At 65.9% G+C, this 107,855-nt stretch carries 125 protein-coding genes (1 of these 125 running past the window's edge); 48 read left to right on the top strand and 77 right to left on the bottom strand.

Going from position 1 to position 107,855, the window contains the following annotated elements:
* The first annotated feature begins 31 nt into the window (after window positions 1-31).
* The gene (locus AC3A6I_RS13015; RefSeq protein WP_487544142.1) at window positions 32-391 is read left to right on the top strand and encodes a hypothetical protein; all 360 of its coding nucleotides are present in this window, start codon (window positions 32-34) and stop codon (window positions 389-391) included.
* A 39-nt stretch (window positions 392-430) separates the two neighbouring features.
* On the opposite strand, the gene AC3A6I_RS13010 is transcribed toward AC3A6I_RS13015, so the two are convergent.
* Both AC3A6I_RS13010 and ade read right to left on the bottom strand, forming a co-directional pair.
* Window positions 431-2,074 carry a CocE/NonD family hydrolase gene (locus tag AC3A6I_RS13010; RefSeq protein ID WP_487544141.1) on the bottom strand — a complete coding sequence of 548 codons (1,644 nt, stop codon included), beginning with the start codon at window positions 2,072-2,074 and terminating at the stop codon, window positions 431-433.
* On the bottom strand, window positions 2,071-3,783 hold the full coding sequence (ade, locus tag AC3A6I_RS13005; RefSeq protein ID WP_487544140.1) for an adenine deaminase: 1,713 nt from the start codon (window positions 3,781-3,783) through the stop codon (window positions 2,071-2,073). Before ade ends, AC3A6I_RS13010 begins: the two co-directional genes overlap by 4 nt.
* Window positions 3,784-3,903: 120 nt before the next feature.
* Between ade and AC3A6I_RS13000 the strand changes: the two genes are divergently transcribed.
* Window positions 3,904-4,080, top strand: coding sequence for a hypothetical protein (locus AC3A6I_RS13000; protein WP_487544139.1), 177 nt, complete (start codon window positions 3,904-3,906; stop codon window positions 4,078-4,080).
* A gap of 3 nt (window positions 4,081-4,083) precedes the next feature.
* Window positions 4,084-5,082 (top strand): DNA topoisomerase IB, encoded by a 999-nt coding sequence (locus AC3A6I_RS12995; protein ID WP_487544138.1) that lies wholly within the window; start codon window positions 4,084-4,086, stop codon window positions 5,080-5,082.
* Here AC3A6I_RS12995 and AC3A6I_RS12990 read toward each other — a convergent pair.
* A complete protein-coding gene (locus AC3A6I_RS12990) occupies window positions 5,079-7,265 on the bottom strand; it encodes a putative bifunctional diguanylate cyclase/phosphodiesterase (protein ID WP_487544137.1) in 2,187 nt (728 codons plus the stop codon). The genes AC3A6I_RS12995 and AC3A6I_RS12990 overlap by 4 nt on opposite strands.
* 93 nt (window positions 7,266-7,358) lie before the next feature.
* Window positions 7,359-8,591, bottom strand: a complete 1,233-nt coding sequence (locus tag AC3A6I_RS12985; protein WP_487544136.1) for an ROK family protein — start codon at window positions 8,589-8,591, stop codon at window positions 7,359-7,361.
* Window positions 8,592-8,903: 312 nt separating this feature from the next.
* Here AC3A6I_RS12985 and AC3A6I_RS12980 point away from each other — a divergent pair, with 312 nt between their 5' ends.
* The 5 genes from AC3A6I_RS12980 to AC3A6I_RS12960 all read left to right on the top strand — a co-directional run bounded on the left by AC3A6I_RS12980 (window position 8,904) and on the right by AC3A6I_RS12960 (window position 14,154).
* A complete protein-coding gene (locus AC3A6I_RS12980) occupies window positions 8,904-9,929 on the top strand; it encodes a substrate-binding domain-containing protein (RefSeq protein ID WP_487544135.1) in 1,026 nt (341 codons plus the stop codon).
* Between the two features lie 231 nt (window positions 9,930-10,160).
* On the top strand, window positions 10,161-11,261 hold the full coding sequence (locus AC3A6I_RS12975; protein ID WP_487544134.1) for an ABC transporter permease: 1,101 nt from the start codon (window positions 10,161-10,163) through the stop codon (window positions 11,259-11,261).
* On the top strand, window positions 11,258-12,034 hold the full coding sequence (locus tag AC3A6I_RS12970; RefSeq protein ID WP_487544133.1) for an ATP-binding cassette domain-containing protein: 777 nt from the start codon (window positions 11,258-11,260) through the stop codon (window positions 12,032-12,034). Before AC3A6I_RS12975 ends, AC3A6I_RS12970 begins: the two co-directional genes overlap by 4 nt.
* A 163-nt stretch (window positions 12,035-12,197) precedes the next feature.
* A complete protein-coding gene (locus tag AC3A6I_RS12965) occupies window positions 12,198-13,247 on the top strand; it encodes an NAD(P)-dependent alcohol dehydrogenase (protein WP_487544132.1) in 1,050 nt (349 codons plus the stop codon).
* Window positions 13,248-13,371: 124 nt separating this feature from the next.
* Window positions 13,372-14,154, top strand: coding sequence for an SDR family NAD(P)-dependent oxidoreductase (locus AC3A6I_RS12960; protein ID WP_487544131.1), 783 nt, complete (start codon window positions 13,372-13,374; stop codon window positions 14,152-14,154).
* 54 nt (window positions 14,155-14,208) lie between these two features.
* Here the strand turns inward: AC3A6I_RS12960 and AC3A6I_RS12955 are convergent, their stop codons facing one another.
* Together AC3A6I_RS12955 and AC3A6I_RS12950 are read right to left on the bottom strand one after the other, a co-directional pair.
* On the bottom strand, window positions 14,209-14,469 hold the full coding sequence (locus AC3A6I_RS12955; RefSeq protein ID WP_487544130.1) for a GlsB/YeaQ/YmgE family stress response membrane protein: 261 nt from the start codon (window positions 14,467-14,469) through the stop codon (window positions 14,209-14,211).
* Between the two features lie 100 nt (window positions 14,470-14,569).
* Entirely contained in the window at window positions 14,570-16,009 is a 1,440-nt protein-coding gene (locus tag AC3A6I_RS12950; RefSeq protein ID WP_487544129.1) for an MFS transporter, read from the bottom strand.
* Window positions 16,010-16,115: 106 nt separating this feature from the next.
* Between AC3A6I_RS12950 and soxR the strand changes: the two genes are divergently transcribed.
* The 3 genes from soxR to AC3A6I_RS12935 are packed head-to-tail and all read left to right on the top strand — an operon-like array spanning window position 16,116 to window position 17,374.
* A complete protein-coding gene (soxR, locus tag AC3A6I_RS12945; RefSeq protein ID WP_487544128.1) occupies window positions 16,116-16,574 on the top strand; it encodes a redox-sensitive transcriptional activator SoxR in 459 nt (152 codons plus the stop codon).
* 55 nt (window positions 16,575-16,629) lie between these two features.
* A complete protein-coding gene (locus tag AC3A6I_RS12940; protein ID WP_487544127.1) occupies window positions 16,630-17,148 on the top strand; it encodes an MgtC/SapB family protein in 519 nt (172 codons plus the stop codon).
* A 25-nt stretch (window positions 17,149-17,173) separates the two neighbouring features.
* Entirely contained in the window at window positions 17,174-17,374 is a 201-nt protein-coding gene (locus AC3A6I_RS12935) for a DUF3008 family protein (RefSeq protein ID WP_487544126.1), read from the top strand.
* Window positions 17,375-17,530: 156 nt separating this feature from the next.
* Here the strand turns inward: AC3A6I_RS12935 and AC3A6I_RS12930 are convergent, their stop codons facing one another.
* Complete coding sequence (locus AC3A6I_RS12930; protein WP_487544125.1) at window positions 17,531-18,043, bottom strand: hypothetical protein; 513 nt, start codon at window positions 18,041-18,043, stop codon at window positions 17,531-17,533.
* 444 nt (window positions 18,044-18,487) lie between these two features.
* A complete protein-coding gene (locus tag AC3A6I_RS12925) occupies window positions 18,488-18,934 on the bottom strand; it encodes a hypothetical protein (protein WP_487544124.1) in 447 nt (148 codons plus the stop codon).
* Between the two features lie 370 nt (window positions 18,935-19,304).
* Here AC3A6I_RS12925 and AC3A6I_RS12920 point away from each other — a divergent pair, with 370 nt between their 5' ends.
* Window positions 19,305-20,945 carry a hypothetical protein gene (locus AC3A6I_RS12920; protein WP_487544123.1) on the top strand — a complete coding sequence of 547 codons (1,641 nt, stop codon included), beginning with the start codon at window positions 19,305-19,307 and terminating at the stop codon, window positions 20,943-20,945.
* A gap of 3 nt (window positions 20,946-20,948) precedes the next feature.
* On the opposite strand, the gene AC3A6I_RS12915 is transcribed toward AC3A6I_RS12920, so the two are convergent.
* Genes AC3A6I_RS12915 through AC3A6I_RS12900 form a run of 4 tightly spaced genes read right to left on the bottom strand, consistent with a single transcriptional unit; the run spans window position 20,949 to window position 24,799 of the window.
* Window positions 20,949-21,281: an SMR family transporter gene (locus tag AC3A6I_RS12915; protein ID WP_487545023.1), complete on the bottom strand. Its 333-nt coding sequence runs from the start codon at window positions 21,279-21,281 to the stop codon at window positions 20,949-20,951.
* Window positions 21,281-22,603 carry a UDP-N-acetylmuramoyl-L-alanine--D-glutamate ligase gene (gene murD, locus AC3A6I_RS12910; RefSeq protein ID WP_487544122.1) on the bottom strand — a complete coding sequence of 441 codons (1,323 nt, stop codon included), beginning with the start codon at window positions 22,601-22,603 and terminating at the stop codon, window positions 21,281-21,283. Before murD ends, AC3A6I_RS12915 begins: the two co-directional genes overlap by 1 nt.
* Window positions 22,593-23,921 carry a MurL-like N-terminal domain-containing gene (locus AC3A6I_RS12905; protein WP_487544121.1) on the bottom strand — a complete coding sequence of 443 codons (1,329 nt, stop codon included), beginning with the start codon at window positions 23,919-23,921 and terminating at the stop codon, window positions 22,593-22,595. Before AC3A6I_RS12905 ends, murD begins: the two co-directional genes overlap by 11 nt.
* A gap of 2 nt (window positions 23,922-23,923) precedes the next feature.
* Window positions 23,924-24,799 carry a metallophosphoesterase family protein gene (locus AC3A6I_RS12900; RefSeq protein WP_487544120.1) on the bottom strand — a complete coding sequence of 292 codons (876 nt, stop codon included), beginning with the start codon at window positions 24,797-24,799 and terminating at the stop codon, window positions 23,924-23,926.
* A gap of 105 nt (window positions 24,800-24,904) precedes the next feature.
* On the opposite strand from AC3A6I_RS12900, the gene AC3A6I_RS12895 reads away from it, so the two are divergent.
* Window positions 24,905-25,378, top strand: a complete 474-nt coding sequence (locus tag AC3A6I_RS12895) for an NUDIX domain-containing protein (RefSeq protein ID WP_487544119.1) — start codon at window positions 24,905-24,907, stop codon at window positions 25,376-25,378.
* A 15-nt stretch (window positions 25,379-25,393) separates the two neighbouring features.
* Here the strand turns inward: AC3A6I_RS12895 and AC3A6I_RS12890 are convergent, their stop codons facing one another.
* Window positions 25,394-26,740: a hypothetical protein gene (locus AC3A6I_RS12890; protein WP_487544118.1), complete on the bottom strand. Its 1,347-nt coding sequence runs from the start codon at window positions 26,738-26,740 to the stop codon at window positions 25,394-25,396.
* Window positions 26,737-27,273: a hypothetical protein gene (locus AC3A6I_RS12885; protein WP_487544117.1), complete on the bottom strand. Its 537-nt coding sequence runs from the start codon at window positions 27,271-27,273 to the stop codon at window positions 26,737-26,739. The genes AC3A6I_RS12890 and AC3A6I_RS12885 overlap by 4 nt, the downstream gene beginning before the upstream one ends.
* Before the next feature lie 471 nt (window positions 27,274-27,744).
* On the opposite strand from AC3A6I_RS12885, the gene AC3A6I_RS12880 reads away from it, so the two are divergent.
* The 4 genes from AC3A6I_RS12880 to AC3A6I_RS12865 are packed head-to-tail and all read left to right on the top strand — an operon-like array spanning window position 27,745 to window position 30,663.
* Entirely contained in the window at window positions 27,745-28,305 is a 561-nt protein-coding gene (locus AC3A6I_RS12880; RefSeq protein WP_487544116.1) for a GNAT family N-acetyltransferase, read from the top strand.
* Between the two features lie 53 nt (window positions 28,306-28,358).
* Window positions 28,359-28,982, top strand: a complete 624-nt coding sequence (locus AC3A6I_RS12875; RefSeq protein ID WP_487544115.1) for a CoA pyrophosphatase — start codon at window positions 28,359-28,361, stop codon at window positions 28,980-28,982.
* Window positions 28,979-30,178 (top strand): CCA tRNA nucleotidyltransferase, encoded by a 1,200-nt coding sequence (locus tag AC3A6I_RS12870; RefSeq protein WP_487544114.1) that lies wholly within the window; start codon window positions 28,979-28,981, stop codon window positions 30,176-30,178. The genes AC3A6I_RS12875 and AC3A6I_RS12870 overlap by 4 nt, the downstream gene beginning before the upstream one ends.
* On the top strand, window positions 30,178-30,663 hold the full coding sequence (locus AC3A6I_RS12865; RefSeq protein WP_487544113.1) for a GNAT family N-acetyltransferase: 486 nt from the start codon (window positions 30,178-30,180) through the stop codon (window positions 30,661-30,663). Before AC3A6I_RS12870 ends, AC3A6I_RS12865 begins: the two co-directional genes overlap by 1 nt.
* A 71-nt stretch (window positions 30,664-30,734) precedes the next feature.
* Here AC3A6I_RS12865 and AC3A6I_RS12860 read toward each other — a convergent pair whose 3' ends face one another.
* From AC3A6I_RS12860 to AC3A6I_RS12845, 4 genes are all read right to left on the bottom strand, one after another.
* On the bottom strand, window positions 30,735-30,917 hold the full coding sequence (locus tag AC3A6I_RS12860; protein WP_487544112.1) for a DUF1059 domain-containing protein: 183 nt from the start codon (window positions 30,915-30,917) through the stop codon (window positions 30,735-30,737).
* A gap of 71 nt (window positions 30,918-30,988) precedes the next feature.
* Window positions 30,989-32,158, bottom strand: coding sequence for an AAA family ATPase (locus tag AC3A6I_RS12855; protein ID WP_487544111.1), 1,170 nt, complete (start codon window positions 32,156-32,158; stop codon window positions 30,989-30,991).
* Window positions 32,159-32,167: 9 nt separating this feature from the next.
* Window positions 32,168-33,037: an oxygen-dependent coproporphyrinogen oxidase gene (gene hemF, locus AC3A6I_RS12850; RefSeq protein ID WP_487544110.1), complete on the bottom strand. Its 870-nt coding sequence runs from the start codon at window positions 33,035-33,037 to the stop codon at window positions 32,168-32,170.
* Window positions 33,034-33,498, bottom strand: coding sequence for a tRNA (cytidine(34)-2'-O)-methyltransferase (locus AC3A6I_RS12845; protein WP_487545022.1), 465 nt, complete (start codon window positions 33,496-33,498; stop codon window positions 33,034-33,036). The genes hemF and AC3A6I_RS12845 overlap by 4 nt, the downstream gene beginning before the upstream one ends.
* Window positions 33,499-33,735: 237 nt before the next feature.
* Between AC3A6I_RS12845 and petA the strand changes: the two genes are divergently transcribed.
* The 5 genes from petA to AC3A6I_RS12820 all read left to right on the top strand — a co-directional run bounded on the left by petA (window position 33,736) and on the right by AC3A6I_RS12820 (window position 37,525).
* The gene (gene petA, locus AC3A6I_RS12840; RefSeq protein ID WP_487545021.1) at window positions 33,736-34,260 is read left to right on the top strand and encodes a ubiquinol-cytochrome c reductase iron-sulfur subunit; all 525 of its coding nucleotides are present in this window, start codon (window positions 33,736-33,738) and stop codon (window positions 34,258-34,260) included.
* A 15-nt stretch (window positions 34,261-34,275) separates the two neighbouring features.
* Complete coding sequence (locus AC3A6I_RS12835; protein WP_487544109.1) at window positions 34,276-35,568, top strand: cytochrome b; 1,293 nt, start codon at window positions 34,276-34,278, stop codon at window positions 35,566-35,568.
* A gap of 20 nt (window positions 35,569-35,588) precedes the next feature.
* Window positions 35,589-36,434 carry a cytochrome c1 gene (locus AC3A6I_RS12830; protein WP_487544108.1) on the top strand — a complete coding sequence of 282 codons (846 nt, stop codon included), beginning with the start codon at window positions 35,589-35,591 and terminating at the stop codon, window positions 36,432-36,434.
* 276 nt (window positions 36,435-36,710) lie between these two features.
* The gene (locus tag AC3A6I_RS12825; RefSeq protein ID WP_487544107.1) at window positions 36,711-36,914 is read left to right on the top strand and encodes a hypothetical protein; all 204 of its coding nucleotides are present in this window, start codon (window positions 36,711-36,713) and stop codon (window positions 36,912-36,914) included.
* Between the two features lie 80 nt (window positions 36,915-36,994).
* A complete protein-coding gene (locus tag AC3A6I_RS12820; RefSeq protein WP_487544106.1) occupies window positions 36,995-37,525 on the top strand; it encodes an adenine phosphoribosyltransferase in 531 nt (176 codons plus the stop codon).
* A gap of 232 nt (window positions 37,526-37,757) precedes the next feature.
* On the opposite strand, the gene AC3A6I_RS12815 is transcribed toward AC3A6I_RS12820, so the two are convergent.
* The 10 genes from AC3A6I_RS12815 to AC3A6I_RS12770 form a co-directional block, all read right to left on the bottom strand.
* Window positions 37,758-37,934 (bottom strand): hypothetical protein, encoded by a 177-nt coding sequence (locus AC3A6I_RS12815; RefSeq protein WP_487544105.1) that lies wholly within the window; start codon window positions 37,932-37,934, stop codon window positions 37,758-37,760.
* 353 nt (window positions 37,935-38,287) lie between these two features.
* Window positions 38,288-38,653, bottom strand: a complete 366-nt coding sequence (locus tag AC3A6I_RS12810; RefSeq protein ID WP_487544104.1) for a hypothetical protein — start codon at window positions 38,651-38,653, stop codon at window positions 38,288-38,290.
* Between the two features lie 71 nt (window positions 38,654-38,724).
* Window positions 38,725-39,279, bottom strand: a complete 555-nt coding sequence (locus AC3A6I_RS12805) for a MaoC/PaaZ C-terminal domain-containing protein (protein WP_487544103.1) — start codon at window positions 39,277-39,279, stop codon at window positions 38,725-38,727.
* Entirely contained in the window at window positions 39,276-39,797 is a 522-nt protein-coding gene (locus AC3A6I_RS12800) for a MaoC family dehydratase (RefSeq protein ID WP_487544102.1), read from the bottom strand. Before AC3A6I_RS12800 ends, AC3A6I_RS12805 begins: the two co-directional genes overlap by 4 nt.
* A 38-nt stretch (window positions 39,798-39,835) precedes the next feature.
* Window positions 39,836-40,453, bottom strand: a complete 618-nt coding sequence (locus tag AC3A6I_RS12795) for a class I SAM-dependent methyltransferase (protein ID WP_487544101.1) — start codon at window positions 40,451-40,453, stop codon at window positions 39,836-39,838.
* Window positions 40,454-40,456: 3 nt separating this feature from the next.
* On the bottom strand, window positions 40,457-41,113 hold the full coding sequence (locus tag AC3A6I_RS12790; protein WP_487544100.1) for a poly-gamma-glutamate hydrolase family protein: 657 nt from the start codon (window positions 41,111-41,113) through the stop codon (window positions 40,457-40,459).
* Window positions 41,071-41,493, bottom strand: a complete 423-nt coding sequence (locus AC3A6I_RS12785) for a hypothetical protein (RefSeq protein WP_487544099.1) — start codon at window positions 41,491-41,493, stop codon at window positions 41,071-41,073. The genes AC3A6I_RS12790 and AC3A6I_RS12785 overlap by 43 nt, the downstream gene beginning before the upstream one ends.
* Before the next feature lie 181 nt (window positions 41,494-41,674).
* Complete coding sequence (gene ychF / locus AC3A6I_RS12780; RefSeq protein WP_487544098.1) at window positions 41,675-42,772, bottom strand: redox-regulated ATPase YchF; 1,098 nt, start codon at window positions 42,770-42,772, stop codon at window positions 41,675-41,677.
* Window positions 42,773-43,024: 252 nt separating this feature from the next.
* Window positions 43,025-43,741, bottom strand: coding sequence for an aminoacyl-tRNA hydrolase (gene pth / locus AC3A6I_RS12775; RefSeq protein ID WP_487544097.1), 717 nt, complete (start codon window positions 43,739-43,741; stop codon window positions 43,025-43,027).
* 89 nt (window positions 43,742-43,830) lie between these two features.
* A complete protein-coding gene (locus AC3A6I_RS12770) occupies window positions 43,831-44,463 on the bottom strand; it encodes a 50S ribosomal protein L25/general stress protein Ctc (RefSeq protein WP_487544096.1) in 633 nt (210 codons plus the stop codon).
* A 323-nt stretch (window positions 44,464-44,786) separates the two neighbouring features.
* Here AC3A6I_RS12770 and AC3A6I_RS12765 point away from each other — a divergent pair, with 323 nt between their 5' ends.
* Together AC3A6I_RS12765 and AC3A6I_RS12760 are read left to right on the top strand one after the other, a co-directional pair.
* Window positions 44,787-45,887: an aminotransferase class V-fold PLP-dependent enzyme gene (locus tag AC3A6I_RS12765; RefSeq protein WP_487544095.1), complete on the top strand. Its 1,101-nt coding sequence runs from the start codon at window positions 44,787-44,789 to the stop codon at window positions 45,885-45,887.
* Window positions 45,888-45,902: 15 nt separating this feature from the next.
* Entirely contained in the window at window positions 45,903-46,427 is a 525-nt protein-coding gene (locus AC3A6I_RS12760) for a hypothetical protein (protein ID WP_487544094.1), read from the top strand.
* A gap of 73 nt (window positions 46,428-46,500) precedes the next feature.
* On the opposite strand, the gene AC3A6I_RS12755 is transcribed toward AC3A6I_RS12760, so the two are convergent.
* From AC3A6I_RS12755 to lgt, 8 genes are all read right to left on the bottom strand, one after another.
* The gene (locus AC3A6I_RS12755) at window positions 46,501-47,751 is read right to left on the bottom strand and encodes an RNA polymerase sigma factor (RefSeq protein ID WP_487544093.1); all 1,251 of its coding nucleotides are present in this window, start codon (window positions 47,749-47,751) and stop codon (window positions 46,501-46,503) included.
* A complete protein-coding gene (locus AC3A6I_RS12750; RefSeq protein WP_487544092.1) occupies window positions 47,748-48,089 on the bottom strand; it encodes a YciI family protein in 342 nt (113 codons plus the stop codon). Before AC3A6I_RS12750 ends, AC3A6I_RS12755 begins: the two co-directional genes overlap by 4 nt.
* 100 nt (window positions 48,090-48,189) lie before the next feature.
* Entirely contained in the window at window positions 48,190-48,552 is a 363-nt protein-coding gene (locus AC3A6I_RS12745) for a YciI family protein (RefSeq protein WP_487544091.1), read from the bottom strand.
* 110 nt (window positions 48,553-48,662) lie between these two features.
* Complete coding sequence (locus AC3A6I_RS12740) at window positions 48,663-49,070, bottom strand: YciI family protein (protein WP_487544090.1); 408 nt, start codon at window positions 49,068-49,070, stop codon at window positions 48,663-48,665.
* 351 nt (window positions 49,071-49,421) lie between these two features.
* The gene (locus AC3A6I_RS12735; protein ID WP_487544089.1) at window positions 49,422-50,354 is read right to left on the bottom strand and encodes a ribose-phosphate pyrophosphokinase; all 933 of its coding nucleotides are present in this window, start codon (window positions 50,352-50,354) and stop codon (window positions 49,422-49,424) included.
* A 275-nt stretch (window positions 50,355-50,629) separates the two neighbouring features.
* On the bottom strand, window positions 50,630-51,409 hold the full coding sequence (pgeF, locus tag AC3A6I_RS12730; protein ID WP_487544088.1) for a peptidoglycan editing factor PgeF: 780 nt from the start codon (window positions 51,407-51,409) through the stop codon (window positions 50,630-50,632).
* Window positions 51,406-52,497, bottom strand: coding sequence for a class I SAM-dependent methyltransferase (locus AC3A6I_RS12725; RefSeq protein ID WP_487544087.1), 1,092 nt, complete (start codon window positions 52,495-52,497; stop codon window positions 51,406-51,408). The genes pgeF and AC3A6I_RS12725 overlap by 4 nt, the downstream gene beginning before the upstream one ends.
* The gene (lgt, locus tag AC3A6I_RS12720; protein ID WP_487544086.1) at window positions 52,490-53,305 is read right to left on the bottom strand and encodes a prolipoprotein diacylglyceryl transferase; all 816 of its coding nucleotides are present in this window, start codon (window positions 53,303-53,305) and stop codon (window positions 52,490-52,492) included. The genes AC3A6I_RS12725 and lgt overlap by 8 nt, the downstream gene beginning before the upstream one ends.
* A 180-nt stretch (window positions 53,306-53,485) precedes the next feature.
* Between lgt and AC3A6I_RS12715 the strand changes: the two genes are divergently transcribed.
* The 6 genes from AC3A6I_RS12715 to AC3A6I_RS12690 all read left to right on the top strand — a co-directional run bounded on the left by AC3A6I_RS12715 (window position 53,486) and on the right by AC3A6I_RS12690 (window position 57,338).
* Complete coding sequence (locus AC3A6I_RS12715) at window positions 53,486-53,728, top strand: accessory factor UbiK family protein (RefSeq protein ID WP_487544085.1); 243 nt, start codon at window positions 53,486-53,488, stop codon at window positions 53,726-53,728.
* A 6-nt stretch (window positions 53,729-53,734) separates the two neighbouring features.
* Window positions 53,735-54,460: a metallophosphoesterase family protein gene (locus tag AC3A6I_RS12710; protein WP_487544084.1), complete on the top strand. Its 726-nt coding sequence runs from the start codon at window positions 53,735-53,737 to the stop codon at window positions 54,458-54,460.
* Window positions 54,461-54,491: 31 nt separating this feature from the next.
* Complete coding sequence (locus tag AC3A6I_RS12705) at window positions 54,492-55,214, top strand: metallophosphoesterase family protein (protein WP_487544083.1); 723 nt, start codon at window positions 54,492-54,494, stop codon at window positions 55,212-55,214.
* A gap of 467 nt (window positions 55,215-55,681) precedes the next feature.
* Window positions 55,682-56,185 carry a type III secretion system chaperone family protein gene (locus AC3A6I_RS12700; protein ID WP_487544082.1) on the top strand — a complete coding sequence of 168 codons (504 nt, stop codon included), beginning with the start codon at window positions 55,682-55,684 and terminating at the stop codon, window positions 56,183-56,185.
* Window positions 56,182-57,000, top strand: a complete 819-nt coding sequence (gene proC / locus AC3A6I_RS12695; protein ID WP_487544081.1) for a pyrroline-5-carboxylate reductase — start codon at window positions 56,182-56,184, stop codon at window positions 56,998-57,000. Before AC3A6I_RS12700 ends, proC begins: the two co-directional genes overlap by 4 nt.
* Window positions 56,997-57,338: a tRNA-binding protein gene (locus AC3A6I_RS12690; RefSeq protein ID WP_487545020.1), complete on the top strand. Its 342-nt coding sequence runs from the start codon at window positions 56,997-56,999 to the stop codon at window positions 57,336-57,338. Before proC ends, AC3A6I_RS12690 begins: the two co-directional genes overlap by 4 nt.
* Window positions 57,339-57,506: 168 nt before the next feature.
* Here the strand turns inward: AC3A6I_RS12690 and AC3A6I_RS12685 are convergent, their stop codons facing one another.
* Window positions 57,507-57,959: a MarR family winged helix-turn-helix transcriptional regulator gene (locus AC3A6I_RS12685; RefSeq protein WP_487544080.1), complete on the bottom strand. Its 453-nt coding sequence runs from the start codon at window positions 57,957-57,959 to the stop codon at window positions 57,507-57,509.
* 197 nt (window positions 57,960-58,156) lie between these two features.
* On the opposite strand from AC3A6I_RS12685, the gene AC3A6I_RS12680 reads away from it, so the two are divergent.
* Both AC3A6I_RS12680 and AC3A6I_RS12675 read left to right on the top strand, forming a co-directional pair.
* Window positions 58,157-59,044: a branched-chain amino acid aminotransferase gene (locus AC3A6I_RS12680; protein ID WP_487544079.1), complete on the top strand. Its 888-nt coding sequence runs from the start codon at window positions 58,157-58,159 to the stop codon at window positions 59,042-59,044.
* 69 nt (window positions 59,045-59,113) lie between these two features.
* On the top strand, window positions 59,114-59,872 hold the full coding sequence (locus AC3A6I_RS12675; RefSeq protein ID WP_487544078.1) for an HpcH/HpaI aldolase family protein: 759 nt from the start codon (window positions 59,114-59,116) through the stop codon (window positions 59,870-59,872).
* Here AC3A6I_RS12675 and AC3A6I_RS12670 read toward each other — a convergent pair.
* The 5 genes from AC3A6I_RS12670 to pgsA are packed head-to-tail and all read right to left on the bottom strand — an operon-like array spanning window position 59,869 to window position 62,039.
* A complete protein-coding gene (locus tag AC3A6I_RS12670) occupies window positions 59,869-60,345 on the bottom strand; it encodes a nucleoside deaminase (RefSeq protein WP_487544077.1) in 477 nt (158 codons plus the stop codon). The two genes, AC3A6I_RS12675 and AC3A6I_RS12670, sit on opposite strands and share 4 nt — an antisense overlap.
* Window positions 60,342-60,776: a VOC family protein gene (locus tag AC3A6I_RS12665; protein WP_487544076.1), complete on the bottom strand. Its 435-nt coding sequence runs from the start codon at window positions 60,774-60,776 to the stop codon at window positions 60,342-60,344. The genes AC3A6I_RS12670 and AC3A6I_RS12665 overlap by 4 nt, the downstream gene beginning before the upstream one ends.
* Window positions 60,773-61,225 (bottom strand): molybdenum cofactor biosynthesis protein MoaE, encoded by a 453-nt coding sequence (locus tag AC3A6I_RS12660; protein WP_487544075.1) that lies wholly within the window; start codon window positions 61,223-61,225, stop codon window positions 60,773-60,775. Before AC3A6I_RS12660 ends, AC3A6I_RS12665 begins: the two co-directional genes overlap by 4 nt.
* A 5-nt stretch (window positions 61,226-61,230) precedes the next feature.
* On the bottom strand, window positions 61,231-61,482 hold the full coding sequence (gene moaD / locus AC3A6I_RS12655) for a molybdopterin converting factor subunit 1 (RefSeq protein ID WP_487544074.1): 252 nt from the start codon (window positions 61,480-61,482) through the stop codon (window positions 61,231-61,233).
* Window positions 61,479-62,039, bottom strand: coding sequence for a CDP-diacylglycerol--glycerol-3-phosphate 3-phosphatidyltransferase (pgsA, locus tag AC3A6I_RS12650; protein WP_487544073.1), 561 nt, complete (start codon window positions 62,037-62,039; stop codon window positions 61,479-61,481). Before pgsA ends, moaD begins: the two co-directional genes overlap by 4 nt.
* Before the next feature lie 121 nt (window positions 62,040-62,160).
* Between pgsA and AC3A6I_RS12645 the strand changes: the two genes are divergently transcribed.
* The gene (locus AC3A6I_RS12645) at window positions 62,161-62,373 is read left to right on the top strand and encodes a hypothetical protein (protein WP_487544072.1); all 213 of its coding nucleotides are present in this window, start codon (window positions 62,161-62,163) and stop codon (window positions 62,371-62,373) included.
* 99 nt (window positions 62,374-62,472) lie between these two features.
* Here the strand turns inward: AC3A6I_RS12645 and AC3A6I_RS12640 are convergent, their stop codons facing one another.
* Window positions 62,473-63,546, bottom strand: coding sequence for a 3-deoxy-7-phosphoheptulonate synthase (locus tag AC3A6I_RS12640; protein WP_487544071.1), 1,074 nt, complete (start codon window positions 63,544-63,546; stop codon window positions 62,473-62,475).
* Between the two features lie 217 nt (window positions 63,547-63,763).
* The gene (locus tag AC3A6I_RS12635) at window positions 63,764-64,222 is read right to left on the bottom strand and encodes a MarR family winged helix-turn-helix transcriptional regulator (RefSeq protein ID WP_487544070.1); all 459 of its coding nucleotides are present in this window, start codon (window positions 64,220-64,222) and stop codon (window positions 63,764-63,766) included.
* 241 nt (window positions 64,223-64,463) lie between these two features.
* Between AC3A6I_RS12635 and AC3A6I_RS12630 the strand changes: the two genes are divergently transcribed.
* A complete protein-coding gene (locus AC3A6I_RS12630; RefSeq protein ID WP_487544069.1) occupies window positions 64,464-64,607 on the top strand; it encodes a DUF1127 domain-containing protein in 144 nt (47 codons plus the stop codon).
* Window positions 64,608-65,646: 1,039 nt separating this feature from the next.
* Here the strand turns inward: AC3A6I_RS12630 and uvrC are convergent.
* Window positions 65,647-67,560 (bottom strand): excinuclease ABC subunit UvrC, encoded by a 1,914-nt coding sequence (gene uvrC, locus AC3A6I_RS12625; RefSeq protein ID WP_487544068.1) that lies wholly within the window; start codon window positions 67,558-67,560, stop codon window positions 65,647-65,649.
* Entirely contained in the window at window positions 67,521-68,312 is a 792-nt protein-coding gene (locus AC3A6I_RS12620; RefSeq protein WP_487544067.1) for an SDR family oxidoreductase, read from the bottom strand. Before AC3A6I_RS12620 ends, uvrC begins: the two co-directional genes overlap by 40 nt.
* 170 nt (window positions 68,313-68,482) lie before the next feature.
* On the opposite strand from AC3A6I_RS12620, the gene AC3A6I_RS12615 reads away from it, so the two are divergent.
* The 3 genes from AC3A6I_RS12615 (at window position 68,483) to AC3A6I_RS12605 (ending at window position 70,308) form a co-directional block, all read left to right on the top strand.
* Window positions 68,483-68,797, top strand: a complete 315-nt coding sequence (locus AC3A6I_RS12615; protein WP_487544066.1) for a hypothetical protein — start codon at window positions 68,483-68,485, stop codon at window positions 68,795-68,797.
* Between the two features lie 54 nt (window positions 68,798-68,851).
* Complete coding sequence (locus AC3A6I_RS12610; RefSeq protein ID WP_487544065.1) at window positions 68,852-69,817, top strand: DMT family transporter; 966 nt, start codon at window positions 68,852-68,854, stop codon at window positions 69,815-69,817.
* Window positions 69,818-69,903: 86 nt separating this feature from the next.
* Entirely contained in the window at window positions 69,904-70,308 is a 405-nt protein-coding gene (locus AC3A6I_RS12605; protein ID WP_487544064.1) for a hypothetical protein, read from the top strand.
* Window positions 70,309-70,375: 67 nt separating this feature from the next.
* Here the strand turns inward: AC3A6I_RS12605 and AC3A6I_RS12600 are convergent, their stop codons facing one another.
* The 4 genes from AC3A6I_RS12600 to AC3A6I_RS12585 form a co-directional block, all read right to left on the bottom strand.
* Complete coding sequence (locus AC3A6I_RS12600) at window positions 70,376-70,597, bottom strand: hypothetical protein (RefSeq protein WP_487544063.1); 222 nt, start codon at window positions 70,595-70,597, stop codon at window positions 70,376-70,378.
* Window positions 70,598-70,679: 82 nt separating this feature from the next.
* Window positions 70,680-71,108, bottom strand: coding sequence for an SH3 domain-containing protein (locus AC3A6I_RS12595; protein ID WP_487544062.1), 429 nt, complete (start codon window positions 71,106-71,108; stop codon window positions 70,680-70,682).
* Between the two features lie 135 nt (window positions 71,109-71,243).
* Complete coding sequence (locus tag AC3A6I_RS12590) at window positions 71,244-71,603, bottom strand: SH3 domain-containing protein (protein ID WP_487544061.1); 360 nt, start codon at window positions 71,601-71,603, stop codon at window positions 71,244-71,246.
* Window positions 71,604-71,847: 244 nt separating this feature from the next.
* Window positions 71,848-72,159: a hypothetical protein gene (locus tag AC3A6I_RS12585; RefSeq protein ID WP_487544060.1), complete on the bottom strand. Its 312-nt coding sequence runs from the start codon at window positions 72,157-72,159 to the stop codon at window positions 71,848-71,850.
* A 196-nt stretch (window positions 72,160-72,355) separates the two neighbouring features.
* Between AC3A6I_RS12585 and AC3A6I_RS12580 the strand changes: the two genes are divergently transcribed.
* Complete coding sequence (locus AC3A6I_RS12580) at window positions 72,356-73,399, top strand: hypothetical protein (RefSeq protein ID WP_487544059.1); 1,044 nt, start codon at window positions 72,356-72,358, stop codon at window positions 73,397-73,399.
* Complete coding sequence (locus AC3A6I_RS12575; protein WP_487544058.1) at window positions 73,389-73,775, top strand: nuclear transport factor 2 family protein; 387 nt, start codon at window positions 73,389-73,391, stop codon at window positions 73,773-73,775. Before AC3A6I_RS12580 ends, AC3A6I_RS12575 begins: the two co-directional genes overlap by 11 nt.
* A 3-nt stretch (window positions 73,776-73,778) precedes the next feature.
* On the opposite strand, the gene AC3A6I_RS12570 is transcribed toward AC3A6I_RS12575, so the two are convergent.
* The 3 genes from AC3A6I_RS12570 to AC3A6I_RS12560 form a co-directional block, all read right to left on the bottom strand.
* Window positions 73,779-74,213, bottom strand: a complete 435-nt coding sequence (locus tag AC3A6I_RS12570; protein ID WP_487544057.1) for a Crp/Fnr family transcriptional regulator — start codon at window positions 74,211-74,213, stop codon at window positions 73,779-73,781.
* A 229-nt stretch (window positions 74,214-74,442) separates the two neighbouring features.
* Window positions 74,443-74,604, bottom strand: coding sequence for a Thivi_2564 family membrane protein (locus tag AC3A6I_RS12565; RefSeq protein WP_487544056.1), 162 nt, complete (start codon window positions 74,602-74,604; stop codon window positions 74,443-74,445).
* A gap of 906 nt (window positions 74,605-75,510) precedes the next feature.
* Window positions 75,511-75,840 carry a hypothetical protein gene (locus AC3A6I_RS12560; RefSeq protein ID WP_487544055.1) on the bottom strand — a complete coding sequence of 110 codons (330 nt, stop codon included), beginning with the start codon at window positions 75,838-75,840 and terminating at the stop codon, window positions 75,511-75,513.
* A 72-nt stretch (window positions 75,841-75,912) separates the two neighbouring features.
* On the opposite strand from AC3A6I_RS12560, the gene AC3A6I_RS12555 reads away from it, so the two are divergent.
* Window positions 75,913-76,110, top strand: coding sequence for a hypothetical protein (locus AC3A6I_RS12555; protein ID WP_487544054.1), 198 nt, complete (start codon window positions 75,913-75,915; stop codon window positions 76,108-76,110).
* A gap of 6 nt (window positions 76,111-76,116) precedes the next feature.
* Here AC3A6I_RS12555 and AC3A6I_RS12550 read toward each other — a convergent pair whose 3' ends face one another.
* The 3 genes from AC3A6I_RS12550 to uvrB form a co-directional block, all read right to left on the bottom strand.
* On the bottom strand, window positions 76,117-76,872 hold the full coding sequence (locus tag AC3A6I_RS12550) for a hypothetical protein (RefSeq protein ID WP_487544053.1): 756 nt from the start codon (window positions 76,870-76,872) through the stop codon (window positions 76,117-76,119).
* A 171-nt stretch (window positions 76,873-77,043) separates the two neighbouring features.
* A complete protein-coding gene (locus tag AC3A6I_RS12545; RefSeq protein ID WP_487544052.1) occupies window positions 77,044-78,807 on the bottom strand; it encodes a GmrSD restriction endonuclease domain-containing protein in 1,764 nt (587 codons plus the stop codon).
* A 130-nt stretch (window positions 78,808-78,937) separates the two neighbouring features.
* Window positions 78,938-81,427: an excinuclease ABC subunit UvrB gene (gene uvrB, locus AC3A6I_RS12540; RefSeq protein WP_487545019.1), complete on the bottom strand. Its 2,490-nt coding sequence runs from the start codon at window positions 81,425-81,427 to the stop codon at window positions 78,938-78,940.
* A gap of 376 nt (window positions 81,428-81,803) precedes the next feature.
* Between uvrB and AC3A6I_RS12535 the strand changes: the two genes are divergently transcribed.
* From AC3A6I_RS12535 to AC3A6I_RS12525, 3 genes are all read left to right on the top strand, one after another.
* The gene (locus AC3A6I_RS12535) at window positions 81,804-82,742 is read left to right on the top strand and encodes a Kelch repeat-containing protein (protein ID WP_487544051.1); all 939 of its coding nucleotides are present in this window, start codon (window positions 81,804-81,806) and stop codon (window positions 82,740-82,742) included.
* 99 nt (window positions 82,743-82,841) lie between these two features.
* Window positions 82,842-83,993 (top strand): MFS transporter, encoded by a 1,152-nt coding sequence (locus AC3A6I_RS12530; protein WP_487544050.1) that lies wholly within the window; start codon window positions 82,842-82,844, stop codon window positions 83,991-83,993.
* Between the two features lie 134 nt (window positions 83,994-84,127).
* Complete coding sequence (locus AC3A6I_RS12525; RefSeq protein WP_487544049.1) at window positions 84,128-84,463, top strand: YnfA family protein; 336 nt, start codon at window positions 84,128-84,130, stop codon at window positions 84,461-84,463.
* A gap of 16 nt (window positions 84,464-84,479) precedes the next feature.
* Here AC3A6I_RS12525 and AC3A6I_RS12520 read toward each other — a convergent pair whose 3' ends face one another.
* Window positions 84,480-85,472 (bottom strand): bestrophin family protein, encoded by a 993-nt coding sequence (locus AC3A6I_RS12520; RefSeq protein ID WP_487544048.1) that lies wholly within the window; start codon window positions 85,470-85,472, stop codon window positions 84,480-84,482.
* 511 nt (window positions 85,473-85,983) lie between these two features.
* Between AC3A6I_RS12520 and AC3A6I_RS12515 the strand changes: the two genes are divergently transcribed.
* Window positions 85,984-86,898, top strand: a complete 915-nt coding sequence (locus AC3A6I_RS12515; RefSeq protein WP_487544047.1) for a dihydrodipicolinate synthase family protein — start codon at window positions 85,984-85,986, stop codon at window positions 86,896-86,898.
* On the opposite strand, the gene uppS is transcribed toward AC3A6I_RS12515, so the two are convergent.
* The 8 genes from uppS to AC3A6I_RS12475 all read right to left on the bottom strand — a co-directional run bounded on the left by uppS (window position 86,852) and on the right by AC3A6I_RS12475 (window position 92,025).
* A complete protein-coding gene (uppS, locus tag AC3A6I_RS12510) occupies window positions 86,852-87,556 on the bottom strand; it encodes a polyprenyl diphosphate synthase (protein ID WP_487544046.1) in 705 nt (234 codons plus the stop codon). The genes AC3A6I_RS12515 and uppS overlap by 47 nt on opposite strands.
* A gap of 51 nt (window positions 87,557-87,607) precedes the next feature.
* On the bottom strand, window positions 87,608-87,961 hold the full coding sequence (locus AC3A6I_RS12505; RefSeq protein ID WP_487544045.1) for a transcriptional regulator: 354 nt from the start codon (window positions 87,959-87,961) through the stop codon (window positions 87,608-87,610).
* Window positions 87,954-88,562 carry a hypothetical protein gene (locus AC3A6I_RS12500; RefSeq protein ID WP_487544044.1) on the bottom strand — a complete coding sequence of 203 codons (609 nt, stop codon included), beginning with the start codon at window positions 88,560-88,562 and terminating at the stop codon, window positions 87,954-87,956. Before AC3A6I_RS12500 ends, AC3A6I_RS12505 begins: the two co-directional genes overlap by 8 nt.
* A gap of 375 nt (window positions 88,563-88,937) precedes the next feature.
* A complete protein-coding gene (gene arfB / locus AC3A6I_RS12495) occupies window positions 88,938-89,363 on the bottom strand; it encodes an alternative ribosome rescue aminoacyl-tRNA hydrolase ArfB (protein WP_487544043.1) in 426 nt (141 codons plus the stop codon).
* A 107-nt stretch (window positions 89,364-89,470) separates the two neighbouring features.
* A complete protein-coding gene (locus tag AC3A6I_RS12490; protein WP_487544042.1) occupies window positions 89,471-90,112 on the bottom strand; it encodes an SH3 domain-containing protein in 642 nt (213 codons plus the stop codon).
* A 160-nt stretch (window positions 90,113-90,272) separates the two neighbouring features.
* Window positions 90,273-90,818, bottom strand: coding sequence for an SH3 domain-containing protein (locus AC3A6I_RS12485; RefSeq protein WP_487544041.1), 546 nt, complete (start codon window positions 90,816-90,818; stop codon window positions 90,273-90,275).
* A 180-nt stretch (window positions 90,819-90,998) separates the two neighbouring features.
* Window positions 90,999-91,430 (bottom strand): acyl-CoA thioesterase, encoded by a 432-nt coding sequence (locus AC3A6I_RS12480; protein WP_487544040.1) that lies wholly within the window; start codon window positions 91,428-91,430, stop codon window positions 90,999-91,001.
* On the bottom strand, window positions 91,420-92,025 hold the full coding sequence (locus AC3A6I_RS12475) for a thymidine kinase (RefSeq protein ID WP_487544039.1): 606 nt from the start codon (window positions 92,023-92,025) through the stop codon (window positions 91,420-91,422). The genes AC3A6I_RS12480 and AC3A6I_RS12475 overlap by 11 nt, the downstream gene beginning before the upstream one ends.
* A gap of 331 nt (window positions 92,026-92,356) precedes the next feature.
* Here AC3A6I_RS12475 and AC3A6I_RS12470 point away from each other — a divergent pair, with 331 nt between their 5' ends.
* Window positions 92,357-92,749 (top strand): DUF2147 domain-containing protein, encoded by a 393-nt coding sequence (locus AC3A6I_RS12470; RefSeq protein WP_487544038.1) that lies wholly within the window; start codon window positions 92,357-92,359, stop codon window positions 92,747-92,749.
* Between the two features lie 134 nt (window positions 92,750-92,883).
* Here the strand turns inward: AC3A6I_RS12470 and AC3A6I_RS12465 are convergent, their stop codons facing one another.
* From AC3A6I_RS12465 to AC3A6I_RS12440, 6 genes are all read right to left on the bottom strand, one after another.
* Entirely contained in the window at window positions 92,884-93,783 is a 900-nt protein-coding gene (locus AC3A6I_RS12465; protein WP_487544037.1) for a DMT family transporter, read from the bottom strand.
* A 146-nt stretch (window positions 93,784-93,929) separates the two neighbouring features.
* Window positions 93,930-95,162: an aminotransferase class V-fold PLP-dependent enzyme gene (locus AC3A6I_RS12460; RefSeq protein WP_487544036.1), complete on the bottom strand. Its 1,233-nt coding sequence runs from the start codon at window positions 95,160-95,162 to the stop codon at window positions 93,930-93,932.
* A gap of 169 nt (window positions 95,163-95,331) precedes the next feature.
* Window positions 95,332-95,883 (bottom strand): Spy/CpxP family protein refolding chaperone, encoded by a 552-nt coding sequence (locus AC3A6I_RS12455; protein WP_487544035.1) that lies wholly within the window; start codon window positions 95,881-95,883, stop codon window positions 95,332-95,334.
* Between the two features lie 297 nt (window positions 95,884-96,180).
* Complete coding sequence (locus AC3A6I_RS12450; RefSeq protein ID WP_487544034.1) at window positions 96,181-96,609, bottom strand: CBS domain-containing protein; 429 nt, start codon at window positions 96,607-96,609, stop codon at window positions 96,181-96,183.
* A gap of 223 nt (window positions 96,610-96,832) precedes the next feature.
* Window positions 96,833-98,722, bottom strand: a complete 1,890-nt coding sequence (locus tag AC3A6I_RS12445) for a hypothetical protein (RefSeq protein WP_487544033.1) — start codon at window positions 98,720-98,722, stop codon at window positions 96,833-96,835.
* Window positions 98,723-98,879: 157 nt separating this feature from the next.
* Entirely contained in the window at window positions 98,880-99,212 is a 333-nt protein-coding gene (locus AC3A6I_RS12440; RefSeq protein WP_487544032.1) for a hypothetical protein, read from the bottom strand.
* Window positions 99,213-99,341: 129 nt separating this feature from the next.
* On the opposite strand from AC3A6I_RS12440, the gene AC3A6I_RS12435 reads away from it, so the two are divergent.
* From AC3A6I_RS12435 to pip, 3 genes are all read left to right on the top strand, one after another.
* Complete coding sequence (locus AC3A6I_RS12435) at window positions 99,342-99,767, top strand: DUF4864 domain-containing protein (RefSeq protein ID WP_487544031.1); 426 nt, start codon at window positions 99,342-99,344, stop codon at window positions 99,765-99,767.
* A 78-nt stretch (window positions 99,768-99,845) separates the two neighbouring features.
* Window positions 99,846-101,048 carry a pyridoxal phosphate-dependent aminotransferase gene (locus AC3A6I_RS12430; protein ID WP_487544030.1) on the top strand — a complete coding sequence of 401 codons (1,203 nt, stop codon included), beginning with the start codon at window positions 99,846-99,848 and terminating at the stop codon, window positions 101,046-101,048.
* A complete protein-coding gene (pip, locus tag AC3A6I_RS12425; protein ID WP_487544029.1) occupies window positions 101,048-102,004 on the top strand; it encodes a prolyl aminopeptidase in 957 nt (318 codons plus the stop codon). Before AC3A6I_RS12430 ends, pip begins: the two co-directional genes overlap by 1 nt.
* A gap of 60 nt (window positions 102,005-102,064) precedes the next feature.
* On the opposite strand, the gene AC3A6I_RS12420 is transcribed toward pip, so the two are convergent.
* From AC3A6I_RS12420 to trxB, 6 genes are all read right to left on the bottom strand, one after another.
* The gene (locus tag AC3A6I_RS12420) at window positions 102,065-103,159 is read right to left on the bottom strand and encodes a hypothetical protein (protein ID WP_487544028.1); all 1,095 of its coding nucleotides are present in this window, start codon (window positions 103,157-103,159) and stop codon (window positions 102,065-102,067) included.
* A gap of 1,045 nt (window positions 103,160-104,204) precedes the next feature.
* Window positions 104,205-105,188, bottom strand: coding sequence for a magnesium transporter CorA family protein (locus AC3A6I_RS12415; protein WP_487544027.1), 984 nt, complete (start codon window positions 105,186-105,188; stop codon window positions 104,205-104,207).
* 177 nt (window positions 105,189-105,365) lie between these two features.
* Window positions 105,366-105,860, bottom strand: coding sequence for a hypothetical protein (locus AC3A6I_RS12410; protein ID WP_487544026.1), 495 nt, complete (start codon window positions 105,858-105,860; stop codon window positions 105,366-105,368).
* Between the two features lie 158 nt (window positions 105,861-106,018).
* Window positions 106,019-106,510, bottom strand: coding sequence for a YciE/YciF ferroxidase family protein (locus AC3A6I_RS12405; RefSeq protein ID WP_487544025.1), 492 nt, complete (start codon window positions 106,508-106,510; stop codon window positions 106,019-106,021).
* Window positions 106,511-106,614: 104 nt separating this feature from the next.
* On the bottom strand, window positions 106,615-107,508 hold the full coding sequence (locus tag AC3A6I_RS12400) for a LysR family transcriptional regulator (protein ID WP_487544024.1): 894 nt from the start codon (window positions 107,506-107,508) through the stop codon (window positions 106,615-106,617).
* Between the two features lie 3 nt (window positions 107,509-107,511).
* A protein-coding gene (gene trxB / locus AC3A6I_RS12395) for a thioredoxin-disulfide reductase (protein ID WP_487544023.1) crosses the window boundary here: on the bottom strand, window positions 107,512-107,855 show its final stretch. Its footprint extends 607 nt past the window's final position; 344 of the gene's 951 nt are visible here — the last part of the coding sequence; its start codon lies off the right edge, out of view; its stop codon occupies window positions 107,512-107,514.

Genomic DNA, 107,855 nt, shown 5'->3' with positions numbered 1-107,855 from the left:
GATGAGACCCAAGAACAATGGAGAGAAAAAAATGAAGCTCCCCCTTATCTCGTCTATTGCCCTCGCCGCAGCCATGCTGGTGTCCGGCCCGGCCATGGCCCAGACCGTGATTGCCGGCGCAACCATTACGGCCGAGGAACTGCCCTACGTGCAGGCTCAGTGCGATACGCTGGCCCGCGTGGACAATACCGCGGCTGATCCAAGTGCCGCCGCCGGCACGAAGGACGATGACGATCAGGCGAATGGCGACGCCGACGAGCCGAACGACGACAGCGCTGATACGGCTCCTGACGCCGGCGATCCGGCCCAGGCTGCCAAGCAGCTCGTGACCAGCATCGATCTCGACGTGCTGACGCTCGAGGACTGCAAGACCGCTGGCCTCGTCCAGTAACCCCGACTACCCGACCCGGGCTCGCGCCCGGGTCTCTTTCTATCGGTCGGGCAACTCCACCACCGGCAGATGCACGGCGCTCGGGTGCCGCGGGTCGTGGAAGATTTCGATATCGGCGGTGAGCAGCGTCGTTGCCTCACCCAGCGGCTCATCAGTACCGGTGTTCCGCGCGTAACGCGGGTGGGCGCCGCTGGCGATCACCACCCGCAGCCGATGGCCCCGCTTGAACGTATGCGCGGCCGCATGCATGCGAAAGCTCAGCTTCCATATGTCATCGGGCACGGCGGGGTCGGCCGAGGTCTTGCGCACGATCCCGTCGCAGACATTGGTCGATTTTCCCGCCTCGTCCACATCCGATAGACGCACGAAGAAATCGGCGTTGGGCAGGCTCGCCCGGGCATAGAGCGCGACACGCACCTGCCCGAGGATGGTCGTGTCGCTGAACAGCGGCTCAGAGGTGTAAAGCAACACATCCTTGCGCTGCTCAAGCGGGGCCTGGTCCACCGGGCCGGCGCCTTTGAAGGCGAACATCGCCCCGCCGACAGCCGGCGTCGGGTCCACGGGATCGTAGGTGTAAGTGTCGGGATCCGAAGCCCGCACCGGGCGCTGCGACAGTACCCCTTCGGGGTGGAGCTGCCAGATCTGCGGCTCCGGTTCGACCGGCGGATAGACATCGAAATCGCGCCAGCGGTTCTCGCCGGAAATCCATAACCGCACCGGCTTGTCGCGCAGGCTGGCGGCGTCGCCGAGCAGCTTTGCGTCCATCCAGTCGAGGGTCTGGCGCACGCTTTCCATCTGGAGCTCGGGGCTGACATGCGTCCACGGACCGATAGTCAGCGGCGGGCTCTGGCCGGCTTCGACCAGCGTGGCGTAGTCGCGGAGCAACTGGTCGAGCATGAAATCCGACCATCCCGACACGAAGCTCACCGGCGGCGTGCGCTTGCCGAGGCGGTGGGTGTGGTCGAGCGGCTGCCAGAAGCCGTCATTGCCGATGGCCTCGTCCATCCAGCGCTTCCAGAACGGTACGACGTGCCCGGTGACGCGCCTGTCGGCATCCTTGAGCGGCAGCTTCATGGTGGCGCGCAGGGTTGCCCGCTCGATGCCGCCGGTGAACATGCGCCGGGCCGTGCGCATCGGGTTGCCGCGGATGCCCTCGACGGTCTGGATCCAGCTCAGCCATAATCCGACGGCGAGGCCTCCGCTCGGGAAGACGATCGAGCGGAACTCCGAGCTGGTCACCTTGACAGCCATGGCCGATTGCTTCGGTAGCGCATCGCAGATGGCCCATTGTGCGTAGCCGAGATAGCTCGGGCCGGACGTGCCCAGCCGGCCATCATACCAGGGCTGGTCCTTGATCCAGTCGAGCGTGGCGAGCCCGTCGTCGCGCTCGTGCCCGAACGGGTCGAACTCGCCCTCAGACCTGTCGGTGCCGCGGCAGGCCTGCAGCACGACATTGTAGCCGCGCTCGGCATAGATCTCGCCGACGGTGGAAAAGCCCGACAGTCCATAGGGCTCGCGCATCAGGATGGTCGGGTGCGGGCCGGGCAGTTTCGGCTCGAACAGCATGGTGGCGAGGCGAACGCCGTCGGCCATCGTCACCATGATGCCCCTGGTGACGCGGATCCGGTTCTTGCGCCGGGGCAGGCCGAAGCGATCGGCGAGGAAGCGGCTAGCGAGGCTCATCTGACGAAATCGAACACGTCGACGTCGAACAGTCCGCGGTCGGTCATCTTCAAGTGCGGGATCACCGGCAGGGCGAGGAACGCCACCTGGAGGAACGGTTCGGGCAGCGTGCAGCCGAGTTCGAAGGCGGCCTCGCGCAGGTGATGCAACTTGTCGGCGACGCCCTCGAAACTGAGCAAGCTCATCAATCCTGCGATCGGCAGGGCCAACTCGGCTGTCACCCGGCCGGCATCGGCTACCGCGAAGCCGCCGCCGAGCTCGATCAGCCGGTTCACCGCCACGGCCATATCCTCATCGGTTGCACCCACCACGGTGATGTTGTGGCTGTCATGGCCGACCGACGAGGCAATGGCGCCGCGCTTCAACCCGAACCCCTTGGTGAAGCTCAGCGCCACGTTGCCGTTGACGCCGTGCCGCTCGATCACGCCGATCTTGATCACATCGTTTGCTGTGTCGGGCAGCACGCCGCGCTCGGAGACCTCGAGCACGGCGCTTTCGCGATAGGTGAGGATCAGCCCCGGACGCACGCCGATCACCGGCGTTTCGTTGTGTCCCGGATTGGGAGCGACGATGAAGGTCGAGGGCTCCACCGGCTTCGCCTTCATCGAGGCCAGCCCCACTGGCGACACGGATTGGCGCGCCTCGAACAGCTCCGGTACCACCAACCTGCCGGCTGCCACGACATCGCTGACCCGGCAATCCTCGAGGCTGTCGAGCAGCGCGATATCGGCGCGATAGCCCGGCGCAACGAGGCCGCGATCCTTGAGCCCGAAGATGCGCGCTGCGGAGTGCGAGGCGGCGCGATAGACGTGGTGCAGCGGTCGCCCGCGCCCGATCAGGCGGCGGATGGAGCTGTCGAGATGGCCTTCCTCGAGGATGTCGAGGGGGTTGCGGTCGTCAGTGCACAGCGCGACATAGGACGAAGTATCGGCGTCCAGGATCTCGGCCAGCGCCTCGAGATCCTTGCTTACCGAGCCCTCGCGGATCAGGATCGCCATGCCCTTGCGGAGCTTCTCGCGCGCCTCGACCGCGGTTGTCGCCTCATGGTCGGTGCGGATGCCGGCGGCGAGATAGCCGTTGAGCCGCAGGTCGCTGAGCAGCGGGGCGTGGCCGTCGATATGGCCGCCCTGGAAGGCCACGAGCTTGGCAATGATGCCCGGGTCAGTTGCCAGCACGCCGGGGAAGTTCATCATCTCCGCGAGGCCGATTACCTGCGGATGGTCCCGGAACGGCTCGAGGTCGGCGATTTCCAGCCGCGCGCCCGAGGTTTCGTGCGGCGTTGCCGGCACGCACGAGCTGAGGTTGATGCGGATATCCATCACCGCCCGCTCGGCGCATTGCAGGAAATAGCGGATGCCCTCGGCGCCGAGCACATTGGCGATCTCGTGCGGGTCGCAGATCACCGTGGTCACGCCATGCGGCAGCACGCAGCGCTCGAACTCGAATGGGGTCACCAGCGAGGATTCGATGTGCAGGTGCGTGTCGATGAAGCCCGGCACGGCGAAGCGCCCGCCGCCGTCGATCACCCTGGTGCCCTCATACTCGCCATAGGTGCCGACGATGCGGTCGCCGACGATGGCGATGTCGCTCTGGGTCACCGTGCCCGAAATCACGTCGAGCAGCCGCACATTCTTGATCACCACGTCGGCAGGGACTTGTCCCGCGCCGGCCTTGATCATCCGGGTCAGCTGTTCGGCAGAGATGGACATGACGCAACCGTGAACGGACTGCCCCACCGTCCGTGTTCAGCCTGCCGCGGTCAAGTGGGCAAGGAACCGCATCGCACGGGCCGGCGTTGGTTTTCACAGGTGAACATCAAGGCAGGTTCGATGACCAAGACCTATGACTCCGGCAAGTCCACGACCGAGGTTCGGCAGGGGAGCCGCCGGCTGATGAATTTCCGGGTGCTGATCTGGTCGGTGCTCGGCATCGTGCTGGCTTTCGGACTGATCTACCTGATCTTCTTCGTGCTCGCACCGGGACCGGGAACCAGCACGGGCGTCTAGTGGATGGTTCGTCTCAAGCGGGTCGGCCGCGAGGAGCTGACCCTCCGGCGGGTGAAGCGCGGCCGAGGCTTCGGCCTCGTGGATGCTGACGGCGAGAAGGTGACCGACGCAGCGGTCTACGACCGGGTTCGCGGGCTGGGCTTGCCGCCCGCCTGGACCGACGTTCGTATTGCGACGGCTGCGAACGCGCATCTGCAGGCCTGCGGCACGGACGCTGCCGGGCGGCTGCAGTATGTCTATCACCCCGATTGGGAACTTCGCCGCACGCGACGCAAGCAGCGGCAGCTGGGGCTGCTCACCGACGCCCTGCCGCGCATCCGCCGCCGAGTGCGCGAGGACCTTGCGGCCGAGGCTGGCAGCAAGCAGCTGGCGCTCGCCATTGGCGTGGCGCTGATCGACCGTACCGCCATGCGAGTCGGACGCGAACGCTACCTCGATGCACATGGCACGCGCGGCGCCGGAACGCTCTACGCACGCGACATCCTTGTCGATGGCGACCTCATCGCCACGAGCTTTCCGGCCAAGAGCGGCAAACGCGCGGAGTATGGCTTTCGCGATGCCCGGCTGGCCGATGCCATTGCGCGGATCAAGACCATCCGAGGCAGGCGGCTGCTGATGTATCGCAATGGCGACGACAAGCCGCGTGCCCTGCGCACCGACGATATCAACCGCTACCTGCGCGAGATCGCCGGCGTTCCGGTCGCTGCCAAGGATTTCCGCACCCTGCATGGCAGCGCGCTCGCGGCCGAAGCGCTGGCCAAGGTTGACCGTGCGGACAGCGTGCCGGCGCGCAAGCGCCAGATGACGGCGGTGACCCGGCAGGTCGCGGCGTTCTTGCAGAATACTCCGGCGATCTCGCGCTCGAGCTATATCGCGCCGTGCCTGTTCGCCCTGTTCGAGCGTGGCCGGCTGGCCGAGCTGTGGAACGGCGTCGAGGAGGCGCCGGGCGGGCTGCGCAAGCGCGAGGCGCGTCTTGCTGCCGTCCTGGACGCTGCAGCCTAGGCGAGCTGCGCGATCCTCCTGCCGGCGGCGGCGGTGACGAGGCGGGCCTCCATGTCGCCGGTGGTCAGCGGTTGGCTCAGCAGATAGCCCTGGTAGGTGTTGCAGCCCATGGCGGCGAGCACGTCGAACTGCTCGTCGGTTTCGACGCCCTCGGCCGTCACCTCGATGTCCAGTGCATGAGCCAGCGTCACCATGGCCTGGACGATGGCGTTGGTCGCGGCTGTGGCGGAGAGCTGGCTCACGAAGGAGCGGTCGATCTTGATGCGGTCGACCGGATAGCGCTTGAGGTAGTTGAGCGAGGAATAGCCGGTACCGAAATCGTCGAGCGCGATGCGGATGCCGGCCTGGCGGAAGCGGGCAATGGCGTCCGTGGCGACGCTCTCGTCGTCGAGCAGGATGCCCTCGGTGATCTCCATCTCGAGATCGGCCGGCCGCATGCCGGTTTCGCTCAGGATGGCGAAGGCGCGGTCGGCGAAGGTCGGATTGCGCAGCTGCGCCGGCGAGATGTTGACGGCGACGGTCTTGCCCGGCCAGCGTGCTCCGAACACGGCGGCACGGCGCAGGATGAACTCGCCCAGCTGCTCGATGAGGCCAGTGCTCTCGGCCACGGCGATGAAACGGGCAGGCGGGATCGGACCCATCTTCGGGTGGGTCCAGCGCAGCAGCGCCTCGGCCCCGACGATGCCGACGCGCGACCGGTCGTAGAGCGGCTGGAACGCCACCCAGAGCTGTCCCGGTGCGCGCAGGGCCTCGCGCAGCTCGGCTTCGATGGTGTGCCGGGTCTGCACCAGCTCGTCCATCGCGCCTTCGTAGATGGCGGCGCGGTTGCGGCCGGCGGATTTCGCCTCGTAGAGCGCGATGTCGGCGCGGCGGCTCAGCTCGCGCGTGTCGTGCTGGCCGGGCTGGGTGATGACGATGCCGATCGAGACGCCCACAAAGGCCTCATTGGCGTGGATACGGAACGGCCGGGCTATGGCTTCGATGATGCGCTCGGCCAACTCCGCCGCCTCGATCGGCTCACGGCAGCTGTGCAGGATGGCGAATTCGTCGCCGCCCAACCGCGCCAGCGTATCGGTGGGCGCGATCAGGTCGCGCAGGCGCTGCGCCACCATGCGGATCAACTCGTCGCCGGCATGGTGGCCGAGCGTATCGTTGACATGCTTGAAGCGGTCGAGGTCCAGCATCAGCAGCGCCGTGCTGCTGCCGCCACCGCCGGCGAGGCGGCGGGCGAACTGGCGGTCGAAGCTCAGCCGGTTGGGCAGGCCCGTCAGGGCATCCTGAGCGGCCTGCCGCTCGGCTTCGGCGCTCTTGCTTTCGAGCGCGGCCGAGGAACGCCAGAGCACGAGGAGCAGCGTGCCCACGGCAACGACTAGAATGACGAGGGCGGCGATCAGTGCCGGCGTGGTCCGCTGCAGCAGCATTTCGCCAGGGCGGTAGGGCTGCCACTCGTAGAAGGTGACGATCCGCCCGGCCCGGTTGGCAATGGGCAGGATACTGAAGCCCTCGTGACCCGGTGTCGCCGTGAAGCGGCCGGCTTCGAGCTGGTATTTCTCGATGAGCCGCAGCTCGTAATCGATGTCGAGATGGATGATGCTCACCACCAGCGGTTCGGTGCCCGGCGGCTGGATGATGTTGCCCGTGTCGGAGACGATGGGTGACACGCTGATGATGGCGGGCACGCCATCGAGCATGATGAAGTCGCTGGCAAATGGTGGATCGACATAGCCGGCGAGCGTGCGTTCGCGCACGCTGTCGATCAGCGGCTGCACCACATCGGCGCGCCCGGCGAAGGTCGCGGGGCCCTGGCGCTTGCGGGCCACCGAGGCGTAGACGGGCGCGCCATCGACGAGGATGTAGGTCTCGTCGTGGTGGAAATAGTCGTAGAACCAGATGCCGAAGTTGACGTCGATCCAGCCCATGTCGCCGGTGCGCAGCTCGGTGATGGCATCGTCCCAGATGGTGATCGACTGCTGCTCGCGCACCGTACCGTCGAGCTGACCATTGATGAAATAAGCTGCCCGCTGGCTCTGGCGGTCGAGCGCGCTCTGGTCGACTTCGCCGGCCGTCCACAGGACGAAGCCCGTCAGCATTGCGATGGTCGCGACGAACACGACCAGCACCGAGGTCATCACGACCAGCGAAAACGACCGTCCGAACCTGGCACGTTCTGTGTTTGGCATCATTTGGCGGCTCAACAGGCGCCGACCCTGCCATTCCAGGTTTTGCCAAGTCGTTACTTTGTTCGATGCTTTCCCGGTTACCGGAGAATTACGCCGCTATGCATTGTCCTTGAACAGCACTTCGCGATCCTGCGTGAAGTTGGCGAGCAACGGCAGCGAGGCGCCGCCCATGGCGCGCGCGGCATTGCCGATGCTGCCGGGCAGCAGCCGAAACTCGCTGAGCCCCTGCCGGTTGATGCGGCCGATGGCGGCCTCGGTACCTGCGATCACCCGCTCGCGCACATGGGTGGGGAAGGCGCCGTCGATCAGCACCGTCTCAACATCGATCACCGCGATGGCGGCGATGATGGCGTAGGCCACGCTGAGCGCCACCTCGTCGATCCATTCGTCGAGCACAGGGCCGAGATCGTCGCCCCAGTCGTCCGGAGATTGCCAGAGGATCTGCGGGTTGCGCCCCTGCGCGATCAGCTTGCGCTCGAGCGTGTAGATGGAGGCAACGTGCATCAGCTGCGGTGTGCGGCCCGTCCCGCTCGCGCCGAGCACCGGCATCGACCCGAGCGCCCCGGCGTTCTGGGTGCGGCCGGGGAACAGATGCCCGTTGAGCACAAGCCCGCCGCCGATGAACGAGCCGATGAAGACGTAGAGGTAGTCGATATGCTCGCCGCCGGTGCCGAACATTAGCTCGGCAGCGCAGGCGGCGGTGATGTCGTTGGCGAAATAGACCGGCCAAGGGCAGAGTTCGGCGACCATGGCGCGTACGTCGATGGTGCGCCATGCCTCGATCTCGGCCCTGGGTGCGCCGATCTCCTCGTGCCAGGTCCACATCTCGTAGGGCGCCGCGATACCCAAGCCCGCGATGCGCGCGGCGAGGGCAGGGGAGAGGCCCTCGAGCAACTGGTCGATGCCGTCGCGCGCGAAGGTGCGGATCCCCTCCGGCGTCGGATAGGGGTAGGTCTGGTGCAGCAGCTTGAGGATCTTGCCGGTGAAGTTGATCAGGTAGAGATCGACGCTGCGCCGGCCGATCTTCAGCCCGAAGCTCAAGGCCCCCTCGGGGTTCAGCGAGTACGGCACCAGCGGCTGGCCGACCTTGCCGCGCAACGGCTTGCCGCGCAGCAGCAGGCCGTCGGCCTCGAGCGCATTGGTGATGATCGAGATGGTCTGCGGCGACAACCCCGTCATCCGCGCGATGTCGGCCTTGGGCAGGTCGCCATGGCGCCGGATCAGCGACAGCACCAGGCGCTCGTTGTAGAGGCGCACGCCGGTCTGGTTGGTGCCGCGCGCGGCAGCCGCCGGCCGCGAACCGGGCTCACGCGTTCCGCCGGTGGTCACAGTGGACGACCTCCTGACGCCTGGTTCCGTTGACAATTTCCACCCGCTCTCCGTCACGGCCCGAACAGCCACGACGCAGGTGAAAATGCAATCGATTTCAGGGGTTTCGCACCCCCTCCCGAACGAAAGAATTATCGGCGCGGCGCTCCATGTCAATTAATAAATCAACTGGACTAATTTATTGACAGCCCGCGGCGCTTGCGCTGATATCGCCCTCGGCCGGGGAGGACCGCGTGGAGGACGCGAGCCCTGCCTCTTGCCCGAATGGCGGGAAAACCGCCTCGGGCGAGCAACGCAACACGGGAGGACTTTATGGGAAAACTCGGTTTTCTGAAGATGACGCTCGCCGGCGCGGTGGCGCTCGGCGTGATGGCGGGCACCGCAGCCTTCGCCCAGGACAAGCCCATCGTCGGCCTCATCACCAAGACGGAAGGCAACCCGTTCTTCGTCAAGATGCGTGAAGGCGCGCAGCAGAAGGCGGAAGAGCTCGGGCTCGACCTTCGCACCTATGCCGGCGAGTTCGACGGCGACAATGAAGGCCAGATCGCCGCGATCGAGAGCCTGATCGCCGCCGGCGCCAAGGGCTTTGCCATCGTGCCGTCCGACTCGAGCGCCATCGTGCCGACCATCCAGTCGGCGCGCGACGCCGGGCTGATGGTCATCGTGCTCGATACGCCGCTCGATCCGATGGATGCGGCCGACGCGACCTTTGCAACCGACAACCGCAAGGCCGGCCAGCTGATCGGCGCCTGGGCCAAGGGCACGCTCGGCGATGCCGCAGCGAACGCCAAGATCGCCTTCCTCGATCTCGCCACCAACCAGCCGACCGTCGACTACCTGCGCGACCAGGGTTTCATGCAGGGGTTCGGGATCGACGTGAAGGACCCGAACAAGTACGGCGACGAGGACGACGCCCGCATCTGCGGCCATGAAATGACCGCCGGCTCGGAAGAGGGCGGCGTCACGGCCATGGAAACGCTGTTGCAGCGCTGCCCGGACATCAACGTCGTCTACACCATCAACGAGCCGGCCGCGGCCGGCGGCTACCAGGCACTCGAAGCAGCCGGCAAGGCCGACGGTTCGGTGCTGATCGTCTCGATCGACGGCGGCTGCCCGGGCGTCGAGAACGTCAAGGCCGGCGTCATCGGCGCCACCAGCCAGCAATATCCGCTGAAGATGGCCTCGATGGCGCTCGAAGCCATCGCTTCGGGCACCATTCCCGAGATCGATCCGGCCGTCGGCTTCCTCGACACCGGCGCGACGCTGATTACTGACAAGCCGGTCGATGGCGTCGAGTCGATCACCACGGAAGAGGGCCTGAAGCTCTGCTGGGGTTGATCGCGCAGGTGCAGCGCCGGGCAACCGACGCTGCATTCTCGTGGAATTGAGCTGAGTTCGCGGGCCCTGTCGCCTCCCTCCCCCTTGCGGGGAGGGATCGAGGGTGGGGGTAGTTCGGTGATCGCCGATCGACCCCCACCCCCAGCCCCTCCCCGCAAGGGGGAGGGGAGCCAGTCCCACCTCAGATTCCGTGAGAGCCAGTATGGACAGTTCCCAGGGGAGGGGGACGACATGAGTGATGACGCGAGCGGTTCGGCGACCGCGGAACGAGGCCTCACCGGCGTGGCCGACAACGTGGCCAGCTTCGAGGAGGAGCGGATGAGCCCGCTGCGGCGCATCCAGCACTTCTTCCACCAGTACCCGACGATGATCCCGGCGATCATCCTGATCATCTCGGTGGTGATCTTCGCCTTCGTCACCGGCGGCCGCTTCTTTGCTCCGCTCAACCTGTCGCTGATCCTCACCCAGGTGACGCTGATCGCGCTGCTCGGCACCGCGCAGACGCTGGTCATCATCACCGCCGGCATCGACCTGTCGGTCGGCGCCATCATGGTGCTGAGCTCGATCGTGATGGGCAAGCTCTCGATCGACTACGGCATTCCGGCGCCGCTCTCGCTCATCATCGGCATCGCCACCGGGCTCGTCTGCGGCCTGTTCAACGGCCTGATCATCACCCAGCTCAAGATGCCGCCCTTCATCGTCACCCTGGGCAGCTGGAGCATTTTCGGCGCGCTGGTGACGCTGGTTTCCAACGCGGCGACCATCCGCAAGGTCGACCTCGAAACCAATGCGGATTTCCTGCTTGAGATGGGCGGGCGCGTTTCACTCGGCAACGGACCAAGCGGCACCCCGGCGGGCGGACCGTTCCTGATGACCGGCTCGCTGCTGATGATCGTGGTCGCCGCCTTCATCTGGTACCTCTTGAGCCGCACCGCCTTCGGCCGCCATGTCTACGCCATCGGCGACGATCCGAACGCGGCGCGCCTCTCCGGCATCCAGGTCAACCGCACCCTCATCGGCGTCTATGGTCTCGCGGGCCTGCTCTGCGGCATCGCCGCGTGGATCCTGATCGGCCGCGTCGGCGCCGTCTCGCCGCTTGGCAACCAGACCGCCAATCTCGATGCCATCACCGCCGTGGTGATCGGCGGCACCTCGCTGTTCGGCGGCCGCGGCTCGATCCTCGGCACGCTGTTCGGCGCCCTGATCGTGGGCGTGTTCGATAGCGGCCTATCGCTCACCGGCGTCGATCCGCTGTGGCGCCAGCTCACCGTCGGCGCGCTGATCATCGTCGCCGTCGCCATCGACCAGTGGATCCGGAGGGTGTCGGCATGACCCAGCCTATTCTCGAGGCGCGTGGCCTGATGAAGCGCTATGGCCGCGTGGTCGCCCTCGACCATGCCGATTTCGACCTCATGCCCAACGAGATCCTGGGCGTGATCGGCGACAACGGCGCCGGAAAATCGACGCTGATCAAGGCGCTGTGCGGCGCCGTGATCCCCGATGCCGGCGAAATCCTGCTCGAGGGTAAGCCGGTGAATTTCCGCTCGCCGCTCGAAGCCCGCCTCGCCGGCATCGAGACCGTCTACCAGGACCTTGCCCTGTCGCCGGCGCTTTCCATCGCCGACAACATGTTCCTCGGCCGCGAGCTGCGGAAGCCGGGCATTACCGGCTCGCTGTTCCGCCGGCTCGATCGCAGCCGCATGCAGAAGGTGGCGCGGGAAAAGCTCAGCGAGCTCGGACTGATGACGATCCAGAACATCAACCAGCCGGTCGAAACGCTGTCAGGCGGGCAGCGCCAGGGCGTCGCCGTGGCCCGCGCCGCCGCGTTCGGCAGCCGGGTGGTGATCATGGACGAGCCGACGGCGGCGCTCGGCGTCAAGGAAAGCCGCCGGGTGCTCGAGCTGATGCTGGACGTGAAGCGCCGCGGGCTGCCGATCGTCCTCATCTCGCATAACATGCCGCACGTGTTCGAGGTCGCCGACCGCATCCACATCCACCGGCTGGGCAAGCGCATCGCGGTGATCAACCCCAAGGACTTCTCGATGAGCGACGCGGTGGCGATCATGACGGGAGCGATGAAACCTCCGGAGATGGAGGTGGCTTGACCGAAGGCCCCCTCACCCGGTCCTGCGGACCGACCTCTCCCCCAAAGGGAGAGGTGAGCCGGGGGCAAGATCGTGCCACAACTGCACCTCTCCCTTGGGGGAGAGGTCGCCGCAAAGCGGCGGGTGAGGGGGCCTTCCTCTCGCCTCAACGAAAGAAGAAGAAATGACCCTGCAGCGCGCCCTCGTCCTCGAGAAACAGCACCAGCTCACGCTTCGCGACATCGATCTCCCCGCCGATCCCGGTCCGGGTGAGGTGAAGATCAAGCTGCACACGGTCGGCGTCTGCGGCTCGGACGTGCATTATTACACCCATGGCCGGATCGGCCCGTTCGTGGTCAACGCGCCGATGGTGCTCGGCCACGAGGCCGCCGGCACCGTGGTCGCGCTCGGGGCAGGGGTGACCAGCCTCAAGGTCGGCGATCGCGTCTGCATGGAGCCGGGTGTGCCCGATCCGAATTCCAAGGCGGCGCGGCTGGGGATGTACAACATCGATCCGGCCGTCACCTTCTGGGCCACCCCGCCGATCCACGGCGTGCTGACCCCGTTCGTGGTCCACCCGGCCAACTACACCTTCAAGCTGCCCGACAATGTGAGCTTTGCCGAAGGCGCCATGGTCGAGCCTTTTGCCGTCGGCATGCAGGCGGCGACCAAGGCCAGGATCACGCCCGGCGACACCGCTATCGTGATGGGCGCCGGCCCGATCGGCACCATGGTGGCGCTGGCGGCGCTGGCCGGCGGCTGCTCGCGCGTCATCATCACCGACCTCGCCCAGCCCAAGCTCGATATCGCGGCCAAGTACCAGGGCATCATCCCGGTCAACATTCGCGACAGAAAGCTGCTCGACGAGGTCGACGCGCTCACCGACAACTGGGGTGCCGACGTCGTGTTCGAGTGCTCCGGCAGCCCACGCGCCTGGCAGGGCATCGTCGACGTGGTCCGTCCCGGCGGCACGATCGTGGTGGTCGGCCTGCCGGTCGAGCCGGTCAATTTCGACATCGCCTCGCTGTCGGTGAAGGAAGTGACGATCTCCTCGGTGTTCCGCTACGCCCACCAATACGACCGCGCCATCGCGCTGATGGCCTCGGGCCGCGTCGACCTCAAGCCGCTGATCTCGGAGACGTTCAAGTTCGAGGATTCGATCAAGGCGTTCGATCGCGCCGTGGAAGCGCGGCCGACGGACGTGAAGCTGCAGATTTTGATGGAAGACGCGTAGATAGGCCACTGCCCCTCACCCCGACCCTCTCCCCGGAGGGGAGAGGGGGCGATGTGGCACTGCCGGTGGTCTGAGCGTCCCCTCTCCCCTCTGGGGAGAGGGTCAGGGTGAGGGGAAGTATCAAATGGATCTAGGCCTCAAGGGCAAACTCGCCGTCATCACCGGCGGCAGCGTGGGCATCGGCCTCGCCGTAGCCAACGGCTTCGCCGCTGAGGGCGCCAACGTCCTCATCACCGCGCGCGGGAAGGAGCGCGTCGAGGCCGAGGCCGCCGGCATCGCCCGCGAGTTCGGCGTATCGGCCCACGGCGTGCCCGCCGATGTCGCGACCGCCGAAGGTTGCGCCGCTGTGGTTGCTGCTGCGGCCCAGCTCGGCGGCGCCCACATCCTCGTCAACAATGCTGGCACCGGCTCGAACGAGACCATCGCCGAAGCCGACGACGCCAAGTGGCAGTATTACTGGGACCTGCACGTGATGGCAGCCGTCCGGCTTGGGCGCGGGCTGGTGCCGCAGATGAAGGCGCATGGATGGGGTGCCATCGTCCACAATGCCTCGATCTGCGCCGTGCAGCCGCTGTGGTACGAGCCGATCTACAACACCACCAAGGCGGCGCTGATGATGTTCTCAAAGACCCTCGCCAACGAGGTGGTCGGCGACAATATCCGGGTCAACACGGTCAATCCCGGCCTCGTCCTGACGCCGGACTGGGTCAAGACGGCCAAGCAGCTGGCGGGTGAGGATGGCTATCAGGCGCACCTGCAGGGCGTCGCCGACGAAGCGGGCGGCATGAAGCGGTTCGCGACGCCCGAGGAGCTCGCAAACTTCTTCGTGTTCATCTGCTCGGACAAAGCCAGCTATTCCACCGGCTCGACCTATTTCGTCGATGGCGGCTGGCTGAAGACGGTCTGAAGCCCACGCGGCCGAATGTTCAAGGGGCCGCCCGGAGGGCGACCCCTTATGCAGCTACACCGCCCGGCGGCCGGTAATGGCGCGGACGATGAAGATGAGCAGGCAGGCGCCGATCACTGCTACGATCAGCTGGCCGATAATGCCGCCCATGGTGGCCCCGAAAATGAGCATCAGCAGGAAGTTGCCGACGACCGCGCCGACAATGCCCAGGATGATGTTCATCAGCAGCCCCTGATTGGACTTCATGATCTGCTCGGCGATCCAGCCGGCGAGTGCTCCGATGACGATGCTGAGAATCCAGCCAAGTCCTTCCATCGTTGCCTCCTTTGGAAGCGGTCCCACAATGGGACAGGTGCCAAAGCAACGGTTCGAGGCCCGTCCGGTTCCGAAACGGCGTTTCCTGTCAGTACGTTGACTATTCCGCCGGCTCGACCGCCGCCGCCAGAATCACCCGCTCGCCGCGCACGATGCGCCAGGCGATCGGGATAGTCAGCAGCGGCACGAGCGCGAACAGGCCGTAGAGCCAGTTCGAGGCAGAAACGGTGGCAGCGACGTCCTCGCTGCTGGCCAGTCCGGCGCCGTTGACGATCACGCCGGCCACCGCCGCGCCAAGCCCGGCGGCGAAGAGCTGCACCATCGAGATCGAGGCCGAGGTCAGATCGCCTTCGCCCTCTGGGGCCGACTGCAGCAGGCGGGCCGAGATGTGCGGCCAGGAAATGCCGATGCCGGTCCCGAGCAGCAGCAGCGACACGCCCACCGGCACGAGCGGCAGCCAGGCGCCGGCCGTGTTGTCGCGGCCGAGGAACAGGGCGAGGCCGGCGATGGCGATAGCCTGCAGCGCCGGCCCAACGATCAGCAGCGCCTGCGCCCGCGATCCGCTCCAGCTCGAGGTCACCACCGAGCCCGAGCTCCAGCCGACCGCCACGAGCGCGACCATATAGCCGGCGATCAGCGGGCTCTGGCCGTGCAGGTTCTGCACGAACAGCGGCACGAACATGTCGCAGATGATGGCGAGGTTGAGCAGCAGCATCATCGCGAACAGCCCGGCCAGCGGCGAGCGCCACGAGAATGTTCCCGTCGGGAACAGATGAGTTTCGCGGTGCCGGTCGATCACGCCCAGCGCAATGATCGCCAGCACCGCGAGTCCGACCAGGAGCGTAGGCAGCATCACGCCCTCGGTCAGGATGGACGCTACCGACACGGCGAGTACGGCGCCGGTCAGCAGCAGAATCTGGGAAACGGGAAACTTCGTCATGCCGCGCTCATCGCTGCGCTTCGGAATGACGCGGAAGGCGAGCAGCCCGAGCAGCGCGGCGAGCGGCACGATGATCCAGAACGCCTCGCGCCAGGCGCCGAACATGCCGAACACACCGCCAATCGCCGGCCCGATCAGGGTCGAGACACCCCAGACGCTCGAGATCAGTGCGAAGGCGCGGCCCCACAGCGCCTCGGGGAAGACGAGCCGGATCATGGCGTAGCTCATTGCGGTCAGGAGCCCGGCGCCAAAGCCCTGCACGGCTCGGCCAACCAGCATCACCTCCATCGAGGGAGCAAAGCCGCAGATCAGCGAACCGATGCCGAAGCCAAAGGCGGCGAGCACATAGGTGCCGCGCGGGCCGATGCCGAACGGGCGCACGGCAGCGAAGATCGCCGCGATGATGGAAGCGACGATGAACAGCGTGGTGTTCCAGGCGAACAGCTCGAGCCCGCCAATGTCGCGCACCACCGACGGCAGCAGCGTGCCGACGATGAAGGTCTCCATGGCCTGCAGGCCGACGCCGCTGGCGAAGGTAATGGCCGCCAGCGCACGCCCTTCGGCGAACACGGCGCGCCAGCCGTTCTCGGTGGTGTTCATGACGAAAGCTGCCTTCTCGATTCGTTTCGGGCTGGTGCCCCTTGCGAACGGTGCTAGTGTCTACAACCTCAACCGTGGTTGAGGTAAAGAGGGCATCGAACAGAAAATGTCGCGTGAACTCACAGTGGGGCAGGTGGCCGAGCGCAGCGGTCTGGCGGTCTCTGCGCTGCATTTCTATGAGCGCAAGGGGCTGATCCGCAGCCACCGCACCTCCGGCAACCAGCGGCGCTACGATCGCGACGTTCTGCGCCGGCTCGCCATCGTGCGCATGGGCACCGAGCTCGGCATCCCGCTGGCCGAGATCGCCGATGCGCTGTCGTATGTGCCGGTCGGGCACACACCCTCAGCGGCCGATTGGCGCAAGATGAGCGAGGTCTGGCACGACAAGCTCAATCGCCGGATCGTGCTGATGACGCGTATGCGCGACGAGCTGAACGGCTGCATCGGCTGCGGGTGCCTGTCTACCGCGAGCTGTCCGCTGATGAATCTTGGCGACCATCTCAGCGCCGAAGGCAGCGGGCCGCGCCGTCTCGTACGCGAGGGCGACGACAGCTACGTGAGCTGACGGAACCGGCCATCGGCGTCGCCGTTGAAGCGCGAAGCGTCAATGGAGCGTCACCATGGATCTCGTTACCGCCATCGGCTTCGAGCAGACCCACCAGCCCCAGTACATCATCCTCATCCGCCTGCTGATCGCGAGCCTGCTCGGCGCGATGATCGGCTTCGAGCGCGGCTCACAGGCCGGTACGGCCGGGTTGCGCACCCATATCCTCATCGCGCTCGCGGCGGCGCTGTTCACCACGCTCGCCTTCGAGATCTATGAGGAGGCGCTGGAGGGGGGCAGCCAGAACCCCGATCCGATCCGCGCCATCGAGGCCGTCACCGCCGGCATTGCGTTCCTGGGTGCGGGCGCCATCTTCCAGCAGCGGGGGAGCGTCCAGGGCCTCACCACCGGGGCGGGCATGTGGCTCGCCGGCGCGGTCGGCGTGTGCGCGGCGCTTGGCTACTACCTCATCGCGCTGGCGGTGGCGCTGTTCGCCGTGCTGGTGCTCGCCGCCATGCGGGCTTTCTCGCACAAGGTGGTGAGCGCCGAGAACGAGAAGGTCCAGGACGGAACGGAGCCGGACAAGTCTCGTTGATCCCCATCAGCAACAGGAGGACATCATGCCCGCCAAATCCCAGGCCCAGCAGAAAGCCGCCGGCGCGGCGCTCTCCGCCAAGCGCGGCGACACCAAGGTCAGCGAGCTCCAGGGCGCCTCGAAATCGATGTACAAGTCGATGAGCGAGAAGGAGCTCGAGGAGTTTGCGGGAACGGACCGCAAGGACCTGCCGCAGCACAAGTCGAAGAAAGAGACGAAGCACTAGGCCTCTCGGCGTCCGGACTCCCACCCACTGGATGTCATCCCTGCGAAAGCAGGGATCCGGCTCTCCGCTCGCGCAGGCTGATGGTTGGATCGCTGCTTTCGCAGGGATGACACTCCGTGACTGAGGTTCCCACCGAGCGCCGAAGTGCTTTGCCCTCTATTGCGGCACCGGCACCGGTGAGCTCGACTGCTCCAGTTCCTCGGCGGAGGGCAGCTGCGGGTCGGCGCCTTCGCCGAAGACCTGCTGGCCGTCATTGTCCCAGACGCGGACGATCTCGCAGCTGACCAGATACTCCTTGGCGCATTCGGCCGCCGCAATCGCCTCGAGGCTCGGCTGGTCCTGCTGGTCGCACACGAACTTGTGCCAATGCGGCCCCTCGGCGTGCTGCATGAAGATGTCGGCCACCCAGCCATGCGGGTAGCACCAGAGGTTGGGGGCGCACTCCTCTTCGCCCAACCCGCTCTGCTCCATGCATTGCGCCACCGCGCAGCTCATCGCATCCTCGGCGATCGGGCTGAAGCAGACGCCCAGCCCGGCCTCGGGGGCCTGCGATACCGCGACGCCGTTGAAGGCCGGCAGCACGAAATTGTCGACGGCTTCATCCTGCGCCAGAACGGGCATGGCGAGGAGGCCGACGGTCGCAGCGGCGAAAAGGACTAGTCTGAACATGGGTGGCCTCCCGATGGTGAGGCCGGACAGTGCGGTGATCCGGCTGCGCCGGTCAAGCCGGCCAGCGGAGCGCGGCCATGGAGGGAGAAGCCATGACCGCGCCTGCTGCTGCTTGCCCGGACCGGGAGGGACAGTCCGGGGCACACCGAAACCGGAGAGGGCGGGGCAGCGCGTCAGGAGTCTCGCGCCCCGTCTCTCCGGCAGAATGGCGGGCCGCCGCGTGAGGGGACGCGGCGGACCGCCCAGGTCGGGTCGGCGCTTGGGGTCGCCGGCCCGAGGGCCGCCCGGTTCGCTGCAGGGATGAACAGCGATCAGGCGGTAGTCGTGGGGAACCGGGGTTCCCGCATGGAAGAAACGGGGAGCGTATTTGGGAATGCGCTTCGGCGATGGTCTGCCGAGATGCAATACGCTCCCCGTCCGGCACGTAACCTGTGGACGCAGTAGTTACGTGCCAACCGCATCCAGGTGCTGATTGCGCACCCAGAAACTCACGATGGCTGCCGCCTCGCGGCGGAAAGAATCGATATTGGCCTGCCGCTCGAACACGGCGTCGGCGCCGGCCGACAGGTAGACTTCGCGGGTCTCGCGCTCGAGGTTGGGCGCTAGGGCGCCGATCAACAGCGAGCGTCCGTCGCGCATGCCACGCAACCTGGTGATGAATTCCGGCGTCGCCGTCGAGGTCGACTTGAGATCGACGATGACCAGGCCGGGCAGGGTGGCCCTGTCATTGTCGAGCAGCTTGCCGATCTCGGTCGTCGCCATGGCTTCGCCGTCAAGCCAGCTCACCGAAGGAGCGCCGTGGGCGAGAAGCATCCGGATCATCAACCGGGCCGAATGAGAGTCGTCGTCGACCAACGCCATGAAGGGCTGGCCGGCACCAAAAGCGTCCATAATGGTTCCTTCTGCGGCACGCGTCCTGTGCTGCACTGGGCCGATAGCTCAAACGATAGTCGGTAACCCGCCGCGGGCGTCGGGCGCTGCCGATGCCTCGTTGCATCGGTTTGGGTGGCTCGGCGTATCTGCTCGAGCCGGAGCGCTGTGCTTAGCGACGGGCCGCATATGATGGTTCGATGACAGTCGCGATAGGCAACCCGGTGTAACCCGGCCGTAATGCCCCTTGCGATTAACATGTAAATCAAGGACGTTACGCGACGTCGGCAAGGGGGTGAGCGGGGTGTCGGAAGGGTTGCCATCTCGAGCCGAAATCGAGGCTGCGCTGGAGCGTATCCAGGCGTGGCCAGGTCTGGCGCGTTCTCCGCAATTGGCCAAGTTCCTCAAGTACATAGTGGACGCCAAGCTCGGCGGCAACGAGGCGGGCATCAAGGCCTACGCCATCGCCGTGGACGTGTTCGGGCGGCCGCAAAGCTTTGATCCGCAGACCGATCCGATCGTGCGGGTGCAGGCCCGGCGGCTGCGTTCCGCGCTCGAGGAATACTACACGGGCGAAGGCAGCAACGAGGCCGTCCGGTTTTACCTCCCGGTCGGACGCTACGTTCCCGAGATCGGTAGCCGGGACCCGGACAAGGCGGGTGAATCAGCTGTACCGGTGGAGACGTCATCGTCGTCGCCCATGCCGCCCGAGCCGAGGAGGTCGATCCTCTCGCAGCTCGACGACATCGTGTTGCTGGTGCTGCTGGTCGGCGTGGCGCTGGGCGTGGCGCTGGTGATGACCCAGGTGCTGGCGCCGCGGCCGTTGCGGTTGACGGTGCCGCAGCCACCGACGGTCGCGGTTGCCGAGTTCAGCACCGTGGGGACCAGCGATCGGCCGGCCGGGGTGGCGGGGCTGGCGGTCGAGCTGGTCACCGATCTCAACCTGTTTCCCTTCATCGATGCCGTCTACCTCCCACGGCTCGAGGTTGGTTCGGCGGCGCAGGTCGCCGTGCCGTTCGAGTTGTCCGGCATCGCACGCAGCGAGAGCGGGGCGGTGCAGGTGACCGCGAGTCTCAAGCGCGCGACTACCGACAGCGCCGTCTGGTCGATGACCCAGTCCGTCGATGCCGCAAACCTGTCGAGCAGCCTCGACGATCTGTCGCGCGGTTTCGCCGACCAGCTCGGCTCGCTCTACGGACCACTGCACGCCGATGCCGTGCAGTGGCTGGCGGCCAATCCGGACATTGCCGGCAACGAGTCCGACTATCTGTGCGGGCTGCTATTCGCGCTGCATCGGGGCAGCGCCGACCCGGCCACCGGCGAACGGGCCCGCACATGCGTCAACGCGGTGCTTGCGCGAAATCCGCTATCTGCCTCCGGGCTGGCGATCCGCGGATCGCTGCTGTTGGAGCAGGTCCTGCGACAGTCGCCGCTCGCCTCCGATCCAGAACCCATCGCCGAGGCGCGGCGCCTGTTGCAGGAGGCGTTGCGGCTGCTGCCGACCTCCAGCGCCAACTGGCGCGAGTATGGCGTCTTCCTTGCTGCCACGGGTCGTAATGGCGAGGCCCAGGCTGCGTTCAGTTCGGCGCTGCAACTCAATCCGGCCGATCTCGACGCGCTCGCCAGCTATGGATTGCTGCTGTCGCAGCGCAGCCAGTCGGAGCGGGGAGCGGCGCTTGCTGCCAGTGCGATCGTGCGGGCCACGACGGCGCCGTACTGGTATCACGAGGCTCCTGCGATCAATGCGCTGCGTGACGGCGAAAACGAGGCGGCTTTGCGTGAGGCGGCCCTGTTGGCTGCCGGCGATGCCGAGCTCGGCTCGGTGATCGCGGCCGTTGCGGCCCGCCGGCTCGGGGCGCAGGACGAGCTCAACCGCTCGATCGCGCAATTGCTCGAAGTCAGCCGGTTCCGGCGCTACGGAATCCTGGCGGTGCTGCGCCAGCGCCTGCCCGATGCCGAGCTCCGCGACGGGATCGTTGCCACGTTGATCGAGGCCGGCATCGATCAGGCGGCGCTCAACGGGCCGTACTGATGGTCAGTGGACGGCGGTCCTGGAGAATAGGTTGATGACGATCACGCCGGCCATGATGAGGCCCATGCCGATGATGGCGGGCAGGTCGAGCAGCTGCTTGTAGATCAGCCAGCCGGCCAGGGAGATCAAAACGATGCCGACTCCCGACCAAATGGCATAGGCGACGCCGACCGGCATGGTCCTGAGCGTCAGCGACAGGAAGTAGAAGGCGACGACATAGCCGGCGATCGAGATCGTCGAGGGCCAAAGCTGGGTGAAGCCTTCGGACGCGCGCAACGCGGTGGTCGCGATCACCTCGGCGATGATCGCGATGCCGAGATAGAGATAGGCGAGCATCACGGCTTGGCCGCTCCAAAGTACTGGTTGGCCAGCCGCACGAAGGCGGCGCCGCGCTCCTCGAAGTTCTTGAACACCTTGCCGGGCGTTTCGAGCTGTCCGTAGCTCGGCGCGCCGGGGGAGAGGATCACGGTGTCGAACTTGGCCCTGCGGCTCGCCAGGACCTTGAACGCGTCCTCGAGTGTGCCGGCCTCGACCACTTCGATCTCGGGCGCCGCCGCATAGGTCAGCGTCGCGAGGCGATCGCCGGTCACCGGCAGGCAGACGAGCAGGTTCACACCGCGCGGCGCGAGCAGTTGCGACAGCTCGGAATAGTCCTGGTGGCGCTCGTGGCCGCCGGCGATCAGCGCGATGCGGTTGTCGCGATAGGCGGCGAGCGCGGCCTTGGTCGCCTCGGGCGTGGTCGAGATCGAGTCGTTGACGAAGGTCACGCCGCCGATCTCATGCGCCTCGAGCCGGTGCGGCAGGGGTGTGAACCTGGCGATGCCACGGATCACGCCCTCGATATCGGCCCCGGCCTTCATTGCCACCTGCGCAGCGAGCATGGCGTTGTTGAGGTTGTGCTCGCCCTTCAGCCGCGAGCGGGCCACGGCGGTGGCGATGCGGTCGTGGAGGAAGGGCGCGAGCGGTGCGATGACGCGCTTGGGGTCGCGCAGCGCTTCGAGCACGAGCGGGTGATTATCGGCGCCGACCCCCAGCGCCACCGGGAAGGGGGCGTCGCGATCGATCAGGTTCAGCTTGTCGGCATAGTAGCGCTCGACCGTGCGGTGCCAGTCGGTGTGCTCGGGCGAAAGGTTTGTGATTGCAGCGATATCGGGCGTGAACGCGATGTCGGCGGTCTGGTAGCTCGACAGCTCGAACACCACGATCTTGTGCTTGTCGGCGATCTCCAGTGGGGCAAGTCCGACATTGCCGGCAAGGCCGGCATCGAGCCCCGACTCAACCAGCATCAGATGCACTAGGGTGGCGGTCGTCGATTTCCCCTTGGTGCCGGTAATCGCAATGACCTTGCGTCCCTCGCGATAGGCTTCGCCCCACAGGTTCAGGTTCGAGGTCACGGAAATTCCGGCCTCGCGCGCCATGGCGAAGATCGGCCGGTAGCGCGACACGCCCGGGCTCTTGACGATGGTCGAGAATAGCCGCGCCTCGACGGCCTGGGTGAGGTCGGCGGGGGCGATGAAGGTGGTATCGTCGATGTCGGCCTCGCCGCTGTCGACGGTCACGAACACCTTGGTGTGCGGGGACTTCGCCGCAATGAAGGCGCGGGTGGAGCGGGCCTCGCGGCCGGCGCCATAGAGCAGGACGGGTTCGTCAAAGCGCATGGGGGGCGACTCGCTCGAAGAGGTCCCTGGGGATGAGATGTTCTGGGCTATCGCTCATCAACTCGGCAAGAGCATCTTCGAGGCGCGCCTTGCCATACTGATTCAGCAGGTCGAGCTTGAGCATTGAAACGATTGGCTCATTTGCCCATGCCGGGCGCTCGGTGAGGGCGTAGAGACAGGCGGCCGCCTCCTCGATCTCACCCACGCATTCCCATGGCTTCTGGCCGGCAAGGCCGGTGAGCTCGCGGAAGGAGTGCTCGTGCGACGGCTGGGCCAGAAGGTTCTGGCCGAAGATGCCGATCAGCCGGTCCTTGTCCATCACCGGGGCGAAGATCAGGAAGACGAAATGACATTTCGGGCACTTGCCGCACCAGAGCGGGCCGGTGTGGCCGGCCAGTTTGAAGTTCTCGTTGCAGGACGAGAACACGTGGTCGAAGCGCTGGACCCGGGCGAATAGTCTGGCGATCTTCGCCTCGGAATACGGCCGTAGCAGCGAGAAGTAGCCCAGGCTACCGCCGGTCGCCCGGCTCAGGACATCGGCGATCAGCTTTTCGAAGTCGATCGACTTGGAATGCTGGTGGTTGGCCTCGCGGCCATCGAACTCGACATTGCCCTCGGAGGCCGAGCGCTCGTTGGAAAGCACGATCCGGTTGTAGGAGAACAGCAGGGCGGTCAGCGCCGCGATCATCGAGTTGATGGCGGTCGAGGGTACGTGGCCATTGTAATAGCCCGGCTCCTTGCCCAGCCGGATCATCTCGACGTCGAGCACGCGCCTGATGTAGAGAGGCGGCCGGCCAATCTTGTCGACCGAGCCGAGGATCGGGCCCTTGGCGTTTACCGCGAACGGGGTGAAGTCGATGCCGGCGGCTTCGAGCAGCTGCACGCTGACCAGCGAATCCTTGCCGCCGCCGATGGGCAGTAGCGCGCGGTCGCGCAGGGCGGGCGCCGTGGGGGCGGGGCCCGTGCCTTCGGCGGCCTCGATCTGGATCAGGCCGAAGCGCTTGAGATTGTTGCGGGCATAGAACTCGCCGAGCCCGTTCTCGTACACATCGAGCGCGAAGGTGTGCTCGAGCGTGGTCAGCGGGAAGGCAACCTGGATGCGGGTCGGCGCGCGCAACTTGAAGTAGCTGACGCCGAGGACGACAGCGGTCAGGCGCAGCAGCCTTGCAAAGGCGGCTGTGTCCGCCGCCGCGGCATCGCTGCCGGCGGGGAAGGTCAGCACCTCGGTGAACTGCAGCCCGTCGAGGCCATAGCCGAAGCTGGCGACCCCGGTGGCCGGGTCGAAGGCCGGTTCCTCGATGACGAAAGGTTCGGTCACGCTCAATAGATCCTGAGACTCAGGCGCAGCACTATATCGGTCGAGAGGCGCTGGAAGCCAAATTCGCGCAGCGTGCATTGCCAGGACGTACCCAGCCGCTGGATGTTGAACAGGTTGTAGCGCGCCGGATCGTGGCCGTCGCTCGCCCCCTGCGCGGCGCTTGCCGCGACGACGCCGACCACCGGCACGTCGCCGGTGGGGCCGGGGACGGCGTAGATCGAGGACTTGTGGGTGTGGCCGTGCAGGATCAGCTCCGCCCCGTGCTCGGCGATCACCTTGCGGAAGAGCTTTGCTCCGTAGAGGCCGAGGCGCGGGTGCGCCTGTTCCTGGTTGGGCGGGTGGTGGATCAGCACCACGCGGAAATAGCCGCCGTCGCCGAGCAGCTTCAGGCAGCGGGCGAGCCGTGCCGCCTGATCGGCGCCGAACTTGCCGATGGCCATCCAGGGGGGCGAGGGAACGGCACTGCTGCAGGAGATGACGGCAACCTCGCCGACGCGGCGCACGAAGGGGAAGGGGGAGGCATCGACCGTCTCGCCCTGCAGGTAGCCGTCCCAGCGCTCGAGCGCCCTGGCCAGCTGGCCTTTGACATAGGCATCGTGATTGCCGGGGGAGACGCAGACCCGCTCAGGCGGGCCGACCGTCTCGAGCCAGTTATGCGCGGTGTTGAGCTCGGCCTCGAGCCCGATGTTGACGAGGTCGCCGGTGATGGCGGTGATATCGGGATCCTGCTCGCGCATATGGTGCACGAGCTTGACCAGCCCGTCGCCGGCCAGCGCCCGCTCGCGCTTGATCTTCCAGTTGAGATAGCCGGTGATCCGCTTGTTCATCAGCTCCCGCGCCCGCACGGGCGGCATGGGCGCGAGGTGAATATCGGACATATGGGCGAGAGTTATCATTGGAGCGGGTAATGCCACGCGGTGCCCCGCATGGAAAAGGTCAAAATCGCGCTGTAGGTAGGTAGCGTCTTAAGTGAGTCACAGCCCATGCGCATGAGTCCCTGGCAGCGGGTCCGCACCTCGACCCACCTGTTCCTCGTCGGCGTCCGCCGCCGCATGGTGCTGGGCGCCCGGGCCATACTGGTCGATGGCGACCGCGTGCTGCTGCTGCGGCACACCTACATGCCCGGCTGGCATTTTCCCGGCGGCGGGGTCGAACCCGGCGAAACCGCGGAGGATGCGGCCCGGCGCGAGGCCGAGGAAGAAACCGGCCTGCGTATCGAGGGTCCGATGACCATGCTCGGGCTCTACCTGCAGAAGCACGAGGCCACCAACCGCGACCATGTCGCGGCCTTCGTGGGCCGGACGTTCACCGAGGTGAAGCCGTTCCGGCCTAATGGCGAGATCGCCGAAATCGGCTGGTTTCCGTTCGATGCCCTGCCGGAGAGCACCAATCCCGGCACGGCGCGCCGGGTGGCCGAAGTGGCAGCGGGCGCACAGGGCATCTCGGGGCTGTGGTGAGCGAGGGACGGACGCTCAGTTCGCCGCCCCCTCCTTCTGATGCGGTTTCTCGTCGCGCACGCCGAGCGCCACCTTGATGGCATCGAGAATGTTGAACAGCACTTCGATGGCATAGCCGACGACGAAGGCAACCGCCGCCTTGGAGAGGTTCTGCAGGACGCCGATCGCCTCCGCGGGCAGGAATGCGCCGGCCGTCGGGTTGGTGGGTGTCAGCCAGCCGATGGTGAGCCCCGCCACCAGGCCCAGCAGGATGCGCGGCCAATAGGCGTCGGCGTCCATCGGGGAGAGCGCCACGCTTTCCTGACGCACATTGGTGTCGCGGATAATGTAGACCGCCACACCCAGGAAGGCGCCGAGCATGGGAATGACGAAGTTCTCGAGGATGCGGTTGATGTTCTCCTGAATGTCCAGGAGAACCACGTTGTACACCTGGTACTGTTCGTTATCGGCCTCGAACGTGCCGAATTGGGGATCGGCGCCGAACCAGACCGGTAGAATAAGGGCGTAGCCGGTACGGATTTCCCCCTGAAGCTCCGCCAGCGCAAAGGTGACGAGGGTTCGTTGTCTGCTCAGCGCTTCGGGGGAAAGTGCGTCCGCGGTTTCCGCCGCACCGGCAGCCCCCGCTCCCTCCTGTGCCTCGCTGTTCGCCTGTCCATCCGGCGGTTGTGCCCTATCCAGTGCGGCCCGCGTGTTCTCGTATTGACCGAGAATGATGCGGTGCCGCTCCGCTATGTCGGCGCGGGTCTGGACGACGGCGGTCGATGTGAGGGACACATAGACGCCCAGCACGAAGGTGAGCACCAGGGCGGCGACGGCGGCGAAGCGTACGCGGCGCAACTTCTTGCCGGCCCTCGATTGCTGCTCGGTTTCCGTGCCGGAAATGGTGACGAAGTACCGGCTGTCGGCGATGGATTCCGCCGAGGCGGGGCGTGCGGCCTCGGACAGCTGCCCCAGTTGTCGCCACAGATCTGCTTCCAGCTGGACCGAATAGTCGCCGCTGGCGATGCGATCGGCGCCGGTCAGGTCGAGATTTGCTCCCTCCAGCTTCTTCCGGTCGCGCCGCGACAGGTATGAGACCAGGATGCGGACATCGTGCGCCGCCTTGGTCAGCAGCAGCGTTCCTGCTTCATCGGGCCCGGGCGATACCGGTGGCGACGTGCCGTTCTGGGGTGGTGGCGGGGGCGGAGGAACCGGTTCCTGCTCCTCGGCTGCGGGCGGCTCTTCTACGGCGACGAACTCTTCTGTGGGGGCAAGTTCCTCGCGATCCGGCGGTGGTGCCTCGCCGCCTGCATGGACCGGCGCGTTCGCCGCTGTCGCGCCGGCTTCCAGCGCATCGGGCTTGTCTCTGTCCTCTTGCTTCACGGATCGAGTACCTCGAACTGGATCTGACAGGCTCCATCGCTGAGACAGATCTGTTCGTTGGCCTGCCGCAACGTCAGCGTATAGGTCCCCGGCCTGACCAGCGTGTTGAAATTGACGTCGAACTGCCAGTCGAAATAGCCGCCCTTGAGAGCGGCCTCACCTGTCGCGGCGGCGATGTCGACGACCGGATTGCCGATATCGAGCAGGTACGACATCGTATGGTCGTCGCGGTCCTTGCGCAGCATGGCGGTGATCGGCTCGGCCGTTTTCCGCGACTGGAGATACTCCTCCGCCGCCTCCAGTCGCATGACGACCTGCACGCGCTGCACCGGGTAGCGGAATTTCGGACCCAGGCTTCCATCCAGTGGGGGACAATTGCTCCCCATGGGAAACAGGCCGTACTCGCCGATGACGAGGCGGTCGACGACACGCGGCTTGCTGCCGTCAGGGACATCGCACCAGTTGTCGGCCGAAGCGTTGCCTGCTGCCAGCACGCTCAGAGCAGCAAAATGAAGTGCTGCCAGACCGGCCACTACTGCCGCGCGCAAGGGCAGGACTGGCCAACTCGAAGAACCGTGCATTGTTATTGCATCTTTTCAGATGTCGACCTGATGGAACGAAACATTGGCATGTCGAGGTCGAACCTACTATTCAGATCAGATCGTACTGAATACTACTTACGGGACGACAGCCGGCGGCCAGCAGTGAGGGGTTAGCTCGACGATCCTGCCTCACAATCACCATCAGTGAACCGTAGCGAGTCCGGTGTCCAAGTCCGTGCGCGCCAAATCGGAGACACGGTCCTTGAAATGTGCGGCAGGGCCTACAATTTGCGTGGACGCGCCGCGCGGCATGATGCTAAGGCGCAATTCAGGCGTCAGGAGGCGCCCAGGCGAATGAAGGCTTTCTACGTGACCCGACGACCGTAAGCGGTTGATCCCGCCGGCACCCTGTGCTGCCCGGCACGTATGTCCTCGTCCCCTCTAGTCCTGGACTTCAGTCACATGATTGCGTCTTCGTCCTCCGTCGCTGTCGAGGCTGCGCCTGTCGCCCTCGGCCAGCCCACCGTCCGTTTCGCCACGCCTGACGACGAGCAATTCGTCGAGGACCTGCAGGCCCTGGCCTTCGGGCCGGGGCGCTTCGCCCGCACCGCCTTCCGGGTGCGCGAGCGCTTCCCGATCGATCCGACGCTGAGCCTCATCGCCGAAGTGAACGGCAAGGCCTGCGGCGCGGTGTGGATGACCCCGGTCAGCATTGGCGGCATCGATGGCTACATGCTCGGCCCGCTGGCCACGCACCCCGATTTCCGCCGCCGCGGCGCCGGCAAGCTGCTGGCGCGGGAAGTGACGCGCATTGCGCTCGAGCGCGGCGAAGGCCAGTTCGTGATGCTGGTGGGTGACCGCGACTATTACTGCCCGCTCGGCTGGGTGCCGACCGAACTGGGCGCGGTGGAATTCCCCGGCCCGGTCGATCCCACGCGCGTGCTGGTCTACTCGGCCGACCAGACCATGCCGTTCCGGCTCAAGGGGCCGATCAAGGCGTTCGGCGCCGGCAGCCAGTCCTAAGCTCAGGAAGCCGCTGGCCTTTCGAGCCGGGTCTCTGATAGCGGTTAGGCGTGGTGGACGACAACGCACTTATCGACCGTATCTCGGGCCGGCTGCTGGCAGAGCCGCAGCCGGTCGGGATGGCTTCCGGCCTCGCGCCGGACTGGGTTCCCGACATTCCGCCGGGCCGCCCTCCGGTCGAGGCAGCGGTGCTGATCGCATTGGTGCGCCGGGCCGAGGGGATGGCGGTGCTCTATACCGAACGCTCGCCCGATTTGCGCTCGCATTCGGGGCAGATCGCATTTCCGGGCGGCAAGGTGGATCCCACCGACCGCGATGCGGCCGATGCGGCGCTGCGCGAGGCATGGGAAGAGGTGAGCCTCGAGCGCGCCGATGCGCGCGTGCTGGGCTATCTGCCGCTCTACTATACCGGCACCAATTACCTGATCACGCCGGTGGTGGCGGTGGTGGAGCCTTCGGGGCCGTTCATCCCCAATCCCGGCGAAGTGCGCTCGGTGTTCGAGGTGCCGCTCGACTACCTGCTCGAGCCCGGGAGCTTCTCGACCTTCCGCATCCAGAGGAATGGCCGAGAGCACAGTACGTGGCAAATCGTGCATAGTGGGCTTGTCATCTGGGGGATTACCGCGAACCTTACACGCCAGTTCTACGAACTGGCGCTGCGCCCGGAGACTGGTTGAGTACGATCGAGGACATTGTCGGCCGGCTGAAGCGGGCCGAATGGCTGATGCGGCCCGAAACGCAGCGCATCCTGGCGCTGCTCGACGGCCCGGACGGACGGACCCGCGCCGTCGGCGGCATTGTCCGCGACACCTTGCTCGATCTGCCCCGCGACGCCTCCGATGTCGATATCGCCACCGAGCTCACGCCCGACGAGGTATCGCTGCGGGCAGGGCGGGCCGGGCTTTCGGTCTACCCCACTGGTATCGAGCATGGCACGGTGACGCTGCGGGTCGGCTCGCTGACCGCCGAGGTGACGACGCTGCGCGAGGATGTCGAAACCGACGGGCGGCATGCGGTGGTGCGGTTCGGCACCGACTGGTCGCGCGACGCGGCGCGGCGCGATTTCACCCTCAATGCGCTCTATGCCGATATGGACGGCACACTGTTCGACCCGCTGCACGGGCTCGACGACTGCCTCAACCACAAGGTGCGCTTCATTGGCGATGCCGGCCAGCGCATCGCGGAGGACCGGCTGCGGGTCTACCGCTTCTTCCGGTTCTCGGCGAGCCACGCGCAGGAGCAGTTCGACGCGGACGGGTTGGCGGCTTGCGCGGCGGCGGCGGGGACGCTCGATCGGCTCGCGGCCGAGCGGGTGGGCGCCGAGATGCGGCGCATGCTGGAACTGCCGCACATAGCGCGGACACTCCGGGCGATGAACGAGGCGAAGATTCTGGCGCTGCCCGGCGATACGATCGAACTGCTGCACAGCTACGAGCGGCGAGCGCGGCGGCCGGAACTGGCGGCGCGCCTCGCGATCCTGGTGCGGGCGCTGGGCGGCGAGGCGCTGCAGCAGATGTGGCGGCTTTCGAACGACGATATTCGCACAGCCGAGACGACGCTCGCAGCGGCGCGGCTAATCGGCGATTTCGCGTTGAATGAGGCGGCCTACCGCTATCCGGCCATGCTGGCGGACGCGATCGAGGTCGCCGCGACGCTGTCGAACTGGACCGATGCGGGCCGGCAGGCCGTGCTCGACCAGTTGCAGCGCTCGGCTGTGCCGACCTTCCCGCTCAACGGGACCGACCTGTTGGTCGCCGGGCTCAAGCCCGGACGGGCGCTGGGCATCGAGCTCGAGCGGCTGGAGCGGGCCTGGATCGACAGCGGCTTCGCGCTGGACCGAAGCGCGCTGCTGGCCATGGTGCGGCCGATCTGATGACAGCCGAGCAGTACAGGTTCCGCAAGGTGACGTTGGGCGACCTGCCGCTGCTGACGACCTGGCGGGCGAACCCGCATGTCCGTGAATGGTGGGACCCGGACGGGTCATACGACGCGGATGACCTGGCCGATCCTCGGGTCGCGCGCTGGATTGTCTCGATCGCCGGAAGGCCGTTCGCCTTCATGCAGGACTACGCGGTCCACGGCTGGGAAGAACATCACTTCGCCGGGCTTCCCGAGGGATCGCGAGGAATCGACCAGTATATCGGCGAGCCCGAAATGATCGGTGTCGGGCATGGCTCGGCGTTCATCGGGGCAAGGATGCGGGTTCTCTTCGATGCGGGCGTACCCGTCATCGGAACCGATCCTCACCCGGCCAACGAGCGGGCGATTGCTGTCTACAAGAAGCTGGGCTTCGAGCCGGCCGGACCGCCGCGAGAGACGCGGTGGGGCCTGATCCTGCCCATGCATGCGAAGCGGTAGGCGACATCGTTGCTTCGGCCGCATCGGAGACGCGGCCGGCTGTATGTAACGAGTTGCTTGCTGTGCGCGAGCTAGTGCACCGACTCGTTCTTTTCGTGGATGCGGGCCTGGATGGCTTCGATCATCCGCGGCCGGATTTCCTCTTCGTCGTGAACGGAGCGCAGGTGTTCGGCGGAGCGGCGCACCAGCTCGGCGCTGTCCTCGGCTTCGGCATGCCAGGGGCAACCGGGAACGAGGCATTCAACGGATTTCATCTCTGATCCTCCATTGTTGCGGACGGCTTCATCCAACCGGAACAATGGGGCAGGGCCGGGGCAGTTCCGTCTCAGTCGTCCTCGAATACACCCAGCCGGGACATGCCGCGGATCATCGTGCCGTCATCGGTGCGGATGACTTCGCGCGGCGTGGCGCCGCTCTCGGCGGCAATGGCGTCGGCCAGCGGCTGCGAGTGAGTGACGACCCAGAGCTGCGCCCTTTCCGCAGCCTTCACGATCGTGCGCGCCAGGGCCGGCAGCAGGCTCGGGTGCAGGCTGGTTTCGGGCTCGTTCAGCGCGATGAAGGGCGGCAGGCGATACGAGAGCAGGGCTCCCATCAGCGCCATGAACTGGAGCGTGCCGTCGGACAGCTCATGGGCCCAGAAGGTACGCTTGGGCGTTTCCGGAAAGATCAGGCCGAAGGTCGAGAACTCTCCCGGCTCGGGAACCACCAGTTCGGCGCCGGGGAAAGCGAGATCGATGGCGGCATCGAGGTCAGTCGTGTCGTGCCTGATATGGCGCAACGTGGCGAAAGTGGCCGCCAGGTTGGAGCCATCCGAGGTAAGGAGAGGCGAGGTGATGGCGCGGCTGGGCCGGCGCAGCGCGGAGTCGGCGTCGGTGCGGAAGCCATGGAAGAAGCGCCAGTTGCTCAGCTCCTGGCGGACTACGGCGATCTCGGGGTAACCGCCGCGAACGGTGGACAGGGCTGTCTCGCTGGCCAGCGCCCGTTCGTCGACGACCTCGCGCTCGCCATCGGCGCCGCGCGCCCACACAGCCGGACCGGTGCGCTCGAGCAGGCGGACGTCGCGCTTGCCGGAGCGAATGTCGAGATACTCGTGCTTGATCTGCGCCTCGCCAGCGAAGGCGGCGTCGTATTTCGACGGAAAGCCAAGGGCGATGCCGTATGTCGGCGCGAAGTCGTCGATCTCGAGGCGCGCCTCGAGTTCGACGCGCGGGCCACCCTCGTGCTTGCGGTAGCCGTCGGTGCGATACATCGGATCGAACTTGCCGTCGTCGCTGAGATTCCTGCCGCCCGCCCAGAGGACCGAGGCGAGGCCGCCCTCGCGGGCGATTTCATCGGCGAGGCTACCGCGTGCGGCGGCATGCAGAAGCTCAATCGAGCGGTAGAGGTTGGTCTTGCCGACCCCGTTACCGCCGATCAGCACCGTGAGCTGGCGGAGCGGCAGGCTCAGCTTCCTGACCGAACGAAATCCCTTGATGTCGACTCTGGTCAGGGTCACGCAGGCCTCCTACGGCCACTTCACCGCGGGGGGCATGGAAGAGAGGATGGCCTTGATGTTGCCGCCGGTCTTCAGCCCGAACGTGGTGCCGCGGTCGTAGAGCAGGTTGAACTCGACATAGCGCCCGCGGCGGACCAGCTGCTCCTCGCGATCGGCGTCGGTCCACGGCGTCTCGAAATTGCGGCGGGCGAGGCGGGGGTAGACGTCGAGAAAGGCGCGGCCGACATCCTGGGTGAAGGCGAAGTCGTTGTCCCAGTCGCCGGAATTGTGGCCGTCGTAGAAGATGCCGCCAATGCCGCGCGGCTCCTGCCGGTGCGGCAGGTGGAAATAGTCGTCGCACCATTTCTTGTAGCGCGGGTAGTCGGCGCCATGCGCTGCGCAGGCGGCGCGGTAGGCGGCGTGGAAATCGATCGAGTCGGGATCGTCCTGAGTGCGGCGCCGGTCGAGCACGGGGGTGAGGTCGCCGCCGCCGCCGAACCACCATTTGCCGGTGACGATCATGCGCGTGTTCATATGCGCGGCCGGCACGTTCGGGTTCCAGGGGTGGATGATCACCGAGACGCCGGCGCTCCAGAACTCGGCACCTGCCTCGGTGTGCGGCATCTGCTTAGCGAACTCCTCGGAGAATTTGCCGTGCACCACCGAGATATGGACACCGGCCTTCTCGAACACGCGGCCGTGCAGCATTCCCATTTCGCCGCCACCACCATCGGCGCGCGACCACGGCTCGATCTCGAACTTGCCCGGCGGCTGGTCGGCGCGCGGACCGGTCACCTCGGCTTCGACCGCTTCGAGCTCGGCACAGAGCTGGTCGCGAAACTCACGAAACCAGTCGGCGGCGCGTTGCTGCTTTGATTCAATATCGGCGGGTAAGGTCATGTCAGTCCTGCAAATCCATTGGTCTGGCGCATCGCCTCGCCCAGTATCAGCGTTGCGGCGACGGCGACATTGATCGAGCGCAAACCCGTGCGCATCGGAATGCGGACGCGCAGGTCGGCCGCGACGGCGACAGGCTCGGGAACGCCGGCGCTCTCGCGGCCGAGCATCAGGATGTCGCCATCGGCGTAGTCGGCGGCATAAGCCGACGTGCTCGCCTTGGTGGTGAGGAGCACGAGTCGCCGGCCGCTTGCCGCCCGCCAGTGCTCGAAGGCCGCGTAGTCATCATGCTCGAGATAGTCGGCATGCTCGAGATAGTCGAGGGCGGCGCGCCTCAGCGTGGTGGCTGAAAAGGCGAAGCCGGTTGGATGGATGATATGCACCCGCACGCCGAGGCAAGCGCCGAGGCGGAGCAGGGTGCCGGTATTCTGCGCGATGTCGGGCTGGTAGAGCGCCAGGTCGATGGTCATTATTGCTGACCTTTTTGGTAAGCTTTTCGTCCGCTTGCTGGCGGTTGCTATAGTGTCGCAGCGGGGGAAAGTCATCCTCCGTGCGGCTGGACAAGCCGCCATGACAGTGCCAAAAGAACGCCCAAATCGCGCCTCCCGGGCGGGGTCTGGCTTTGGCCGTGCGGGCCTAGCGAAACCGGGGCGCGATCAAGGCACAATAGACGGAAGCTTACCTTGGCGACGCAATCCAATTTGGCACATCCGGAAGGTCCCCAGTCGGGACGCCGCGATTTCCTTTATATCGCGGCCGGAGCCGTCGGCGCGGTCGGCGTGGCGGGAGTCGCCTGGCCGCTGATCAACCAGCTCAACCCGGATCGGTCGGTGCTGGCGCTGGCCAGCATCGAGTTCGACCTGTCGGGCATCGAGGAAGGCCAGTCCGTCACCATCAAGTGGCGCGGCCTGCCGGTATTCGTGCGGCATCGCACGCAGGCCGAGATCGACGAGGCCAAGGCCGTGCCGCTTTCCGATCTCAAGGATCCCGAGACCGACGAGCAGCGCACCAAGCCCGGCCACGAGCAGTGGCTGATCATGATCGCCAACTGCACGCACCTGGGCTGCGTGCCGGTAGGCGAGTCGGGCGATTTCGACGGCTGGTTCTGCCCCTGCCACGGCTCGCACTACGATTCGGCGGGCCGCATCCGCAAGGGTCCGGCGCCCAAGAACCTGGTGCTGCCGCCCTATGAGTTCGTGTCCGACACGCTCGTGCAGATCGGCTAAGGGGGAGCGAGAACCATGGCACACGAATCCAGCTACGTTCCCGGTACCGCCATCGAAAAATGGCTCGACGACCGCCTGCCGATCATCCGGTGGTCCAAAGAGCATCTGATGGACTACCCCACCCCGAAGAACCTCAACTACTGGTGGACCTTCGGCGCTATCCTCGCCTTCATGCTCGGTGTGCAGATCGTCACCGGTATCGTGCTGGCGATGCACTATACGCCGCACGTCTCGCTCGCCTTCGACTCGGTGGAGCATATCCGCCGTGACGTGAATGGCGGCCGCATCATCCAGGCCGTGCATGCGACCGGCGCGTCGATGTTCTTCGCCGCCGTCTACATTCACATGTTCCGCGGCCTGTTCTTCGGCTCGTACAAGGCGCCGCGCGAGATCCTGTGGATCCTGGGCGTGCTCATTTTCGTGCTGATGGTGACCACCGCCTTCATGGGCTACGTGCTGCCGTGGGGCCAGATGAGCTTCTGGGCCGCGACGGTGATTACCAACATCATCGGCGCCGTGCCGGTGGTGGGCAACCCGATCCTCGAGCTGCTGCGCGGCGGCTTCGCCGTCGACAACGCCACGCTCAACCGCTTCTTCTCGCTGCACTACCTGCTGCCGTTCGTCATCGCGGCGGTCGTGGTGCTGCACATCTGGGCGCTGCACGTGCCGGGCAACAACAACCCGATCGGCGTCGAGGTGAAGTCCTCGCGCGAGACCGTGCCCTTCCATCCGTACTACACGATGAAGGACCTGTTCGCGGTGGTCGTGTTCTGCATCCCGTTCGCCTGGTTCGTGTTCTTTGCGCCCGATATTCTGGGCCACCCCGACAACTACATCATGGCCAACAGCCAGGTGACGCCGGCCCATATCGTGCCGGAATGGTATTTCCTGCCGTTCTACGCGATCCTGCGCGCCATCGACTTCAACATCCTGTTCATCGACAGCAAGCTGGGCGGCGTCATCTTCTTTGCCGGCGCGATCCTGGTGCTGTTCGTGGTGCCGTGGCTCGATACCTCCAAGGTCCGCTCGGGCTCGTTCCGCCCGATCTTCAAGTGGTTCTACTGGCTGTTCGTCGCCAACTTCATCATGCTGGCCTATCTGGGCGCGGCGCCGGCGGAAGGCATCTACGTGCTGCTCTCCAAGATCTGCACGGCCTACTATTTCGCCTATTTCCTCGTCGTGCTGCCGCTGCTGGGCCGGTTCGAAACGCCCAAGCCGCTGCCGGCCTCGATTTCCGAAGCGGTGCTCGCCAAGCACCACGCACCCGCAGCGGCCCAGCCGGCTGCGGCTGCCACGACGACGCACTGACATCCCGGGGCCCAACGCCAATGACCAAGACCAAAAGCATTATCGGCGCCCTGCTGATGGGCCTCCTGCTCGCTGCTCCCGCGGCGGCGCAGGAAGGTAGCCACGCCACCCCGGAAATCCAGAAGGAATCATGGAGTTTCGCGGGTCCGTTCGGTACCTATGACGAGAACCAGCTGCGCCGCGGCTTCCAGGTCTTCCGCGAAGTCTGCTCGAGCTGCCATTCGGCGCGCCTCCTGGCGTTCCGTAACCTGGGCGAGCCGGGCGGCCCGTCCTTCACCGAAGGCCAGGTCAAGGCGCTGGCGGCGGAATACGAGGTCAACGACCCCGAGGCCGAGGGCGGCCGTCGCGCTGCCGTGCCGGCCGATCGCTGGCCGTCGCCCTTCGCCAACGACCAGGAAGCCCGCGACGCCAATGGCGGCGCCATTCCGCCGGACTTCTCGGTCATCGCCAAGGCGCGCGGCACCACCCAGCCGTTCCCGTGGTGGATCCTGAACTACTTCACGCCCTATGCCGAAGGCGGCCCGGACTATATCCACGCGCTGCTCAACGGCTACGAGGAGACGCCGCCGGAAGGCACCGAGATCCCCGAGGGCAAGTACTACAACCACTACTTCCCGGGCCACGCCATCGGCATGGCGCCGCCGCTCAGCGACGGTTCGATCACCTACGAAGAGGGGGAGACCGGCACCGTGCCGCTGACGCTCGACCAGTACTCGCGCGACGTTTCTGCTTTCCTGATGTGGATGGCCGAGCCGCACCTGGTGGAACGCAAGGAAGCCGGCCTTCGGGTCATCGCCTTCCTGCTGCTGTTCGCCGGCATCATGTGGTTCGTCAAGCAGAAGCTTTGGTCGCGGGTCGAGCACTAGAAGCGCTTCACGCTCGGAGTGAGGCAGCGCCTCACCCACGATGTCATTCCCGCGAAGGCGGGAACCCAGTCGGGCACCGAGCGTGCGGCGCTGGATCCCCGCCTTCGCGGGGATGACACCGGAGCTTGCGATCGCTTCGAATGTGAAACGCTGCAGACTCGGTACTGCATACGGTTCAAAGGGCCCCGCGGGGCCCTTTGTCATTTTGCAGCCTTGTGACTTGCGGCGCGGGCGCACCTCGCCGATATTGAGCGCACCAACCGGGGAGGTCCGAGCATGTCCATTCTGCGTACTGCCCTCACCGCGGCGGCACTGGCCCGGCGCGTGGCGACGCACCCGGTGGTTCTGGCGGCAGCGCCGATGATCCTCAATCCCAAGGTGCAGGCGGCCGCCCGCGAGGCGACGCTCACCGGCGCCTACAAGGCGGGCCAGCTGGCGCGCAAGATCGTCGACAGCACGAAGAAGGCGAATAGCCAGTAGTGAATAGCGAATAGGGGTTCCGGGACTGGACGCGCACCCCTACAAGTCTATTCGCTACTCACCATTCGCTATTCGCTCCCATGCTCGACCTGAAATCGCTCGTCCGCTCCATCCCCGACTATCCCAAGAAGGGGATCCTGTTCCGCGACATCACCACGCTGATCGAGGACCCCCAGGGGTTCAGGGAAAGCATCGATCGGCTGGCGCAGCGGCATGCCGGGCTGGGCATCACGCATGTTGCCGGCATCGAGGCGCGCGGCTTCATCTTCGGGGCGGGGGTCGCCATCGCCATGGGCGTGGGCTTCATCCCGATCCGCAAGAAGGGCAAGCTGCCCGGCGAGACGATCGGGCAGAACTATGCGCTCGAGTATGGCGTCGATACGATCGAGATCCATGCCGACGTGATCGGCGCCGGCGACAAGGTGCTGCTGATCGACGATCTGATCGCTACCGGCGGCACGGCGCTGGCAGCGGTGTCGCTGCTGCGGCGCACCGGGGCCGAGGTCGGCAATTCGGGGTTCGTGATCGACCTGTTCGACCTGGGCGGGGCTGAGAAGCTGCGCGGCGCGGGGGTGCAGGTCGAAGCGCTGATTCCGTTCGAGGGGCACTGAGGGCGGGGCCGCTTCGGTCGGAGCGGGGGGCAACCCCCACCCACCCGCTCCGCGGGTCCCCCCTCCCCACAAGGGGGAGGGAGTCCCGACTGCGAGCTCCGAGCGTGAGGTTGCCCGCGATTTCCCTCCCCTTGATGGGGAGGGGGGACCCGCGGAGCGGGTGGGTGGGGTGGGGCCACAACCACTGCTCCCACGTCAGGAGGCGGCAGCCGTACTGACCGCCGCCCCGTCTTCAACTCCGCTTCAGCAAATCCGGCAGCTGCACGAAGCCCGCTCGCTCCGGCGTTGCTTGGTGCCCCGTCGCCGGCAACCTTCGCACCGGCTGGAACGGGTTGCGAGTCGGCTTGTTGCCGCCCCAGTTGCCGGTCTTGACCGGGGTAGGGCGCTGGTAGGTCATGAATTTAGGCATGAGCAATCTCCTTGCCCGCCACGGCGTTCAAGCGCATGGCGAAGCCAATGAGCGACGTACGGCGCAAAGGCCGCGGGGTCGCGTTCAACGATCAGGGTGAGTGGAGACTGGACGCCAGGGACGTCGGACAGAGAGCTTTTGCCTTGTCGCGCTTTCGAACCGGAAAAGTCTGCAACTTTTCCTGAAAGCGCTCTAGCCCGTCATCTGCAGCGCTGCTGTAGCCGGCATCCGCGCATCATCCGCCGCACGACAAGCGTGGGAGGAAAAGCTCGGGCGTCCGCAACAGGGCTCAGATCATTTTCGGGCAGGGCTCCTCTGGAAGGCGGCCTCAATAGACCCGTCGGACGGACCGGTCAAGAGCCGGTCGGCACGCAGTTGAGGACGTTCTTTTCCGGTGTGTAGAGCTGCAACACGTCGCGGCCGGAATCGTCGAAGCCGAGAATCGCGGAGGTGATGCCGGCGCCCTTGACCAGATTGCCATCGAGGAAGGTGACGCCGTTCGAGGCCATCTCGGCGAATCCGGTGCCCGAGGCGGCGCTGCCGAAATTGGCCGAGGCGTAGCCGTAGGAGCCGGCATAGATGGTCAACAGCCCCGCCTTGGTGCCGTCGACCAGGGCGCGGCAGCCCCAGTTGCCTTCGACGCCGGCACCGGTGAGCGACTGGGCAGCGGCGGGCGCCGCGAGGAGAGCCAGCGCGGTAGCGGCGAGCACGAGACGCATGGGACTTTTCACCTCCACTAGGGCGCTGTCAGGAAAGCTGCGGACTTTCCGGTCGCACGGCGCGAACCAAATCAGCGATTGGCCAGCAACTTCCCCAATCCGGGGAGCTTGGTCAACGCCTGAAGAAGGCTGAGGCGGAGTGGCATCCTGTAGTCGCGCAGCTTGGAGAAGCCGACGATCTCGGCCCGATAGACGAGTTCGCCGCGCTGGTTCACCGCATCGAGCCGATTGAACAGCAGGCCCCAGCCGGGAATGGAGTTCGAGGCGCGCTTGCTGGTGACGGTGAGCGTGTAGGTCACCTCGTCGCCCGGGCGCACCGGAGCCTTGAACTCCATGCTGTTGACGCCGGGGGAGGGGCCGGAAACGCCCGGCTTCTGGCCAAGGCCGCGCAGCCGCTCCTCCTCGACCTCGAGGGCGTCGACCATCTTGCGGTGGCCGACCAGCACCGTGTGCCAGCCTGAGGCGACAATGCCGCCGAAATGACTGTGGACGGCGCCGGCGGGATCGATGTGGAAATATTGCGGGTCGTACTCGCGGCCGAAGGCGAGAATCTCGGCCTCGGTGAAGGTGTGGCTGCCGAGCGGGAAAGGTTCGTCGATGGTGATGTCCTCGAACCAGCGGGTCATGGCGTGCCCCCGTGCTCGACGTCGTAGGGCTGTTCGGGCTGGGCGATGAAGCCCTCGGGATCGCGCGTCTCGACCAGGTTGGCGAGCCGCATGGTCATCACGCCCTCGCCCTTCTGGTTCTTCACCTCCAGGTCGAGCGATACGATGCCCCATTGCGGATGGTGGCGTGAGCGGCGCAGCTCGGCGACGGTGGCGGCGGCCCAGATGGTGTCGCCCTTCATTACCGGCCGCTTCCACTTGAGGTTGGAAAAGCCGAGCCCTCCGGCAGCCGCGACCTTGTTGAGGAAGCCGTCGCCGAGCAGGCGCAGGGTAAGCGCCGCGGTCTGCCAGCCGGAGGAGGCGAGGCCGCCCAGCAGCGAGCGCTTCGCCGCGTCCTCATCGAGGTGGAAGGGCAGGGGATCGAACTCGCGGGCGAAGGAGAGGATCATCTCCCTGCTCACGAGGGTCGAGCCGAGATTGACGGTTTCGCCCACGACGAGATCCTCGAAGTGACGGCGATCGGCGGTGACGGGGTTCATGGTTGACGTATACGTCAACTGCAGGCAGCGCGGCAAGATCAGGCGCGATAGCTGTAGACGGCGGCCGAGGTCATGGTGGTGTGGGCAGTGCCGAAGTCGGCGACCTCGTAGCGGGCGAGTTCGATGAGCAGGTGCAACGGCAGGTCGCGCCGGCCGGGATCGCCGACGAGGACATCGATACCGCGAGCGCGGAAAGCGTCGAGCTGGCGGATGCTGAGTGCCGCGACATCGGAGCCGTAGAACACGTCGCCGGCGAGGACGAGGTCAACGTCAGCGTCGACCGTGTCCGTCACGGTGACGGCCACGCCGTTCTCGGCGGCGTTGAGCGCGGTGGCAGCGCGGGCGTAGGGATCGAGGTCGGTGGCATAGATGGTCGCCGCGCCGGCTTGCGCTGCGGCGATGGCGACGAGGCCGGAGCCGCTGCCGAGATCGAGCACGCGGCGGCCGGCGACCGCCTCGGGATGCGCAGCCAGATGGCGGGCCAGCACGGTGCCGCCGGCCCAGACATAGGCCCAGTACGGCGCTGCGCCGGTATCGAGCTGGCTCAGCCGGCTGCCGGCATGGCCGGTGTAGAGTCGGATACCAGGAAAGCCGGGCGCCGGCTGCAGCAGCAGGCGGTCGCGAATGAAGCTGGCGGGGTCAATCCGGCGGGGCATCGCTTACCGCTCGGCCAGGAGACGGGCGTCGATGGCGCGGCTGACGGCTGTGGCGGCGGCCTGCCGGTCGACAGCACTATCGCGCAGGCGATCACGCAATGCGCGCGACAATTCGATCTGCATGCCCACTCCGCGGGCCGTGCGGTTGCAGATGTTGGCCGGATCGCGCCCCGGGAAGCGGTGTCCACCAGTCGCTGCAGGAAAGCCAGCCGCCGCGAGCTCGTCGGCGGTGCGCGAGATCAGCGCCGCGTCGAGGCCGCCCAGCAGCACCGGCTCGTCCGCCGCCTGCTCGAGATAGCCATGAACGGCCACCGCGACCCGGCCGCGCCCAATCAGCGTCAGCGCCCGCGGTTCGTCGAAATGCGCGGAGGTGAGGTGCAGGTCGCGGTGGGCGCGACCCGGTTGCAGCCCCTCGAAGCAGTAGAGCGAGTAGCGGTCCGCCGCGATGGCTCCAGCCACGAGCGAGGTGGTCGGCTCGATGTGGCCGCCATGCGGGGCGAGGATCGCGACCGGGGAAGGACGCTCGAGCACGCGCACCGCCCAGTCGACGCCTTCTGTCTCGGCGGCCGCCAGCTCGGCGAAGTTCTGGTAGCGATCGGGGATGTCCGAGCCCTCCGTCAGGCGAGGCCCCAGATCACGGCGACGCTGACCAGCCCGCAAAACAGGACGAAGCTGATGAGGCCGAAGCCGGCGAGCCAGATCGGGGCGCGTTGCCGGGCGTCCGAGGCGATGGCGCCGACCCAGCCGAGCATGCCGATGCCCCCCAGCACGAGGAAGAACAGCACGCCGAACCAGCCCATCATGCCGTAGATGTAGCTGACGACCAGCGGCGAGATGGCCGCTGCCAGCGCCGGCAGCACCAGCCAGCGCGCCTGCCGCTCACGCCGCAGGATGGCGAGCACGATGCCCAGCACGAGCAGCACGAGGCCGGCAGCCGGCAGCAGGGTGTAGAGGTTCACCTGGCCGCCGAGCAGCCCGACGGGGCCGCTGAAATAGGCGGAGGTCATGTTCCACCAAGTCGAGATCATCGTTTCCAGCATTGCCCCCTCCACATGCCGATGTCGTCGCTGCGGTCTACGGTGGCGCTACACACCACCGGGTCATTCCCGCGAAAGCGGGAATCTCCGTTTCGGTGCGCGCCTCAAACAGAGATCCCCGCTTTCGCGGGGATGACCCGGTGCCTGACGCACTAAATGATTCTCAAGCCGCCGGCGCAGCCGGTCAGGTGTTGAACTTGAACAGCATCACGTCGCCATCCTTGACGACATATTCCTTGCCTTCGTCGCGCGCCTTGCCGGCTTCCTTGGCCGGCACTTCGCCGCCGAGCGACACGTAGTCATCGTACGCAATGGTCTGGGCGCGGATGAAGCCGCGTTCGAAATCGGTGTGAATGACGCCGGCGGCCTGCGGAGCGCGGTCACCCTTATGGATGGTCCAGGCGCGCGTCTCCTTCGGCCCGACCGTAAAATAGGTCTGCAGGCCAAGCAGTTGGTAGGCTTCGCGGATCAATCGATTCAAGCCCGGCTCGTGTAGCCCGAGCGACTCGAGATATTCGCGCTGCTCCTCGTCCGGGAGCTGGGCGAGCTGGCTCTCGATCTCGGCAGAAATGACGATCACCGCGGCGTTGTGCTGCTTTGCATACTCCTCGACCTGCCTGGTCATGGAATTGCCGGTCGCGGCCGAGCCTTCGTCGACGTTGCACACGTAGAGCGCCGGCTTGGACGTCAGCAACTGCAGCTCGCGGAATGGCTTCTCCTCATCCTCGGAGCGCTGCACCAGCCGGGCCGATTTACCGTCGCGCAGCAGCGTCAGCGCGCGGTCGATCAGGTCGAGCGTCTGCTTGGCGTCCTTGTCGCCCTGCTTGGCCTTCTTCTCGACGCCGGTGCGGCGCTTCTCCAGGCTTTCGAGGTCGGCGAGCATCAGCTCGGTCTCGACCACTTCGGCGTCGGCGATCGGGTCGACCTTGTTGGCGACGTGGATGATGTTGCCGTCCTCGAAGCAGCGCAGCACATAGGCGATGGCGTCGCATTCGCGGATGTTGGCGAGGAACTGATTGCCCAGGCCTTCGCCCTGGCTGGCGCCCTTCACGAGGCCCGCGATATCGACGAAGCTCATGCGGGCGGGGATGATCTGCTGGCTCTTGCCGGCAGCGGCGAGCTTTTCCAGCCGCACATCAGGGACCGCCACCTCGCCGGTATTCGGCTCGATGGTGCAGAAGGGAAAGTTCGCGGCCTGGGCGTTCGCGGTACGGGTCAGCGCGTTGAAAAGCGTCGACTTGCCCACGTTGGGCAGGCCGACGATGCCCATTTTGAAACCCATGACAGTCTCCGGAAATTGCTGGCCCTCACATCGGGTGAAGGCGGGTGGAAGTCAATCGGTTTGGTGGGGAGCAGCAGGCCGCCGCGGCGCCTAAAGATACCCCCACCCCTGTCCCCTCCCCGCAAGGGGGAGGGAGACGCCAACAGTTCGCTCAGTGCTGGTGGAGCGATAGGTGGCGAGCGCAAGTCACCTCCCCCCTTGCGGGGGAGGGACAGGGTGGGGGGTATCTTCCTGCACCGGAGGATCGACCCCTCAGTCCTTCTTGAACAGTTTTCCGAGCATGTCGGCCATCGGGCCGGCGGGCTTGGGTTTGGTTGCCTGGAGCGGGGGGGAAGCGGCCGCCGCCTTCTTGCGCGTCGGGTCGGCGGTCTCGGGGCGTTGCGGGCGCTCGGCGCCGTCGCCCTGCACGGCGATGGCGAGCTTGTTCATGAGGCCGTTGTCGTCACCCTGGAGCAGCAGGCCGGCATTGTCGGCGAGGCTGTCGAGCAGCGGCGCCAGCCAGCCCTGCACCTCGGCCTTGGCGAAATCGCCGAGCACGTGCGGCATCACCAGGTCCTTGTGGCCCGGGTGGCCGACGCCGAGACGAACGCGGCGATAGTTCTGGCCGATCTGCGGATCGATCGAGCGGATGCCGTTATGGCCGCCGGCGCCGCCGCCGACTTTCACCCGCACCTTGCCCGGGGCGAGGTCGATCTCGTCGTAGAGCACGGTGATGTCGGAGGGACCGAGCTTGTAGAAGGTCGCGACCTTCTGCACGCTGTCGCCCGAGGAATTCATGTAGGTCTGCGGCTTCAGCAGCAGCACGCGCTCGCCAGCGATCGAGCCCTCGGTGATCAGGCCCTGGAACTTTTCGCGGAATGCGGGAAAGCCGTGCCGGCGCGCGATGGCGTCGACGGCGAGGAAGCCGATATTGTGGCGGTTGTTGCGGTATTTGTCCCCGGGATTGCCGAGGCCGACAATCAGCTGCATCGGCGAATATCCAGGCACTGGGGCAGGGGTGGGCGGGCCGAAGCCCGCCCGAACTTAGTTGCGCGCCGGATTGGTCCGACGCGGGAGCGTTACTCGCTCGCTTCGCCTTCGGCCGGAGCCTCGGCACCCTCGGCCGCTTCTTCAGCGCGCAGCCCCGAAGGGGCGACGATCGTGGCGATGGTCACGTCGTCCTCGTGGCTGTGGTCGGACGCGCCGGCCGGCAGCTTGATCGAGGAGATGTGGACCGACTGGCCGACATCGAGGCCGGTGAGGTCGATGACGATCTCTTCCGGGATGTTGTCGGCATCGACCGTCAGGTCGAGCGTGTGGTGCACGATGTTCAGCACGCCGCCGCGCTTGATACCCGGCGAGGCTTCTTCGTTGGCGAAGTGGACCGGCACCTGGATGTTGATCTTGGCGCCCTTGCCGATGCGCAGGAAATCGACGTGCAGCGCCTTGTCCTTGACCGGATCGAGCTGGTAGTCGCGCGGAATGACGCGGTGCTTCTCGCCGTCGACCTCGACGGTCATGACATGCGAGAGGAAACCACCGGCGTAGATCGCCTTCATCGCCTCTTTGTACGAGATCGAGATCGGCAGGGGAGCCTTCTTGTCACCATAGATGACGGCGGGAATGAGCCCCTCACGACGCAGTGCACGAGCGGCCCCCTTGCCCACCCCGCTCCGCGCCTGAGCCTTGAGCTCCTTAGCAGCAGTAGCCATTGAATGATCCATTCATGGGTTGGTGTGAACTTCGATTAGTCAAAGCTCACGCGCCCGTCCTCCAGGGGTGACGGGTGCTTCATGGCGCGTGGCTATAGTGGAAAGGGGGCTGGCGGGCAAGGGGAGGGGCGACGGGAGAGGAACAGTCACGAGCGGAAGCCGGGAGCAGGAAAAGTCCCGTAAGACGTCGAAGTTCACCGAAGGGCAGATCCCCTTTGTACTCAAGCACGTCATTCGGGCGGAATCGGTGAATGCTGCAGCGGTCCGGAATGGGTAGGCTGATGCCCACGAATGGATTCGCTATTTCGCGAGGGGTTCCGCGGGTGGGCATCTACGAAGAGCTGGGCATCAAGCCGATCATCAATGCGTCGGCAACACTCACCAAACTTGGTGGATCGCGCATGCCCGGGGAAGTCCTCGAGGCCATGCATGCGGCTGCGGGCTCGTTTGTCGATCTGCCACTCTTTCAAGCGCGGGTCGGCGATCGCATCGCCGAGCTCACCCGGAATGATGCCGCCTTCGTTTCCTCAGGTGCAGCAGCCGGAATCGTGCTCGCGGTCGCAACGCTCATGGCAGCGCCGAACGAACCCGATCCGATGGCGTATCCGATGCTCAAGGGCATCACCAGGAACGAAGTGATCGTCTTCACGTCACAGCGCAACGGCTACGACTTCGCGATTGCCCAGACCGGCGCCTCTATCGTTGCGTGCGACGACACCCTCGACGCGTTCGAGTCGGCCATAACGGACCGCACAGCGTGCCTCGTCTGGTTTGCCGGGGCGCTGGCAGCGAAATCGCCGCCGCTCGAGGATGTCGTTGCGATCGCCAAGAAGCACGGCGTCCCGGTTCTGGTTGACGCCGCTGCCCAGATTCCACCGGTTTCGAACCTCTGGCATTACACCAAGGACCTCGGCTGCGACGGTGTCATCTTCAGTGGCGGCAAAGGTATCCGCGGGCCGCAGGCTGCCGGTCTGGTCCTCGGGACCAGGGAGCTGATCGCAGGGTGCCGCCGACTTTCACCGCCAACGCAGGGCATCGGTCGACCGATGAAAGTCGGCAAGGAAGAACTCGGCGGAATGCTCGCCGCCGTCCAGTACACACTGGCTCAGGACGAAGACGCGCTTCTCGAAGGTTACGAGGCGATCGTGCAGAGCTGGATCGAAGGACTCGGCAACATCGCGGGAGTGACGATGGAACGTGGCTTCCCAAGCGAGGCGGGTCAACCTCACGCCCGCGCCATCGTTCGTCTCTATGACGGTTTCCGCAAGACGCGCGACCAGGTCATTGACGAACTCAGGACCGGCGACGTCTGGATCGAGGTCGCGGCCATTGAACCGAACGCCATCGCCTTGAACCCGCAGACGCTGACGCGCGAAGAAGCCGATGTCGTTACTGCGCGGCTGCGGCAGGTTCTGACCAACTAATCAGGGAAATCATCGATGGCATTCAATGTCCGTAAGCGCGGCAAGCTCACCTATTACTACGAGGGCGATCGGCCGGTTCTCTCGGCACTGGTGACCGAGGAACAGGCGGATGGCGACCTGAAAATCCATTTCGCCGGCCTGACCGGCGGCTACTCGGCGAAGGGCGTCCTGGGGCTCGACAAACTCGTGTCGATGGATCCGCATCAGGAAGTCGCACTGGTCTTCAGGTGCTGGGAGAAGTGGCTGGTCGAGGCAGGAATCTGCTCGTCCCTGCGGGAAATCGACTTCATCGAGATGCACGCGTTCGGTGCCCAGCCGAAGACCCCGAACATCCTCACCGACCCCGCCGGATACGCCGCTGAGCAGGATCGCCTGCGGAAGGCCTATGCCGAGGCGTACTCATCCTTCTTCGCCGATAACCTCCCCGAGAATGGCGTTCCCTGCCGCTTCACGGTCCACCTGATCGATTTCCCGGACAAGGCGGCCTCGTACGAGTTCTATTCGACCGCGCTCCTCCAACGCGCATTGCAGAAGCGTTAGTCAGGCTGGCGCTGCCGGTCCGTGGCTCGGGCACCGGCACGAGATCGTAAAGCGGACTCTCCGCGCCAACCCACTACCCGTCCGCCAACGCGGCCAGCCGTCCCTGCAGATAGTGCCGCACCGCCGGGTCGGTGGTCAGCCCGATGGCCACCGTGAACGCCTCGTAGGCTTCGCTCTTCCGGCCGGCGCGGCCCAGCAAATGCCCGAAGGCGGCCCAGTAGGGTTGGTAGCTCAGCATGCGCTTGTCGCCGGCGAGCGGGGCCATGGCCAGGAGGGCGGCGTCCGGGCCCTCGACTTCGGCCAGGGCGGCGGCGCGGTTGAGGGCGACCACCGGCGAGTGCGTGCGCTGCAACAGGTGCGAGTAGAGCGCGACGATGGCCGGCCAGGTGTCGGCGCCCGTGAGGCGCCGGGCGGTGTGGGCGGACTGGATCGCGGCCTCGAGCTGGTAGCGGCCGGAGGGGCCGCCAGTGCTGGCGTCGCGCAGCAGGCTTTCGGCGAGGGTGAGCAACTCGGTGTCCCACAGGCCGGTATCCTGGCTGTCGAGCGGGACATAGGCGCCGGTCTTGTCGCGGCGGGCGCCGGCGCGGGCGGCGGTGTAGAGCATGAGCGCCAGCATGCCCTTGGCTTCGGGCTCGTCGGGCAGCAGCGAGACGATCAGCCGGGCGAGCCAGATGGCTTCGTCGGCGATGTCCTCGACGCCGTCGCTGAGCTCGTTCCAGCCCTTGGTATAGGCGGCATAGACGGCGTCGAGCACGGCGGCGAGACGCTGCGGCAGCTCCTCGCGCTCGGGGATCTCGAAGGGCACGCCGGCCTCGCGGATGCGGTTCTTGGCGCGCACCAGGCGCTGCCCCATGGTGGCGGGCGGGATGAGGAAGGCGGCTGCGATATCGATGGCGGTGAGGCCGAGGATGGTCTGCAGGATCAGCGGGGCGCGCAGGCCCGGCTCGACCGCCGGATGGGCGCAGGCGAACATCAGGGCGAGGCGCCGGTCGGGGATGGCGTCGCCGCTATTGGCGGCCTCTTCTATCTCGTCAGCGATCAGCTTCACGTGGTCCTCCCCCGCCTGCCGCGTCTGGCGGCGACGCACGGCGTCGGTCTGGCGGCGGCGCGCGACGGTCAGCAGCCAGGCATCGGGGCTCGCCGGCACGCCATCGATCGGCCACATGCGCAGGGCGGCCGCGAAGGCCTCGCCCAGCGCATCCTCGGCGCCCGCCACGTCGCGGGTGCGGGCGGCGAGATAGGCGACGAGGCGGCCATAGCTTTCGCGCGCCACCCGTTCGGCGGCGGCCTTGGCTGAGCCGGCGGCCTCGTCGACTGCGGTCATTTCCAGCTCGAGACGTGCACCGGCCGGACTTCCACCGTGCCATAGCGCGAGGCCGGGCAGCGCTGGGCCCAGGCGATGGCTTCCTCGAGCGTATCGACGTCGACGAAGAAATAGCCGGCGAACTGCTCCTTGGTATCGGCATAGGGGCCATCGAGGATGGAGCCGCTGTCGCCGCTCTTCACCAGCGTCGCCTTGCTCGAGGGCTCGAGCCGCTCGCCGCCATCGATGCCGGCCTTGGCCAGCGCCTCGTTGAAGGCGCCCCATTCGGCCCACAGCTCCTTCTGGGGAGCGGCCTGGATCAGGGCGTCGTCCTGGTGGAGCAAAAGCATGTAGCGCATTGGTTTCTCCTGTTGCGGGTGCGTCGGGATCAGCCCCGACACACCCATGTCGCGTGGACCGGCCGGCTTTCGACCGGTCCCCGAAGATTCCGCGCGATGCTCACGCGCCCTCGGGCCGGGTCGGCCAGATCGGGCGCACCTCGATGGTGCCGAACTGGGCGGCCGGGCACTTGCCGGCCCACTCGACGGCCTCCTCGATGGTCGGCACATCGATCAGGTAGTAGCCGCCCAGCTGTTCCTGGGTTTCGGCGTAGGGGCCATCGAGCACCACGGCCTTCTTGTCGCGCACGCGGACGCTGCGGGCCGACGGGGTGGGGCGCAGGCGCTGGCCGTCGACCATCACGCCGGCCTTCACCATGGCCATGTTGAAGGCGTGATATTCGGGGCTCATGCCGGTGTCGTCCACCGTCGTCGAGGTATTCATACGGGCTTCGTCGCCCATGATGAGCAGCATGAACTTCATCGATCTTCTCCTGTTCGGGGCCGGACGAAAGTGCCCGGCTGACCCGATGACGGCTGGCAGAAGAGAAGTTCTACAAAACGACAGCGAGATTTTCAGCCCGGCCGTTTCGCTTAGCGGAGGCCCGGGGCGTCGACGTAATCCGCAAACAGTTCGCGCACTTCGATCGAGCCCCATTGCGCGGCCGGGCACTTGGCGGCCCAGTCGAGCGCTTCCTGCATGCTGGCCGCCTCGATGAGGTAGAAGCCGCCCAGCTGTTCGCGCGTCTCGGCATAGGGGCCATCATGCACGCGCAGCACGCCGCCTTCGTTGGTGAAGGTGCCCATCGAGGTCTCGCCGCCCTCCATGCGCAGGGTGCGGGCTTCGCCGGTCTGCTGCAGGGGCGCGGTCATCACCAGGGCGCCGGCCTTTTTCAGCACGTCGTTATAGGCGCCCATGATGTCCATGGCCCGGCCCATGTCCTCGGCCGAGAACTCGGCACCGACCGTCTCGTCGGCATAGAGCAACATCATGTACTGCATCGTCCCTCTCCTTGGCTGTGACGTTAACCTGTCAAACCAATGTCGGGCGAGGCGAGGGCATTTCGACAATGCGATGGAGATTCATGAACGGATGGACAGAACCCGTTCATGAACATGGTGGATGGGCGGCCAAAATGGGTATGGTCCGCTGACCTTACTGCCGCAGTCCCGTGGCCAATCGAGGCATCGCGCCGCCGAACCGCCTCGGCCGCACGGGCCTCGCCGAGATTTATCCTCGCTGGAGCCAGCCATGCGAAAATAGCCCCATACCGTCATGGACCGGGGCAGGGCGATTGCACACACAGCAGACTGAACGAATTGGGTGCATATCGTTCAATTCCGGTGCGACGCTCAGTCGAGGAGGCTCGAGACGCTCTGTTCGCTCGCCGTGCGGGCGATGGCTTCGCCCATCAGCGGGGCGATGGAGATGACGCGGATGTTCTTGGCGGCGCGCGAGGCTTCGGTGGCCTCGATCGAGTCGGTAATCACCAGCTCCTTGAGCTTGCTCGCCGCGATGCGCTCGGCTGCGCCATCGGACAGCACGCCATGCGTGATATAGGCTGAAACCTCGGTGGCACCGGCCTTGAGCAGGGCTTCGGCGGCATTCACCAGCGTGCCGCCCGAGTCGACGATATCGTCGATGAGGATGCAGGCATGGCCGGCGACGTCGCCGATGATGTTCATCACCTCCGACACGCCGGCGCGCGGGCGGCGCTTGTCGACGATGGCGAGATCGGCGCCGATGCGCTGGGCGGTAGCGCGGGCCCGGGCCACGCCGCCAACGTCGGGCGAAACGATCATCAGGTTGCCGTTGGTGTAGCGCTCCTGGATGTCGCGGACCATGACCGGCGCGCCATAGAGGTTGTCGGTCGGGATATCGAAAAAGCCCTGGATCTGGGCGGCATGCAGATCGAGCGTGACGACCCGGTTGACGCCGGCCTCGGTGATCAGGTTGGCGACCAGCTTGGCCGAGATCGGCGTGCGCGAGGCGGACTTCCGATCCTGCCGGGCATAGCCGAAATAGGGCATGACCGCGGTGATGCGGCGGGCCGACGAGCGGCGCAGCGCATCCGACAGGATCAAGAGCTCCATCAGGTTGTCGTTGGCCGGATACGAGGTCGACTGCAGGATGAAGACGTCCTCACCACGCACGTTCTCGTGGATCTCGACGAAAATCTCTTTGTCGTTGAAGCGCTTGACCGTGCAGTCGGTCAGGGGCAGCTCGAGATAGCTCGCGACGGCCTCGGCCAGCTCGCGATTGGAATTGCCGGTGACGAGTTTCACGGGCGCGGGCTCCGGGGGCGGCCGGGCGGGAGTGACCGGCTCCTTCTGGCCGGGTCTTTAGCTTGGCCGCCCACAGGAGGCAATGCAGCTTGTGACGGATGGATGAACATTCGGGGTGTGGGGCACGGTTTCTCCCGAGACTCGGTGTCATCCCAGCGAAAGCTGGGATCCAAGCCGCAGCCCGCGCTGGCGGAGAGATGGATCCCTGCTTTCGCAGGGATGACAGCTGGTGAGTGGGGATGGACGGCGCGTGGCCTCTCAAACCCGCGTGGGAGCTACAGCCCGCCCAGCCCGATGACGCTCAACTGCCGCCCCGCCGTCGTGCCCTTGTGCGTCGCGTAGCGGTGCGAGAAGTATTTTTTCGGCTCGGCATAGGTGCAGATGGCGAGGTCATCGACCAGGCCGACACCGGCATTGGCGAGGTGGTCGAAGACGAAGCCCGGGAGGTCGAAATGCTCGCGGCCGCCGTTGGGCTTGCTGATGCGGTTGGCCGCATCGCGATGGTCGCGGAGCAGGTTCGCGGCGAATTCCGGGCCGACCTCGTAGTTCGGGCCGGAAATCGTGGGACCGATGGCCGCGACGATGCGGTCGGCGCGGGCGCCGAGATCGACCATGGCGGCGACGGTGGCCTCGGCAATGCCGCCGACGGCGCCCTTCCACCCGGCATGGGTGGCGCCGATGACGCCGGCCTCGGCGTCGGCGAACAGGATCGGCGTGCAGTCGGCGGTGAGAATGCCGAGCGCGATGCCGGGAACGCGGGTGACCAGCGCATCGGCTTCCGGCTTCTCGTCATTGGCGCCGGGGAGGCGGGTGACTTCGAGCACGGTGACCGAGTGAACCTGCTTCACGGTGACCAGCTGGTCGAGCGAAAAGCCAAGATTGCCGGCGACCTGGGCGCGGTTCTCGATGACGTGACTGAACTTGTCGCCGCTCGATTCCGATGTGTTGAGCGACGCGAAATCGCCGGTCGACACGCCGCCGCGACGGCCGAAAAAGCCGTGCCGGACGCCGGTCAGCCGCTCGAGCGCGCGACTGGTTTCAAAGGGAGTGGTCATTTCGGAAAGCCGAGTGGTTCGAGGTCGCCGGAATGGGCGCAGAACACCTTGAACAGCGTGCCCATCTCCTCAGGCGCGGTCAGGCGCTTCAGGGCCGCGCCGATTTCGTCCATACGTGCCGGATTGGCCCGGGCCAGCGCCGTCGCCCTCTCGACAATGCCGAGGCCGCCGAGGAAATCGCGCTGCGTGGACAGTTTTTCGACCGTCAGGCCGACCTCCTCGGCGATGATGCGCAGGGCGCCGAAGCTGACATGGGCGCTGAGGTCGATCTCGCCCGGCGCGTCGAGCGGATCGACATAGGCGTGGTTGCGGATGGCCTGCAGCGTTTCGCCGGTCTGGAGGTCGCCGTAGCCGTAGTCGACGGCGAGGAGGGCGCCGCGCTGGTTGCGGATGCGGGTGCCGAGCTGCTGGACGATGTCGGCCGAGGCGAGGCTGACCTCGTAGATTTCGCCCGGCGCGGCGCCGCGCACGCCCTCGGGCATCGAGGCCTCGGGGATCGGCGTCGGCGACAGGCCGAAGACGCGCTTGCCGTCGCGCAGTCCGACCTGGCGCTCGTGCCAGCCATCGGTGCCCTTCACGAACTGGCGGATGGGCATGGCGTCGAAGAACTCGTTGGCGACGACCAGCAGCGGATCCTCGGCAACCTCGTCGATGGCCGAGGCCCAGTACGGGTTGTACTGCGCGAGCCGCTCGGCCTGCTGCGCCCGCAGCGCCGGATTGGTCTCGAACAGCTGCAGGTGGCAGGCATCGAGGAAGCCTTCGGCCTTGGCGGCGACGCGCAGCGCATCCTGCATCAGCGTGCCCCGGCCGGGCCCGAGTTCGAGCAGGGTGAAGCTGGGCGGCTCGCTCATCTGCTGCCAGATGTTGACGAGGTAGAAGCCGATCAACTCCCCGAACATCTGGCTGATCTCGGGCGCGGTGACGAAGTCGCCCTTGGCGCCGAGCGGGTCCTTGCCGGTGTAGTAGCCGGAACGCGGATGGGTCAGCGCGAGGCTCATATAGGTCGCAACCGACATCGGCCCGTTCTGGGTGAGCTGCATGTCGATCAGCTCGGCGAGCGTGTGGTCACCGGACGTATTCTCACTCATGGCGGGCCCTCAGGGCATAGATAACCAGCCCGAGGCCGGCGACCAGCATGGGTAGGCTCAGGATCATGCCCATGGTCAGCCAGCCGCCATAGAGGTAGCCGAGCTGGCTGTCGGGCAGGCGGAAGAACTCGACGAAGATGCGGCCGAGCCCATAGCCGATGCCGAAGATGCCGGCGATCAGGCCGGGATGCTTCAGGGCGCGCGTGTAGAAACAGAGCAGGTTGATGACGGCGAAGAGCAGCAGGCCTTCGAGCAGTGCCTCGTAGAGCTGGGTGGGGTGGCGGGGCACGCCGAGCTCGTCGTTGGGGAAGATGATGCCCCAGGGCAGGGTGGTGGGCGCGCCCCACAGCTCGGCATTGATGAAATTGGCGACGCGGCCGAGGAATAGGCCGATGGTGCCGATGGCGCCGAGCAGGTCGAAGCCGGAAAGGATGTTGCCCTTGTGGTGGCGGGTGAACAGCGCCATGGCCAACGCGATGCCGACGAGGCCGCCGTGGAAGCTCATACCGCCGTCCCACAGCGCGATGATCTCACCGGGGTTCTGAAGGTAGTAGCCGAGATTGTAAAACAGCACGTAGCCGAGCCGGCCGCCGAGGATGATGCCGAGCACGGCCCAGAAGGCAAAATCCCAGATCGCCGGCGGCGGGAAGGGCGGGCGATTGTCGCGCCACAGCCCGTGCCGGCTGAGCAGGAGCGTGGCGTAGGCCGCGCCGAGCAGGACGCCGGCGAGATAAGCCAGGGCGTACCAGCGGATTTCGATCGGGCCGAGCGCAAAGGCGACAGGTTGGAGGAAGTCCGGAAAGGGCAAGGCGCGGCTCCGCTCGAAGTAGCTTTTCTTGTAGGTCGCGCGTTCGAACCGGAAAAGTCTGCAACTTTTCCTGAACACGCTCCGGCAGGAGGTGAGACCTTTTAGCCGCCACCGGGCTCTGGTCAAGGCACGCTGGTCCGCCTAAAAAGCTTGCCGATAGCCGTTGAGAGGACAGGTCAGATGACCCAGAGCAGCAAGCTGTTCGACGAGCTGGGCAAGCTCATGAACAATGCCGCAGGCGTTGCCGATGGCGTGCGCCGCGAGATCGAGACGGTGGTGAAATCCCAGCTCGAGCGGCTGATCGCCGACATGGACCTGGTCAAGCGCGAAGACTACGACGCGCTGCGCGAGCTGGTGCAGACGCAGAGCGCCGAGCTCAAGGCGCTCAAGGCCGAGGTCGATGCGCTGAAGGCCAGGGGCTAAGCCCGGGTGCGTATCGCAGTCCTTTCCGACGTGCACGGCAACCTGCACGCCCTCGATGCCGTGCTGGACGATATTGCCGGGCAGGGCGTCGATGCGACGCTGGCGCTGGGCGATTTCCTTAGCGGTCCGAGCGATCCGGTCGGAGTCGCCGACCGGCTGATCGAGCTGGGCATCCCGTCGGTGCGCGGCAACCACGATCGCTACATCACCGACGGGCGCGACAACGATTGGCACATCGATGCGCTGGTGCGCGGCATGCTGACGGCACCGCAGATGGAGTGGCTCGGCTCGATCCCGCCGACGCGGCTGTTCGACGAGGACATCTTTCTCTGCCACGGCACGCCGCGCGACGATAACGGCACCTTCCTCGATGCGATCACCGAGACGCCGGAGTACCGGTTCTCCTCGATCAACCGCCGCGACAAGATCGAGGAAGAGGCCGAGGGCTTCGATCATGCGGTGATCCTGTGCGGGCACACGCATGTGCCGCGCAGCCTGAGGCTCACCGATGGCCGGCTGGTGGTGAACCCGGGCAGCGTCGGGCTGCCGTTTGAGATTGGTTCACCTGATGCGCGCTATGGAATTGTCGAGAAGCGCAGCGCCGGCTGGAATACGGAGCTGCGTGCCGTTGCCTATGATCATCACGCCGCCGCCGAGCAGGCGCTCGAACGTGGCTATCCGAAATGGGCCGAAGCCTTGAAGTGGGGCTGGGCCAGCCCGCGCGGACTGTAGCTGCCGCCGGTCGTCGCCAGGAGGCGGACGCATGCGTATTGCGGTGATTTCCGACATTCACGGCAACCGCCTGGCGCTCGATGCGGTCGAGGCGGATATCGCCATGCGCGGCGTCGATGCGACGGTGAACCTGGGCGACCTGTTCGCCGGGCCGGTCGATCCGATCGGAGTGGCGGACATGCTCATCGAGCGCGGTTATCCCACGGTGATCGGCAACCACGATCGCTACATGCTCGACATGCCCGATGCGGAAATCGCGCCGATCGACCGGCATGTGCGGGCGCAGCTGTCGCCGGTGCATATTGCCTACATGAGGAGCCTGCCCAGGACGCAGGATATCGAGGGCGAGGTGTTCCTGTGCCACGGCACACCCACGAGCGACGAGGCGCCGTGGCTCGACTCGTGGTGGACGGGCCGGACGATGACGGTGCCGGGCGAAGTCGAGGTAACGGCGCAGGCCGACGGGCTCGATTTCCCGGTGCTGCTGTGCGGGCACACCCATGTTTCGCGGGTAGTTCGGCTGCGTGACGGGCGGCTGGTGGTCAACCCGGGTGCGGTGGGGCTGCAGATCAATTATGGCGTGCCGGACGCGCGCTACGCCATCATCGAGCGGCATGGCGGGGTGTGGTCGGCGACGATCCGGGCAGTGCCATACGACTTCGAGGCCGCCGCGCAGGCTGCGATCAGGAACGGCTTTCCGAAATGGGCCGAGGCGATCCGCACCGGCTGGGCCAGCGCCGAGGGGCTGTTCTGAGGCAACCAGCCACCGGGTGTCATCCCTGCGAAAGCAGGGATCCAACTCGTAGCCCGCGCTGGTGGATAGATGGATCCCTGCTTTCGCAGGGATGACATCGAGTTTTGGGAGAGTTCTCGCATCCACGATCCGGCAAGGAAACGTCGCGTCACGCAATCGTCATCGGTGGAGTGAGGCGCGCTATATAGCGCGAGTCGGCGGCTCTACGCTGTCTCAAAATCGAGCAGATCGGGTGGGGACAGACTCGGCGGCTTAAGACCCTGTTAACCCTTCGAGCGGGATCATCCACAGAAGAAAGCCTTGGATGGCCCGGATGGCGCAATCCCCGGAATCGGGGGGCGCGTGTAGCGTGAGGGGCATAGGACGATTCGAAGGCTCTCTGCCGCGTTCGCGTTCTCGAGAGTACCGCGTCGGGTCGGATCAGCCGGCCAAGCCTTCACCGTTTCGCCCAATGGGACGCTCAGCCAATGACACATCTTCTCGAACTTGAGCCGGATCGCACCGTGCATCCGGTCGACATCATCGAGCACATCGCGTCGATCAACGACTGGAATTTCGAACGCCAGGACGCGGACGAAATCTCCATCTCGGTGCGCGGCAACTGGGCGGACTACCACGTTTCCTTCAACTGGATGGAAGACCTCGAGTCGCTCCACATCGCGGCCGCGTTCGACCTCAAGGTGCCGGACATCCGCCGCAACGAAGTGAAGCTGCTGATCTCGCTGATCAACGAACAGCTGTGGATCGGCCATTTCGACATGTGGAACCACGAGGGTGTCGTGCTGTTCCGCAACTCGCACCTGCTGACCGGCGGGGCCGAGGTCAGCCCGCAGCAATGCGAGGCGCTGCTGCGCTCGGCCACCGACAGCTGCGATCTCTACTACCAGGCTTTCCAATTCGTGATATGGGCTGGCAAGAGCGCTGCAGACGCGCTCAGCGAGGTCATGTTCGAAACGGTAGGCGAAGCTTGAATCTATCAGATATCGGCCCCGTCGTTCTGGTCGGGGCCGGCAAGATGGGCCTGGCGCTGGCCCGCGGCTGGATCGCGGGCGGGCTGCCGGCGGACCGGCTGGTCCTGTGTGATCCCCAACCCTCCGAGGCGGCGACCGCGTTTGCGGCCGAGCATGGCGTGCGCCTGCTCGACAGCCCCATCGGCGTGCTGACGCATGTGCTGGTGCTCGCCGTCAAGCCGCAAGTGATCCACGACGTGATGGCCCAGATTCAGCCGATCGTAGGCAGTTACACGCTGGTGGTTTCGATTGCGGCGGGGATACCGCTGGCGGGGCTGAGCGAAGGCCTGCTGACCGACCGGGTGATCCGCACCATGCCGAATACACCGGCCCAGATCGGGCGGGGTATCAGCGGCGCGGTGGCGCTCAGCGTAACCGACGAGGACCGTGCGACTGCCGAGTCGCTGCTGCAGGCGGCCGGGGAGCTGATGTGGTTCGACGACGAGGCGATGATCGACGCGGTGACGGCGGTCAGCGGTTCGGGTCCGGCCTATGTGTTCTACATGGTCGAGGCACTGGCGGCGGCCGCCAAGCGCCAGGGCTTTGACGACGAGCAGGCGATGCGGCTGGCGCGCGCCACGGTGACCGGTGCGGCGGCGCTGATGGATGCCGAAAAGGATTTGCCGGCTTCGCAACTGCGGATCAACGTGACTTCGCCCAAGGGCACCACTGCGGCGGCGCTCGAGGTGCTGATGGCGCCCGACGGGCTGACGCCGCTGATGGACAAGGCGGTAGCAGCGGCCCGCAGACGGTCCGAAGAGCTCGGCCGCGCCTGATGGCCGAGATTTCTTACGCCGACTTCGAGAAGGTCGATATCCGGGTCGGTACGATCGTCGACGCCAGAGTTTTCCCCGAGGCGCGGAAGCCGGCGTATATTCTCCTGATCGATTTCGGTTCGGAGGTGGGGATCAAGAAAAGCTCGGCGCAGATCACGGTGCACTATACGCCCGAGACGCTGGTCGGCCGGCAGGTGATGGCGGTAGTGAACTTTCCGCCGCGGCAGATCGGCCCGGTGCGCAGCGAAGTGCTGACACTAGGATTCGAGGATGCCGATGGCGCAATTGTTCTCGCGGCGGTGGAGCGCGGCGTGCCGAACGGCCAGAAGCTGATGTAGCTGCCGCGGCTGGAGCACTTCCCGATCGGACTGAAGTGGCGCCCCACGCACAGTGTCATTCCCGCGAAGGCGGGAACCCAGTCGGGGCACCGAGCGTGCGGCCGCTGGATCCCCCGCCTTCGCGGGGATGACGCCGGAGTGTGTGGACCGCTTCGAACGTGAACTGCTCTACAGGTCGTCCGTCAGCTTGAGGCGGTCCAGCAGGCCACGGTCATCGGGCTCCACCATGCCGACGAAGAATTGCAGCACGGTGCGCTTTCCTTCGGGGGGCAGGGCGGCGATGGCGGATTCGATGCGGCTGGTCTGGGTGGCCGAGAGGACGTCGAAGAGTTCGCGGCCCTTGGCCGTGGCATGCAGCAGGCGCTGACGGCGGTCGGTGTCGCCCGTCTTCTGCTCGATATAGCCGTTGTCGACGAGCTGGCGCAGGACGCGGGCGAGGCTTTGCTTGGTGATCTTGAGGATGTCGAGCAGGTCTGCGACCGGCATGCCGGGCTTGAGGTTGACGAAATAGAGCACGCGGTGGTGGGCGCGGCCAAAGCCTTGGCGTTCGAGCAGCGCATCAGCGTCGCTGACGAAGTCGCGATAGGCAAAGAAGAACAGCCCCATCACGTCCAGCGGCATCGATGGGGAGGCCTTGCTGCCGGAATTTATGTCAGCCTTGTTGACATTTATTTTGCCCGGTGCCATCATCCCCCCATCGAGATTGCTTTTCTTGCCTTATCCCAAAGCCATTCCGGTTTGCCAAGGGCGAGCCGGTGGGGCAGGATTGCAGGCAAACAACAAGCGGCCAGGGAAGACCGCAGAGCGGGAGATAGAACATGGCAATTCCTATGGACCAGCGCGACGGCTGGATCTGGTTCGACGGCCAACTGGTGCCGTGGAAGGACGCCAAGCTTCACGTGCTGACGCATGGGCTGCACTATGCGAGCAGCGTGTTCGAGGGTGAGCGCGCCTATGGTGGCGAAATCTTCAAGTCGCGCCAGCATACCGAGCGCCTGATCCAGTCGGGCAAGACGCTCGATTTCACCATTCCCTATTCGGTCGACGAGATCGAAGCGGCCAAGCGTCTCGTGCTGGAGAAGAACGGGCTGGTCGACGCCTACGTGCGCCCCGTGGCCTGGCGCGGCTCGGAAGAGCTGTCGGTGCCCGGCCGCAACAACAAGGTGCACCTCGCCATCGCTGCCTGGGTGTGGCCGAGCTATTTCTCGGTCGAGGAGAAGCTCAAGGGCATCCGCCTCGAGTGGAGCCGCTGGAAGCGCCCGAGCCCGGAGACAATCCCGTCCTCGGCCAAGGCCGCCGGCCTCTACATGATCTGCACGCTGAGCAAAGACGCGGCGATGGCCAATGGCTATGCAGATGCGCTGATGCTCGATTATCGCGGCTATGTCGCCGAGGCGACCGGCGCCAATGTGTTCTTCATCAAGGGCGACGAGATCCATACGCCGACCCCGGATTGCTTCCTCAACGGCATCACCCGGCAGACGCTGATCGAGCTTGCCAAGCAGAACGGCTACAAGGTGATCGAGCGGCACATCCTGCCCGAAGAGCTGGCCAACTACGACGAATGCTTCCTTACCGGTACCGCGGCGGAGGTGACGCCGGTGTCGGTGGTTGGCGAGTACACGTTCAAGCCGGGCAAGGCCTGCACGACGCTGATCAACGCCTATACCGAGGCGGTGACGCCCAAGAAGGTCGCGGCAGAGTAAGCCCAGTCCGAATTGCCGAGTTGATGAACCCCGCCCGCTGTGGCGGGGTTCATGCTTTCGGAGGATCTCATGAAATTGCCGAGTCTGCGCGAGCGGTTGAAGAGCGGGGTGCCGCTGATCGCGACGTTCTCGATCATTCCGGCGGTCGAAGTCGTGGAACTCATCGGGCTCGCCGGGTTCGATGCGGTGATCCTCGATATCGAACATGGCGCGCATGGCAGCGAGGCGCTGGGAGCGCTGATCCTCGCAGCGATGGCGCGTGGAATCTATCCGGTCGTGCGGGTGCGCAGCAGCGATCCGGCCGAGATTGCCGCGGCGCTGGATGCTGGAGCCGCTGGCGTGATCGTGCCGCAGATCGGTTCGCTGGCCGAGGCGGAGAGGGCGGTGCGGGCGGCGCGGTTTGCGCCGGATGGCAATCGCGGGGCCAATCCGTTCGTGCGCGGCGCGGACTATTCGGGGCGGCTCGAGTGGTTCGCCGAGGCCAATCGTGATGTGGCCATCCTGGTGATGATCGAGGGTCGGGACGGGCTGGCGGCGGCGGAGCAGATCGCGGCGGTGCCCAATCTCGACGGCGTTTTCGTCGGGCCGATGGACCTGTCGCACTCGCTGGGCGTGCCGGGCGAGATGGGGCATCCGGATGTGGTAGCGGCCATTCGGACCGCGATTGCGGCGTGCCGCAAGGCGGGAATCACGGCCGGCATCTTCGCGGGCACGCCCGAGGCGGCGAAGCGGTGGATGGGCGAGGGCGTGAGCTTTCTCGGTGTTGGTGCGGATACGGCTTACCTGCGCGCGGCGCTGGTGCGGGCGGTGACGGAAACGCGGGGCTAGCTGCGCGTGGCGGCGCGGCGGTGCAACTCGCGCAGGCGCGCCTCGAGCGAGGGCTCGGGGCCTTCGACCGGCAGGTTGGGCGCAATCGCGTTGATCGGCAGGTTGACGACGGGCGATGGCGAGCCGCCGAGTTCGGCGCGCCATTCGGCCAGTTGCGCTGACGAGGCGGCATAGACGATGCGGCCGAGGCCGACCCAGGCGTGGGCGGCGGAACACATCGGGCAGTGCTCGCCGGAGGTGTAGACGGTAGCGTCGGCGCGCTCGGCTGACGCCATGTTGGCGGCGGCCCATTTGGCGATGTCGAATTCGGGATGGCGCGTGGCGTCGCCGGTCGATTCCCAGTTGTGCTCTTCATGGAGCACGCGACCATCGGCAGCGACCAGCACGGAGCCGAACGGGTCGTTGCCGGTGGTGAGCGCCTGTTCGGCGAGATCGACCGCGCGGGTCAGGTGTTTCAGGTCGGTGGCGTTCACGTCGCGCGCCCGTCTGGGTAGACGGCGGGGCCCTTGAGCTCGAGTTTGTTGCCCCAAGGATCGAGCACGTAGAACGAGTTGCCCATGCCACGAGCGCCGTCGTGGAAGGCGTAGCGTTCGATGGCGACGTCGTGCGCGGCGAGGTGGGCCCGCATGGCGTCCTCGTCGAAGGGGCTCAGCGCGATGCAGACGTGATCGACGTTGCGGCCGCCTTTGACCGGCGGGATGGCGGAGGCGGCGCCGGGATGGGTGATGTCCCACAGGACGATCAGCGCGGCGCCGCACCAGAGCTGCTCCATGCCGAGGGCCGGGTACCCATAGCCGGGCTGACAGCCGAGGACGTCGGCATACCATTTGGTTGCTTTGGCGAGGTCGTCGACGAGGAAGACGATGTGGTCGATGCCGACCAGCGAGAAGGGCGGAGTGGTCACTTGATATCCCATCTGAGGCGGGCGGCGTCGTCTTCGGGTTTGGCCTCGACCCAGCGCTCACCGTCGGGAGTGGCTTCCTTTTTCCAGAACGGGGCGTCGGTCTTGAGATAGTCCATCAGGAAGGAAGCGCCGTCGAAGGCGGCCTGGCGGTGCGGGGCCAGGGTCATCACCTGGACGATGGGATCGCCGACGGGCAATTCGCCGTAGCGGTGGATGACGCTGGCGCGGATGAGGCCGAAGCGGGTGACGGCTTCGGCGATGGCCTTGCTGACCTGGGCGATGGCCAGTTCGGGATAGGCCTCGAGCGTCAGGGTGCTCACCGGATCGTCGGGGCGGGAGCGGACGAGGCCGGTGAAGGTGACGGCGGCGCCGGCCGCGGCCGACAGTTCGAGAAAGGCATTGGTCTCGGCGCCCGGATCGAAAGGCTCGGTCTGGATGCGGACGGACACCGGCGTCAGCCGCCGGTCATGGGCGGAAAGAGCGCGACGACCTTGGCGTTGCCGAGCGGGGCGGTATGCGGGACGATCTCGGTATCGAGCGCCGCCTTGATCAGGTTTGGTTTTTGCATCGCCAGATCAGCGGCTTCGTCGCGATCCCTCAGCCACTGAATCAGGTCGCCGACGGTGACGACCTCGGCGGGCGGATCGATATCCTCCTCGCCGCGGTTGAGGCGTTCGCGCAGCCAGGCGAAGTAGCGGACTTTCATAATTCGGGTCCCGAAAGATGCGGCCAGGCCGACTTGAGATAGTCCCAGCCGGTCCAGACGGTGAGGATGGCGGCCACCCACAGGGCGAAATGGGCGATGAAGGCGAGGCCGAGCAGCATGGGAGCGGCCATGATCAGTGCCAGCGCGACGAGTTGCACGGTGGTTTTCCACTTGGCCAGCATGGTGACCGGGACATCGACGGAGCGGTTGCCGAGGTACTCGCGCAGGCCGGAAACAAAGATTTCGCGGAGCAGGATGGCGATAGCCGGGAGCAGGTCCCAGCCGGTGAAGTCGCGGGTCCAGGCAAAGGTGACGAGCAGGGCGCCGACCAGCAGTTTGTCGGCGATCGGATCGAGCATCTTGCCGAGCGCGGAATTGAGGTTCATGCGCCGGGCGAGGAAGCCGTCGAGCCAATCGGTGACGGCCGCGGCGATATAGAGCAGCAGCGCCAGCCAGCGTAGCCAATCCCAGCCGGGAGACGAACCCCAGGCGACGAACAGGCAGATCACCGGGATGGCGAGGATGCGCCCGATGGTGAGCTGGTTGGGAAGCGTCATCAGTTGCGGAGGGATCTGCATGGGGCGGAGATGACGCTATCGGCGTGGCGGGGTCAAGGCGCGGGCGGTGGGAACTCGTGGGAGGGTTGCAGGTTGCTTTCTGCTCGACGGAGTTTTTCCCATGACCGGATTGAACAAGCAGACAGAAAAGCCGACGGCTCCGGCCTTCCGCGACAAGCAGAAGCCGGGCCCGGCCGAGGCCGACCATCAGGTGCGGCCGGCCGGCCCGGACGGGATGCGGCAGAAACCGAAACGCGAATGGAAGCCGGAGGACGAGGCGTCGGACGAGTCGTTTCCGGCGAGTGATCCGCCGGCGGCGAACAGGTTTGATTGACTGGCAAGGGCGGTGCTTGTGGCCGCTCCCTCCACCAGCTTCGCTGGTCCCCCTCCCCCCGCCATGCGGGGGAGGATCATGGAGAAGCCGGTGACCAAGCTAAGCCACCAGTTGGGCGGTGACGCGGCGGCGTTCCTCGACCGATTGGGCCAGTTGGTCCAGTACGTCGACCGTGGTGTCCCAGTCGATGCAGCCGTCGGTGATGGACTGGCCGTAGACGAGGGGCTTGCCGGGGACGAGGTCCTGGCGGCCGGCGACGAGGTTGGATTCGGCCATGACGCCGATGATGCGCTTGTCGCCGGCGGCGATCTGGGCGCCGACATCGGCAAGGACGAGTGGCTGGTTCTGCGGATTCTTGGACGAGTTGGAGTGGCTGGCGTCGATCATGACGATCGGGCGCTCGCCGGACTTCTCGGCCTCGGCGCAGGCGGCGGCGACCGACTCGGCGTCGAAGTTCGGCACTTTGCCGCCGCGCAGGATGATGTGGCAGTCGTCGTTGCCTGAGGTCGTTGCGATGGCAGAGCGGCCGGTCTTGGTCACGGCCAGGAAATGGTGCGGATGGCTGGCCGACTTCACGGCGTCGAGCGCGATGCGGACATTGCCGTCGGTGCCGTTCTTGAAGCCGACGGGACAGCTCAGCCCGGAGGCGAGCTCGCGATGCACCTGGCTCTCGGTGGTACGCGCGCCGATGGCGCCCCAGGCGACGAGGTCGGCGAAATATTGCGGAGTGGTCATATCGAGGAATTCGCAGCCGGCGGGCAGGCCGAGATTGTTGATCTCGAGCAGCAGCGCGCGGGCGACGCGCAGGCCGTTGTCGATATCGAAGCTGCCATCGAGATTGGGGTCGTTGATGAGGCCCTTCCAGCCGACGGTGGTGCGGGGCTTCTCGAAATAGACGCGCATGACGATCTCGAGGCTGCCGCTCAGGCGCTCGCGCACGGCGAGGAGGCGGCGGGCGTAATCGAGCGCGGCCTTCGGATCGTGGATGGAGCAGGGGCCGACGACGACGGCGAGGCGGTCGTCGGTGCCATGGATGATGTTGTGCAGCGCGTGGCGGGCACGGATCACCGTCTCGGTGGCGGCGTCGGTGCGCGGGTACTCGCGGATGACTTCTTCCGGGGTTCGGAGTTCGCGAAGGTCCTTGATGCGCAGGTCGTCAGTGGATTTCAGCATTTTGTCGTCGGCTCCTGGGGTGTCTTGGGGCCCGGCGACGAAAAAGCCGCCAGGTGCTGGCGGCTTTTCGGGTATTCGGCTGTTTGGTCTTCAGATCAAACGTTCCCCTCCGGCTGCCAGCGGCTTCCGTTGCTAAAGTACCAATAGAAGAAGGTGGCGCGGAGGTTCATGGGCGGAGTCTGTAGCCCAGCCGGTGCCGGTTGTCACCGGGGATTCGTCAGCCTTGGTCGGAAGGCTTACCCGCCGCGGTCTTGATGGCGGCGAGAACACGCATGGTCGCTTCGAGGTCAGCGCTGGTCAGACCCGAGAAAATCTGGCGGCGCAGCGCCTGCACATCGGCGTTGACCTCGAGGACGGTCTCCTTGCCGCGGGGGGTCAGCGAAATGGAGTTGGCGCGCCGATCGGTCGGGTCGGGCTGGCGGTTGACGAGCCCGGAACTCTCGAGCTCGTCGATCAGGCGAACCAGCGAGGCGCCTTCGATGCCGACGGCTTCGGCCAGTGCGTTCTGGCGGATGTTGTCGCCGAGGCGCTCGATCCACAGGAGCGGCGCCGAGGCGGCCTCGGACACGCCATGCTTGGCCGCGGCCTCGCGCGCCATCTTGCGCCACAGCCGGCCGGTGTGCAGGAGATCTCGCGTCAGATCGCGGAGCAGGTGGGCGGTTTCTGTGTCTGGCATAAATCGCTGCTGCGTTCGGATCAGGTCCGATGTGAAAGACCACAGCCCCGCGACCGGCGCAACCCGAGTTGTGCCCGCAGCGACATCATGGCCAGGAACCGCGCGCCCGCCATGATGAACGGGAACTTAACGGCAGTTAACAGGGCTTGCATGCAATGCATAGCTCGGGTGCGAAATACCCCACTGCTCGAGTCGAGTTAGCAGCTCTATATGCAGGTCACCAAACAGAAGGGGACCAGAAATGAACATTCGTCAGAAGCTCTCGCAGATCGCCGCTTACAACCGCACTGTTCGTGAGCTGTCGCAGCTGACCAACAACCAGCTCCGCGACCTCGGCATCACCCGCGAAGACATCAAGTTCGTCGCGCGTACCGCTGCCAACTAAGTAGTGATCGCATAGATCGAGAACGAAGGCGCCCATCGGGCGCCTTTTGTTTTGCGCATACTGACGCATCCGACAGCCTGGTGGCTTCGGAGTTTTCAAAGAACTCATCCCCTTTCGGAGATGAAGCGACGTGCCGGCGGGGCCTTTGCCCCTCGCGGTAGTCCGCAGCAATATGTGAGGCGCACGCCTCGCCGGCCGATCGGGGTTTTGGGCTTATGGCACGTGGGCCCGGGCGTTTCGTCGCTCAAATCGCTCCACTGGAGCGATTTGCCCCTGCGGGTCGCTCCTCGACCCAGTGCCGCATCGCGAGCTGCCCGAAGCTGAGCTGGCTGCCGGATTCCGCGCTCACCAACCTTCGCTCCCCACCCGATGCCGGGCAGTTGCAGCCTGGGACCGGACGTGCATCCGCCAAGTCCCCGCGTTGCTAGCGGCGTCCCCGGCGAACCGGATCGTGCCGACGTGCTTTGGACCTGGGCCGGCACGACTGCCGACCCACCCAATCTCCACCACACTAACCACTCGTCATGATCTCGCTTCGGTGCAGCGGACGGGGGGAGACTCGCATGGGTTTGGGGGTGAGGGGATAAGATTTGCATTGGCGCGTGTAGCCACCCCCACCCACCGGCTGCGCCGGTCCCCCCTCCCCACAAGGGGGAGGGAAAGCCGACTGAGAGTTCAGTGTGAGCGGTGGCGGCGGGCACCGTCAGAGCACTTGGCGCACCCCCTCCGAGCTGCGCTAGTTCGCTTTGCTCATAAGCTTCGCTTGCCTCCCCCATCAAGGGAGAGGTGAGGGCCGGTGGGTGGGCACCGACCGTGCATAAATCACGGTGTCATTCCCGCGAAGGCGGGAACCTAGTTGCACCGGCCTTGCGTGGAGCACTGGGTCCCCGCCTTCGGGGGGATGACACCGGTGGAAAAGCGCCCCAGTCAACAGTCCCCATCAAGGGGAAGGTGGGCTGGTGCGCGTGGTCGCGCCTCCACCGCCTGCGGCGGTCCCCCTCCCCCGTTCACGGGGGAGGATCATAGAGAGGCCGGTGCGCTAGTTGCTGCCGTTGAAGTGGTCGTAGATCTGCTGGGCGAGGGCGCTCGAGACGCCGGGAACTTCGGCGAGGTCGGCGAGGGCGGCGCGGGAGACGGCTTTGGCGGAGCCGAAGCGCTGGAGCAGGGCGCGCTTTCGCGTGGGACCAATGCCTTCGATCTCGTCGAGCGGGTTGGTGATGGCGGCCTTCTGCCGCTTGGCGCGGTGGGTGCCGATGGCGAAGCGGTGGGCTTCGTCGCGCAGGCGCTGCACGTAGTAGAGGACGGGATCGCGGTGCGGCAGCATGAAGCTGTCACGGCCTTCCATGAAGAATTTTTCGCGGCCGGCGTCGCGCTCCTCGCCCTTGGCGATGCCGATGAAGGTCACCTCACGCGGCAGGTTGAGCTGGGCGATGACTTCGCGCACGGCATTGAGCTGGCCGGCGCCGCCGTCGATGAAGACGACATCGGGCCAGTCGGGCATCACGCCCTCTTCCTCGATCTCGTCGGCCGGGCTCTCGTTGGCGAGGCGGGTGAAGCGGCGGGTCAGCACCTCGCGCATCATGCCGAAATCGTCGCCTGGCGTGATGTCGGTCGAGCGGATGTTGAAGGTGCGATAGTGCTTCTTGCTGAAGCCTTCCTCGCCCGAGACGATCATGGCGCCGACGGCATTGGTGCCGGAGATGTGCGAGTTGTCGTAGACCTCGATGCGGCGCGGCGGCTCGTCGAGGCCGAAGGCGGTGGCGACGCCCTCGAGCAGGGTTTTCTGGGTCGCGCCCTCGGCAAGCTGGCGGCCGAGGGCTTCGCGGGCGTTGTTGAGCGCGTGCTGGACAAGGTCCTTCTTTTCGCCGCGCTGCGGCACCTGGATCGAGACCTTGTGGCCGGCCTTGGCGGAGAGGGCTTCCTCCATCAGGTCGTTCTCGCTCAGGGCGTGTGAGAGCAGGACCTGTTTTGGCGGCGAGCGGTCCTCGTAGAACTGGGCGATGAAGGCTTCGAGCACTTCGACGTCCGACAGCGAGGCGTCGGCGCGCGGGCGGTAGGCGTGGTTGCCCCAGTTCTGGAAGGCGCGGAAGAAGAAGACCTGCACGCAAAACTGGCCGGCTTCGTGCGAGATGGCGAAGACGTCGGCTTCCTCGACGGTTTTTGCCGCCACATCGCCCTGCGACTGGACCAGGGCTAGGGCGCTGAGGCGATCGCGGAGCAGGGCGGCGCGCTCGAAATCGAGATTCTCGGCCGCGGTGTTCATGTCCTCGGCCAGGTGATCCTGTACGGACTTGGATTTGCCGGAGAGGAACTGGCGGGCTTCGTCGACGAGCTCGTTATAGTCGGGAACGGAGATTTCGCCGGTGCAGGGGCCCGAGCAGCGCTTGATCTGATAGAGCATGCAGGGCCGGGTGCGGGCCTTGTAGAAGCTGTCCGAGCAGGTGCGGAGGAGGAAGGCGCGTTGCAGGGCAGTGATGGTTCGCTTCACCGCCAGCGCCGAAGCGAAGGGGCCGAAATAGTGGCCCTTGGTGCGGCGGACGCCGCGATGCTTCTTCAGTTCAGCGGCCTCGTGCTCGGTGGCGATGAGGATGTAGGGGAAGCTCTTATCGTCGCGCAGCAGCACGTTGAAGCGGGGCTTCAGGCGCTTGATCAGGTTGGCTTCGAGCAGGAGGGCTTCGGCCTCGGTCTCGGTGCGCACGAACTCCATGTTGCGCGTGGCGTCGATCATCCGGCGGATGCGGATGTCGAGGCCTTCGGGGCGCGTGTAATTGGTGACGCGCGCCTTCAGGCTACGCGCCTTGCCGACATAGATGACCTCGCCGGCCTCATCGAGCATGCGATAGACGCCGGGGGCGCTGGGCAGGGTTTTGACGAAGCCGCGGATGACGTCCGCGCCATAGACGGGCGTGTCGGTCATTTCTTCCTCGGGGTGGGGCCGCGGCGGGCGGGCCATTCGAGATGCTCGCCGCCATCGAGGGCGATCATCTGGCCGGTCATGGCGGGCAGGGCGAGGATGGCGAGGACACCATCGGCAATAGCTTCGGCATCGGCGGAATAGCCGAGCGGCAGTTCGATGTTGCGGCGTGCGTGAGCTTCGGGCGTGACGTGCGGCGGCGGCACGGTGGGGCCGGGGCCGACGGCGTTGACGCGGATGCGCGGGGCCAGCGACTGGGCGAGGGTACGCGTCATGGTCCAGAGCACGGACTTGGACAGCGTGTAGCTGAAATAGGCGGGAGACAGGTCGAGCACGCGTTCGTCGATGATGTTGACGATGTTGCCTTGCACCCCGTCCGGCAGCTGCGTGGCGACATCGCGCGCGAGAAAGGCCGGGGCTTCGGCATGGATGGCGAAGTGGGCGTCCCACAGGGCTTCGTCAAGGTCGGTGGCGGCGTCGCGTTCGAACAGCGAGGCATTGTTGACGAGCAGGGTGAGCGGACCGAAGGGCGCTGCGGCATCGGCGATCAGGCGGGCGCGCTGGGCGCGGTCGGCGAGATCGGCCTGGACGGTGGCGGCTTGGCCGCCGGCGGCGCGAATCGCTGCGGCAAGGGCTTCGGCTTTTTCGGCGGACGTGCGGTAGTGCACGAGCACGGCCCAGCCGGCGGCGGCGAGCCGGCGGGCGATGGCGGCGCCGATGCGGTCGGCGGCACCGGTGACGAGAGCGACGCGGGGCTCCGTGCGAGCGGAATCAGGTGCTGGCGTGATCATGGGCAGGCAAATTTAGTCGTTGGCGCAGCCGGCGGCAAACGTGAGCGTGAGGCGGGCGTTACAAGCAAGTGCGTAGTCAAGACCGTCGACTAGCGACTCTGTGCAAACGGGCATAATGTCGCAACGTGGGTGGAAGCATAAGCTTTCCAGAACGATAGAGGGTCAAGATCATGGATTGGGTTGGAATTATCGTTCAGATCATCACCGGGGCGGTCGGTGGTGCTGGTACGGGTAAGGCCGTGAAGAGCGTCGATCTTGGTAATGTGGGCAACATTATTGCCGGCATCATCGGCGGCGTCGGCGGTCCTGCATTGGCGGGGCTGATCCCCGGACTCGATGTGCTGTCGAGCATGGGCGGTACGGCAGCGGCCGGCGGTGTCGATATCGGCTCGCTGCTCGGCCAGGGCGTCGGCGGTCTCGTCGGCGGTGGCGTGTTGACAGCCATCGTCGGCGCCATCAAGAACTCCATGGCGAAGTCCGCCTAACAGGATGGTTCCCGCGCCCCGGTTCCGACCGGGGCGCGCTTTTGTGAGATTTTGGTGTCAGAGGTTTCTCCGGCCGTGGGCCGGTCCGCTACGGATGCTCCGCGGCGGGCCGATAATGTTGCGCTGGGCATTGGCCTGACGTTGCTCGCGATCACGATCTTCGGGATCCAGGACGCCATTTCGAAATCGCTGGTGCAGACGCACTCGCCGTTCCAGATCGCGATGATCCGGTTCTGGGCGTTTGCGTTGTTCTCACTGTTCCTGGTCAGCCGGCAGGGGCCGCTGAAGCAGGCGTTCCGCTCGCGCTATCCGCTGCTGCAGTGGCTGCGGGCGCTGCTGCTGGTGCTCGACATCTGGGCCTTCGCTATGGCGCTGAGGACCGTGCCGCTTGCCGAATTGCAGGCGGTTACGCTGGTCTATCCGCTGATGGCGACGCTGCTGGCGATCCCGTTGCTGGGCGAGAAAGTCGGCGTGTTCCGGCTGGTCGCCGTAGCGGTCGGCTTTTGCGGCGCACTGGTGATCGTGCGGCCCGGCGGGCTGCCGATCGACGGTGGCGTGCTGTTCGCGATCTTTTCCGCGGCCTGCTATGCCGGCTATATCGTGCTGACGCGGAAGGTGTCGCGGCAGGACAGCACGGCGACCAGCATGGTCTATGTCGGCGTGGGCGGGCTGGTGCTGACCACGGCAGTGGGCGTGTTCTTCTGGCAGCCGATGGACATGATCCAGATGCTGCAGATGGGCGCCATGATGGTCACCTCGACGGTCGCGCATGCGCTGATGATGGTGGCGCTGTCGCGCGCGCCGGCCAGCACGCTGCAGCCATTCAACTACTTTGCGCTGCCGTGGGGCATCCTGCTCAGCTACACGGTGTTCGGCCACCTGATCGATCCGATCGCGCTGATCGGCGGCACGATCATCGTGGGGGCAGGCCTGGTGGTGATGGCGCGCGAACGGCGCCTCAGCAGGCTGGGGCGGAAGGCCGGGCCGAGCGTCGCCGAGGAAGAGACGCCATCGCATTGATCTGGCCGCGGTTCTTGAATCGCGGGCGGAGCGGGGACATGTGATGGTTGGTAGGCGACAGGCCTGCCTATCGGAGATTGCCGCCAATGTTCATCGTGCTCGAAGTGCTGCTGGTTCTGGGGCTGATCGGCCTTGTGGCCAACTATTTCCTGCGTGGCCGGCGTGACGCCGAGCGGCAGCAGGTGATGGAGCGGCGGGTCGAGGCCTATATGCAGACGATCCGGCGAGAGGGCGGGGATGCGCCACTGCTGTCGGCGGCGCGGAACCTGCGGGTGCAAGCGGAACGGCGCTGGTATCTCGTATTCGGTGGCGGCGTCGCCGCCGTGATCGCGGCGATCGCGGTGGCGAGCGACCAGGGCCTGCAGGGTTTTGGGATCGTGGTGCTGGTCGCGGCCGTAGCGCTCTACGGGCTCAACGAATTCCTGGGCCGCCGCATGCGCGAACCGCTGGTGGCGCAGGGGATCGATGTGGAGCGGCTGCGGGTGGAATAGGGGCGTAAGTCGGAGTCCGGAAGTCGGAATTCGTCCCGACTTACGACTTCCGGGTTTCTACCTCCGGCTAGAGCCGCCGCATCTTGCCGATCATGAAGACCAGAGCTCCGGCGAGGACGAGCACCACCGGCGCGATCACCATGATCGAGAGCAGCGTGCCGTCGACGTGGAAGGTGCCGAACTGGCGCATCTGGGACAAGCCGAAGCGCTCGAGGAAAAAGATCGCGATGCCGAAGCTTGCGAGGGTTGCGGCGAGCTTCACATAGGGCTTGGTTTTTCGTTCGGCCATTGCGGATCACCGGGCGCTGCGATGCAGCCTAGATAGGGCTGCGGGCAGCGCCCGGCAAGCTCACCGCTTCGAACGTGACACGCTAGTCGCGGAAGCAGAAGGAGGCACTCGGCGCGCCCCAGCAGACCTGGCTGTTGTAGCGCGGATAGTAAGGCCGGTAGCGCGGGCGGAAGCTCGGGCGATCGATGTAGAAATCGTCATCGTAGTCGTAGCGATCGTCATAACGGTCATCGCCATAGCGATCATCGTCGTAGCGATCGGAGGCCAGGTAATTGGCGCTGACCCAGCCATCGGGGCCGGATTTGTTCACATAGCACCAGCTGCCCCGGCAGTAGTCGACGTCGACGCGTTCACCGCGGCGAAGCACGTCGACAACGGCATAGCCGGTGCCGGCGCCGGAACGGACGTTGACGGTGCTGGAAGCGTAAGCAGGTGCGGCCTGGGCGGCGCTGGCGACACCTAGCGTGGCCACTGCCACGGCGAGGCCGAGAAGGGTGCGGCGGAAGGGCATGACAAGCTCCTTGGAGTAACAGTTGCTTCCCCCAAAACGGCCGGACCCTGCTCCGGGTTTCCTGAACCGAAAATGAACAGCGCCCCCGGGAAGGTCCCAGGGGCGCCGTTCAGACAAGGCAGGCAGGCGTGGCGATCAGTAACCGCCGCTGAGGCAGAACGAGGCGCTCTGGCCGTTGATGCAGAACGAGCCGCCGTAGCCCGAACCGTAGCCCGGGAACGGGCCGGGGAAGGGGCCGTAGTTGAAGTCGAGCACGTGCTTCTTCACCCAGCCATCCTGACCCGGGATCTGGATCTTGTACCAGCTGCCGTTCTTGGCGAGGATCTTGACCTTCTGGCCATCGTAGACCTCGTTCACGTTGGGGCCGGCACCGGCGTGCTTCTTGACCTTCGAATACTGGTCGACCCAGGCATACTGAGCGGCCATGGAAGCGCCGGCGGTGACGACGAGCACGGCGGTGGCGAGAACGGCGGTCTTGATCGATTTGGCAAACATCTTCGGGTTCCTTGGTTCATTTGTGGTGGCATCACTGCCTTGACCGCGAAACTAGAAGCCTGTGCCTGAATGGATCCTGAAGTGCTTGTTTAGGTAGAATTTTTTCGCGTGCGGCGGAGATTTTGTTCATCTTTGTGGCGAGCTGCGACCGCTACCTGGCGGTGCCGCGCTATCTCAGGATGGCCCCGGCCTTCGCCTGGATGACCCGGTGGGGGCGGGGCGGTCCGAGTAGCTCGCCACCGACTTAGTAGCGGACCGGGCGGCGGCGCTTGATCTCGGCGATACGCTCCGCGTCGGCTTCGGCGCTGAGGTAGCGGCCGCGCTCCAGGATTTCGAGCGTGTATTCGCGATAGGTGATGCCCAGCGCCTCGGCGCGGCGGGCGCGCATCACCGCGATATCGTAGGGCACATCGTTGAAGGCACGCTCGACGGCGGCGGACCAGACGAAATAATTGCCGATGCCGTTGCTGCCCCATGGGCGCGGATTGTCATCGAGCGGCGGGCCGCCATTCGAGAGGGGGAGGGGGGTGGGGGTGTCGTCGATCATCCTGCGCATAATGCCATGCTCGGGCAGCGCGGGGACAAGATCAACGCATCGGCCTTGATGGCTGGTATCAAGCGAACGCATGGCCCGAAACCGTGCCCGGCGATGCCAACCGGCTGGAGGCGGATGCCACCGGGCCGCTTCCGCGTTGGCGCAGGGGCGGGTTTCACCTATCTGTTGCCCAATGTTGGCCGGTTGAGGGATGACGATGCTGGACGAGACAAGGCCTGTTCCGCCGAGGGACTCGCGCGACGGGTTGGCGCTGCTTATCGTGCTGCTGCTCGCCGGTATCGGGCTCATCCTCTCCAATCCGCTGGTCGATGTGGCGCGCGGGTACAATCGCGAGGTGGCGGTGACGACCACGGCGATCTTTGCCAGCGTGCGCGGCGCCACCTCGGTGATGAGCATGGCGCGGGACGCCGATTTCCAGGCCTCCGCAGTGGTCGGCTCGGTGACGGCGAGCCCCGGGCAGGTGCTGCAACCGGTGATCGCGACGCTGGAGCGGATGGCGGACCTGCTGTTCGCGCTGGCGATCGTCTCCGGCATTCTGGCGGTGAGCCTGCCGGTGGTGGGAACACTGGGGGCGACGGCGCTGGCGCTGGGCGCGGCGGGCATGCTGATGCTGAAGCCGTGGCGGGCGGCGCCGGGCGGGTTCCGGCGACTGGCTGGTGCGCTGGTGTTCGTGGGGCTGATCGGCAGCGCGGTTTTGCCGGGCGCGTACCTGGTTGCGTTCATTGTCGGCGACAAGGTTACGGCGGAGGCGTGGACGAAGGCGGAGGCGGCGTTCCACCATCAGGCGGCGGCTGTGGCCGAGAGCGGCGGCGAGATCGCGGTCCCGCCGGCAGGTACGGTGCCGCCGGCCACAGGGACGACGCCGCCGGCAGCCGAGCCGGGGATGTTCGACTGGTTCACCGACACGATCGAGGGCACCAGCGAGGCGATCGGCGGGGCGCTGACGGCGACGCAGCAGTTCGCCGGCTGGGTGAGTACGCAGGTTTCGGCCAATGCGCAGGTGGTGACCGATGGAGTGGCGTCGGCGGGCGAGTTGTTCGCGGCCTCGGTGGATATCGGGGTGGCGTATCTCGTGAAGCTGGTGGTGCTGCCGTCGCTGATTCTTGCGGCCTCGATCTGGCTGCTGCGGACGGCTATGACGCGGGATGCGGTGAGCGTGGAGACGATCCGGCGGATCGAAGTGGTGCAGCGGCCAGTTCTACCGGCGGCATCAGCGGAAGGAACGAGCGATGAGCGATGACGCGATTGAACTGGTGAAGCGCAGCTATGCGGCCTTCGCGGCGGGAGACCGGGCGGCGATGGAAGCGATCCTCGCGCCGGATTTCCATTTCACCAGCCCGTACGACAACCGCATTGACCGGGCGACCTACTGGGAGCGGTGCTGGCCGGGATCGGGGCAGGGCGGCGGGTTCGAGTTCATCCACCTCGCGCATGCCGGGGAGCTGGTGTTCGTGACCTACGAGATGCACGGGCCGGACGGGCACGGCGGGCGCAACACCGAGATTGCCACGGTGCGCGACGGGCAGATCCACGCATTCGAGGTGTACTTTGGCTGGAACGTGCCGCATGACGCGCCGGAGGGCGGGTTCATCGAGGCGGTGCCGACCTCGTCGTAAGCCTCAGGCGCGGTGATCGGCGCCGGACAGGGTGCCGAACAGGCGATCGAAGATATTGCCCTCGTGGCCGGATTTCTTGAGCTGCACCAGAGCGGCGCTGGTGGCATCGAGCCGGCGGCAGGCGAGGGTGGCGACGTGGATGGCGGCGAGCGGGCTCTGCTCGAGCCAGTGCAGGCCATCCTCGATGTGACGGACCTCGACCGGGGTCAGCGCGGTGACATTGGCCGAGTGATCGGTGCCGAGCAGCACGCTCATTTCGCCGACCAGGGCGCCGGGCTCGGTGATGCGGGCGATCTCGATGCCGTCGCGCTCGACCTTGAGCTGGCCGGAGGTGAGGATGAACAGGTCGCCGCGCGCCTCGCCGGCCTCGATCAACCGGTTGCCCGGCTTCAGCGACAGCGTTGGATAGGCTTTGGCGAGCACCAGCAGGTTGGCCATGGTCGAAATTCCCCCGAGATGCGGGCAGTTGGGGCCCGCGCGCGCCAGCATAGCAAGGCGCGGCGGGCGGTTGAAGGGAGGGGGCGGGCCTGGAGCACTTCAGGCGGCGCCCACCCACAATGTCATTCCCGCGAAGGCGGGAACCCAGTCAGCGAGCGTGCGGCCACTGGATCCCCGCCTTCGCGGGGATGACGCCGGTGTTTGTGAAGCGCGTCGAACGTGAGGCGCCCTAGAACACCGCGAGGTATTTCAGCAGCGCGATGATGCCGATGATGATCACCACGATCTGGATGATCTGCTTGACGCGGCCCTCGACCGGCAGGCGCTGGACCAGCCAGAGGATGAGCACGACGACGAGGAAGGTAATGAGGATAGAGATGAGGATTCCCATCGAATTTCTCCGTGACGCTGCGGGAACGCAGTGAGCACCTAACGCGCACGTGGCGAAAAGGTGGCAGGGGCGGAGGTCGGAAGTCGGAGGTCGGAGCTAGGGCGAGTGGAGGCGCCCGATGGCCGGACGCCTCGGGGGAGGGGGAAGGTGGGACGTTGGCCGGCGAGGCGTTTGCCCCACGCGGTAGTCCGCAGATAAAACGAGGCTCACGCCTCGCCGGCCGACCGGGATTTTGGGCGTATGGCACGTGGGCCCGGGCGAATCCCGTGCCGCATCGCGACTGCCTGAGGCTGGACCGGCTGCCGAGTTCCGCGCTCACCGACCTTCACCCCACCGCCCGATGCCGGGCAGCTGCAGCTTTGGAAACGGCGGCGCATCCACCATCCCCCGCGTAATAGCGGCGTCCCCGGCGAACCGGATCGTGCCGACGTGCTTTCGACCTGGCGCGGAGCGACCCCCACACCACCCGACCATCCTCCTCGCAGACCGTTCGTCGCGACCCCGTCCCGCGCGGGAAGACGACGGCACTATCGCATGGTGTGGAAGCAGGGGGATAAGTGGGGTGCATAAAAAATGCAGATGCAGATAGGACCTATTTGCAGGAAGAGCGGCGGGGTGGTTCTTTTGGGGCGAACTGGAGAGGGAGGGCAGGGAGAGGCGAGGGCAGGGAAGGTGCGGAGGGCAGGGAGCGCAGGCGAATGGCGGGGGCGGAGGCGTGAGACCAGGGCGCAGATGCAAATAGGAGGTATTTGCAAAGCCGTGGGCGACGGCATTCTTCGGGGCGAGGGGCGAGGGGCGAGGGGCGAGGGGCGAGGGGCGAGGGGCGAGGGGCGAGGGGCGAGGGGCGAGAGGCGAGAGGCGAGAGGCTGCCACGGGAGGGTTCGCTCCCATGTCGTGGCCGCGTGGCTACGGATCGCCGAGTTTTACGGTACGCCAGGTTTGCACGTAGCGGACCGGGCCGGGGCGGCGGATGAGGATGCGGCCGTAGTCCTCGCCATAGGGCGAGTTGAGTGTGACGCGGATGAACTCGTCGGTCTTGCAGCGCGGGCAGGGGAAGGGCGGCCAGAGCGCCGGCTGCTCCGGATCGAGCAGTTCGGCGAGGTCGGCGGCGAGATAGGTGGCGGTGCGCCGGCAGCCGTTGCACTTGACGATCACCAGCTGGCCCCACTCGGCGGCGTGCTTCAAGAGGTGCGTCTTGCCGGGGTATTTTTTCTGCAGGTGCGGCGGCGGCGGCATCGCGGGACTCGATATCGTTCCTGTTTTGTTCTAACGTGGATGGCCCGAACCGTCCATGCCGGAACCACGCCCATGCCGCAGCACACGATTGCCCTCAACGGCCGCACCACCCGCCACCCGAAATTCACGCCGCAGGAAGCGGAGACGCTGCGGCAGAAGGGGTTTCGCTTCGCGATCTACCGGCCGGAGGAAGACGAGTTCCGGCTGAGCCTGCCGCTGCAGACGATCGAGGACCGGGATCGCGGGACGCTGACGATTGAGCAGGGGTGAGGGTGATCACGCGCGAGCGAGGCGCTCACCTTGATCTATGTGCCGCAGGACTAGATTGCCTAGATCCGAAACGGAATATTTGTAACTTTGGCCTTTGCCTGTTGCTCCATAGTCCTCGCTGGCCACCTCTCGATCCAACAGACCAGCTTGAATAACGTCTTGAAACACGATCCTGTAGGCAGGCAGATCTGGATCTGGGACTCCAGAAAGCTTATCGTGACTATTGGCAAATCCATCGGTTATTGGATGGTCAACGCCGTAGCGCCGACCTAAGAGAAATTGACGCAGGGTCCCGTGGTCCACCTGCTTGACCGAGTATTTATTGGTAACTTCTTTAGTTACCAAAAGTATGTAAATATGTAGGTCGGTCATTCTATCAACTGTATTCAATACGATCGACGATAAGGATCGCTCTGATTGGATACAGGTTCCGGTCAACGTACAGGCGCGAAGTATTCTGGTCTTTTCTTCACCGTGGCTTTTGACGGCCACCTGCAAGGCCTGAATAAGAACGGCGCTTACTCGATCATCTGCGGCCAACTCGGTGAGCTTGATGGTTCCCTTTCTTTCCAGTCGCTCGAGTCGTTCAGAGATGTCCTGCAAGAAGCGATCTCGTTTTCGGGCCATTGGATCGCCGATAATCAACGTGACCAGTTCACTAGCCACACCCCCACCAGGGAGCAGCCCTAGTAGCGACTTCGCGATGAATGTTCCGACGCGCAACGCGCCATCATCGGGGTCGTTCTCCGTGGCGTTGCCCATTTCTAGATCCTAAGCTGCCGACCTTACCTGGATCGCCCTTCGAGGACCGATCGTCAGTTTCGCCGCGAGCGCCACTCACCAGGGTATTGCTCTCCCGCCATGGGGCGCGCGACGACTTCCTCGAGGCCCGCTTCGTCCAATCGCTAGTCGGGCATCTAGCACCCGCTCGCCCTAGAAACGTTTGGCGATATTCGCGATCTGCTGAGGGCTGTCCGCCTTTACCGTCTGGTCGCCATCTCTCCAATATACCTCGCCATCAAAGAACGAGAGATCCTTCTGGGGCGGGACGCGGAATATGATCACTCCTAGGCCGAAGAATGAATTATAGTCAACGCTTGAAAGTATATCTGACTTCAATGGATCCGAGAGTGCTGATTGCTTAATGGCGTCGCGCCAGCGCGTGAAATAATCTTCTGTAGACAGGCCGAGGGCTACGGCCTCTCTTGCAACGCCAACGACATGTCGCTTTCCAACTTTGCGAGGAACGATTTTGTCGAGCTCAGTTATTCTCTCCGCATCTGCATCCTTGTCGGTTACCCCAACAATGATCTTTCCGTCGGCGCCGCCGCCAATATTAGCGATGGCGCACATTGTCTTCATGATTTTGCTAATGGCCTCATTGTCCACTCCTCGCGCGTTGTCGAGTCGAAGCATACCCTGCTTTAGCTCATAGTTTGCGAGTTCAATCTCCGACCGACGAATGTCGGTGTCGATGTCGGAAGATGTATGGTTGCCGTAGATTTTGGCCTTCTGGTCCTTGATCAAGAAGCTGGGAGAGACGAGGCCCTTTATCGTATCGACATTCTTCCTGCGTTCCTCGGGACTCGTGGAACCTCGGCTAGTGTCGATCCTCTCCGAAAGATTGTTCAGAGCGCTACCCACGTCGTCGTAACTTGATATCGCCTTACCCTCCTTCACGATCAATTCGTGAAAGGCAATCATGATCGCTGCAAAAGTTGACTGAAATGGGTTAGTGTTCTTGCTTTTGAATATGACATCCCGCAGCTTGGCATCCTTCTGCGTCGCGCAAGACTTAAGTATCTCGTCGAGACAAAATTTGAACTCGTCCGCGAAATTTTCGGCGCCATATACCTCCAGCGCGCCAAGCAGTTGCTCGGCAGACGAGCTACCTCTAGTATATATCTCATCCAATGCATCCTTCGAACGTTGGATGATGTTCCCGGATATTATGCAGGCTGCGATATCTGCTATGCACTGCTCGTCCATACTGTCACGGAGATCGGTCGAGCGTAGTATCCCATGGCTGACCCAAAAGACCTCTTCGGCCTTAACCTCATAGCCATGCTTGGCCATCGGTAGGTCGATGCTGATGCTAGGCATCTGATGAAGCGAGAGGACATCCGAGGTAGCGTCTCCACGCAGCGTGGACGCCAGCCGCCTAACGAGTTCGGAGAACTCGTTCTGAACCCCGGCTTGTCGGCGCTCTTGGTCGCTTAAGCGATGGCCGTAGGTGTTAATTCGGCCGAAGACATCATCGATCTCGTCTTCGCTTGCACCTCTCATCACAGAGAGGGCAAGTGAATAATCTAGTATCGTTGAGACCTCCTTCTGCGCGAGAACCTTCTCGGCCTCGATAGGGACGAATTCTCCAGCATCTTGCCGTCCCTTTGCAGTAGTGAAGAACTCTAGATTAAAAATAGCTCCGTCAATCGACGTAAATGCTCCCTCTATGAACGAGACAATCGCATGCAGTCGCTGCAGTCCGTCGATGATTTCATATGACCCGTCACCGCGTTCGGCAATAAGAATGGCCGGAATTGGATATTTCTTCATCAGCGACTCTATTAGTCGCTGTTTTTCTACAAGAGTCCAAACCAGCTTTCGCTGATAGCGGCGGTTTACAAATAGCTTATTCTCGGAATACCAGCCGTAAAGAGACTGGATCGAAGTTGGCTGCGATGCGAGTTCGGCCACGGTGTCCCCCTTTAGTAAGTTTCTAGCTAGCATGCGACTTCGCAATGTGGCGAAGAAAATTGCTGGCGCTACGTCTTATCCATCTCGTGCCAAACCGGTACGTCGAATGACAATTTGGGCGTTGGCCCGACTACTCCGCCCGCTCCCCCTCCAGCACATCCAGCTCCATCTCCCGCAGCCGCTTGATCTCGTCGCGGAGCCGCGCTGCCTTCTCGAACTCCAGGTTCGTGGCGGCTTCGCGCATTTCGCGTTCGAGGTCCTTGAGGACGGCGGCGAGGTTGGCGCCGGCCTGGACCTTTTCCTTGCCGGACTTGTCCTTGCCGATGCTGATGGTGACGTGGTCCTGCTCGTAGACGCTGTCGACGATCTCCTTGATGTTCGACTTCACCGATTGCGGGGTGATGCCGTTGGCCTCGTTGTAGGCGACCTGTTTCTCGCGGCGGCGTGACGTCTCCGCCATGGCGCGGTCCATGGAGCCGGTGACGTTGTCGGCGTAGAGGATGACCTTGCCGTCGACGTTGCGGGCGGCGCGGCCGATGGTCTGGATCAGGGAGGTTTCCGAGCGCAAAAAACCTTCCTTGTCGGCGTCGAGGATCGCGACGAAGCCGCATTCGGGGATGTCGAGGCCTTCGCGCAGGAGGTTGATGCCGACGAGGACGTCGAAGGCGCCGAGGCGGAGGTCGCGGATGATCTCGATGCGCTCGATGGTGTCGATGTCGCTGTGCATGTAGCGGACACGGATACCCTGCTCGTGGAGATACTCGGTGAGGTCCTCGGCCATGCGTTTGGTCAGCACGGTGACGAGGGTGCGGTAGCCGGCGCGGGTGACCTGGTGGATCTCGTCGACGACGTCGTCGACCTGGTTCTTGGCCGGGCGGATCTCGACGGGCGGGTCGATGAGGCCGGTGGGGCGGATGACCTGCTCGGCGAAGACGCCGTTGGCCTGCTCCATCTCCCAGGCGCCGGGGGTGGCGCTGACATAGACGGTCTGCGGGCGCATGGCGTTCCACTCCTCGAAGCGGAGCGGGCGGTTGTCCATGGCCGAGGGCAGGCGGAAGCCGTATTCGGCGAGGGTCGCCTTGCGGCGCAGGTCGCCGCGATACATGGCGCCGAGCTGGCCGACGGTGACGTGGCTTTCGTCGATGAAGACCAGCGCATTGTCGGGCAGGTATTCGAACAAAGTCGGGGGCGGCTCGCCGGCCTTGCGGCCGGAGAAGTAGCGCGAATAGTTCTCGATGCCGGCGCAGGAGCCGGTGGCTTCCATCATCTCGAGATCGAACAGGCAGCGCTGCTCGAGGCGCTGGGCCTCGAGGAAGCGGCCGGCGCCGTTCAACTCCTGCAGGCGCGCGGCGAGCTCCTTGCGGATCTCCTTGATGGCGCCGGTGAGGGTGGCGCGCGGCGTGACATAGTGCGAGTTGGCGAAGATGCGGACCGAGAGGAGGTCGGACGCTTTCTTGCCGGTGAGCGGATCGAACTCGGCGATCGACTCGATCTCGTTGCCGAACAGGGTGATGCGCCAGGCGGCATCCTCATAGTGGGCGGGGAACAGCTCGACCGTGTCGCCTCGGACCCGGAAGGTGCCGCGGGTGAAGCCGGCCTCGCCGCGCTTGTATTGCAGCTGGGCGAGGGCGCGGAGGAATTCGCGCTGGTCGAGCTTCTGGCCCTTGCGGACGTCGAGCGTCATGGCGGTGTAGTCCTCGACCGAGCCGATGCCGTAGATGCAGCTCACCGACGCGACGATGATGACGTCGTCGCGTTCGAGCAGCGCGCGCGTGGCGGCGTGGCGCATGCGGTCGATCTGCTCGTTGATGGTCGATTCCTTCTCGATATAGGTGTCGGTGCGCGGGACGTAAGCCTCGGGCTGGTAGTAGTCGTAGTAGGAGACGAAGTACTCGACGGCGTTGTCGGGGAAGAAGCTCTTCATCTCGCCATAGAGCTGGGCGGCCAGAGTCTTGTTGGGCGCGAGGATGAGGGCGGGGCGCTGGGTGCGCATGATGGTCTGCGCCATGGTGTAGGTCTTGCCCGAGCCGGTGACGCCGAGCAGGACCTGGTCGGTCTCGCCATTGTCGACGCCCTCGACCAGCTCGGCGATGGCGGTGGGCTGGTCGCCGCGCGGCTCGTACGGCGTGACGAGCTTGAACGGGATGCCGCCTTCCGACTTGGCACGCGGGGCGGGGCGGTGGGGCTTCCACTCGGTGTTGCCCTCGACCTCCTTGCGACCGTGCAGGATGATATCCTCGAGCGCCTTCACGGTGGCCGAGATGCCGACGGTCTGCGCGCCGGCAAGCGACTGGCCGGGCATGTTCTTGGTGACGCGCGACGAGCGCTTCGACTTGGCGGTCTCGAGCGCGCCGCGCAGCTGCTCCATGACCTCGGGGTCCTTGGCGGCTTCGCGGGAGATGTCGCGGGCGGTCATGCGGCCGGACGGGGCGTGGCCGAAGCCGGCCTGGTCGGACTCGCCCATGCCGCCGAAGTCCGGGCGTTCGACGGAGTTGGCCTTGGACTTGGGGGCTTTCAGCTGCATGCCGGTGGCGGCGGAGCGGGCGGACTTCTTCGGCTTTTCGGTGGCTAGGGGGCCTTCAGCCTTCTTCACCAAGGGTTGCGGCTTGAGCGGCTGGATGCCCGTGCCGTTGGCTTCGGCGGCGCGGCGGGCGGCGTTGTCGAGGGCGCGCTTGTTCTTGAGCCGCTCCTGCGGGAGGGCCTTCGACAGCCGCTGTTCCTCGGCCTTCTCGATCTCGCCGATGAAGTCGTCGATGGAGAAGCTGGACTCGGTGCTGGCGGGCTTCTTGGCGGGCATGACGGGCTCTCTGGGCGGACGCAGGTTCGGTAGCGAGCACCATAGATAGGTGCGCTGCCAGAATCTGTCAGTGTTCGTGTGGTTGCCACCAGATATAGCAACGCGCGAACGGAATGTGAACAGCGGCGGGCGTTTCCGGCGGTCACATCGTGGCCGGGTTCGTGGCGCAGGTTCGAGGCTTGCCGAAAAGGAGGCCCTGATGCGGTGGATGATCGTGGCCGTGCTGATGCTGCCGGGCCTGGCGGTGGCGCAGGAGTGTGCGCCGGGGACGTGGCGGGTGGCGGCGCCGTTGCCGGCGCAGCGCACCGAGGTGGCCGCGGCGAGCGACGGGCAGGCGGTGTATGTTGCCGGCGGCATGGCGATGGACGAGGCGACCGACCGGCTGACCGTCTATCGCTACGATCTGGCGGCGGATGCGTGGGCGGCGGCGGGCCAACTCGATGAGGCGGTGCACCATGCCGGGCTCGCGGTGGTGGACGGCAAGCTCTATGTGGTCGGCGGCTATGGCGGGCCGCGGAACGCGCCGACCGACCGGCTGCGGGTGATCGATCTGGCAACGGGGACGCTGAGCGATGGCGCGCCGATGCCGACGGCGCGCGGGGCGCTGGCGGTGGCGGTGCTCGATAGCCGGATCCATGCGATTGGCGGGACGGCGGAGGGGAGCGTCGCGACGCACGAGGTCTACGATCCGGCGACCGACAGCTGGGCCGAAGCGGCGGCGATGGCCGTGCCGCGCAATCATCTCGCGGCGGCGGCGCATGACGGGAAGCTGTACGCCATTGGCGGGCGGGATGAGACGACGTTTCTGCTCGATGCGGCGGAGATGTACGACCCGGCGGCTGATGCGTGGACGGATTTGGCGCCCCTGCCGACCGGCCGCAGCGGGATCGGCGCGGCGGTGCAGGACGGCAGGATCGTGGTGTTCGGCGGCGAGGTCGGCGGGGCGGATGGCCACACCTTCGCCGAGGCGGAGGCGTTCGACCCGGCCACGGGCACGTGGACGGCGCTGGCGCCGATGCCGACGGCGCGGCATGGGCTCGGGGTCGCGGCGGTGGGCGAGGACATCTACGTCGTTTCGGGCGGGCCGGAACCGGGGCTGACGGTGAGCGACGTCAACGAGGTGCTGTGCGGGCCGTAGGCGCCGGCGCGGCGGGCCGACCAATTAACGAGCAGATGGGGCTATTTGGCTCTTCCCACCGGGACACCTCGCCGCCAAGACTAGCGGCGAGGGAGACTTATGGATTCGCGGCTTTTCTGGCTGGCGCTGGCTGCAGCAGTGGGCGCCGTCGAGGGTGGTTTGATCGCCGGGTTGCTGCCGCTGATCAGCGCCGATCTCGGCGTGAGCCTGGGGCAGGCCGGCCTGCTGGTGCTGGGTTATTCGCTGGCCTACGCGATCGGACCGCCATTGGTAGCGGTGTTGCTCGGCGGGGTGGGGCGGCGGCGCATTCTCGCGGGGGCCGAGTTCGGGGTTTCGATCGGGTGCCTCACGATCGCGCTGATGCCGTGGTTCGAGGGGCTGGTTGTCGTCCGCACGCTGCTGGCCGTGGCGGCGGGCACGTTTACCGGCACGGCGATGGCGACGGCGGTGATGATGGCGCCGGCCGGGCAGCGCGGGCGCTACATGCAGGTGATCAGCATGGGACAGGCGCTGGCAGCACTGATCGGAGTGCCGTTCGGGGCGTGGCTGGCGGCGCAGTTCGGCTGGCGCTCGCATTTCCTGATGATCGCCTCGCTTGCCGGATTCGCGGCGCTGATGCTGTACACGCAGCTGCCGCGCGGCATGCATGGCGACACGCAGAGCATGCGGGACCGGGTGCGGGTGCTGCGCAACCCCGGTGTGGGCGCGGCGCTGCTGTCGACGCTGCTGTTCATGATCGGCTCGTCGCCGGTCATGGTCTATATCGGGGCGCTGATGGCGGCGGCCGGGATTGGCTACGAGACGCTGCCGCTCGTCCTGCTCGCCGGCGGTATCGGCGCGGTGGCGTGCGGTGCGAGCGCGGGGCGGATGGCCGATCGGTTCGGCTCGGTACGGGTCGGGCTGGTGGCCGGTATGGCGGCGCTGGCGGTGCTGGTTTCGTATGCGGCGCTGCCGCTATTGCCGCGCGACCTGGCGCTGCCGGGCATGCTGCTGGTCGTCGCGGTGCAGGGCTATGTGGGGCGGACCTATTCGATCGCGGTGGCGAGCCACATGGCGCACCTGGTGCCCACATCGGTGCCGGTGGCGATCTCGCTGAACATGTCGACATTCATGGTCGGCATGGCCGTGGCGGCGGCGGTGGGCGGCCTGGTGGTGGACGGGCTCGGCGCGATGGCGCTGCCGCTGCTCGGCGCGCCGCTGGTGATCGTGGCGCTGCTGGTGTGGCGGACGGTGCCGGAGGGGCGGCGCTGAGGGGCCTCGGTTGTCCGAACCCGGGGAGCGGGGGCCAGGTGGATCACCAGAAGCCGGTGTCGCCGTCGATGCCGCTGCCGGATTTCGGGCACGCGTGCTAAGCGGCGAACAGTGACGCTGTTCGGGAGATGCTCATGCCGATGATTGCGACGACGGCGCTGATCTATGGCGGCGCGGCGCTGGTCGAGATCGCCGGGTGCTTTGCATTCTGGGCGTGGCTGCGACAAGGCCAATCAGTGCTGTGGGTGGTGCCGGGCATGGCGGCGCTGGCGGCGTTCGCGTGGCTGCTGACGCTGGCGCCGGCCGAGCATGCGGGCCGGGCATTCGCCGCCTATGGCGGGGTGTATATCGTGGCGTCGCTCGCCTGGGGCTGGGCGGTCGAGGGTCGGGCGCCGGATGGCTGGGACGTCGGCGGCGGCGTGCTGGCACTGGCAGGCGCGGCGGTGGTGCTGTTCGGGCCGCGGGGATAGGGACGCTGCCCCGGTCTCAGGTCGCGATGCCGTTTACGGGCTGGAGGCGCGGGGGCAGGTCGGTTTCGCCGAGGCGCCGCTTTATCTCGATTTCGATGTTGCGGCAGATCGTGGAAATGGGGACGTCGTTGGCGTTGCCTTCGAAGGGATTGGCGGTGCTCTCGGTGACCTGGTCGAGCGACATGTAGGCCCAGCCCAGCAGGGCGCTGAAGGGGACGCTCAGCCACAGCATGACCGGCGCGAGAACGCCGCCGGCTGTGCCGGCGAAGATCGGGACGACGCCGAAGGGGAGGAGCGTCACGAAGATCCAGACGAACATGGCGCTGACCACGGCGTACTGGCGCGGGTAGGGCGCGTCCTTGATGCGGTCGCAGCGGGTCTGGTGGTCGTGGCACTCGCGCAGGAGCTTCTGCAACTCGCCGAAGATCTGGGTGGGGACGGCGTTCGCCTGCAAGAGGGCATTGATCTCGCGGCCCTGGCGGGCGAGCAGGGCGAGGGCGGGCTGATCGGTGGCGAGGACCTCGTCGGCTTCGGCGCCGATCAGGGCGCGCAGCTCGACGGGGAGCGAGCCGGTATCCTCCTGGATGTGGTAGCGGCGGCGGTATTCCTTGTTGGCGGCGCGGCCGAGGCTTTCCCAGACGCGCGGTTGACGCAGGGCGAAGCGCTGCGCGGTGAGCCAGGCCAGATGGCGGTGAAGAATGCGGCGGGCGGTCGGCGGCTCGGCGAAATCGCAACAGAAGCCGGCGAGCAGGCGGCTGGTGGTGGCGATGCCGGTATAGGTAGCGAGCGCATCGCTCGAGCGCTGCAGGACCTGCGAGCTCTTGAAGCCGGTGACCAGCGATACCGTGGTGCCGAGGACGAGGATGATCGGCCAAGGGATGGAGAAGCCGGCAGTGGGCGGGAAGATGTAGACGAGCACGGCGACGAGGCTGATCGCCAGCATGTAGATGACGCTGCGGCGCGACCAGAGGGCGAAATCCTTGAGCTTGTATGACCGGCCGAGGTGCATGGTGGTTCTCCGAGTCTCGTGCTGGCGTGTTCTAGCGGAGAGGCGGAGTGGGGGCTACTGGCGGGACGGTGTGGGGGGCTCCACCCCCTCCGAGCTGCGCTAGTTCGCTTTGCTCACAAGCTGCGCTTGCCTCCCCCATCAAGGGGGAGGTGGGGGCCGGTGCGTTTGGCCGCCCCTCGACCGCCTACGGCGGTCGGGGGAGGATCACGGAGGGGCTGGTGCGTGTTGCTTAGGCGGATGCGGAGGCGCGGAGGTGGCGTTTGCGGTAGGCGCTGGGGGTAAGTTCGCCAAGCAGGGCGGCGCCACCGACGCCGAGATTTCAGAGGCGATCGCGCAGGCGGCTTATGTGCGGCACTGGAGCACCGTGATCAACGCGGCCAGATCCCGTTCGAGTCGTTCAAGGCCGAATTTGGCGGCGACTGATGCCTGGTTGGGTGCCCGAGGTAGACCTTGGGCGCCCTTTCCTCCCATGCCCGGCCTCCTTAGGGTAGCGGGCAACAGGGAGGATCTCATGGCTTTTGCGGTTTCGGGCGTGAACAGCGCGGTGGCAACGCCGGTGAATGCGGACCTATCGCCGGACCTGGGGCTGATGGCCGAGCACTGCCAGTGGCTGCTCGCCAATGGCTGCGACGGGCTGGCGATCCTGGGGACGACGGGCGAGGCCAACTCGTTCAGCGTCAGCGAACGGCAGGCGATCGTCGAGGGCGTGCTGAAGGCTGGGATCGCGCCGGAGCGGCTGCTGCCGGGCACGGGCGTTTCGGCGGGGCCGGAGACGGTGGCGCTGACCAAGCATGCCCTCGCCAACGGCATCTCCCGGGTCGTGATGCTACCGCCGTTCTACTACAAGGGCGTGAGCGACGATGGCCTGTTCGATGCCTATGCGCGGGTGATCGAAGGGGTGGGTGACAGCCGGCTGCAGGTCATCCTCTACCACATCCCGCAGATGTCGGCGGTGCCGCTCAGCTACGCGCTGATCGGGCGGCTGATCGAGGCGTTTCCGGGCACTGTGGTGGGGATCAAGGATAGCTCGGGCGACAAGGCGAACCTGCTCGGCATGGTGAAGGCTTTCCCAGGTTTTGCCGTGATCGCCGGGCCCGATCCGCTGTTCCTCGACCTGCTGCGCGAGGGCGGGGCGGGGTGCATCACCGGGGCGTCCAACCTGATTCCGGACATGCTCAGGACGATCTACGAGAATTGGCAGACGGACCCGGCCAAGGCCGAGGCGGCGCAGGCCAAAGCCATCGAATGGCGCAACCTGACGATGAGCTACTCGCAGATGCCGACGCTCAAGGCGCTGCTGGGCGAACGGACCGGCGCCACCGGGTGGCGCCGGGTGCGGCCGCCGCTGGTGGCGCTGACGGACGAGCAGGTGGCGGCGCTCAGGCCGCAGGCTGCGGCACTGCGAGCGGAACCGGCGTCGGCATGACCGTGCCAAAACTGCGGGTGCGGCGGGCATAGTCGGCGAGGGCCAGGTTGAACTCGGCGGGGCCGAAATCGGGCCACTTCACCTCGGTGAAGTAGAGCTCGGCCTGGGCGCATTCCCACAGCAGGAAATCGGACAGGCGCTGGTCGCCACCGGTGCGGATGAGGAAATCGACGTCCTCGGTGCCCAGCCGCTCGACCAGCGCCTCGGCGGTCAGCCCCTCGGAAGCGGCAGCGAGGAGGGCATCGCGCGCCGAGTAATCGAGCGCGATGCGCAGGTGGAGCAGGGGTCCGCCGGCGGTGGTGCGTTCGATGGCATCGATGGCCTTGCGGAGGGCGAGGGGCACGCGGTCGCGGCGGCCGAGGATGCTGACTCGCACGCCGGCGGCGCGGAGCTTTGGGGCCTCGACCATGAGGAAACGGCGGAGCAGGGACATGAGGCCGCTCACTTCGGCCTCTGGGCGCTGCCAGTTGTAGGTGGAGAAGGCGTAGAGGGTGAGCGCGCCGATGCCGCGTTCGATGGCGGCGCGGACGATGGCGCGCACGGCGTCGGCGCCGACCTTGTGGCCGGCCTCTCGCGGCAGGCCACGCGCCTCGGCCCAGCGGCCATTGCCATCCATGATGACGGCGACGTGGAGTTTGTGGGTAGGATTAGTTTGCATTGCAAACCTCGTTGGCAAGGAAAGTCGGAATTCGGAGGTCGGAAGTCGGAGTTAGGCGGGTTTGGGGCTGAGTTCGTCGAGGCCGGCGCGGGCGGAGGCGTCGCGGATGACCTGCTCGAGGGTGCCGAGATAATCGAGGAAGCGCTGGCGGCCTTCGGCGGTGAGGCGGATCTCGGTGCGAGGGCGCTTGCCTTCGAAGCCTTTGTGGATCGTTACGAGACCGGCTTCCTCGAGCACGGCAAGGTGGCGGCTCATGTTGCCCTGGGTGAGGCCGCAGAGGCGGAGCAGGTCGTTGAAGGCGAGGCCGGCGGGGTGGCTCACCAGCGAGGTGAGGATGCCCAGCCGGGCCTTTTCGTGGATGACGCGGTCGAGCCCGTCATAGGCGAAGGGGGCGGGTTCACTCATGGGTCGTTTGGGTGGCGCGGTGGACGATCAGGGCGACGAGGAACTGGCCGATGGCGAAGGGCAGGCCCATGAACCAGGGCGACAGCGTCTGGTCGCGGGCGGCGAGGAGCAGGACGGCGAAGCCGGCGAGCAGGTACCAGGCGCCGGCGAGCGCCATGGCGCGGGGCAGGGAGCGGGCGGCGGCGAAAATGCCGAGGCTGACGAGGATCAGCCACAGGCCGGGGAGCAGCCACATCAGCGTCGGCGCGGCGATGAAGACGAAGGCGAGCAGGCCGGCGCCGGCGACACCGGCAGGCACGAAGTTCAGCACGGCCTCGCGGATCATCTGGTCGGCGAGGCGGCCGTGGTGACGCTCGGCGCGGCGCAGCATTTCGGCGCCGATCAGCGCGAGGGCGACGATGGCGGTGATGATCCAGGCGGCAAAGAAGGGGGTTGGCGCGGGCGGGGTGGCGGACCAGATCGACTGGGCGGTGGCGACGACGAGGGCGAGTGCACCGGTGAGCGCGAGAGCGGCCGGGCCGAGGCCGCGGAACTCGCTCGACTGGGCGAGGCGGCTCTTGATTTCGACGATATCGGCGAGGGCCTTGTCGAGATCGCTCATGGCGGACTCAGTTGGTTTGCGATGCAAACCAGATTGGAGAGCAAATTGAGGCGGGGGTGTGGCGGGGGCGCTGGAGCGGACGAGTTTGGGGCTCCAGCCATTCGAGCGTAGCTCTCATGGCCTTCTCCCCTAAAATCGCTCCACTGGAGCGATTTTGCCTTCGGCACGGCTCGAAGCCCCTCCGAGCTGCGCTAGTTCGCCGGCGCTCACAAGCTGCGCTTGCCTCCCCCTTCAAGGGGGAGGTGGGGGCCGGTGGGTGGGTTAGAAGGTGCCCCGCACTCGATTGTCATACCGCTGGTGCGTGTGGCCGCCCCCTCCACCAGCTTCGCTGGTCCCCTCCCCGGGGAGGATCACGGAGAAGGCGGTGCGTGGGGGCTAGTAATCCACCTTGCCGCGCAGTTGCTTCGTAGTGCTGCGTTGGGATTTGCCTTCGAGGCGGCGTTTTTTGGAGGCGAGGGTCGGGCGGGTGGCGCGGCGGGGTTTGGGTGGGACCAAGGCGGCGCGGAGCAGGGCGACGAGGCGCTCGATCGCATCGTCGCGGTTCTGGGGCTGATTGCGGAAGCGGTTGGCAGTGAGGACGACGGCGCCGTCGGTGGTGAGGCGGCTGCCGGCGAGGGCGGCGGCGCGGTGCTTCAGCGGCTCGGGCAGGGAGGGGGAGCCCATCAGATCGAAGCGGAGCTGGGCGGCGGAGGCGACCTTGTTGACGTTCTGGCCGCCAGGGCCGGGACTGCGGATATAGGCGATCTCCACTTCGGCGAGCGGGAGGTGAACGTTGCCGCCGATGTGGATGGTGTCGGGCAATGCGGGCGGTTCCGGCGAAAAGGGGCCCTCTGCGATCTAGCCGCGTGGGGCCGGACATGCAAACGCCGCCCTGTGAGGGGCGGCGTCGCTGGTTCGGTATGCGCGGCTCAGCGGACGCGGAGCGACCGGACGCGGTCCTCGGCGGCGCCGAGATTGCGCGTGCTGCGCGAGATCACGATGCAGCGGCCATCGAAGTTGGTGCGTTCGCAGATGAGTACCTCGGCATCGCCCTGGATCTGGATCGAGGAGATCTCACGATCCCAGCGGCCGAGGCGGGCCAGGCGTTCGCCCGGACGGGCACAGAAGCTGTCGCCGCGGAAATTGCTGCGCTCGTAGAAGCAGGCGCGGTCACGCTCGCGAATCGGGCGGCCGGGGCGGAGATCGAAGCCGCCGGAGCCGATCTGGAAGCTGAAGCCGGGGACCGAGAAGCCGATGCTGACATCGGGGCGGCTCGGGCCGGGGCCCGGACGATCGGGCACGATCACGCGGCCACCGTCGGCAATGCTGAGATAGTTGGCGGACACCCAGCCATCGGGGCCGGACTTGAGAACATAGCACCAGCCGCCGCTGCAGCGGTCGATCTCGACCTGCTGGCCGGGGCTGAGCACGTCGACGACGGCGCCGTTCACCGGCGCATTGCGGACGTTGACGCTCGACGTGGCGACCGCGGACTGGGCCTGGGCCGCCGCGGTGACCAGAATGAGTGAACTGATCGCAACGGCCACGGCCGTAACCAGCTTCTTGATCATGGAATCCTCTCTTGTGACGCTTTTTGAGTCGGACAGTGCCGCAAATTGCAGAACGGCGCGCCGGTGACGCGGGTTCCACGCTTGCCCGGGGAATCTACCAAGAAATCAGGCACCGCAGAGCTTTGCGATGCCTAGGGTCAACAGCCGGTAAAGCCGCGGATCAGTAAACGCGCACAGAGGTGACGTTGTTGTCGAGGAAGCCGTGCAGCCGGCCCTGGCTGTTGTTGATGTGCTCGCAGTAGTTGAGGAAGTTGCGATCACGGCAGAGCATCACCGAGGCATTGCCCTCGATGCTGACCGAGGAGAAGCGGTTGTCGGCATTGAGCAGCAGCAGGTCGCGGGCACGGAAGCCCGGCTTGGTGCACAGCGCCTCGCCGGTGAAGTTGCGGCCTTCGTAGAGGCAGACAATGCCCGGGCCACCGCCCTTGTAGCGGATGGGATCGAGCCGGCCGAAGGTCAGGTCGCGGAGGTGGGTCCAGCCGGCGGCACCGTCGGCGCGCACGCGGCACCAGAGCTTCTGGCAGCGATCGACATGGACGCGGGTGGCAGGCAAAACCTCGCCGACGAACTGGTATTCGGTACCCGGGCCCTGGAAGAGTTCGAGGGTACGGAGCGACCAGGCCGGCGAGCCGGTCTGCGCCTGGGCAGCGGCCGAGCCGAGCATGAGGAGCGCGAGCGCGGTGAAAATTGCCAATAGCTGCTTCATGTTCGCCCCCAAGGCTGGTTCGGTGCGTGAGAGTAGCGGGGCAGCGCCGGGGTTGGAAGAGCCGAGGTGCAACAGGGCGGGGGAAAGTGGGGTGGGGAGGAGGTAGGAGTTAGAAGGTAGAAATTAGAAGTGGGTGCGGCGCTCGCCCTTCTACCTCTCCTAATTTCTACCTTCTAATTTCTACTTCCTGCCTTCCTCCGCTGGGATCTTCCGCTTGTTGCCCTGTTCGTCGAGGGCGACGTAGACGAAGCGGCCGTCGGTGACTTTTACGCGGTCGGCGATGCGGTTGCGGCGGGCCCAGGCTTCGATGGCGATTGTGATCGAGGTGTTCCCGACGCGTTCGACGGTGGTGTAGACGCACAGCACGTCGCCGACCTTGACCGGCGCGATGAAGGTCATGGCCTCGACGGCGATGGTGACGACGCGGCCCTGGGCGCGCTCGACGGCGGCGATGGCGCCGGCAATATCCATCTGGCTCATGACCCAGCCGCCGAAAATGTCGCCCGCCGGATTGGTGTCTGCCGGCATGGCCAGGGTGCGGACGGTGAGTGTGCCCCTGGGCTGAGGGGTGCCGGGATCGGCATCGTGGCCGTAGCTGGTGTCAGTGGTCATGGCGGGGTCCTTTCGGGGGCCAGCGGCCGATTTCTTCTTCCCAGTGCTCGCGGCAGAGGGACACGTAGACGGATTTCTCGATGGCGACCTGAGCGCCTTCGGTGAGGGCGCCGCCGGCTTCGTCGCGGCGGACCACCATGGTCGCCTTCTTGCCGCAGAAGCAGATGGTGCGCACCTCGCGCAGCTCGTCGGCGATGGCGAGCAGCTCGGACGAGCCGGGGAAGAGCATGCCGCGGAAATCGGTGCGGAGGCCATAGCACATCACCGGCACGTCGAGCCGGTCGGCGACACGGGCGAGCTGCCAGACCTGATCGGCGGTGAGGAACTGCGCCTCGTCCACGAAGACGCAATCGACCTTGCTTTCCTGCAGGTGGTCGTTGACGCGCTGGAACAGGTCGTCCTCGCCGGTGAAGAACTCGGCTTCGGCCGAGATGCCGATGCGGGAGGAGATGATGCCGACATCGCCCTCGGCATAGAGTTTGCTGGTGAAGAGCAGCGTGCGCATGCCGCGCTCGACATAGTTGTACGACGCCTGCAGCAAGAGGGTCGATTTGCCGGCATTCATCGCCGAGTAGGAGAAGTAGAGCTTGGCCATGTCCGTTCATGCCGCGCGGCGCGGGACGGTGCGAGGCCAAAGCGCGTATCTCAACAAAAATCGGCCGCCTGGCGGGGGCGGCCGATAAGAGATGCCGAATGGAGCTCGGCTGCAGGAAGGACGTGTTGGCGGCGAATCCATCCTGCGCAGAAGGCGGCCGGTTGCCTGATTTTGGGCGGGAGCAACGGGCCATTCACCGGGGGCAGGGGGGCCGGCCCGGACGCTGCCAAGCTATTGACGCCGCATGACAAGCAGATGACGCGATGGATCATATTAGAGACATTATCCCTCAGTAGCGGAGGGGCGCGGGCAGGGCTCCCCGGAGAGCAGAATGAAGACTTTCAGCAGGATGATATTGGCGCTTGGACTTGTCGCTTCCATGATGGGCGGCGCGTTTGCGCAGGGGCTCGACCCGTCCGGCGTGTGGGTGGCCGAGAAGAACTCGGACTACGAGGTGAAGATGTGCGGGCCGGAGAATGACCGGCTGTGCGTCCGCCTGGTCGGGCTGCGCAAGAAGATGGATAAGCCGCGCAACCGCGAATATCTCAACAAGACCATCATCGATGGCGCCAAGCCGGACGGGAAGAACCGCTGGAAGGGCAAGATGAGCGTCTACGGTCACACCGGCGACGTGTGGGTCAACATGAAGAGCGACGGCGCCCTGCATGTGAAGCTGTGCGCCTATGTCGTGATCTGCGACGAATACGACATGACGCGGAAGTAGCGTTTGCGATCCCGCGCAGGCGGGAACCTGGTTGCGAGACCGAGCGTGTGGCCACTGGATCCCCGCCTTCGCGGGGATGACGCCGGGTTTGTTGTCGGTCTGATGGCCGTCCGCATGTGTGAAGCGCTCCGGCCTCAGGCGCGGGCGGCTCGGCGTTGCTGCAGGGCCGGCACCGCTTCCACCAATACGATGGCACAGAAGATGAGCATGGCGCCGGCATAGCCGATGGGCGTCAGCCGCTCGCCCAGCAGCAGGGCGCCGCCGAGCGCGGCGAACAGGCTTTCGGCTGACAGGATGATCGCGGCATTGGCGGCCGGCACATATTGCTGCGCCACGGCCTGCAGGGTGTAGGCGATGGCGGTCGACATCAGGCCGGCATAGGCGATCTCGACCCAGCCATCGGCCGGTGCTGCCGGGTCGGGGGCCTCGAGGCCGAGAGCGGCGGCGGTCGAGAGCAATCCCACGGCGAGGAAGCTCGCGGCGGAAATGATGACGGGAAGACCGGTCTCGCGGCTGAGGTAGCCGACAAGGAAGACGTGGCCGCCCCAGAACACGGCGCTCAGCACCATCAGGCCATCGCCGGCGTTGAAGCTCGAGAACTGGCCGCCATTGAGATAGTAGATGCCGACTAGGGCGAGCGGGGCACCGAGATAGGTGATCGGGTGCGGCTTCACGCGGATGGCGAGGAAGGCGATCAGCGGCACGAACAGCACGTAGAGCGAAGTAAGAAAGCCGGAGTTGGTCACCGAGGTCTGCACGATCCCGTATTGCTGCAGCGCCGAGGCGAGAAAGAAGCTGACGCAAAGCAGGGCGAGCAGCACGCCGTGGCGGGCCGTGAGCCTACCGACCGCCTCGCGTCTCGACCGGTATTCGGCGACGGCGAAGGGGAGAAGCGCAAGGCCGCCGAGGAGGAAGCGGGCGCCGGCGAAGGTCATGGGGCCCATGTGGTCCATGGCCGTCTTCTGCGCGACGAAGGCAAAGCCCCAGATGGCGGTGGCAACGAGCAGCAGCAGGACGGCGACGGGACGGGTCATGCCGGGTGGTGTAGCCGTGCGATGGGGCAGGCGTCGAACGGATTTTGGCGATGGATTCGATCAGCGGGGGTGATGGGGGAGAAAGTCGGAATTCGAAAGTCGAAAGTCGGATTCCGAACTCCGACTTTCGACTTCCGAGGCCGCGGCTATTTCAGCTCCGCGTCGAGCGCGGCGATCAGCTGCTGGATTTCGGCGGGGGTGGTGTAGTGGGTGAAGGAGAGGCGGAGGACGCCGTGGCCCGGGTTGATGCCGAGCGCTTCGAGCAGGCGCCAGGCGTAGAAATTGCCGCCGGAGGCCATGATCTTGTGGCGTGACAAGCGCTCGGCGGCCTCGATGGCAAGGCCGGCGACGGCGAGGGAGACGGTGGGGGCGCGGACGGCCGGGTCGGTGGGGCCGATGACGCGCAGGCTGTTGCGGCCGCTCAGATACTCCATCAGCGGGGCGAGCAGCGCGATTTCCTGGGCGCGCATGGCGGCGTGGGCCTTGCGGAACGGGTTGGCGCCTTCGGCCTTGTCGCCAGCGATCTCGGCGACGCGCTCGAAATAGTCCGCGATGCCGGCGCTGGCGGCGATCTGGGCGTGATCGGGGCCGGCCGGGGTCAGGCGCTTGCGCGGCTGGGTGTCGTTGAAGAAGTGGCCCTGGTTGGGCAGTTCCGACGCCAGCGAGGGGCGGACGGCCATGATGCCCTGGTGCGGCCCGTACACCTTGTAGGCGGAGAACAGGTAGATGTCGCAGCCGAGCTCGAGCAGGTCGGGCAGGCCGTGCGGGGCGTAGGAGACGCCATCGACCACGGTGACGGCGCCGTAGCTCTTGGCTTTCTTCGCGATCTCGGCGACCGGGTTGATCTCGCCGACGATGTTGGAGGCGTGCGGGAAGCAGACGGCGCGGACCTTGCTGTCGAAGAGCTTGTCGAGCTCGGCCGGATCGAGCCGGCCGGTCTGCAGATCGACCTTCCACTCGCGCACGGTGATGCCGCGCTCGGCAAGCCTGCGCCAGGCGCCGGAATTGGCTTCGTGGTCCTGATTGGTGACGATGATGGCTTCGCCGGGCTTCAGCCAGCCGCCGAAGGCGTTGGCGAGCACATAGGTGTTGCCGGAGGTGGAGGGGCCGAAATGGATCCAGTCCATGCCGACATTCAACGCCTGGGCGATGCGGCGATGCGCGTTGTCCATCTGCGCGCCGGCATCGCGCGAGGCGGGGTAGAAGCCGTAGGGCTGGACCTTGTTGGCGCGGTAATAGTGCTCGAGCTTTTCGGTGACCTGGCGCGCCGTATACGAGCCGCCGGCGTTCTCGAAGAAGGCCCAGCCCGCGAGCGAGGGCTCGCGGAAGGCCGGGAACTCGGCACGGATCAGGTCGGGATCGAGAGGCAGGTCGGTCATCGGAGGCTCGCGGGGAGAGGTCCGATGGTTAGCGGAGCGAAACGACGGCGGCAACACAGCCGTGAGAATTAAGAAGAAGCCCCGGCCGGCGAATGCCGGGGCTTCCAGCGGGTGGCATGCAGCGCGTTTGGGGCCGCACTGCCTACCGGTACTCAGCCACCCGCAGTGGCTAGAGCTTGCCGGTTTCGGCCGGCCTGGCCGGATGCGGCGCGACGGGACGCTGGCGCATCGGCAGCAGCTGGGCCTTCTGTGCGTCGGAGAGGCTGTCGTAGAAGGCGCGGAACTGGGGCAGCAGCTCGCTCATGGCGGCGAGGCGGGCCTCGTCGAATTTCAGGCGCTGTTCGAGGCGCTGGATCAGGTCGGCGCGCGCACCGCGCTCAGGGCGAAGGGTGGCGCAGTGGTCGGCGAAATCGGTCTGGGTGGCGAGGGCGGTGGTGCGGAAATCCTCGAACAGGCCGCGTTGGCTAGTGGTGAGGTCGAGGCGGGCGGAAACGCGGTCCAGCCGGCGCTCGAGGCGATCGGCGGCACGAGGGGCGCAGGAGACTTCGGCGAGGCGGAAGGCGCCGCCGGCGCCCCGGCGGAACTCGAGCAGGCGGCCGTCACGTTGATCGAAGCCGGGACGGGCGTGGTGCTGGGGGCCGCCGGCGAAGGCAGGGCTCATGGCGGTGAGGCCGAGGGCGGCAACGAGGGCGGCGAGGATTCTGGCGCGGGCGGAGGTCATACGGGTCACTCCCAAGCGTGGTTGATGGGGGACGATGCCGCGCTTCGGCTTGCGGGCGGATTGCGGGCAGGTGAATTCGCGGAAAGGTTGGAAAGGTGGAGGCGAGCTCTGGGGCTGGTGCGTGTGGTCCCACCCCCTCCGAGCTGCGCTAGGCAGCGAGCTGCCAAGCTTCGCTTGCCTCCCCCATCAAGGGGGAGGTGGGGGCACGAACCGGCCCGGGTGCTTGTGGCCGCCCCCTCCACCAGCTTTGCTGGTCCCCCTGCCCCGTGAACGGGGGAGGATCGGGAGAGGCCGGTGCTAGCTTGCGATGTATTCCTTGAGGGCGAGGGCTTCCTGTTCGGTTTCCTCGATCTTGCGTTTCACCACGTCGCCGATGGAGACGATGCCGGTGAGCTTGCCGCTATCGACGATCGGGATGTGGCGGACGCGGTGGCGGGTCATGGTTTCCATGAGGTCCGAGACCGAGGCGCCGGAGGTGCAGGTGATCACCTTGGCGGTCATGGCGCTACGCACGGGGCTCGCGAGCAGTGCGACCGGGTCCTTGTCGAGCCGCCGGACGATGTCACGCTCGCTGAGGATGCCCGCGACCTTGCCCTTGGCGTCGACGACGACCACGGCGCCGATCTTCTTGCCGTTGAGGATGGCGATCGCCTCGGAGATGGGCGCGCCGGCCTCGACGGTGAACACCGCGTGGCCCTTGGATTGAAGGATAGTCTCGACTTGCATCGTTAGTCCTCCTCTCTGACGGCATAGTGCGCCAAAGGGGAGGGGTGGGCAAGGGTTGGGCGGGGAGCCATTGGTAGGGCGGGGCGGTACGGGATTGGAGGGGCAGGCGCTCTGGGCTCCACCCCCTCCTAGCTCCGCTAGTTCGCTGCGCTCACAAGCTGCGCTTGCTTCCCCCATCTAGGGGGAGGTGAAGAGCGGGCTGTCGCCCGCCCTGCGTGGCGACTTAGTTCGTGGCTGGGGCCTTGAGGTCGCGCTTCTGGTCCTGGACCGTGCCGGCGCCATCGACGAGGGGCAGGGTGACCGGCTCGCCACTGGCTTCGGCGGTGACGGTGATCTTGCCGGCGAGGACGGTGGGGTTGGTCTCGATGGCGGCGAGATCGGCGAGGCCGATGCCGGCTTCGTCGTTGGCCGTGATGGTCATGGTCAGGTTCGACGAACCCTGCAGGAACAGGCCGAGCTGCTGGGCGGCGGTGAGCGCCTCGGTAGAATTGCCGAGGAAGGCCATGGTCATGCCCTGGGCCATGCCGGCGATGGCGGTGCGGAACGATTCCTCGGTCTGGCCGGCATCCTTGGCGCCAGCGGCAACGAGGAAGGAGCCGATGCCGCGATCCTCGATGTTGATGGTGACGTCCTTGAGGGTCATTAGCATGGCGGCCTGCATGGCCTCGTCGGTATTGTCCGAGAACAAGGCCTCGCCGGCATTGCCGAAGGTGCCCGAGAAGTTCACCTGGCCGAGCTGGCCGAGGTCGATCAGCACGTCGCTGACCTCGATGGTCGAGGTGGCGGAGTCCCAGGCGAGATCGGTGCCGAGCGAGATGTCGAGCGAGGTGATGCCACGGGCCTTGAGCTCGGCGACCGGAACGTCCTTCATGTCCTCGGTGATCGGGACGACGAGGTTGGCGAGCTTGAGCGCGATGTCGGCCGGGATGCCGTTGATGTAGTTGCCGAGCGTCGCGTCGAACGCGCCCAGGGATGCCACGCTGCGCTGGCTGGGCATTTCGGGGTTGGGCACATCGATGTCGAGGCCGGCGAGTGAGAAGCCGTCCATCACCGGGATGAGCTTGCGCCAGTTGGCGGCAAAGAAGGCCTCGTCCATGGTGGCGGCCGATTCGAGGACCTCGATGGCGGTCGAGAAGTCCATCTTCTTCCAGGTGAAGTTGCCCAGGTTGACGTGGCCGCCCTGGTCGCCGGTGATATCGATGACGAGGTCGCTGAGGCCGAACTGCGGGTAGATGGCGGGCTCGAAGCCATCGATCGACATGAGGCCGGCATTGATGGTCATGGGCTGACCCTTGTCGTCCTTGCCCGAGCAGGAGAAGCCGTCAAAGCTCATCGGCGTGCTCGAGAAGGCGGTCAGCAGGTCGGTGTAGAACAGCACCAGCTGCCTGATCTTTTCGGGCTCGAGCGGCGTGCCGGCGGTCTGCGCCGCTTCGGCCTCGAGGATCAGCGACTGGATCTCACCGATATTGCTGCGTAGCGGGCGGGCGCTGAAGCCGGCGGCTTCGGCGGCGCCGATGGTGCAGCTGAACACGTCGCCGCCGGCGAGGGTGCCGCCGGCGAAGGTCAGATCGGCGTAGACCTGCTTCAGCTCATCGGTCGGCTCGGCCGGGGTGGTAAAACCGTAAAAGCCGAGCAGGCCGCCAATGTCGAACTGCCTGGCTGACATTTCTCCGAAGGTGCCGGTGAAGAGCTCGGCGCCCGACATCTCGGTGCTGGCGACGGCGGCGCTCTGGGCGACGCCGTCGACGACGTCGGTCAGGACGATGTCACGGTAGGTATAGGTGATCGCGGCGGCATTGCTGCCCTCGACGGCGGAGCTGACGGTGATCTCGGGGATGGTGACCGATTTGGCGTCGAGCCCGGCGAGCTTGTCCCAGGCGCCGGCGGCACCCTGGAAGATGATGCGGATGTCGGCCTCGACGAGGTTGCCGTCGACGATCTCGATCGAGGGGATGGTGACCTTGTAGAGCTGGGCATCGCCACCGGTCAGGTCGGTGACCGTGAGGGTTTCGGCGAGGGCGCCGGTCGCGGCAAGGCCGGTAAGGACTGTGCCAAGCAGAACGGCCCGCAGCGGGCGCAGGCGGCTGAGCGGGGCAAGATCGGTACGGGTCATGTCATATCCTCAGTAGCGATGTTGATTGGACGCCGCGCGGAACTCGATGCTTTGGGCAAGAGTCGCTGCGGCGTTGCCCGGCGGAGCGAGCAGCCAGCGCTTACTTAGGATATCGCAACTAACGGGAAGATGAACGAAACTTAGCAAGCTGTGAGGTTCAGCCTTCACCCTGGCCCGGCTTCCAGGCGGACAGCGCGTTCACCCGCGGGGCGGAAGTCCTGGCGATACCGTTGTTGAGCGTAGCCCGCACGGTTTCGGCCATGATGGCGAGGAGCAGAGCACAGAGCGGCACGAAGAGCAGCACGACGCCGGTATCGACCTGCTGGGCGCCGAAGAGCAGGCTCTGCGGCACGAGCCCGAGCAGCAGGGCCACACCGGCGCCGACGAAGGTCAGCGAGAAGGAGATGGCGGCGGCAACGGACAGCGGGTTGGCGAACAGGCGACGCAGATGGCGGCTGCGGGCTGGCTGAGGCAGGCGGGTCGGGGACATACGGCTACTCGCAACGATCACAACGGGTTGAGATGAGCGCGATAATGCGGGGTTGTTTCGTTGCTGATGCGGTGAGCCCCGGACGATTTGATGGCGATGGTGTGGCGGGGCTGTGGAGGAGAGACGAGAATGGCGAGGGTTTTGAACGGGTTGCGGGTGCTGGTTGCGATGCTGATTCTGGCGATGCCGGGATCGGCCCTGGCACAGGAGGACGCGCCGTGGCAGGCGACGATCACCGGGCAGATCGAGGCGTTTCGAGCCCATGATGCGCCGGGCGCGTTCGGCTATGCGAGCGCGCCATTCCACGAGCGGTTCGGCTCGGCCGAGGCGTTCTTCCTCGCCATCGTCGGCATGGGCTACGCGCCGATCATGGAGTCGCGCTCGCACAGCTTCGGGACCTTCGAGAAGGGACCGGACGGCTCGGTGGCGCAGCAGGTGGAGCTGATCGGCAATGACCAGGGGCTCTATGGCGCGGTGTATCAGTTGATCGAGGAGCCGGCGGGCTGGCGAGTGACGGGGGTGCAACTGATCAAGCGGCCGGGGCTCGGGGTCTGAGCCGATCACCAACTGCGTAGTTGTGTTGCGGGACGCCAGCATCTAGACCTCTTCGGCCATTTTTCCGAGGAGATGATCGTGGCTTTCCTGTCCGACGCGCTCAACCGTATCCAGCCTTCCGCCACTGTCGCGATTTCGCGCAAGGCGGCCGATATGGCGCGCGAGGGCAAAGATGTCATCTCGCTGGCGGCGGGCGAGCCGGATTTCGACACGCCCGAGCATGTGCGTGAAGCCGCCATCCGCGCGATCAATTCGGGCAAGACGCACTACACCAATGTCGACGGCATTCCGGAGCTGAAGGAGGCGGTGGCCGCTAAGTTCCGGCGCGACAACGGGCTCGACGTAGAGGCCGCGGATTGCTTCGTGGCTTCGGGCGGAAAGCAGATTCTATTCAACGCGCTGATGGCGACGCTTAATCCGGGCGATGAAGTCGTGGTGCCGGTGCCGTACTGGGTGAGCTACCCCGAGATCGTGCGGCTCTGCGATGCCACGCCGGTATTCGCAGTGGCGGATGCCTCGACCGGGTTCAAGCTTGTTCCGGAAGCGCTGGAAGCGGCGATCACGCCCAAGACCAAGTGGCTGATCCTCAACACGCCGTCCAACCCGTCGGGCGCGGCCTATACGGCTGGCGAACTGCGGGCGCTGGCCGACGTGCTGCTGCGGCACCCGCAGGTGCATATCCTCACCGACGATATCTACGAGGTGCTGGTCTACGACGGCGGCACGTTCGCGACGATTGCCGGAGTGGAGCCGAAGCTGAGGGAACGGACGCTGACGCTGAACGGTGTGTCGAAGTCGCACGCGATGACCGGCTGGCGCATCGGCTACTGCACGGGCCCGCGGCCGCTGCTGGCGGCGATGCTGAAGCTGCAGAGCCAATCGACCACCAATCCGTCCTCGATCTCGCAATATGCGGCGCTCGAGGCGCTGAACGGGCCGCAGGGGTTCCTGAAGGACTGGCGTGACATCTTCCAGGGGCGGCGCGATCTCGTCGTCAACGGGCTGAACGCCAATACCGGGATCGACTGCCTGTCGCCGGAGGGGGCGTTCTACGTGTTCCCGTCGGTGCAGCGGCTGCTCGGCAAGACCTCGAGTGGCGGCCGGGCGCTCACGACCGACACGGAGCTGGTGATGGCGCTGCTCGAGGAGACCGGGGTGGCGCTGGTGCCGGGCACGGCGTTCGGGCTGCCGGGGCACATGCGGCTCAGCTACGCGGCGGCGAACAGCCAGCTCGAGGATGCGGTCAGCCGTATCCAGGATTTCTGCGCCAAAATCGGCTGATGGGGTACCCCGTCGGCGAGCCAAGCAGGACTGGCTGGCTCGCGGTCGGGGACGGGCACGAGCTCTATTGGGAAGAGGCGGGCAATCCGGAGGGGCTGCCCGCCTTGATTTTGCATGGCGGGCCGGGGTCGGGGCTTTCGGCGTCGGCGCGGCAATTCTTCGATCCCGAGCGCTACCGGATCATCGGGTTCGATCAGCGCAACGCCGGCAGGAGCACGCCGAATGCGGCGGAGCCGGATGTCGACCTTTCGGCCAACAGCACGGCGCACCTGGTGGCCGATATCGAGCGACTGCGGGAATTCTTCGGGGTTACCCGCTGGGTGATCTATGGCGGGTCGTGGGGAACGACGCTGGGGCTCGCCTATGCCGAGGCGTATCCGGCGCGGGTGAGAGCCATGGTGTTCGCCGGGGTGACGACGACGCGGAGCGAGATCGACTGGCTGTATCGCCGGATGGCGCCGCTTTATCCGGTCGAGTGGGAGCGGTTCCGGGCCGGAGTGCCGGTCGGGACGCCCGAGGACGGGATGGTCGCGGCGTATAACGAGCTGATGTTCGACGCCGATCCGGCGGTGCGGGACAAGGCGGCGCGGGATTTCCACGACTGGGACAATGCGGCGGTGTCGGTGACGGCGCAGGCTGGCCGGCCTTCGGATCGGGCGGATCCAGCGCGGATGCTGGCGCGCGGGCGGATCGTGACGCATTTCTTCCGGCATGCCGCATGGCTGGAGGAGGGGGCGCTACTGGCCGGGGCCGGAGCGCTGAAGGGGATTCCGGGCGTGCTGGTACAGGGGCGGCTCGACCTGCAGGGGCCGCTGGTGACGGCGTGGGAGCTGGCGCGGGCTTGGCCGGATGCGCGGCTGGTGGTGATCGACGGGGCGGGGCATTCCACCGGCGACGGCGGGATGCCCGAGGCCATCGTTGCGGCGCTGGATGGGTTTGCGGGCGAGCCGAACTGAGAGAGACGGCCCCCTCCCGGCCTCCCCCACAAGGGGGGAGGTGAAGAGCGGCTTCGCCGCCTAGAGGTAATCGAGGATGCTCATGCCCGAGCCGCCCGAGCTGCTGCCGCCGAAGACCGAGGTGCCGGTGGCGGAGCCGAGCATGGAGCTGAGCTTCACGGCCGACTGGTAGTTGGCGACGGCAGCGGAATAGAGGTTATCGGACCAGCCGGCGGCGGCGCGTTCTTCGGGGCTCATGGCGCCATAGAGCGAGATGACGTTCTGGGCGAAGGCGCCGGGGTCGGTCGAGGTGCCCGAGGCCTTGAGGGTCTGGAGCAGGGCGCTGGCGGAGCGGGTGCGCATCTCGTTGGAGGCGGCGCGCACCTCGGACACATCGAACTGGCCGCCCGAGTTGAGGGCGACGGCGGCGAGCGAGCGGCTGTCGAACTGGGAATAGTCCGGCTTGGTGTTGCCGTTTTCCTTGTATTGCGCGTCGAGCGTGGTGCGGGCGTCCGACGCCACGTCGCCGATGTCGCGGAGCTCGCCGGTCTCGCCCTTGGCGAGGCGCTGCATGTAGGTGTCGACCGGATCGTTGGCGACGGCGCCGGGCAGGGTGGACGGGTCGGCGGCCAGCTTCTTGACCATTTCGGCGAGGGCGGCGCGCTGATCGGCCCAGGCGGCGGTGGCCTTCTCCTCTGGGCCCATGGCGTCGAAATAGGCGAGGGCGGCGTCGTAAAGTCCCTTGAGACTGCCGGTGACGCGGCCGACGGCGGTGGGGCCGGCGAGAGCCTGGTCGAAGCGGTTCTGCAGCTCGATGGCGGCGGCCTTCTGCTCATCGACGGTGAAGGCCTGGTTGGAATTGATGCTCATCGCGTAGAGCTCGCGGCGGTCGACCTTGCTGAGATCGAGGGCGAGGACGCCGTCCTTGAACGGACTGGTGAGCTTGGCGTCGGCGAGCAGCTTGTCGAGGGTGGCGCGGGCGTCGGTGGTGACGGTGGCGAAATCCTTCTCGGCGAGGGCGGTCTTGGCGGCGTCGGACAGCGTGACGCTGGTCGCGTTCGCGTCGGAAGGGCTAGTCGCGGTGGCAGCGGTCGCGGCAGGCTGGGACGAGCGCTGCACATTGGCGATGATCTGAGCGTAGCTCGGGGTGTAGCCGACAGGGCTGGTGCTGGTCATGGTGCCTCGCGCGCGTGCGTCACTTGAGGGGATGCATGGCGCGTGCCAGCGGAGGAGCCCGGAATTGCTGGGTTGGCTGGGGTGGCGCCGTTGCCGGTCGGCAGGAAATGCCGGGCAGCCGCAGCGTGCGGGCAAACAAAAAGGCCCCGCTCGAGGGGATGAGCGGGGCCCAGAGGCCGGCTCGCCGAAGCGGGCGACCCATCAAGAGGCGACCGGGAGGAGGTGGTCGCGATCTCGTTATCCGCACTATCCACGGGCACCGCGCGCCGAACAAACGCGAAGTCGGAACGCCAGCCATGCGCCGGACGCGGGAGAGATTTTGGCGATCGCACGGGGAAGGGTGACGGGCGACGACGGCGCGGCGCAGAAGCGGCAAAGATCTGAAGATAAAAAAAGAGGCTCCATCCGAAGATGGAGCCAAATGACTAGGACCGAAGTCCAATCGAAAGTGGTGGCAAATGGACGAGGGAGGAGGATACGCCATTTGCCGGTGGTTCCAAGTCGAGGGAGGAGGATACGACTTCGAACCGGGTGTCGCAGAGCAGGACCGAGGGAGGAGGATACGGTGCGGCTCACATCGACACCGACAATATGCACTTTGACCGTTTGGTCCACAATGCAGAGCTTGGTATGTCAGCCATGCATTTCCCGCAATGATAGGTCAGGCGTGCTGACATGACGTTTGGTGTCAGATGAAGGACGCATGAACGCTTCGCCGGCACAATAACTGCGGAAAAAACAAGGCCCCGCTCGAGGGGAGAGCGGGGCCGGAGTGCAGCCATTGCTGACTGCAAGGAGGAACAAACAACAGGCGCGAGGAGGAGGAGGGAGAAGCGCCCGGTGCTGTCGAGCGGGGATATAGGGTTGGAGTGCTGACCCATCAACCTGAACATTCGTATGCTAGCCATGCGACTAGTGCATACCTGCTAAGACGATGATTTTGATCGTGATTTCGCTTCCAGATGACACTCGCGCAAACGTGTGCGTGCGACAAAAGCGCTGATTTTCCAAGCGCTTAATACGAATGTCGTATGCGAATCCGGTGCTAGAGCCAGCCACTGCGCTTGAAGAAGAGGTAGGGCAGCAGCGCCGACAGAACCATCAGCCCCAGCGCAAATGGATAGCCGAAGGGCCAATCCAGCTCGGGCATGAAGTGGAAGTTCATGCCGTAGACCGAGGCAACGAGGGTGGGCGGCAGGAACACCACGGCGGCGACCGAGAAAATCTTGATGATCTGGTTCTGCTCGAGGTTGATCAGACCCAGCGTGGCGTCGAGGAGGAAGGTGATCTTGTCGGCGAGGAAGGTGGCGTGGTCGCTGAGCGCAACGGCATCGCGCTGCAGGTTCTTCATGCCCTGACGGAGCTCCTTGACCTCCTTGGGCGCGCCGGTCTCGCCGGTCTGGTGGAAAGTGACCAGCCGCATGATGGAGACGAGGCTTTCGCGGGCGAGGGTGAGGGTGTCGCCCTTCTTGCCGATGCGCTCAATGAGGCCCTGCAGGTCCCGGGTCTTGCGGGTGGGCTTGGTGGCCTTGTTGCCGAACACTTCGCGCGAGATCTGGTCGATGTCGTCGCCGGTGGTTTCGAGCAGCTGGGCGAGGCGATCGATGAACGATTCGAGCAGGCCGATCATCACGCGCTCGCCGGTCTGGTAGCCGGTGGGGCGAGAGACGAGGCGCTCGAACAGCCGGAACGGCTTGGGGTCGGCGTAGCGGACGGTGACGAGCTGGTTGTTGCGCAGCACGAAGGTGATCGGTGTCTTGACCGGCTGGTCGCCGTCGGTGTCGACGAGCGCGGTGATGGTCATGAACTCCGCGCCTTCCTCGTTGTAGAGGCGGGCGGAGGGCTCGATGTCCTGCATCTCGCGACGGGTGGGGATGTCGATGCCGAGGCAGGCTTCGACGAACTTGTCTTCCTCGCGCGAAGGATCGGTCAGGCTGTACCAGACGGCCTCGGGCAGCGGAGTGACGGCGTTTGGATCGAAATCGGTGGGGACCAGGCGGTCGCCCTCGCGGATATAGGCGCGCAGCATGACGGGCTCCTTGAGATAGCCACGCCGGCGCGCCGTGCCCCTAGCGGGTCAGAGCGCCGGCAAGATCGAAGATCGACTTCGACTGTCGGGGTTCATTGGTTGTCCTTTGCGCCGGGATGGCGTCGTGACGCCCGCGAGATGCGCCTTCCGGCGCAGCGCGTCAAGGCCGGTCTGGGCTCAGTCGAGGAAGGCGGTGGCGAGCGTGGTGCGCAGGTCGCTGTCAGTGGCATAGCCAATGTCGTCGATGCGCCAGATGCGGCCAATCGGAGCAGGCTCGTCGATGAGCTTGAGCTTTAGCGTATCGGTGAAGTTGGCGTCGGGGTAGGCAGCGAAGCTGTAGGCGATGGGAACGGTGGCCTCGTCCATCATGAAGGTGACTTCGCCCGGGGCGCAGCGATCAGCGTAGTCGGGGTATGCCTGCCACGGAATGCCGTCGCCGAGCGGCGGTTTCTCGTCGGGGCGGGCCCTGGCGATGACGGCGTTTTGCGCTTCGGCGTCGGCAATGGCGGAGGTGAGGGCATCCGAGAGCAGGGCGTTGACCGGGGCCATGTCATTGCCGGTGCGGCCGGCGCAGAAGATCTCGCCGATCTGCCGGGGCGTCAGGGCGGTCGGTTGCGCCAAGGCGGGCACGGCAGCGAGGAGAGCGGTGACAGTGAAGGCAATACGCAGCATGAAATCCCCCGGAATATCACGAGAGCTTCTAGCGGCGGCGACTGAACTGCTGATGAACGGCCCGGGAGCGGCCGCGTTCAAGGGTGATGAAGCCGCCGCGACAGGAAGACGCCCCCGAGAGTTTCGGGGGCGTGGCAGGTGACGACATGTGATGCAGATCAAGCGGCCATGCGGTTGCTGTCGGCCTCGGCGACCTGGGTTAGCTTCTTGTCGGTCGCCTCTTCCTCCTTGAGAGTGGCGTCGAGCAGGGTGACGGCATCCTGCCGGCCGAGCAGCCTGGCCCAGCTCTTCAGCGTGCCGTAGCGGGCGATCTCGTAGTGCTCGACTGCCTGGGCGGCCGAGATCAGACCGGCATCGAGCGCCGGGGTGCCCTTGAACTCGTCCATGATCGACTTGCCTTCCTCGATGATGCCGAGGATAGCGTCGCAGGTCTTGCCGCGGGCGGGCTTGTCGAGCATCTCGAAAATTTGCTCGAGGCGATCGACGTGGCCTTCGGTCTCTTCGAGGTGCTGCTCAAAGCCGGCCTTGAGCTGAGGCGACTGGGCCGCCTTGGCCATCTTGGGCAGCGTCTTGATGATCTGTTTCTCGGCGTAATAGATGTCCTTGAGAGTATCAAGGAACAGGTCGTCGAGGGTCTTTTCGGTAGCCATTTCGCACCTCTGTGATTGGGCAAGTGGGCGCGCTTGCGCCTCGTTGGCCAAATCTCGGTGCGCGGAGTTGGTTCCGATGCTGCAGGAGAGCCGTCAGGCGAGGGCTAGAACTGCCACTCGCGAGCCTTGCCGACGAGGAAGTCGCGGAACACCCCGACGCGCTTGGAATTCTTCAGCGCCGGCGGATACACGAAATACGCCTCGTAGGCGGGCAGTTCGATGCCCGACAGCACGCGGGTGAGGGTGGGCTCGTTCTCGGTGACATAGTCGGGCAGCATGGCGATGCCGATGCCGGCGCGGGCGGCCTGCATCATGCCGTAGATGGCGTTGACCTTCATGGCGGCGCGGCGCGGCGAGGAGTCGGGGCGGCCGAGACGCTCGAGATAGTTGATGTCGCCGAGATAGGACGGAACCGGCTCGCCGAAGGAGATGACGCGGTGGGCGTCCAGTTCCTCGACGTTCGCGGGCTCGCCGAATTCCTGCACGTAGGACTGCGATGCGTAGAAGTGGTTGTGCACCGTGAACAGCTTGCGCTGGATCATTTCCGACTGGTTCGGGCGGTGCAGGCGGATGGCGACGTCGGCCTCGCGCATGGCGAGATCGAGCTCGGCGTCGTTGAGCTTAATCTCGATCTGGATTTCCGGATAAAGGATCAGGAACTCGTGGATGCGCGAGCTCAGCCAGGTCGAGCCGATGCCCACCGTGGTGGTGACGAGCAGGGGACCGGTCGGCACCTCCTGGCTCTCGGACATCTGGGTTTCGACCTGCTGCAGCTCCCAGTGCATGCGGTGCGCGGTGCGGAAGAGCTGTTCGCCGACCTCGGTGAGGACCAGCCCGCGGGCGTGCCGGATGAACAGCTTCAGCCCGAGGTCTTCCTCGAGGGCGGAAATCTGCCGGGAAACCGCGGACTGGCTCATGTTCAGCCGCTCGGCGGCGTGCGTGAAGGACCCGGATTCGGCGGCTGTGTGAAAGATGCGCAGCTTGTCCCAATCCAGCATCGGCTATTCCGCAGCTTCCGCCAGTTCGAGCGAGGCGAGATACTCTTCCGCATCCAGCGCGGCCATGCAACCCATACCCGCGGCCGTGACTGCCTGACGGTAAACGTCGTCCGTAACATCGCCGGCAGCGAACACGCCTGGGATATTGGTCGAGGTGCCGCCCGGGATGACCTTCAGATAACCGCCGGGCTTCATGTCGAGCTTGCCGGAGAAGATCGAGGTCGCCGGGGCATGGCCGATGGCGATGAACACGCCGTCGACATTCTTCTCGGTGACGTGGCCGGTCCTGGTGTCGCGGATCTTCACGCCCTTGACCGAGCGGGGCATGTCGTCGCCGAACACTTCCT

This window comes from Devosia sp. Soil_C_22 (genome assembly GCF_057657195.1).
Note: the sequence above shows the minus strand (reverse complement) of the source record. Positions and strands in the feature narration are given on the sequence as shown.

Bases quoted from the DNA above. Each gene is read 5' to 3' on its own strand.
- AC3A6I_RS12835 (WP_487544109.1), top strand. From the start codon at position 34,276: ATGGCACACGAATCCAGCTACGTTCCCGGTACCGCCATCGAAAAATGG.
- AC3A6I_RS12810 (WP_487544104.1), bottom strand. From the start codon at position 38,653: ATGCGTCTCGTGCTCGCCGCTACCGCGCTGGCTCTCCTCGCGGCGCCC.
- hemF (WP_487544110.1), bottom strand. From the start codon at position 33,037: ATGACCTTACCCGCCGATATTGAATCAAAGCAGCAACGCGCCGCCGAC.
- AC3A6I_RS12410 (WP_487544026.1), bottom strand. From the start codon at position 105,860: ATGCTGCGTATTGCCTTCACTGTCACCGCTCTCCTCGCTGCCGTGCCC.
- AC3A6I_RS12635 (WP_487544070.1), bottom strand. From the start codon at position 64,222: ATGCCAGACACAGAAACCGCCCACCTGCTCCGCGATCTGACGCGAGAT.
- AC3A6I_RS12770 (WP_487544096.1), bottom strand. From the start codon at position 44,463: ATGGCTACTGCTGCTAAGGAGCTCAAGGCTCAGGCGCGGAGCGGGGTG.
- AC3A6I_RS12685 (WP_487544080.1), bottom strand. From the start codon at position 57,959: ATGCCGCTGGACGTGATGGGGCTGTTCTTCTTTGCCTATCGCGACTTC.
- AC3A6I_RS12980 (WP_487544135.1), top strand. From the start codon at position 8,904: ATGGGAAAACTCGGTTTTCTGAAGATGACGCTCGCCGGCGCGGTGGCG.
- AC3A6I_RS12480 (WP_487544040.1), bottom strand. From the start codon at position 91,430: ATGACCACTGACACCAGCTACGGCCACGATGCCGATCCCGGCACCCCT.
- AC3A6I_RS12485 (WP_487544041.1), bottom strand. From the start codon at position 90,818: ATGAAGCAGCTATTGGCAATTTTCACCGCGCTCGCGCTCCTCATGCTC.
- AC3A6I_RS12900 (WP_487544120.1), bottom strand. From the start codon at position 24,799: ATGTCCGATATTCACCTCGCGCCCATGCCGCCCGTGCGGGCGCGGGAG.
- AC3A6I_RS12970 (WP_487544133.1), top strand. From the start codon at position 11,258: ATGACCCAGCCTATTCTCGAGGCGCGTGGCCTGATGAAGCGCTATGGC.
- moaD (WP_487544074.1), bottom strand. From the start codon at position 61,482: ATGAAAGTCCGCTACTTCGCCTGGCTGCGCGAACGCCTCAACCGCGGC.
- AC3A6I_RS12800 (WP_487544102.1), bottom strand. From the start codon at position 39,797: ATGAACCCCGTCACCGCCGATCGCCGTCACTTCGAGGATCTCGTCGTG.
- AC3A6I_RS12755 (WP_487544093.1), bottom strand. From the start codon at position 47,751: ATGACCGCAGTCGACGAGGCCGCCGGCTCAGCCAAGGCCGCCGCCGAA.
- AC3A6I_RS12960 (WP_487544131.1), top strand. From the start codon at position 13,372: ATGGATCTAGGCCTCAAGGGCAAACTCGCCGTCATCACCGGCGGCAGC.
- uppS (WP_487544046.1), bottom strand. From the start codon at position 87,556: ATGCAAACTAATCCTACCCACAAACTCCACGTCGCCGTCATCATGGAT.
- AC3A6I_RS12640 (WP_487544071.1), bottom strand. From the start codon at position 63,546: ATGCTGAAATCCACTGACGACCTGCGCATCAAGGACCTTCGCGAACTC.
- AC3A6I_RS12895 (WP_487544119.1), top strand. From the start codon at position 24,905: ATGCGCATGAGTCCCTGGCAGCGGGTCCGCACCTCGACCCACCTGTTC.
- AC3A6I_RS12455 (WP_487544035.1), bottom strand. From the start codon at position 95,883: ATGACCTCCGCCCGCGCCAGAATCCTCGCCGCCCTCGTTGCCGCCCTC.
- AC3A6I_RS12420 (WP_487544028.1), bottom strand. From the start codon at position 103,159: ATGACCAGCACCAGCCCTGTCGGCTACACCCCGAGCTACGCTCAGATC.
- AC3A6I_RS12505 (WP_487544045.1), bottom strand. From the start codon at position 87,961: ATGAGTGAACCCGCCCCCTTCGCCTATGACGGGCTCGACCGCGTCATC.
- AC3A6I_RS12830 (WP_487544108.1), top strand. From the start codon at position 35,589: ATGACCAAGACCAAAAGCATTATCGGCGCCCTGCTGATGGGCCTCCTG.
- AC3A6I_RS12550 (WP_487544053.1), bottom strand. From the start codon at position 76,872: ATGGGCAACGCCACGGAGAACGACCCCGATGATGGCGCGTTGCGCGTC.
- AC3A6I_RS12940 (WP_487544127.1), top strand. From the start codon at position 16,630: ATGGATCTCGTTACCGCCATCGGCTTCGAGCAGACCCACCAGCCCCAG.
- AC3A6I_RS12975 (WP_487544134.1), top strand. From the start codon at position 10,161: ATGAGTGATGACGCGAGCGGTTCGGCGACCGCGGAACGAGGCCTCACC.
- AC3A6I_RS12445 (WP_487544033.1), bottom strand. From the start codon at position 98,722: ATGACCCGTACCGATCTTGCCCCGCTCAGCCGCCTGCGCCCGCTGCGG.
- AC3A6I_RS12805 (WP_487544103.1), bottom strand. From the start codon at position 39,279: ATGACCCGCTGGTTCGAGGACATCACCATCGACGAACCTTTCCCGCTC.
- uvrC (WP_487544068.1), bottom strand. From the start codon at position 67,560: ATGGCCCGCCCGCCGCGGCCCCACCCCGAGGAAGAAATGACCGACACG.
- AC3A6I_RS12415 (WP_487544027.1), bottom strand. From the start codon at position 105,188: ATGCTGCGCGCCTATATCCGCGAGGGCGACCGCCTGGTCCCCACCGAT.
- AC3A6I_RS12405 (WP_487544025.1), bottom strand. From the start codon at position 106,510: ATGGCTACCGAAAAGACCCTCGACGACCTGTTCCTTGATACTCTCAAG.
- AC3A6I_RS12745 (WP_487544091.1), bottom strand. From the start codon at position 48,552: ATGAAGTTCATGCTGCTCATCATGGGCGACGAAGCCCGTATGAATACC.
- pgsA (WP_487544073.1), bottom strand. From the start codon at position 62,039: ATGACGCTTCCCAACCAGCTCACCATCGGGCGCATCCTCGCCATCCCG.
- AC3A6I_RS12585 (WP_487544060.1), bottom strand. From the start codon at position 72,159: ATGCGCAGGATGATCGACGACACCCCCACCCCCCTCCCCCTCTCGAAT.
- AC3A6I_RS12680 (WP_487544079.1), top strand. From the start codon at position 58,157: ATGGCAATTCCTATGGACCAGCGCGACGGCTGGATCTGGTTCGACGGC.
- AC3A6I_RS13000 (WP_487544139.1), top strand. From the start codon at position 3,904: ATGACCAAGACCTATGACTCCGGCAAGTCCACGACCGAGGTTCGGCAG.
- murD (WP_487544122.1), bottom strand. From the start codon at position 22,603: ATGCGCTTTGACGAACCCGTCCTGCTCTATGGCGCCGGCCGCGAGGCC.
- AC3A6I_RS12470 (WP_487544038.1), top strand. From the start codon at position 92,357: ATGAAGACTTTCAGCAGGATGATATTGGCGCTTGGACTTGTCGCTTCC.
- AC3A6I_RS12925 (WP_487544124.1), bottom strand. From the start codon at position 18,934: ATGGACGCTTTTGGTGCCGGCCAGCCCTTCATGGCGTTGGTCGACGAC.
- AC3A6I_RS12460 (WP_487544036.1), bottom strand. From the start codon at position 95,162: ATGACCGACCTGCCTCTCGATCCCGACCTGATCCGTGCCGAGTTCCCG.
- AC3A6I_RS12530 (WP_487544050.1), top strand. From the start codon at position 82,842: ATGGATTCGCGGCTTTTCTGGCTGGCGCTGGCTGCAGCAGTGGGCGCC.
- AC3A6I_RS12865 (WP_487544113.1), top strand. From the start codon at position 30,178: ATGACAGCCGAGCAGTACAGGTTCCGCAAGGTGACGTTGGGCGACCTG.
- AC3A6I_RS12630 (WP_487544069.1), top strand. From the start codon at position 64,464: ATGAACATTCGTCAGAAGCTCTCGCAGATCGCCGCTTACAACCGCACT.
- AC3A6I_RS12825 (WP_487544107.1), top strand. From the start codon at position 36,711: ATGTCCATTCTGCGTACTGCCCTCACCGCGGCGGCACTGGCCCGGCGC.
- AC3A6I_RS12570 (WP_487544057.1), bottom strand. From the start codon at position 74,213: ATGGCCAACCTGCTGGTGCTCGCCAAAGCCTATCCAACGCTGTCGCTG.
- AC3A6I_RS12465 (WP_487544037.1), bottom strand. From the start codon at position 93,783: ATGACCCGTCCCGTCGCCGTCCTGCTGCTGCTCGTTGCCACCGCCATC.
- AC3A6I_RS12955 (WP_487544130.1), bottom strand. From the start codon at position 14,469: ATGGAAGGACTTGGCTGGATTCTCAGCATCGTCATCGGAGCACTCGCC.
- AC3A6I_RS13015 (WP_487544142.1), top strand. From the start codon at position 32: ATGAAGCTCCCCCTTATCTCGTCTATTGCCCTCGCCGCAGCCATGCTG.
- AC3A6I_RS12935 (WP_487544126.1), top strand. From the start codon at position 17,174: ATGCCCGCCAAATCCCAGGCCCAGCAGAAAGCCGCCGGCGCGGCGCTC.
- AC3A6I_RS12815 (WP_487544105.1), bottom strand. From the start codon at position 37,934: ATGCCTAAATTCATGACCTACCAGCGCCCTACCCCGGTCAAGACCGGC.
- AC3A6I_RS12795 (WP_487544101.1), bottom strand. From the start codon at position 40,453: ATGCCCCGCCGGATTGACCCCGCCAGCTTCATTCGCGACCGCCTGCTG.
- AC3A6I_RS12600 (WP_487544063.1), bottom strand. From the start codon at position 70,597: ATGGCCGAACGAAAAACCAAGCCCTATGTGAAGCTCGCCGCAACCCTC.
- AC3A6I_RS12995 (WP_487544138.1), top strand. From the start codon at position 4,084: ATGGTTCGTCTCAAGCGGGTCGGCCGCGAGGAGCTGACCCTCCGGCGG.
- AC3A6I_RS12675 (WP_487544078.1), top strand. From the start codon at position 59,114: ATGAAATTGCCGAGTCTGCGCGAGCGGTTGAAGAGCGGGGTGCCGCTG.
- AC3A6I_RS12565 (WP_487544056.1), bottom strand. From the start codon at position 74,604: ATGGGAATCCTCATCTCTATCCTCATTACCTTCCTCGTCGTCGTGCTC.
- AC3A6I_RS12725 (WP_487544087.1), bottom strand. From the start codon at position 52,497: ATGAGTGAGAATACGTCCGGTGACCACACGCTCGCCGAGCTGATCGAC.
- AC3A6I_RS12645 (WP_487544072.1), top strand. From the start codon at position 62,161: ATGACCGGATTGAACAAGCAGACAGAAAAGCCGACGGCTCCGGCCTTC.
- AC3A6I_RS12435 (WP_487544031.1), top strand. From the start codon at position 99,342: ATGGCGAGGGTTTTGAACGGGTTGCGGGTGCTGGTTGCGATGCTGATT.
- AC3A6I_RS12620 (WP_487544067.1), bottom strand. From the start codon at position 68,312: ATGATCACGCCAGCACCTGATTCCGCTCGCACGGAGCCCCGCGTCGCT.
- AC3A6I_RS12760 (WP_487544094.1), top strand. From the start codon at position 45,903: ATGGCATTCAATGTCCGTAAGCGCGGCAAGCTCACCTATTACTACGAG.
- AC3A6I_RS12750 (WP_487544092.1), bottom strand. From the start codon at position 48,089: ATGCGCTACATGCTTTTGCTCCACCAGGACGACGCCCTGATCCAGGCC.
- AC3A6I_RS12615 (WP_487544066.1), top strand. From the start codon at position 68,483: ATGGATTGGGTTGGAATTATCGTTCAGATCATCACCGGGGCGGTCGGT.
- AC3A6I_RS12440 (WP_487544032.1), bottom strand. From the start codon at position 99,212: ATGTCCCCGACCCGCCTGCCTCAGCCAGCCCGCAGCCGCCATCTGCGT.
- soxR (WP_487544128.1), top strand. From the start codon at position 16,116: ATGTCGCGTGAACTCACAGTGGGGCAGGTGGCCGAGCGCAGCGGTCTG.
- AC3A6I_RS12820 (WP_487544106.1), top strand. From the start codon at position 36,995: ATGCTCGACCTGAAATCGCTCGTCCGCTCCATCCCCGACTATCCCAAG.
- AC3A6I_RS12930 (WP_487544125.1), bottom strand. From the start codon at position 18,043: ATGTTCAGACTAGTCCTTTTCGCCGCTGCGACCGTCGGCCTCCTCGCC.
- AC3A6I_RS12575 (WP_487544058.1), top strand. From the start codon at position 73,389: ATGAGCGATGACGCGATTGAACTGGTGAAGCGCAGCTATGCGGCCTTC.
- ade (WP_487544140.1), bottom strand. From the start codon at position 3,783: ATGTCCATCTCTGCCGAACAGCTGACCCGGATGATCAAGGCCGGCGCG.
- AC3A6I_RS12535 (WP_487544051.1), top strand. From the start codon at position 81,804: ATGCGGTGGATGATCGTGGCCGTGCTGATGCTGCCGGGCCTGGCGGTG.
- AC3A6I_RS12860 (WP_487544112.1), bottom strand. From the start codon at position 30,917: ATGAAATCCGTTGAATGCCTCGTTCCCGGTTGCCCCTGGCATGCCGAA.
- pth (WP_487544097.1), bottom strand. From the start codon at position 43,741: ATGCAGCTGATTGTCGGCCTCGGCAATCCCGGGGACAAATACCGCAAC.
- AC3A6I_RS12700 (WP_487544082.1), top strand. From the start codon at position 55,682: ATGACACATCTTCTCGAACTTGAGCCGGATCGCACCGTGCATCCGGTC.
- AC3A6I_RS12590 (WP_487544061.1), bottom strand. From the start codon at position 71,603: ATGTTTGCCAAATCGATCAAGACCGCCGTTCTCGCCACCGCCGTGCTC.
- AC3A6I_RS12705 (WP_487544083.1), top strand. From the start codon at position 54,492: ATGCGTATTGCGGTGATTTCCGACATTCACGGCAACCGCCTGGCGCTC.
- AC3A6I_RS12915 (WP_487545023.1), bottom strand. From the start codon at position 21,281: ATGCTCGCCTATCTCTATCTCGGCATCGCGATCATCGCCGAGGTGATC.
- AC3A6I_RS12965 (WP_487544132.1), top strand. From the start codon at position 12,198: ATGACCCTGCAGCGCGCCCTCGTCCTCGAGAAACAGCACCAGCTCACG.
- AC3A6I_RS13010 (WP_487544141.1), bottom strand. From the start codon at position 2,074: ATGAGCCTCGCTAGCCGCTTCCTCGCCGATCGCTTCGGCCTGCCCCGG.
- AC3A6I_RS12715 (WP_487544085.1), top strand. From the start codon at position 53,486: ATGACCCAGAGCAGCAAGCTGTTCGACGAGCTGGGCAAGCTCATGAAC.
- ychF (WP_487544098.1), bottom strand. From the start codon at position 42,772: ATGGGTTTCAAAATGGGCATCGTCGGCCTGCCCAACGTGGGCAAGTCG.
- AC3A6I_RS12560 (WP_487544055.1), bottom strand. From the start codon at position 75,840: ATGCCGCCGCCGCCGCACCTGCAGAAAAAATACCCCGGCAAGACGCAC.
- AC3A6I_RS12450 (WP_487544034.1), bottom strand. From the start codon at position 96,609: ATGCAAGTCGAGACTATCCTTCAATCCAAGGGCCACGCGGTGTTCACC.
- AC3A6I_RS12520 (WP_487544048.1), bottom strand. From the start codon at position 85,472: ATGCACCTCGGCCGGTCATACAAGCTCAAGGATTTCGCCCTCTGGTCG.
- AC3A6I_RS12400 (WP_487544024.1), bottom strand. From the start codon at position 107,508: ATGCTGGATTGGGACAAGCTGCGCATCTTTCACACAGCCGCCGAATCC.
- AC3A6I_RS12740 (WP_487544090.1), bottom strand. From the start codon at position 49,070: ATGCAGTACATGATGTTGCTCTATGCCGACGAGACGGTCGGTGCCGAG.
- AC3A6I_RS12475 (WP_487544039.1), bottom strand. From the start codon at position 92,025: ATGGCCAAGCTCTACTTCTCCTACTCGGCGATGAATGCCGGCAAATCG.
- AC3A6I_RS12990 (WP_487544137.1), bottom strand. From the start codon at position 7,265: ATGATGCCAAACACAGAACGTGCCAGGTTCGGACGGTCGTTTTCGCTG.
- pgeF (WP_487544088.1), bottom strand. From the start codon at position 51,409: ATGACCACTCCCTTTGAAACCAGTCGCGCGCTCGAGCGGCTGACCGGC.
- AC3A6I_RS12950 (WP_487544129.1), bottom strand. From the start codon at position 16,009: ATGAACACCACCGAGAACGGCTGGCGCGCCGTGTTCGCCGAAGGGCGT.
- AC3A6I_RS12490 (WP_487544042.1), bottom strand. From the start codon at position 90,112: ATGATCAAGAAGCTGGTTACGGCCGTGGCCGTTGCGATCAGTTCACTC.
- AC3A6I_RS12605 (WP_487544064.1), top strand. From the start codon at position 69,904: ATGTTCATCGTGCTCGAAGTGCTGCTGGTTCTGGGGCTGATCGGCCTT.
- AC3A6I_RS12880 (WP_487544116.1), top strand. From the start codon at position 27,745: ATGATTGCGTCTTCGTCCTCCGTCGCTGTCGAGGCTGCGCCTGTCGCC.
- pip (WP_487544029.1), top strand. From the start codon at position 101,048: ATGGGGTACCCCGTCGGCGAGCCAAGCAGGACTGGCTGGCTCGCGGTC.
- AC3A6I_RS12555 (WP_487544054.1), top strand. From the start codon at position 75,913: ATGCCGCAGCACACGATTGCCCTCAACGGCCGCACCACCCGCCACCCG.
- AC3A6I_RS12525 (WP_487544049.1), top strand. From the start codon at position 84,128: ATGCCGATGATTGCGACGACGGCGCTGATCTATGGCGGCGCGGCGCTG.
- AC3A6I_RS12595 (WP_487544062.1), bottom strand. From the start codon at position 71,108: ATGCCCTTCCGCCGCACCCTTCTCGGCCTCGCCGTGGCAGTGGCCACG.
- AC3A6I_RS12785 (WP_487544099.1), bottom strand. From the start codon at position 41,493: ATGCTGGAAACGATGATCTCGACTTGGTGGAACATGACCTCCGCCTAT.
- AC3A6I_RS12500 (WP_487544044.1), bottom strand. From the start codon at position 88,562: ATGAGCGATCTCGACAAGGCCCTCGCCGATATCGTCGAAATCAAGAGC.
- AC3A6I_RS12515 (WP_487544047.1), top strand. From the start codon at position 85,984: ATGGCTTTTGCGGTTTCGGGCGTGAACAGCGCGGTGGCAACGCCGGTG.
- AC3A6I_RS12580 (WP_487544059.1), top strand. From the start codon at position 72,356: ATGCTGGACGAGACAAGGCCTGTTCCGCCGAGGGACTCGCGCGACGGG.